We start from the raw sequence: 115,343 nt of genomic DNA on the forward strand, positions 1-115,343 counted from the left end.
CCGCTGTAACATTACTATGGACATTGCCAATTACATGAAAACGTATGGGTATTTTAGGCCCTAAATTACCGAGTAAAGGAATATCTGCCGCCTGTGCAAGCGGAACGAAAAAGACAATACCATCTCCTTGTTGAATTTTATTCACATCATATTCAACATTATCTAAATCCGGTAAATGGGACAATTCTCCATGCTCAGCTTGTTCTAAATACATTTTCACAAGTTCAAGTGTTTCTGCACGCACTCTATTAATAATTTCTGTATTAAATTTTGTGGTCACTGACGTACCAGATGGTACATCTTCGATTATATCATTAACGTCCAATACGTTAGAAGTACGTGAGTTAATGGCTTTACTAACAACATACGACGCAATTTTATTCGTCTGCACTTCTGCATATTCCAAATATGTGGGTTTAAGACGCTCATTTAAAAAATACAGAAATAATGCGATACAAATAATACTTGCGACAATTAATAAGGTTAAACGATTGAGCTGCATTCCTCTTTTATGATTCGTTCGCAATTTCATCCTTTTTCGAGGGAAAAACAAAAAAATCTCCTCCTGTTCTACAACGTATGAACAGAAGGAGCAAATTATACGACTCTCGTTGGTACTACATAATCAGTTTCAATACTATCAATTTTTACAGTTGGATAGTCCACTAAATTAATTTCATATGTCGCTGTAAGTAATTCATTACGCTCTTCAAAAATTCGAATCCATGGCAAAGCAGCATCCAAAGTATTTTGTTTAGAAACAATTCCTCTGCGACCATCTGATAATTTTAAAATCAGCCCATTCGGATAATGGACAACCGATCTTTTTAATGCATTAACAATTCGTGCATCATAAATAGTGCCTGAGCCAGCTTCAACAATGGCAAGCCCTTGTGATGGTAGCATTTTTTCACGATATACACGATTTGTCGTCACTGCATCGAATACATCCGCTACACCAATTATTTTGGCAAATGGATGGATTTCAAAATCAACTAAGCCACGTGGATAACCACTTCCATCAATGCGTTCATGATGTTGAAAAGCGCAATGTGCAACCAGTAAGGAAATAGAATGCAAATTACGTAATAAATCAAACCCGTAACGCGTATGCATTTTCATCATCTCAAATTCCTCATGAGATAAGCGACCTGGTTTTTTTAATATCTCTTTCGGCACCATAAGCTTTCCAACATCATGCAATAAGGCACCAATACCAATTAAACGAAGATCTTCAGCAGAATGACCTAATTCTTTTGCTATTGCAATCGAGTATAAAGTCACATGAAAAGAATGCTGATATAAATATTCATCAAATAAATAAGCATCTGTTAAAACCGTTAAAATTTCATTATTACCCGTAATAGCTGAGAGTAGTTCATCGACAATCGTGACAATCGCTTTCGACTGTTGATCCAGTATATAAGAGGCATTCACCGTACTTAAACCATTCAATGATTGGAAAGAATCTTTAATAGTTGAAATGGCTTTATTCCGGACATCAGGAGGAACTGTCTCCTTGACTTCAATGCCTTCAGAAATTTTGTCATCAATATATAAATAATGCGTATTCAATTGTTGAAGTCTTTCAATAATACGTTCATTAATGACAACGTCTTTCTTTAAAAGTGGATGACCTGCCTCATTCCAAATGGTTCTTCCTAGTACCATTCCTTCTTTTAATACATCGATTGAAATTAATCGCATGACTTCTTCCCCAATCCATTCTTAAAGCATTTTATCTATCGCTTAAAGAAACTTTGCCCATAATCTAACATAATGTTTCGTAAAAAATCAGGTAAAATATATTTTTTCTTTGCATATTTAAAGCTAGGATAAAAATAACCGAAGGTAAACAAATCCAACGTTACTAATTTATAAGTACGTTCATTATCTGCAATCTTTCCATTAATGAGCAATTGACGCTCCTCATTCATTGCAAAGCCATACGTCAGCATCTTACCAAAAACAACGCCCCTAAACCCTAATCCTTTAAGCTCCATATTGGGCCACTCTTCATTTTTCGATTGCTGAAAAATCTCTTTTATTTCAGATACCGACAATTCGATTGTACATAAATTAATTGGATGTGGAAAAATTTTATGTAAATCAAGCGCGGTTACCGTTCCTTTTGGAAGGCCCTCTAAAAAAATCCCTGCATTAAATAACGCACAATCTGCACCGCTTTTTTCTATAATTGCTTGCGCAAATAAGTGAGATAATTGTGAGTAATGGAACCATTCTTTATTGTACATTTTTTCTGTTGAAAATACAGGCTTGTCTAATAACCTTTTGCCTTCTTCTTCTAAAGTTAGCAAAAATTCATTTTCATTTTCAACAATTGGCAAGTCCTTATTATGAATTAAAGTATCCTTTTTTTCAACAATTTCTCTCGTTTTTTTATCATATTCTATCACGAGATGTCCAGTATATTGGCCAAATTTTCCTCCGCCAGTAAGCAATACACCATTGATGAACTTCCCATTTGGCAATGTATGATGCGTATGAGACCCAAAGATAACATCAATTTCAGGACATTCCTCTGCGAGCAGTTCATCTTCAGTAATTCCTAAATGTGACAGACAAACAACAATGTCTACTTCTTTACGCAGTTGATGGGTTAATCGAATAAGGGAACTTCGTGCATCGTCTATTTGCCATTGCAATTCCTTATAATAAATTTCGAACATAGCTGTCGCTGCAATAACCGCGATTTTCGTGTCATTTTTTGTAGTTAACACAACGTAAGGCTTTAGCCACATTGGATTTTGTCCCTTCGAGGCATTAACGTTCGCCACTACGACTTCAAATAGCGCGTCATCATATAGATGAAACAACTCATCATGAGACAGTGTAATGCCTTCATTGTTACCGATTGTCACAACATCATAACCTGCATCGTTTAATAATTTGACATTTCCCTTACCAATAGTCGCATCTGTATAAATATTTGACCTATCTAGATGATCTCCAACATCAACTAAAAAGCTAGTTTCCCCTACAGCTGCATATTGAGCACGTTGCGCATTGACATAGTTTTGCATGCGTGGCCAATACTTAAAATGACTATGCAAATCATTTGTGTGAAAAATATGAATTTTTTCTAGCATTCCAGCCACCTCTTCTTTACAATAAGCCCTCTATAATGGAACGAATTCCTAATAATAATAAAATAATTCGAAGTGCCAGGACAAGTGTATCTGATTTAATTTTTTTATTGAGTGCTGCTCCTAACTTAGCTCCAATATAAGCCCCAGGAATAACTGGAATCGTATAAAGCCATGGTACATGACCTAAATAAATATGGCTTGCCGAGTTCACAATGGATGTTAAGAACACCATAAACATGGATGTTGCCACTGCCACATGTGGTGGAAATAAAAATAATATGATCATTGCAGGCACAACCATCGAGCCGCCACCAATACCAAATAATCCTGATGCAAAGCCAACTGCAAAGCAGAACAACAACGCAAACCAAATCGGATAGCCGTAAACATATGTTTGTCCCGATGCATCGATAAACTGGTGTTGTGTACCATTTTTCACAAACCATTGTACAGGTTTCAATTTATCGCGTACAAGTAAAATAATCGATATAACAATTAACAATAACCCAAAATATAAATTAAATGAAGGTAAATCCAATCCTTTATTTACCCATGCACCTACCATTGTTCCTGGAACACTACCTAAAAAAAATATAAAACCACTTTTATAATCCACCGTTTTGGATTTCATGTAGCTTAATGTTGATGCTAGCCCGGTGAAAATCATCATCACAACAGATAGCCCAACCACCTTTTGCGGTGTTATATCTGGAAGCAACCCAAGATTTAACCCAACAAATAAAGTAGCCGGTACTAAAATAATCCCTCCACCTAGCCCAACAAGAGAGCCGATTAGCCCCGATGCTAGTGCAATGATAACTAAAAGAATAAACTCCATTATATTTCTCCTTCAAACATATTTAATTGTTTTGGTGCTAAACCAACATCTCGTATAGCTAATAGCTCCTGAAGCTCCTTTGCATTTTTCGCAGCATGCAACCCTGAGTTATTATTAAATAACACAAATAGCTCCTGTACCTTTGGCTGTATAGCTTGAATATGCTGGCCGAGTTGTTGCAATTCTTCTTTATTATAATCATATAGAAACCGAACTTTTCGCCAGTTTTCCATATTGCCAGTATTACGCCAACCATGAATATTACGACCATGAATGCGTACAAGTGCCCTATTTGCCGTTACTTCAGGGTAAAAGGGAACAGAGCCAATACCCGCTTGTGGTTCATCACAAATCGTATGAATAAATTGATGTTCCTGCAAGAAATCCATTGTTTGCTGGACAAGCTTGTCTGCATACCACGTGCGATTACGAAATTCAATTGCCACATCGAACTCTTTTAATTGTTGCCTAATATACAATAAATATTGGACATTTTTTGACTGACAATCAAACCATGGTGGAAACTGTGCGAGTACCATCGCTAATTTTCCATGCCGTTTAAATTCATTGGCACACTCAATAAACGCGTTAAACATATCATTTTTGGATTCGAAGGGGATTTCCCCACGTAAATGACCAGTCATTCCTTGATAAGCCTTTATAACAAAACGGAATGAATGTGGTGTTAGTTCACACCATTTCCGTACATTGTCAACTGATGGAATAGCATAAAATGATGTGTCTACTTCTACTGTTAAAAAATGACCTGCATAATCAAATAATTTGTCCTTTGAGGCAGTCACACCACTGTATAACGAAGGATGATCGCCCCAGCCTGTTAGCCCAATTCGAATCATAAGACTCCCTCCCTATGTACCTAATGATAGCATACACTTTCCAGTGCAAATACTTACAAAAATAAAAAGCGACTAAAGCTAAAATAGCTCTAGTCGCATGTATTTTTCAAAATTAGTCTATGGAACTTTCCATCATATACAGTTGAATAGAAAGAAATACAACATAACAAGCAACTATACTATAACTTTTCATACACTTTACCCATAAATCAATTGAAATCGCTCGAATACGTTTGATAATTCATTCTAAAGGAAGCGTAATTGGAAGGGATATAAAACTATTTAATCCCGCTTTCTACTATATAATACATGCATATTCCCTTGCCATACAACTTCATCAATTAACTGTGTTCGTGAACAAGCCGGCAAAAAGGGCTAGAATAACAAGTATTTCTATACATCCCTTTTAGATAACTTAATTTGATAATATCACAGTTTTCGGTATCATTTTATAATGATTCAACAATAGCTACTAATACTTGTATAGCTGTCGGATGCTCATAAAGAAAAGGGCTTTTCCTACGACGTATAACATTTGTTTTAATATAAACATACATTGTAGTTCTATGATTACCAATCACGTTGAAAATCTTTAATAGCTTTCGACATTAATATTTTAATTTTTGCAATATTCTCATTTTTATTATATAATAGAATCGATTTTTAACCAAACATTCTAAAAAATGAAAGGAAAGGGGCAAGGGAAGTGCAAAAAAAAATCATTTATTTCATAGTAGCTTTGATTTTGGTTGTTTCGTTTGGTTCAATTGTTATTCAGCCACAAGCATTGACGACAGATGAGGTAAGTGAAGATTATACAAAAGAAAAGGTTGGTGATACGAGCGGTAAAATATACCAAATAAATAAAGATGAGGTTACAACTTATGGATGGCCTTGGACTGCAATAACTAAAACTGTAAAAAAAGAATATACTTCTGCTGCTGCAGTACCAGATTCAATTTATTACGAAGAGTATATTGATGGTAAATGGTATCATGGCAAACTAAAAAGAACTGGAGAAGTAGAAAAGCTTCAATATACTTGGAGAGCAACTTTCACAGGTAAAATTAATTATTAAAAAAGGAGTGTTATATATGAATAACTTTTTTAATAAAGGTTTATTGATGGTAGGTGTTGCTTCATTTATTTTACCTTTTTCTAATCCAACTGTTCAGGCAAGAGAAACAACTATACCCTTGATACAAGAAACACAAACTGATGTATCACCATTTTGGGTTTATGATCATATTCAAACAATCACTTTGACTTTTCCTACACCTTCATTAATTCCTAAGGAAGTACCCTATGAGTATTATCATGAAGTTTACGGCGTAATGAGGGGTGTTTTAAAATATGTAAAACATGAGTATATTAAAGGGGAATATATAGCTACATTTACTGGCAGGATGTATAGTAATCCTCTATAAATGATCTTCATTAGAATAAAATAAAATTAGGATGAGACAGCCCCTCTTAAATATAAATTAGATTTGTAGCGTTAGGGAAATACAGACCTACGATGATACGATTATATCTTAAACAAGGGCTGCAGGATCGCTTAAAATATTTAGATTTTTTGTATAACAAGTTCTGGGAGAAAATTTATATAAAAAACACATAAACAATGTTCACAAACCATTGTTTTGTAATTAATTTAGAAAAGGTCGATAGCATAAAATGGGACTAAACCTGGTATATAGGACAACAATTAAAATAGCATCACTCAACCAGTTGTCGGTATTGAACCGGCTACTGGTTGTTTTTAGTTTTGTTTGGATTCGGTTATAGTAATAATAATTTTTATAGTCTTTTACGATCCATTTCCCTCGAGTGTCTTATCTAATTTGTTGGTCTATTCAACCTAGGTAACAGATTCATCATAAACCTCGCTATGTTCTTTTCCCTCTATCCTACTACAGCATAACTGTAGCTTTCTATTTCTCGGATGCATCTTCCAAGCTAAAGATAAGACTTGTATTGTCATAAATCGCTATACAACAATTAATTATATATAAATAAAAAAGATCGAGCGCAATGCACTCGATCTCTATAAAAAACATATAATTTTATAATTTGTAGATGATTTGTAGGTATTTCACACATTTCACCTTACACATACCATACAGAAACGCTGATGTAGAAAGGTTTACCGGATGTTTACCCGATACTACCTTCCATCTCGAACTTGATAAGACGGTTCATTTCTACTGCGTATTCCATTGGTAATTCTTTCGTAAATGGTTCGATAAAGCCCATTACGATCATTTCTGTTGCTTCTTCTTCAGAAATACCACGAGACATTAAGTAGAATAGTTGCTCTTCTGACACTTTTGAAACTTTCGCTTCATGTTCTAAAGAAACATTATCATTTAAGATTTCGTTGTATGGAATCGTATCCGAAGTAGATTGATTATCCATGATTAACGTGTCACATTCAATGTTAGCACGTGCACCACTTGCTTTAGGACCGAAACGAACTTGACCCATATATGTTACTTTACCACCTTGTTTGGCAATCGATTTAGAAACGATTGTAGAAGATGTATTCGGTGCCATATGAATCATTTTTGCCCCAGCATGTTGGTGTTGTCCTTTACCAGCTAATGCAATTGATAATGTCATACCACGAGCGCCTTCACCTTTTAGGATACAAGCTGGGTATTTCATCGTTAATTTTGAACCAATATTACCGTCAATCCATTCCATCGTACCGTTTTCTTCAACAACTGTACGTTTAGTTACTAAGTTGTAAACATTATTTGCCCAGTTTTGAATCGTTGTATAACGGCAGTAAGCATTTTTTTCGACGATAATCTCTACAACTGCAGAGTGTAAAGAGTTTGTAGTATAAACTGGAGCAGTACATCCTTCAACATAATGCACGTGTGCGCCTTCATCAACGATAATTAACGTACGCTCAAATTGCCCCATGTTTTCAGAGTTAATACGGAAGTATGCTTGTAAAGGCGTTTCCACTTTTACACCTGGTGGCACGTAGATAAATGAACCACCTGACCAAACTGCTGAATTTAATGCAGCAAACTTGTTATCAGTGTATGGGATTACTTTGCCCCAATATTTTTTGAAAATCTCTTCGTTTTCACGTAAAGCTGAATCAGTATCTTTAAACACAATACCAAGGTCTTCAAGATCTTGTTTCATGTTGTGGTATACTACCTCAGATTCGTACTGAGCTGATACACCAGCAAGATATTTTTGCTCTGCTTCAGGAATACCTAATTTATCAAACGTTGCTTTAATTTCTTCAGGTACTTCATCCCAAGATTTTTGCGTAGCTTCAGATGGTTTTACGTAGTACGTAATCTCATCGAAATCTAAATCGCCAAGGTCGCCACCCCATTGTGGCATCGGTTTTGTATAGAAAGTTTCAAGCGCTTTTAAGCGGTATTCAAGCATCCACTCTGGCTCTTGCTTCATATTTGAAATTTCACGGACGATTTCTTCAGTCAAACCACGTTTTGAACGGAAAATTGATACGTCCTTGTCATGGAATCCGTATTTGTAATCGCCAATATCCGGCATTTTTTTAGCCATTATTTCTCCTCCGTTCACGAATTATTATTCTTTTACGCCTTTTTCCATTGCTTTCCAAGCCAATGTCGCACATTTTATGCGTGCAGGGAATTGTGAAACACCTTGCAGTGCTTCGACATCCTCTAGGTCGTATTTATCGCTATATTCTTCACCCATCATCATTTTTGAGAAAATATCAGCAAGTTCTAATGCTTCTGCTACTTTTTTCCCTTTAATGATTTGAGTCATCATCGATGCAGAAGACATCGAAATTGAACAGCCTTCACCGTCAAATTTCGCATCTTCTACAACACCATCATTCACTTTAAGTGTTAAGTGAATACGGTCACCACAAGTCGGATTGTTCATATCAATTGTGACAGCATCTGTTTCTAAAGATCCTTTGTTACGAGGATTTTTATAATGATCCATGATTACTGAACGGTATAGTTGATCTAAATTATTAAAAGACATCGCCAAAATACTCCTTCGCTGAACGCAACCCAGCAACTAAGCGGTCAATATCTTCCTCCGTATTGTACAGATAAAAGCTTGCTCGCGCTGTCGCTACTTGTTGGAGACATTTCATTAGTGGCTGCGCACAATGATGTCCGGCACGAACAGCGATGCCATTCATGTCAAGAACAGTTGCAACATCATGCGGATGTACATCATCTAAGTTAAATGTAACAAGTCCACAACGCTTCATAGGATCGCGTGGGCCAAAAATTTTAAGTCCGTCAATTGTTTCAAGCTGATCCATCGCATAGCCTACAAGCGCATGTTCATGCTTTGCGATATTGTCTAACCCTACTTCAGTTAAGAAATCGATAGCAGCTCCTAAACCAATTGCTCCTGCAATAATAGGTGTACCACCTTCAAATTTCCACGGCAATTCTTTCCACGTTGAATCATGTAATCCAACAAAGTCGATCATTTCGCCACCAAATTCAATTGGCTCCATCTTTTCAAGGTGCTCTTTTTTACCATATAGTACACCTATTCCAGTCGGTCCGCACATTTTATGTCCTGAAAATCCTAAGAAATCGACATCTAGGTCTTGCACATCCATTTTCATATGCGGTGCTGCTTGTGCACCATCCGCTACCATAACTGCACCATTGGCATGTGCAATTTTAGCAATTTCTTTAATCGGATTAATCGTACCGAGAACATTTGATGCCATGGATACAGACACGATTTTTGTTTTCGGCGTAATTGTTGCTCGAACCTTTTCAAGGTCAAGCGTTCCATCTGCCTCAAGGTCAATGTACTTTAATGTTGCATTTTTTTCTTTTGCAAGCTGTTGCCAAGGTATAATATTAGAATGGTGTTCCATATGTGTGATGACAATTTCATCACCTTGCTCAACATTTGCACGACCATAACTAGAAGCTACTGTATTTAACGCAGTTGTTGTACCGCGAGTGAAAATAATTTCTTCTGTCGTTTTCGCATTAATGAAATTGCGAACCTTTTCACGAGCACCCTCGTATTTGTCAGTCGCACGATTCCCCAATGTATGCACACCTCGGTGAACATTTGAGTTATCAAATTCATAGTAATGCTTAATTGCTTCAATTACTTGAATAGGCTTTTGAGATGTTGCTGCACTATCAAGATAAACAAGCGGGTGACCATTTACTTGTTGATTTAATATTGGGAAATAGCTTTTAATGTCTTTATTGATCATTAGCGAACTTTCCTTTCAATAACCTCCGTCAGTTGCTTTTGAACGCCCTCAATTGGTAATTGCGTAACAACTGGCGCAAGGAATCCATGGATAACAAGGCGCTCTGCTTCTGCTTTCGAGATACCACGACTCATTAAGTAATAAAGTTGTAGTGGATCTACTCGTCCTACAGATGCTGCGTGTCCTGCTGTTACATCATCTTCGTCAATTAAAAGAATTGGGTTCGCATCGCCACGTGCTTTTTCAGAAAGCATTAGCACACGTGATTCTTGCTGTGCATCCGCTTTTGTAGCACCGTGTTCAATGTAACCAATACCATTAAAGATTGACTGTGCTGCATCTTTCATCACACCGTGTTTCAAGATGTGACCATTTGAGTTTTTACCCCAGTGACGAACTTCTGTAGTAAAGTTTAGCTTTTGCTCTCCGCGACCAACTACAACTGTTTTTGTATCTGCATGAGAACCATCACCGATAAGGTGTGTAATGTTTTCAGAGATTGTATCTGAATCATTCATTAAACCTAGTGCCCAGTCTACTTTTGCATCACGCGCTAAACGAGCACGACGATTTACATAAGTAGTATAACCTTTAGCCAGTACATCAACCGCACCGTAAATTACTTGCGCGTTATCTTGTACAATGACTTCGGAAATAATATTTGCCTGACCTTTCGCTTCTTCAACTGTAGAAATATATGTTTCTACGTATGTGACAGCTGCATTGGCTTCAGCAACAACTAATACATGGTTATATAGAGAAGCTTCGGCATTATCATTTAAAAATACTACTTGTAACGGTTGCTCAATAACGACATTTTTCGGTACGTAAACAAATACGCCACCATTTACAAGTGCTGCATGAAGTGCAGTTAATTTATGTTCATCGACTTTTACTGCTTCAGTCATGAAATACTTTTGTACAAGCTCACCATGTTCACGTACAGCTGTTAACATATCTGTAAAAATAACGCCTTTGTCAGCAAGCTCCTGTGACGTTTTAATAAACGCTGGTGTGTTGTTACGTTGAATATATAAGTTTTCTTGAGACTCAAGATTAATTAACCCTCTTGCCTCTTCTGGTAATTCATCTAATGAAGTTAATTCTTCACTGACAACTGTGTGAGTTGGGAAATTCATAAAATCCCATTTTGTAATATTTGTTCTATCTGGTTTTGGCATATCTAAACCAGCTGCTTTGTCTAGTGCTGCCGTACGAAGCTCTGCAAACCAAGTTGGCTCACCATTCGCTTCTGAGAACGAGCGCACGTCCTGTACTGTTACAGGCAAGTTAAGTTCCACTGTCATGCTAGTTCGTCCTCCTTCTTATGCTTCTTGTTCTTCTGTTTCTTCTTCGATTCCTAGTTCTTTTTTAATCCAATCGTAACCTTCTGCTTCTAAACGTTGTGCTAATTCTTCGCCGCCTGATTTTACAACACGACCTTGCATCATTACGTGTACGTGATCTGGTGTGATGTAGTTTAGTAGACGTTGATAGTGCGTAATCATTAAGCATCCGAAGCCTTCGCCACGCATTGCATTGATACCTTTTGACACAACTTTAAGTGCATCAATATCAAGACCAGAGTCAATTTCATCTAAAATAGCAAAAGTTGGTTTAATCATCATTAATTGAAGAATCTCGTTACGTTTTTTCTCACCGCCAGAGAAACCTTCATTTAAATAACGTTGCGCCATGTCTTCATGCATTTCAAGGAATTCCATATTTTTATCTAATTCACGAATAAATTTCATTAGTGAAATTTCGTCGCCTTCTTCACGACGTGCATTAATAGCTGAACGTAAGAAATCAGCGTTCGTCACACCAGCGATTTCTGATGGGTATTGCATTGCAAGGAATAAACCTGCTTGTGCACGCTCATCAACTTCCATTTCAAGTACGTTTTCACCATCAAGTTCAACTGTACCAGAAGTAACTTCGTATTTAGGGTGTCCCATAATTGCAGAAGCTAGTGTTGATTTACCAGTTCCGTTTGGTCCCATAATTGCATGGATTTCATTTGTATTAATTGTAAGGTTTACGCCTTTTAAAATCTCTTTCCCGTCGATTTCAACGTGAAGATCTTTAATTACTAAAGTTGACATGAAAATACCTCCATAATGTGTTCTATGAATGGGCAACCATTCCTTAATTATTATCATTCTAATCTTAACTGAAAATCGTTCTCTATGCAAACCATTTTGACCACTTTCACTTTTCAATGATGAAATCGTGAAATATAAAGACTTTGTAAGCATTTTCAGATTATTGGAAATCGAAACTGACAATGAGAATCAACAAAGTTTATTTTCAATGAAATATCTCTAATTGAGAATAGATTTCATCTAGCTACATAGTGGAAACCTCGCATAGAGCGTTAATTGTAACGGTTTTGTGACAAATACGCACAAACAACCCTATCTATACTATATCCTATTTCATTCGAATGAAATCACTTCAAGAAATAAAATTATAGAGTACTAGCATAATAAACACGTCAAGCAGATTTACACTTTTTTACTGTATGATGAAAATTTAAATTGCTTTCAGCAGAAGTCTTCATAAAACTTTATATGTAAATATAAAAAACAAGAATAAACCTGTTCATAACTTTTAGCTAGGTTCAATGAATGGAAAACCTAGTGATTCCTTCCTTTGCAATTATTTTACCAATGTAAAGAGCATACGAGTTGTGGCAAAGGACATAGCTATAGTAGGAACAACTTAGAAATGAAGTTGCAACAAAGCGTGGCATATAACGGGGTGCATTCTTAGTGCATGCGCATAGCCGTTGTAACGGACATTAGCAACATAGCAAAAAAGCGTTAGATTGCTAGCAGGTCAATCTAACGCTTTTGTCTTAAGCTCTCTTCTTTACTATTTTTTAAAAATATAATTCAGCTTATTTTATAAGCCCATAAATAGCCCTTTGATTCAAGAAGGAATGAATCAGGCTCATTAGGCATTTGCACCACAACGGCATTATTTGTTTTTAACTCATAGCCATCATTGATACGTTCAATTTGAATTGGCACTTCTAATTCATTAAATAGCTGGCGCAAGCGATAAATCGTATTATAAAGGTTCGCTAGTGCCTTTCGCTCATCAAGATTTGGCCAAATATCATCTAAAATACGATATTTAGAAACGACTACTCCTTCATTCAACAGCAAATAGTAAAACAGTTCTTCTGTTACCTTTGTGCGCCATTTAATCGCTTGACCGTTCATACGAGTTCCTGCTTCACCTCGAAGGCGAACTTCAAGCTTGGCAATATTGTGTTGTTTCTGACGACCATAATATTTTGCAAGTCGTTCATCTAATTGCAGTACCGTATTCGGTGTCATCGGTTTTAAGACATAATCAAGCGCCTGTACGCGGAAAGCATCTACTGCATACTTCGTATAAGCTGTCGAAAAAATGATTGGTACATCAATTCCTTCCTCTACTAGCTTTAACGCAAGCTCTAAGCCATTTATTTTAGGCATTTCGATATCCAACAGAATCGCATCTGCCTGAATTGTTGAAAGCTCTTTAGCTGCTTCTATGGGCGAAGTATAAGATGCAATAACCTTAAAAAGACCACTCTTCTCCAGTAAACGCTTATGCAAGTTTAGAATAGGTTCTTCATCTTCTACCATAATAATTTTCCACATTGGCATGCTCCTTTAAAGGTTGTTTTAAAATCATTGTAGTTCCTTCATCCAATTTAGATTGAATCATGAGCGAAGCTTTTGGTAACTCTTTAACACGACGTAATACGTTCGTAAAACCAATTCCATTAGAACTGATATTTTTCCCCATTGTTAAAGCGGCTACTTGTTCTGCCGTCATCCCAACGCCATCGTCGATAATTTGAACTACAAGGAAATTTTCTTCTTTTTCTATTTTCACAATTACACAGCCATTTCCTTCTTTTTCAAAAATTCCATGACGAATCGCATTTTCGACAAGAGGCTGTATAAGCAGGCTAGGCACCTCAACTTTTGCTGTATCAATTGATTCATCAATTTCAATTACAACGCTTAATCTACTACCAAAACGAGCTTGTTCAACTTCAACATAAGCCTGAATGATTTCTAGTTCTTTTTCAAGCGTTGCTCGATGTCCTTCTTTTCCAGAATCAAAAATATATCGTAAATACGTAGACAACATGGTTAATAAATGGCCTGCACGTTCTCCATCTGTATAACAGAAGGAAATAATACTACTAAGTGCATTATATAAAAAGTGTGGCTTAATCTGCGCTTGTAAAAAGTTCATTTCATGCTCAATAGCATTCGTCATCGCTTCTTTCGTTAAAGAAATAGCAGAGAGTCGTGCCAATAATGATTCCTTGGATGCAGGCTTTCGAATGTAATCGTTAGCGCCTGATTCAAGTACAAGTGAAATATTCGTAGGATATTCATTAGCTACTAGCATGATAATCGGTAAATCAATATAGCTATATTGAGTTCTTATTTGTTTGGTTAACACTAAGCCATCCATCACCGGCATCACTTCGTCGATTAATAAATAATCCGGTTTTTTATGCTGAATAGTGTAAAGCGCTTCTTCAGCACTATGCGCTAAAGATATTGCGTAATGATTCTGAAGCAAACTTCGCAATACTTCTGCATGTATAACATCATCCTCCACAATCAATAAATTTGGTAAATTATCATTTAGTGTTGGAAGGGGTAACGGCAGAACATAATCGGTTTTATTGTGTTGTTTTTTCTCATATCCCCCAAAAGGCAATGTGATTAAAAACCTTATGCCATTATGTAAAATATCTACCGAATAGCTGCCACCCATTTGTTCAATTATTGCTTTTCCGATTGATTGGCCCGTTTCGTCTGCAGCGATTTGCTTGATAACGTCAGGTCCAGTTCCTTCAACGACTATTCTTACATCTGCATCAAGATGCATAATCGTTAGAACGACTTCTCCATTGACCGCGTGAGCAATGGCTGTTTCCACCACACGATAAACTATTTGACTAATTCTTTGCTCATCTGCTTGTATTAGCAATTGACTATCTGCATGCGTATAAAATCGGATATTTGCTTTTTCCATCGTACGTTCATGCATTTTAACGACATGCTGAAAAATCATTTGCACATTTACCGGATGAACTTCAATGTGAAAATCTTGGAAACGGATTCTTGTAAAATCCTTTAAGTCATTTACTAAATATAGTAAACGTTCAAGTTGTTGCTCAAGTAATTGATGCTCTATTAAAGTTCGATGTGCTGATAATGATTTTGTGACGTTCAGTGCATGATAAAGAGGTTGTTCGAGTTCTTTTGTTGTAACTTCTAAAAAAGAATCTTTACCTATTGTAGCCTTTTCCAATCTTTCGCTAAAAACTTCCGCTTCCGTCGTTCGATTAATAAGACGCATTGCGAGAAAGACGTTCATACCTAGAATAAAAAATAGTAATCCACCGCGATTAAGAACATTTTTGCCAGAGAAAAAAAGCTGATCGACTGTGCCACTTATCGAAAAGATAAGTAGTGAAAACATCGAGGCACTTAAAATCATTAGTTCATTTCTAGGTATTTTCGTACTTTTAGTGATAAGTAAGTGGACCAATCTCCCAATTATTATTAAAGCCAAAACATTTATGTATCCAAAGAAGAAATATTGTAAAAATGATAATGACCTTGCAGGAAAGAGTAGCGTTCCTACTCCGTATAAGATTAGCGGCATCGCCAACGTAATAGCTGTTCGACGCTTCACTAGCGTTTCAACAGTATAGACAAAGAAAAAGAATAACGTAACGGCATTGATATACGTAATAAAATCTTGTAATCGAAAATACCATTCGAAGGAGATGGCAGGGTACTCCCGAATAAGCGTCCGTTCACCCCTTGTAGATACTAATAATGCCAATGTGAAAAAGTACAGAGCACTGTAGAAAAAAGCTCGATCTTTCGTCCTTAATAAGTACAAGCTAAAATGAAAAATCGAAAAAATAAATAAGATAATGATTGTCGTTTTCTCTAAATTAACATCCTTTACAACATCGTGAGCAATCGTTTCTGCATCACCAAGATCAATTGGAAAAATGACGCCATGCCGTGCATTATAGAAATCTGCTACTTGCAATGTAATGGTCAGTGATTTTGTTTTAGGCTTAAAATAGATTTCATACACTGGATTACTCGGTACTGCCCCTTCCTTTTGCGTTCCAAGCGTTCCGTAAGAAGCAAACTCTTCTCCGTTGATAAAGAGGCGATGTGCAGACCAAATATTTCTTACACGGATGCCTAGTTTATCGAAATGGGCAGGCAATGTAACTTGAAGCTGATAAGTACCATATTGGACGTTTTCTTTCCAAGGCCCCGGCACAATTTCCACCTTTGCATTTTGCAGAATATCGGTTGGCTTTACATATTCATTTCCAACAAACTTCCATTCACCTGACAAGGCAACTACTTTTTCATTTTTAGAAATACCCGTTAGATCTAATATGCCATCTTTTGCTTGCAGATCTGTATTGCTCGTATCTTGATCGTTAAATGTTAAACCGGCTAACATTGTAATGGCCAGTAGAATTAGTATCCAGCTAATCCCTTTCTTTATCATAAATTTCCACCTCATATACATCTTACAAGACCCAACTCTCAAATTACTAACAGAATAAGTGTAATTTCCCTTTTTTAATATAATCATTAAAAGATTGTGTTAAATCTTTCAATTTCAATTGTCTTTTCTGTAATTTATCATATTTTTATTTCGCACTACGCTATTTTTTCAGACTATTTATATACTAAATATTATATAATTAAAGTATAATCAATCGGATTTTTCGATTAATAGAGGTGAATATCCAGTGGAGTTACGTCAATTACGTTATTTTGTGGAGGTTGCAGAACGGGAACATATTTCAGAAGCTGCTGAACATCTTCATGTTGCTCAGTCAGCAATAAGTCGTCAAATTGCTAATTTAGAGGACGAATTAGGCACACCACTTTTTGAACGCGTCGGTCGAAATGTAAAATTAACACCGATTGGAAAAACTTTTCTCGAACATACGATTACTGCTTTAAAAGCCATAGACTTTGCAGCGAAGCAGGTAGAGGAATATTTAGACCCTGCAAAAGGTACTATTAAGATAGGCTTCCCTACAAGCCTAGCAAGCTATGTGCTACCGACTGTTATTTCAGCCTTTAAGCGCGAATACCCAGATTTGCAATTCCAATTGCGTCAGGGCTCCTATCGATTTTTAATTGATGCTGTTAAAAACCGTGAGTTAAATTTAGCATTTTTAGGACCGCTTCCCCCAAAGGACGAGGCAATCCAATCAACTATACTATTTACAGAAAACATTGCAGCCTTATTGCCAGCAAACCATCCATTAGCTAAACGAGAAAGCATTCAACTGGCAGACTTACGTAATGACCTTTTCGTTCTATTTCCAGACGGCTATATATTGCATAAAGTTGCAATGGACGCTTGTCGTGCTGCTGGCTTTTTACCGAATGTAATCTCGGAAGGTGAAGACTTAGATGCCTTAAAAGGTCTAGTTGCAGCTGGAATTGGCGTTAGCTTACTTCCTGAAAGCTCCCTATATGATTCAGCTGCCCGCTTCACGATTAAGGTACCCATTGAATCACCTACAATACCAAGAACTGTTGGCATTATTTCACCGATAAATCGTGAAATCGCTCCATCTGAAAAAATATTTTTAGAGTTCGTAACTAATTTCTATTCTCGACTTTCACAGTTTCAATGACCTAAACAATTGAGATGCGTCCGACGACAGTGCGACAACAACATTCACAGTAAAAAAAGTGGCTGAGACAAAAGAGAAAAAGTGTTAGATTGACTGCCATCAATCTAACACTTTTTTGCTATGCCGTTGTTGTCCGCTACGACTGTGCTTTCCGCTCAGCACAGTAAGCCGCAACCCTCGCTACGCGCGGAATGCCCGCGTCTTACATTGTGTGCTGTCCCGCTGGAGTCACCGCCTTCGCTACCAACAACTAGTGAACACTTCTAATTTTTTTATTGCAAAAGCAAGAATAGCTAAGGTCTCCATACAGCAAAAAATTATGAACATCTTTCGTCTGTTTCTTAATTTTTTTAGTTATGTCCCAGCCACTTTTTCTGTTTATCCAATGCTTCAAGTGTATGCGTTAATCGTCCTTAAATACTTTTTGTAAAATATAATAAGATTGTTTTAAGCGTTCATTGTACTTCGGTTGTTGCCAAGTATCCCAACTATATGAATCCAATGCTGGCAATACATTATTCGTAGACTTCGGTAAAGATTGGACTACTTTTCCTTCTTCATCGACAAATACTACACCAACAAAAATATTATCCACTTTAACTGACGCTGTTTCACCATTTGCATATAAATCTCCCATAAACTCTCGCTGACTTGGATCTTTGGATTGTAGCAGAAGCCAAGGTATTCGTAGCTCAATCACATTATCATCTGTCCATGTGTAGTCAACGAGTGAATTATAGTTAGACGCTTCAGGATTTGCATTTCCTTGTAGCAATTTACCTGTTTCATAAAAGCTAAAGTCTGTCGTCTTTTTTTGTTCTGGTAAGTACAGTTGTTTATTTAAAACATAATAAATCGGCGCAAACTTGCCACTATTTTTAACCGCTGCTTTCATGCGTGGAGGAATCATGCTTAATCGATGTCCATAGAAATAATCATAGAAATCGTAGTATTCATCAATGACAACTCGCGAATCGCTATTTTTATTTAACTCAACAATAAAGTCAACACCATTTGAAAATGTTATATTTTTAATAGTTGTTGCAGATGTATTGCCTTGCTCTGGTACTACGTCTAGTAAAATACGTGGTGATGCTGTTTTTATCTCATCACTCTTCAACTTCATATACACATACTTTTCATCGTAATCCACAGCAAAATCAGTCGAGCTAGAAGGCGAAGTTTTATATAATTGTGTACCTTCTTCCCAATCATTTAGCTTTCCATCCACTTTTACTTTATTTCGATCAAAGCTCATTAGACCGAATTGCTGTTCATTGGTTTGAGCATTGGACCAAAACGGTCGACGATTCGGGTCGTCGTAATCCATTGTATTCCACGTCCGTTTAAACCACTCATCCTGCCATGTAAATACAAGCCCACCAAGCAAGCCTTCATGCATGATATCTTCATACAAATGCTGCAATGTTTCACCTTGTTTCTTTTCAGACATGTGCCCCTGATTCCAACCGTAGACATTTTCATGTGTCATTCCACGCGATGCTGGAATGCCGAATTCCGCGATAAGTACAGGCATTGTATGCGCCTTATGCAATTCATTTAAATAGCCTGCATAACTATTTTTTTGACCACGAAAATCTACATAATTTAAATAATCTTTATCGAAATTAAAGAAATCTGGGTAATAAGGATAGACATGATATGAAGCAAATTGTCCTGGTGTTTGCATTTCCCCTTTTGTAAAGATGACATTCGGGTTAACGCCTACTAAATCTTCATCTTCTGATGGTTCGGATGGATGCTCTAGTAAATCTGTTGTTACCCAGTTGGTAAAACTCATCGGTCGCATCCAATTGTATTTCTCTTTCTCATAAACTGTAATCATGTCCATCTGCTCAGCAAGCCAATGCTCAAAAGGTGTCGCATTTTTCGTTTCGAAATATGTTCCATTATATTGCCCTAAATTAGCATGCTTTTCATTTGTTCCGACGACCATATGTGGATACCACTCAATCCCAAGCACCCAACCAATTACATATTTTGAAACATCTACATCGTATAAGCCGGATGCATGTCCCGTTACAGGCTGCACATAAATATTACCGTGAATAACATCAACCATGCGCTTCATTTCATGTTGAAAATCCTTTAACGTAGTTGCATCATAAGCATCAAGCGATTGTGATAAGCCTTCTTCATTAATCCAAACACCATGTAAAACGTATAGTGGCTTATTAGGATTTTCTTCGTTGTACTTTGCCAGCGCTCGATAGAAGCCTGGCGGGTGTAATGTATATACCCGTATCGTATTCGCATTCATAGCTGCAATTTGATTAAACCAACGATAATACTCTTCTTCAGTGATTGCTGCTTCCCCAGGAAATGCACCTGGTTTCCCCATACCAATATTGACACCTTTGAATGTTATCGGCTCCCATTTTCCATCTTGTAACACTTCAAACGTTTCACCTTGAACACGTGCATTATAGTTTAATTTGTTTGCATGATTTGTTTCTTGCACTTCTTTTTTCTCAAATGTCTCAAATACTTTGTGCATAACTGGTATGTAAATAGACCAATAAAAAGAGCTGTCAGCAAACTTCTCAGCATATTTATAAAGAGTAGGTAAACCTTTGACTTTAGATAGCGTAGGTAAACGCCCCATATCATTGAAGTCTCCTGCAAAATAATAGCTCGTTGTATAACGTTTATCCTGCGAGACAATCGCTGCAAATTGTTGTGGAATATGATTGTCATCTAATAACTTTGACCCTTCTTTCGTTAAATCCCACTTATAGTTGGCTAATGCATCTTCAGCATATTTCGGCGTAATAATATCAAACCAATACTCATATTTTGCACTGCTAGAGGTATTAAAAAATTGCTTACCCGCTTCCGTAAATTGAAGCTCAATCCCTGCCGTTTTAATATGTTTGTCCAACTCTAATACTACGAGCTTTTCTGTAATTTCATTAAATACGATAAATCCTCCGCCTTTATAGGACCAATCGTCTCCGTATTCATCTACGATCCATTGTGGTATTTCTAAATTTTTATGATAATCGAGCTCATCGAAATAACGCCCAATCCATCCTGACCATGAAATTCCCAAATAATCTTGAAGCTCTTTTCGAACAGCTTCTGTTGTTGGCGAAGCAAATGTATTGTACTCGGCTATTAACATACTTTTTTTATTACTAGCTAGTCGAGATACAATGGACTGCCATTCTTCCATCTCTAAACCACCGACAATTTTTTCTGAGCGCTGTCCTAGCCTTTTTTCTTGTCCTAAATCATCTTTATACACACCATACGTATCTGCTAAATAAATCACATCATAGTTACTGTAGTCTGTTGGGAATTTTTTTTCCGTTACACTTTTTAATTTGTCATCTGGTTGCGTACCGAAATAACTGTCCACTAAATCATAAGGCTGATTGTCCATCGTATACTTGTAATGATTTAAAAACCAATTCACGCCGAGATGTTCGCGATATGTTTCATTTGGAACTGTTTTATCTAAAATAGCTACGTTAAGCGGGGTATTATCATCCAAGTACCAAATAATAATCGGAGTAATAATGAGCATTAATGTAATGATAATTCCTATATATATTCGCTTCATACACTTTTCTCCTTTTCAGCAATCCCGACACGCTTCATATTTCCCCATTCACTCTTTCTACGTACAAATCGAATTAATCCTTCACAACGCCATAGTAGTGTAAGTGGGCGATACCAAAAAATTTCAGTAAACGCTAAAGTAATCATACGTAACAAGTCTCTCTTTCTTGGATACGTATTCATGCTCCAAGCCTCAAATAATACGGAAGCAACGGAAAAAATAACACCATAAATAACAAAAAGCAATAATAACAAAATCGCCATTTCATAATAAATTTGCCCTAAGAAAAACGCGATAATAATATAGATATAGCCACCTAGTTCTACAACAGGTCCTAAACATTCCACAAGCCAAAAATACGGAAACGACACCATACCAATCAAACCGTATCGTGGATTTAACGTCATTTTCTTATGTTTCCAAAGACTTTCAAACATCCCTTGGTGCCAACGTCTGCGCTGATTTCGCAAAACACTTAATGTATGCGGCGCTTCTGTCCAACAAACAGGGTCTGGCACAAATTCAATTCGTTTATTTTCTTTTTTCTCTTTAATAAGTCGATGAATATTGACAACGAGCTCCATGTCTTCACCAATAATATTGGTCGAATAGCCGCCTGCTTCAACAGCCCATTTTTTTGAAAAGACACTAAATGCACCTGAAATAATCAACACAAGATTAAATTTACTTAATGCAATTCGCCCCATTAAAAAGGCTCGCAAATATTCAATTATTTGCATGATAACTAAATAGTTACTAGGTAATCGCATATCATAAATCGAGCCAAGTTGCATTTTCGCTCCGTTGGCGATACGTATATTGCCCCCAGCTGCAATCACTTCTCCATCAGATAAAACAATCGGCTTCATTACACGAAGCAATGCTTTTTCATCTAAAATGGAATCCCCATCAATGGAACAAAAATACGGATATTGTGATACGTTGATACCAACATTCAATGCATCAGCCTTGCCGCCATTCACTTTATCTACCAATATACAATTCATATAAATTTCTGATTCATAAATTTGGATAACTTGCTTCGTATGAATATTTGTTTTTATAATTTTATTTACAGGTTTCATCTGAAAGTGCTTAATGACCGTTTGTAGAGTATTGTCAGTGGAACCATCATTAATAATAATAATTTCTGTTTGCGGATAACGTAAATTAAGCAATGAATAGACGGTATCTACTACCCCTACTTCTTCATTATAGGCAGGAACTAGTAAGGACACAGGCTTGGAATAAAAGGCATCTATATGCGCATCATCATACTCCGAAGGGTCTAAACGATATCGCTTACGCAAATCAAGCATTGCGATAATTAACATGGTGCAATATGAAACAATAACAAACAGCATATAAAATACAATTACGCCGCCAAAAAATAACATGGAGTAATGTAAAATTTTCATCTCGTTCCCTGCTTTCTCATTATTGTTTCTTGTGCCATCTCCACTGCATAATGATCAGTAGAATATGAAATAAACTCTTTTAATTTCTCTAATCCGTCACGATCTTCAGCAATCGTCTTCGCAGCTTGAGACCGAACCCACCAATTTTCATCTTGAAGAAGCTGTTCTAAATAGGGATAAGAATAGGACAAGGGGACATATTTAAATATCTTCCCTACCATTAAGCGTACTTCCCATAAATGTGACGTTACGAAAGGAATATACGGATTGATATTTTCAATTACACCAATTTCAAACAGGCCCTTTAGCGCGCGTATTTTAATTTCATCATTTTCATTCGTTAATAATTGCTCTAATTTCTCAATATATTGCATATTTTTTTTGGCCGCAGCCGTATCGATTACAGCAAATTGAATGCTCATTGACCAGCTCGTAAACTCATCAAAAAATCGCATAAATATATCTTCCTCTAATAAAACGAATAATCTTCTATATTCACTTTCAGAGTAATTTGCATTGGGGGCCTTTATTTTTTGAATAAATAATTCTGGCTGAAATAAAGAATATATTTTAAGCAATTGAAAAAACTCTTCCTTAGAGTATTTCGTTGTCTCTAATTTTTTACAAGCATCGAGCAATTCATCGAGCTGCAAATCGGCGATACGATATAATGCGTTCATGCGAATGCTCCAACGTTTATTCATTAAATCATTTTCATAAAATGTCTTTAAATACTGATTGGAAAAATTCTTCATTTTCCATCTCATATCATCATTCGTAATGTTCTTTAAATAGGATGAAAAAATCATTTCGATTGCCTGAACTTGCGGCTTGCCACGTGGTATAAGCACCACTGAAAAAATTTCATTATTAAAAAGATATTCATACCAAAGCTGTGAGTAGTCTTTTAAATAGATATCTCTCGATTTTTTAAAACGCACTTCACTTTGACGTTGATAAAATATATACATCATGAAGCCGCACAGAACGATGAACAGTATAGCTATTACGGATAAAAGAAAATCAAGCGATAAGTCTATCATTGCCAATACCTCGCAAAAGTTCGTTTAATTTTTGCTTCTAATAAACGTAAGTTAAACGGTTTAACTATAAATTCATCTACGCCACCTTCATATGCATTGAGTGCGGCGATCTCTGAGTTACGTTCAGACATCATGTAAATGAGGAATCGCTTTTCGTTCGGCATTGTTCGTAAGCTGTGTAAAATTTCTAAGCCATTATTGCGCGGTAAAATATCATTCATAATAATTAAATGCAAATGCCCGGATTGATAAGTATTAGATTGTAAAAAACTATAACCATCTTCATATGCTGTGACATCAAAAGTAAAATTAGCGATATCCATGGAATTTAAAGTCGTTTCTAACACTTTTCTAAAAATAGCATTTTGTTCAATAATACTCACTTTTACAAGTTCAATGGATTGTAAACGATAATCCTCTATCTGTTCAATCCACCATTGCTGTTGATTGCTATCAGCCAGTAATGCTTTATTTTTTTCTACTAGTATTTCAAAGTTAATCTGATTATTACGTATTTCTGTTATAGAAGCTTTTAAGGCAACGTGACTTTCTAGCGTTGTATCTTTCTTTAGTAAATAAAAGATTCTTTTTAAAAATGCATTCGCTTCAACATCGCTACTTTGTAAAAAAATAATGCCCCAATGCTCTCCATCTGCCAATTGGAAGAGTAAATCCGTCTTCCGAATATTTTCCGTTAAAAAATCAGTAATTTGAGCATTTACATTGCTTTGATTTACTTCTGAAGAGCTACTGTGTACACACTTTAAAAAAATTGTGGTAATCGTCATATGTGAACGAATAGCACTTTCAAGCATAATTTCAAAATATTTTTTAACATCTTGTTCTAGCATTATATCTTTTGCGAAAATTACTTCATTCATTATTCCTACCTCCTTGTAGCTCTCCTCGAAATAATTCAAAGCCTTACTTGTTTAGTGCCCGATAGGAACAAAAATAAACCTTGTACTAACCGTACATAATTATTGATAAACAAGGTAAACCCCACCAAATAAACTTTTATAGGAAAGCGAGTCAGACAAGCCCCCTCCATATGGCACATGCCATATGGAAGATGCTCGATGCTCGCCCACAAAAAGTTAAATGGTGGGGCTTGTCATATTTAATCATTATATAGCTTTTCGCTATTTCAAACTACAGTAAAAAATACGTTTAATTGACTTATCTATCCTTCCTTCATTTGATAGATTGCTTGTCAATCCACTTTAATGTATCTGAACTTAAACCGCCAGCGCGCCATAATACTACCTCATGGTAGCTTTTTTGTTGGACATAGCTAATCCATTTTTCAAGTGTCTCTTGATCCGCATACCATACCTCATGACGTACATTATTGTCATCAGAATAAGTGAAGTAGGCAGCTCCGCTTGCTTGATCTCGTTGTTTCTTTACTTTCGTTTTGGCGAGAAGTTGCTCTGCCTCAATTTCCGTTAAAGCAACTGCTTTCCCTTGTGCAGCCCATTTAAATCCACCCGTTGCAAAAGCAATGGCTAAGTTTTGATTCGACTTTTGTATTTTTTTTAGTAAGTCATCTAAAAATGAGAATGTTGCTTTTGCTCCAGGTCCACTATGATAACCATGGACATTGTACGCCATAACAGTATACTTTGGGCCATCGGGCAATTTCATATCGAATGGAAAACGCGGTTCTAATACAACATTTAGTGTGATATTTTTTTTGGATAACTGTTGATAAAGCTCTTCTAAAAAAAGTATATATTTCGGAAGATCCTCTTTCGCTACCTTTTCATAATCAATTTCTATTCCCTTGACCTGATATTGCTCAATAATTTGCAATATATTATCGATATGCTTTTGCCTCGTTGAAGTATCTTGGAGCAGGCGATGTAATAACTTACTATCCTTCTGAACTGATGGGGCGTTATCTGTAACATAGTCATTGATTAACGTAAGCATCACAAAATGTGTGGCATGAAATTGTTGCTGTGTTTGTTGCAACATCTCTACCGCATTATCTGTTAATAATAATTGATCTTTACTGTTGAAATAAGCGCCAAATACACGAATATCCTGTAAACCCTGCTGTGAATTTTTCACGTCTTCTATTGCTGATTTTTTTTGCCATTCGGGCAACCAAATAGATAATTGCAACTTATTTTTATTTTTTAGCTCTTCCTTTGCTTCAACCGGAACTTCTTTGCTATTACTACATGCTGTGATAATTAGTAGTGCCATACAGATAAACCAAATAAATTTTCTCACGTGAATCTAACTTCCCCTCGGTTTAGAAGGTTTCAATAAAGAAGTCTACAACGTTATTAAACAATGTCGTTGTTTTATACTTTACTTTATCAAAATTCGTATATTGATTTGAAAAGAGTGTCGTCTTGTTTCCATCTGTTATTAATAGATCATCGATCAATGTATCGTAAATATCATCTGCATACTGTTCATGTGTCGTATCTTTTTTACTATACATTGCTCCGATTCCTAATTGAGTCCCATTAATAACTGGATTTACCTTTATTGTCTTCGATAATACATCGTCGACATTTATCTCTATTTTATCTTTATTCACAGCGATATTAAATACTCTTTTTTGTGTTAAATTTCGTGGATATTCATCTTCATCAATTCTCGAACCTTTTTGTGTATCTTGATAGTTATAGACAGTTGCTTTATTAAATGCGTATTGTTCTTCATCCCACTTAATATCATTTAACTGCAAGCGTTCCTTTTCAACAACACTTGCTCCAGGCAATTTTTCTGATACAACAATCTCATTGTCTATTAATGCAATGCGAATATAGCTATTGCTTTTTTCATCATAGTTCAAATATAGAGATTGCTGCCCTACTACATTTCCTTTAAAAGCAAAATTGACATTATATTGATTAGGCAAGGCATCCTTTAAAATAATGCGCCCTTCACTGGATGGTGCAGACGTTATAATGATTTCATTATTTTTAAATTCTGCGGCTCCATTAATAATGGACCATTTTTTTGCTTGTTGCGCATCCCCTACTTCAAATGCTACATTTTGTTTACTCGCTTGGCGGATTTTCATCATCACATGGTTTGTTGACCAATATGGCGATACTTGTAATCGACTTAAGTTATAGAGATCTGCATCTTTGTTATTATAGGCACCTAGCTCTAAATTGAAATGCATACGAAATGTATTTTTAATTTCGGTATCGTTAATACTCTCTACTAAAGGGTCCATATTATTGTAAAGTGCATTGGCATGCATAATGGCATACGCCTTTGGCACTTCATCTAACTTTTCTTCATAAATATCGTGCATTAATTTATAATCCTTTTTAATTCGCGTCTCCATTTCTTTCCGCGTTTCACTCGGAATCATAAACTGATTGCGAATAAAGTCCATTAAATAGTGATTATAATATTCGATTGTCGTTTTATTTGGCACATCATTCTCGTCAATCATGCCTAATGACTGTCCTTGATCATTATAAATATTAATATACGTCAGACGGTATCCATTGGAACCTAATTCCCAAAACCCACTTTTTTGCATCAGTAATAAATCTTTAGGTTTTAAAAATTTATTGTCTCTCGTATCCATTTTATTGGCATACGTAAACATGGTTGCTTTATAATTCAACTCTTCCATAATGTTTTGAGCGAAAATACTTGAGTCTGTGCGTCCATCTTCAAATGATAAAAACAACGCTTTCTCTGGTAGAGGTTTTTTCTTTTCATAAAAATCTAATATATCTTGCTGGGTAATCGTTTTGTAACCTTGCCCTTCAAGTAACTCCAACTGTTTTTCCAAGTTCTTTCTGGACACGTATTTTGGAGAATCATTTCTACTTACGCCAAAGTAGGATAATGCAATAAAACCATCTTTATTAATTAGAGGAACAGTTTCCTCTTCTTTTTTTTCTGTTAAGAACACGACACGTATTAATATCACCGCTAAAAATACAACGATAACGAATTGAGCAATAGAACGAAGTAATTTTCTGCGATTTTTTTTAGCTGGATTTAATACAACATTTTTTTCACTCATTCCTTCTCACCCATTTTTCTTATTTTCAGCATTGAAAATCGGGATTTCCGAATCTTTTGTTTTTCCAATTTCTTTTCCCTTGCCAATACATCTTGAGGTGTTTCTCTTGTACCCCAAGTTGATTTCCAAAATGTCACCCACGCCACAGGCATTTGCCAAAGTAAAATAAATTCGTAGAAAAGGACAAATATAAAGCCAAACATCCACAACTTACTTCGTCTAAAGAATAGGTGGGCCAAGCTCATCAGCATTGCCATTAACAATAGACCCATTAAAAATGTTGTTGGAAATATCCCATGCATAATAGGCACATAGATTAAATTGTAAACTACGACAATTGGTGCTGCGATTGGTACAATTAAACCAATGATAAAGAACAAAAACATAAAAGGTTCTTTTTTCCACATAAATAAAAAGGCTCTTAACGACTCTCGTAACCATGATCGTTTCCAGCGCATTTGTTGCGACAAAAAGACTTTTGTATCTGAAGGTACAATCGTAGAACATACTGCATTGTCTTGATAGCCTGTGCGATGCGTCTTTAAAATATAGTTTGTCATACTACGATCATCACCAAATGTTGCCGGTTGCCCTAAAAACTTTTGATTTAACCATGCTGTTTCATTTTTTAATATAAGCTCTTTACGATAGCATGCAAGTGGCCCCGATAAGCATGTTACGGTGTCAAACCAAGACTCAGCCGCTTTCATTATACGAAAGGCTATATAATATCGAACCGTTTGTAGTTTTGTTAGAGCATTCGTAAACTTGTTTTCTACTTCTGTTCTCCCTGCTACACCGCCCATTTTAGGATCTTGGAAAGGTTGTACTAAATTTCGAATGGCGTGAGGCTCTAAGAAGCTATCTGAATCGACGAAAACGACTAAATCATGTTTGGCCAAATGCACTCCCGCTATTAACGCTTCACGCTTCCCCCCATTTTGAGGTAGCTTATGAAATTTCAAACGTCCCTCTGTTCTAAAACGCCCACCTTCCCTATGAATCAGCTCAATCATGTTATTGGCGGCTTCCTCTGTTCTATCTGTAGAGTAATCATCTACGACAATAACTTCTAATTTATCCACAGGGTAATATTGATTTATACAGCTTAAAATGGTTCTATGAATCCATTGTTCTTCATTAAATACTGGAATAATAATAGAAACACCGGGTTCATATTGAGGATTGATTGGCACATTCTTATAGAAAATACCAAACAAATATCTACTTAGAAGAAATGTTGCTGCGATTATACTATATAAATATAAGAACTTATTAAACTTAAAATAGATGACACTTTCAGCACGCATTAATACAACGATAAGGGAAACAATAAATAAAAATAAACTCGCTACAAAAATTGAAAGTCCCCAACGTTTTTTCGTTAAATACTCATTTAAAGGATTCAAAAATTCAAACGCATAGTAGTATCTCGTTTTTCCATCTATCTCTTTTGTAAATTGACGGACTACTTTAGCTTTTAACTTTACTTTTGATTCATAACCCTCAGGCATCGCTCCATCAGGTATTGTGAACTGCATCGTAACAATTTCATCAGCTAATAATTGATTTGCACTATCCGTATAAACAAGGATACCTGTCACTGAAATATCTTCAGCATAATATTGATAAGGATTTTTTTGTCTAGCTCTTTTAATGTTCACTTCAAATGCAGTTTCATAACGCAAACTTAATAACTGTAAACGATAAATTTCATTTACATTTGTAGGGTCAATATCCCCTTCTGTTTGGTACGAAGCCCCTCGACGATTAACGAGGCTCCGTACATTTTCAGGGTCAGGAATATTGGATAAGATACGTCGATCAGAGCGTGGCATTGTTAAAATCTCTTTTTTCGTTTTCATGATTATCAATTCACTTTCTTATTTGAATCTTCTTCAATCCAAGTCGACATTTTTGCAAAACTATAGCCTTGCTTTTGAAGTTGTTCAATAATTAATGGCAGTGCTTCGACTGTTTTTGTACCGTCTAAAATATGCATCACCACTACCTTTCCTGGAGCTGCCCTAGTCATAACCCGATCATAAATATCTTGTGCCGTATAATCTAAGTTCCAATCAAATGATGCAATATCGTACATGGCAATTGTTTGAACGCCAGTAGCGGCAATAATTTTAGCAGACTCCTCATTAATAACACCTTGATTTGGTCTAAAATACAATAACGGTGATTCTTGTAAGGCATACGTGAGTGCTTGGTGTGCCTTCAATACATCTTCTTGTAACTCCTCTGGTGTCATCGTTGTTACATCGACATGATTATAAGAATGACTCGCTACTTCGTGTCCTCGATCTACAATTAATCGTGCTAATTGAGGGTTTTTTTCAACACCCTTCCCGATTAAGAAAAATGTACATTGAATATTGTACTTATCCAAAACATCTAAAATTTCCTTCGTTCGTTCCTCACTTGCCCAGTCATCAAAGGATAAAGCAATTTCTTTTTTTGTTGTATTTTTCCGATAATAGACATGCGGTTGGACATTTTCATATGCTGGATTTATTTTTATCGCATCGTAGCCTTTAATTTCCTCTAATGATTTAACCAAATATTCGTTTTCAAATACGTCCGTTAACGTAGAAAATGTAAAGCCTTTTTCTTTGCCAAACTGTGCAAGTAACGGGACAACATCAATGACGGCCGGATTAATATACGTATTTAAATGGATGACTGAACCACTATCTACATACTTTCGAATATACGTCATCATTTCCTCTGCACTTTGCATATTACGATCTTTCGGATTAACAGATGCCTCTACAACAGCTTTCATATTAAGAGCATTTGTCGCATAACGCATATTGTCTGTTGCGTCCCCTGAACGACTTCTCACATACTTCGGTGTATAACCTAATTGCTCTTCAAAAATTTGATTTGTTAAATATATTTCTTTATAAGTCTCTTCATAATCTATATCTGCCATATCAGGGAACGTTAATGTACCGTTTTCTACTTCATGGCCTTTGCTCAATATGTTCTTAACCAATTCAGGTTCTTGTGCTAGACGCATACCTTCAATAAAAAACGTTGCCTTGATGTTCGTTTGATCTAATACCTTTAAAAGCTTTTGCATTGTCTCATTATCTGCAAGTCCATTAAAAGTCAAAGCCACTTTTGGGGTAAGAATATTGGCATGATGTAAAATATCGCTCATCGTTCCATCATGTTCTTTTATTTCAATCGACGAATCTACTGGTGCAACTTGACTTTGTGTTTCGGATTGACATCCTGCTATGAACAAAGCGACTAGTAAACTACATAATTTTAGTCTTTTCATTTCCACACAGTTCTCCTTACAATTTATGATAATTTTTATTGGCAAATAAAAAATGGGTATTCCGTGTATCAAAAATTAGTGCAGCATATTGATCGAGCAGTCCATAATCAATTTCTGCATGATTCGTTAAAATTAATACAGCTTCTGCTTCTTCGATTAATTGTTTTGATAATGCAACAGTATTAAGTGTGTATTGGTTGACTGAAAAAGTTTCGATAAATGGGTCCACAACCATAACATCATATTGCTTCTCCAATAATTCTTGGATGACGTGAAGTGCAGGAGATTCACGGAAATCATTAATATTTGGCTTATACGTGACACCAATAACAACAATCTTTCCAGCTCGTAGCTCTTTCTTCTGGTCAATAAGATAATTTTCCAGTCTTTCAACCACAAAACTCGGCATGGAATCATTAATTTTATCTGCCGCCTCAATTAATGAAGCCGTAATACCATGTTGCTGTCCTGCCCATAATAAATATTTAGGGTCAACAGGGATACAATGCCCCCCTACCCCTGGACCAGGTGTAAACGGCATAAATCCATATGGTTTTGTCGAAGCAGCTTCGATTACTTCCCAAATATCTACATTCATTTTGTAGCATATTTTGCTCAGCTCATTAACAAGTGCGATATTGATTTGGCGAAAGGTATTTTCCAGTAACTTCTCCATCTCTGCAACCCTTGGGTTAGAAACAGGAAAAACATTTGTATTGATGATCGTTTCATAAAATAGTTTTGCTATTTCTAAACATGCTTCTGTCACACCACCGACTACTTTCGGTGTATTTGAAACGGTAAAATTAATATTTCCAGGATCAACACGTTCAGGGGAATAAGTTAAAAAGATATCCTGCCCAATCACATAATTACTTTTTTCTAAAATTGGTTGAACGATTTCTTCAGTCGTTCCAGGGTACGTCGTACTTTCAAGAATCACTAGTGTATTGGCAGAAATATATTGTGCGATTGATTTGGACGCATCTTCAATGTAAGAAATATTCGGTGTACCATCTGCTGATGTTGGAGTTGGTACACAAATAATCATGACATCTACACTTGCAAGCTTTGAAAAATCCGCAGTCGTTTCCAACTTCTCTTCTTTTAAGACCTCTTGGATAACAGCATCCGATAAATCAGCAATATAACTTTCTCCATTCGTTAGCTTAGCTATTTTTTCGTTATTTTTATCAATACCAATTACTTGAAACCCTTTTTTGACCATTTCTATAGCGAGTGGTAATCCTACATAGCCAAGTCCGATTACACCAATTTTTGCCTGTTTCGTTTTGATTTTTTTCGATAAAGCTAACTTTGGTGAGTCAATTTTAATCCCCATAAACAAATTACCCCTTTACCTAATTTTAAACATTAAATACAAATAAATCCTTTTTTGTGCAAAAGGAATTTATTCTCTTGTCACCACAAAATAAGTACACATTTCCAACATACCTATAGTACTAATTTCAACTAAACAAATTCTAAACAATTTTTAATTGAATGTATATATAACTATTTTAAATAAGTTGATTTCACCAAAAACCTTCATATAATCCTTTAGTATTATATCATTTTTGGTAAATTAATACATGCACTATTTTTCTAAATATAATTAACTAGATGCAAAGATGGCATTATTTCAAAAAAAGAAAAAATATCGTCACACTCCGATTGCTTAAAATAAAATGGCCTTTTCCTAATTGTTCACTTTTTCACGCACCTCTTTTTAACTGTATTAATAAAAGTCACATTGTAACACTGAACAATGTTAATAATTCACATTTAATATAATAAATACTTTCTTACTATTGTTATTTACACAAATATGTTCGTAAAAGACGGATTGGACATTGCCTTGAACGACGGATATTTTCCTTACATAAAAAAAGAGTATGTAAGTTTTCACTTACATACTCTTTGTAAAAGTTCATATTATTTAACTGGTACTACTGCGCCTTTCCATTCATCCAGAATGAAGTCTTGGATTTCTTTAGAAGTTAATACTTCTAATAATTTTTTAATTTCTGGTTTATTTTCATCTCCAGCACGTACTGCAATAATATTGACATATGGAGATTCTTTATCTTCTAAAGCAATCGCATCTTTGATTGGGTTTAAGCCATTATCGATTGCGTAGTTTGAGTTGATAAGGACTGCGTCGCCTTCTTCGTTTTCAAACATTTGAACAAGTAGTTCTGGTGCAGTATTCGCATCAAATTTAAAGTCTTTCGGATTATCTACAATATCTTTAATTTCAGCTGCAGTTTTATCGATACCATCTTTTAATTTAATTAAGCCTTTTGCCTCTAATAATGACAGCATACGACCATGGTCTGAAACAGAATTAGATAATAAGATTGTTGCACCTTTAGGAAGGTCTTCAAGAGATTTATATTTTTTAGAGTAAATACCGATTGGCTCGATGTGTACACCGCCAGCATTTACAAAATCATAGCCATTATCTTTAATTTGTAAATTTAAATAAGGGATATGTTGGAAATAGTTTGCATCAATTGTTCCAGAATCTAAATCTTGGTTTGGTAATACATAATCTTGGTATGTTTCGATTTCTAAGTCAATGCCTTCTTTAGCTAAAATCGGTTTTGCTTTTTCTAAAATAACTGCGTGAGGTGTGTTAGAAGCACCTATTTTTAATGTTACTTTTTCTTCAGTTTTTGCACTGTCGTCTGCCTTATCTCCAGTTGTTGAACCTGCTTCATCTTTGTTACCAGCACCACAAGCTGCTAAAGCTAGTACAAGTACTGATAAAAATAATCCTGCTAATAACTTCTTCATTTGTCTACACTCCCTTTATTTTGTTCAAACAATAATATGTTAGCGGTAAATAACCGGTATAACCTTTTTAACGTTTGTCTGTTTTCGAAGTAATCATATCGCCAATCCATTGGATAATAAATACGACTACTAAGATCAAAATAGTTGCCATTAATGTCACATCTTGGCGATTACGTTGGAAGCCATCTAAAAAGGCTAAGTTTCCTAGACCGCCAGCACCAATAATACCAGCCATTGCTGTATAGCCAACAAGGGCAACAGCCGTTACCGTAATCCCAGAAATAAGTGCTGGTAATGATTCTGGAATTAGTACTTTCCATATAATCGTGGACGTTTTAGCACCCATTGAGCGCGCTGCTTCTATAACGCCCTTATCAATTTCTCGTAGTGCAATTAATACCATTCGTGCATAGAATGGTGCTGCACCGATAATAAGTGCTGGTAAAGCTGCATCTGCTCCGCGGATTGTTCCAAGTAAAAACTTTGTAAACGGTATTAGTAAAATAATTAACACGATAAATGGTATCGAACGGAATATATTGACGATTGACCCCGTTAAAAAGTTTACGATTTTATTTGCCCATAATTGGTTCGGGCTCGTTAAAAAGAGGATAATACCAATGGCTAAACCAAGTATGAACGTGATGACCGTTGAGATAGTGGTCATATAAAGTGTTTCATATGTGGCAGACCACATTTTTTCCCAGTCGACATTCGGAAAGAGATTAGTTAGCATCTGCAATCACCTCCGTTTGTACTTCAACTGTATTCAAATAATTTAATGCAGCTGCTACATTTGTCTCTGAGCCATCAATTTGCACAACAAGTGTGCCGTATGCCCCGTTTTTAGTTTGTGAGATGTTACCATGAACAATACTAATTTCTACATCAAACTGCTTCACTAAATGCGATATTACGGGCTGCTCTGTTTTTTCTCCTACAAAGACAAGCTTGACCAATTGCCCTGTAGGGTAATTCGCTCTAAGCTGTGCAACAGTCTCCTGCGTTTCCTTCGTATCAGTAATTTGAGAGACGAATTTTTTTGTAATTGCCGCTTGAGGTGCTTGGAACACTTGCAATACTTCACCGCGCTCTACAATTTCTCCAGCTTCCATCACCGCCACACGATGACAAATTTTGCGAATAACATGCATTTCATGCGTAATTAACACAATGGTTAAGCCTAATCGTTCATTAATATCAACTAGTAAATCGAGAATTGCATCTGTAGTTTCTGGATCAAGTGCAGATGTAGCTTCGTCACATAACAAAACTTCTGGATTATTGGCAAGGGCTCGCGCTATACCAACCCGTTGCTTTTGACCACCTGATAGCTGTGAAGGATACGCTTTATCGCGACCTTCTAAGCCAACGAGTGCAATTAGTTCTTTCACGCGTGCTTCTCGCTCACGCTTAGAAACGCCTGCTATTTCTAGTGGAAAAGCAATGTTTTCTGCCACTGTTCGGGACCAAAGTAAGTTAAAATGTTGGAAAATCATACTTACCTTTTGTCTAGCATCACGGAGCTTTTGCCCCTTAATAGATGAAAATTCTTGATTATTGACCTTCACTGTACCTGTAGTAGGTTTTTCTAAACCGTTTAATAAACGAATCATCGTACTTTTACCAGCACCACTGTAGCCGATAATGCCAAAAATTTCACCTTTGTTAATCGAAAGATTTACATCTTTGACAGCAGTCAATTCGCCATTTGCGGTTTTGTATTTCTTCGTAATATTTTGAAGCTGTATCATAGCGAATACTCCTTTTCTCATATAGAAAACCCCTTCTCTCAAGACAAGTAGAAGGGGTCACGTACTTTATACGCTAAACCGTTCTCTCATCTTTCAAAGATAAATCTTTGGGTGATTTGGCACCTTTTCACAAATGTGATGGTTGCCGGGCTTCATAGGGCACGTCCCTCCGCCGCTCTTTATAAGAGTTCGATATATTTAATAGTTTTTTAATATATTTGTTACTTTACCACGCTAGCAAAGTTCAGTCAATTGGTTTTTTTAACAATTCGTATAAAAATGGTACGGATTGAAAGGCATAAATCTTTTCAATAACCTCTCCTCCATCGCTAACAAGTAAACAAGGTACACTTTCAATTTGAAAATCAAAAGCTATTTGTTCTAAAAAATTGATATTTGCCTTGCCTATTTTTACCTCTGGCAGTAACTGTTCAATGATATTCATCATTTTGGATGCAACGGCACAAGTTCCGCACATCGGTGTATATAAATAAAAGGCAGTTTTGTCTCCAGACTGTACAGCCGTTTCCCACTGCTCTTTTGACCATTCTTCCATGATTTCACGCAACCTTACAAAATATATTCATTATGGATTGAAAAATGAGCACGCAATAAAATAGTCGCTAGCACTTTCCTCGGTGTTGTTTCTACTTCTTTATATGTTGGCATTGTCCGTAAATGCTCGGCCTCTGGATAATGTCTATCCATTAATGCTCGTAGTTTATCGCCTGATGTATCCGCATCAAAAAATGTATAGAGCTCACAGCCCTCATATGGGTCGAGTAATTCTTCTAATTGATGCACACCAATTGTACCATTTGTACAAAGGATTGTAACATCTTCACTAAGAATAGGTTCTATTTGAAGCTTATCCGAACGGCCTTCCACGATTAAACATTTCCCTTCGAACATCACGCCACCCCCATTTAGACAGTTATCTACTACAGCATAACATTTGAATAACCGAATTTCATACTATTGCATCTCAACTTTTGGGCGTTTCCATTAATTCATTGCACTAGCAATTCCTAAGAATGCGCCGAAAAATTGTAGCATTATATAATAAAAAACGCCGGTAAATTTGCCGACGTTTTTCTATTACAGGCTTGTTTATTCTGCAATCAATTTTTCGTATTGCTCAGCTGTCATAAGGTTTTCAATCTCTGATGCATCAGCAGGCTCTACAACGATCATCCATGCTTTTTCATATGGTGATTCATTTACGAATTCTGGGCTATCTTCTAAGTCTGCATTTACTTCAACTACAGTACCTGAAATTGGTGCGTAAAGTTCAGAAACAGTTTTTACTGATTCTACGCTTCCGAATGGATCATCTGTTTTAATTTCGTCGCCAACTTGTGGAAGCTCAACGAAAACGATATCTCCTAGTTCTGATTGTGCGAAGTGAGAAATACCGATACGTACTTTACCATCTTCTAATTTTACCCATTCATGTTCTTCAGAGTAACGTAAGTCTTTAGGTGTGCTCATGCCAAAAACCCCTCCATAAATATGTAATATATTCACTATCAGTGTGCCATACTTCTTTCATAAAAACAAGGATAAAAGCAGTTATTTCCAAGCTTGCTCAAATTCTGTTTCTTTAAAACCTAACGTTACTTTTTTTCCATCTGTCACGATTGGTCGTTTAATTAGCATACCATCTGACGCAAGCAGTGTAAGTTGCTCATCTTCCGGCATTTCTGCCAATTTATCCTTCAATCCAAGTTCACGGTATTTCATGCCAGAAGTGTTAAAAAACTTCTTCAGTGGCAACCCGCTCGCTTGCCAATATTGCTTTAATTGTTCTTTCGTAGGTGCTTGTTCAACGATGTGTACCTCTTCGTATGAAACGCCATTGTCGTTTAACCACTTCTGTGCTTTTTTACAAGTTGTACATTTAGGATAATGGATAAATTGAATCATATTTGTAGGCTCCTCTACTATCATTTTCTGTAGTATACCATCATAACTAGTATGTGCCAAAATGAAACAATTATAATTGTTTGAGTGCCTGACACCAGTGGAATTCAGAATTGTTTCAGTGCCTGACACTTAAATCTATGCGTTCCCGCAGGAGTCTACGTGGATTATTACTTAGTGAGTCTTAAGACAAAGCTATAAATTGTGTGAGTGCCTGTCACCAAAACAGACACCAAAAAAGACTGTAGATTAAGGTATCTACAGTCTGTTCATAGCTAGTATTATACGATGAATTTTTCTGCTTCGATAAGTTTAACGGAAGCTTCACGTTTTTTAGCAATAAGGTTATAAGGATTGTTGCGAGTCAGTTTGCGAAGCGCTGACAATGTCATCCGTGCAGCATCTCCATCAGCTGAAGCAAGAATCGTATCCTTTGCCTCTTTCTCAATTTCTGCAAATGCTTCTTGGCAGAAAATTTGCGTGTAAAGTAATTTTTGTTGTGATTTTTCTGCACCCTCACGTGCAATCGCTTTTTCTGTACGTAACACAGCAGACTCCATAGCAAATAGTTGGTTTGCGATATTCGCGATATTTACCAATACTTCTTGCTCTTGGTCAAGCTTCGCACCGTAGCGTTGTGCTGCCATACCTGCTGCTAACACAGCGATTTTCTTAGCATTTTTTACAAGGTATTTTTCTTGTGCTAGTGGTTCTGTACCTACTTCTTCTGGCATCATCATCAGCAATTCTTGTTGTAAATTTTGTGCGACTTGCAATAATGGCAATTCGCCTTTTAATGCTTTTTTCATAAATGTGCCAGGCACAATCATGCGGTTAATTTCATTTGTTCCTTCGAAAATGCGGTTAATTCGAGAGTCGCGATAAATGCGCTCTACCTCATATTCTGCCATAAAGCCATAGCCACCATGTAATTGCACCGCTTCATCAGCAATATAATCCAATGTTTCTGACCCAAACACTTTCGCAATCGAACATTCAATTGCATATTCTGCAATTGCATTGGCAATGACTTTCCCTTGCTTTTGTTCTTCAGGGCTCAATTGACTTAGACGATCTTCAAATAATCCAACTGTACGATAATTTAATGATTCTGACGCATATAATTGAGACGCCATAGTCGATAGCTTTTCTTTTGTTAGGTTGAAATCAGAAAGCTTTGTTTTAAATTGTTGACGTTGGTTCGTATATTGAATCGCTAGCTCTAATGCACGTTTTGAGCCACCGATTGTACCGACACCTAATTTATAGCGACCGATATTTAAAATGTTAAAGGCAATGACGTGTCCACGACCTACTTCACCAAGCAGATTTTCAACAGGTACTTCTGCATCTTCAAGCACTAATGTACGAGTTGATGAAGATTTAATACCCATTTTCTTTTCTTCTGGCCCAACAGAAACACCGTTATATGCACGTTCTACGATAAATGCCGAGAATTTATCGCCATCGATTTTTGCATACACAACAAATACGTCAGCAAATCCAGCGTTTGTAATCCATTGTTTTTCACCATTCAAAACATAATGAGTACCAGCAGCATTTAGCTTGGCAGTCGTTTTAGCACCTAATGCATCGGAACCTGAACCTGGCTCTGTTAAAGCATAAGCTGCAATTAACTCACCTGAAGCAAGCTTTGGTAAATATTTTTGCTTTTGCTCTTCATTCCCGAAAAGCACGATCGGTAATGAACCAATCCCCACATGCGCACCATGTGTAATCGAGAAACCACCTGCTACAGACATTTTTTCTGCGATTAATGCTGAAGAAATTTTATCTAAACCAAGACCTTCATATTCTTCTGGTACATCCGCCGCTAATAGGCCTAGCTCACCAGCGGTTTTTAGTAAACGTACTGAATGTTCGAACTCATGATGTTCTAAGTTTTCAACGACAGGTAATACTTCATTCGCAACGTACTCTTCCGTTGTTTTGGCGATCATTTTTTGCTCGTCTGTAAAATCTTCAGGTGTAAATACGCGATCTAACGCCACATCCTCAATAATAAATCCGCCGCCTTTAATGATATCTGTAGTTTTTTCTGTCATGTCCAATTCCTCCTTATTTTTCGGTGCCAGGCACGCATACAATTCGCAATTCTTAAACAATTAATTTTTACACAACTTATAAAATTTCAAATACCCCAGCTGCGCCCATACCGCCGCCGATACACATTGTGACAACTCCATATTTTTTACCTTGACGTTTCAGCTCATGAATAAGTTTTAATGTTAAAATTGCACCGGTTGCGCCAAGTGGATGTCCTAATGCAATTGCGCCACCATTGACATTCACTTTCTCTTGGTCGATTCCTAAATGACGTACAACTTGTAAAGACTGCGAAGCAAATGCTTCGTTAATTTCCCACAAATCGATGTCCTCTATAGATAAACCGGCAATATCAAGTGCTTTCGGTACTGCAACGATTGGACCGATTCCCATCACTTCTGGAGGAACACCACCTACCGCAAAGCCTAAAAACTTCGCCATTGGTGTCATCCCTTGCTTTTCAGCTTCCTCTCGATCCATCACCAGAACTGCTGCTGCACCATCAGAAGTTTGCGAAGCGTTACCTGCTGTCACACTACCTTTTACATGAAAGGCAGGACGAAGTTTCGCTAAACCTTCTACAGATGTGCCAGGGCGGACCCCCTCATCCATACTGAAAGTAAATTTTTTCACCTGTAGTTTATTATTAGCATCCACATAATGTTGTTCTACTTCAATTGGGACGATTTCATCATTAAATTTACCTTCTTGAATTGCTTTTTCTGCAAGCACATGCGAGCGTACCGCAAATGCATCTTGATCTTCACGGCTAACATTATACTGTCGTGCGACTTCCTCTGCTGTATGTCCCATCCCCATATAATATTGAGGGGCTGTTTCTGCTAATGTTGGATTTAAGCGTGGTGTATTCCCTACCATTGGTACCATACTCATAGACTCAACACCGCCAGCAAGAATTGCCTTTGAATGACCAAGCATAATCCGTTCAGCTGCATACGCTATTGCCTGTAAACCCGATGAACAAAAACGATTAATAGTCAAAGCAGGTGTCGTATCCGGTAGCCCTGCAAGTGCACCAATGCTACGTGCAACATTCATACCTTGCTCTGCTTCAGGCATTGCACACCCTAAAATTAAGTCATCAATAGGCCCTTCATAGCCCGCTCTTTTCAATGTCTCTTTGACAACTGCTGCTCCAAAATCATCTGGTCTTACTGTTGCTAATGAACCTTTTTTCGCTTTTCCAATAGGAGTTCGTGCTCCTGCTACAATAACGGCTTCACGCATCGTCTAAATCCCCCTTTGTTTCATGTGCAAATATAGTCATCTATCTAATTAGTTACGAAGTGGTTTTCCCTTTAACAACATATGTTGCATTCTTTGCTGCGATAGTGGATCTGCTACTAGACTTAAGAATGCTTCACGTTCTAAGTTTAATAGATATTGTTCATCTACTAATGTGCCGTATGGTACTTTTCCACCTGCGATAACATACGCTAACTTCTTGGCAATTTTTAAATCATGTTCACTAATGAAGCCTGATTCAAACATCCCTTGAGCACCGATTAGTAACGTACCATAGCCTGATGCACCGACAACAGGAACTTTTGTTGGCACCGGTGGTTGGTAGCCTGCCTCATAGAGTGCCAAAGCAGCCTGCTTTGCATCATAAATTTGGTGATCTGCATTGACTGATATACCATCTGCAAAGTTTAGGAAATTATTGTCTCGTGCTTCCTCACCTGAAGTTGATACTTTCGCCATAGCAATTGTTTCAAATACTTTATTGGCAATCTGTTGATAATCTACTTCCACACCATGCGGTAAGCCTTTTAAGAATTTTTGGTAGAGTGCTTTGTTACCGCCACCCCCAGGAATTAAGCCAACACCGACTTCTACTAAGCCCATATAAGTTTCCATTGTCGCTTGGATATGTGCAGCAGGTAAGCATACTTCTGCGCCCCCACCTAATGTCATAGCGAACGGTGCAGCGACAACTGGTTTTCTTGAATATTTTATTTTTTGCATAGCATCTTGGAATGCTTTAATAACAAAATCCAGTTCGAAGATGTTATCATCCTGTGCTTCTACTAAAATCATGCCTAAGTTCGCTCCGACACAGAAGTTTTTACCTTGGTTTCCGATTACCAAGCCTTTATAATTTGCTTCTACTTCGTCTATTGCGTAGTTAATCATTTGAATAATATCTAAACCAATGGCATTGGATTGGGAATGGAACTCTAGTATCGCAATACCGTCACCCAAATCTATTAAGCTAGCACCGCTATTGGACTTAATAACACCATGTTTTTTCTTATAACGCTTTAAGTTAATTTCTTTCTCATTCACTGGAACTTTCACGTATTGTGAGCCATTATAATACGCTACGTCACCATCTATTTCTGAATAGAATGTAGTAAAGCCCTGCGCTAACATATCTTTCACAAATAGTGGAACTTCTCGACCTTCTGCCTCCATTTTCGCAACAGATTCTGTTACACCAATAGCATCCCAAATTTCAAATGGGCCTTGCTGCCAGCCGAATCCCCACTTCATGGCATTATCTATTGCGACGATATCATCAGCAATTTCACCATGTAACTGCGCAGAGTAAATTAGTGTAGGTGCAAAAATTCCCCATAAAAGCTCACCTGTACGATCTTTTGCGTATGTTAATGTCTTCACTTTGTTCGCTAGTCCGCGCGTTTGTTTCGCCATTTCAATCGAAGGTGTTTGTAATTTTTTAGCTGGACTATAAGCTAAAGTATGTGGGTCAATTTCTAAAATTTCTTTTCCTTGCTTTTGGAAGAAACCTTGACCAGACTTTGCACCTAGCCAGCCGTTCGTAACCATTTTTTGTAGGAACTCAGGTACTGCAAATACTTGCTGTTCCTCTCCTGTCGTTTGGTCATATACATTTTTTGCCACATGAATAAATGTATCTAAGCCAACAACATCTAATGTACGGAAGGTAGCTGATTTTGGGCGACCAATGAGTGGCCCTGTCACTGAATCTACCTCTCCGACTGAATAACCACCTTGCATCATTTGCTGTAAAGTGATTAACAGACCGTATGTGCCGATGCGATTGGCAATAAAGTTTGGTGTATCCTTAGCCAAGACAACACCTTTCCCAAGAATGTCCTCACCAAATTTTTTCATAAAGTCAACAACGTCTGGTGCAGTTGTCGTTGCTGGGATTACTTCAAGTAATTTTAAATAGCGTGGAGGGTTGAAGAAGTGTGTCCCTAAAAAATGTTGTTGGAAATCTTCTGAACGTCCTTCAGCCATCGCATTAATGCTAATGCCCGATGTATTAGAACTGATTATTGTACCTGGCGTACGAACAGCATCAATTTTTTCATACAGGCTTTGTTTAATCGCTAGATTTTCTACAACAACTTCAATTATCCAATCGACATCTTTCAGTTTGTCTAAATCGTCTTCAAAATTTCCCACCGTTAGAAGCGATAAATTTTTCTTAGAAGTAAGTGGTGCTGGTTTTTGCTTTAATAACTTTTGAAGAGCCCCATTTACAAAGCGGTTTCTTACAGCTGGATGTGCTAACGTAAGCCCCTTTGCTTCCTCCTCTTTCGTTAGTTCCTTCGGTGCAATGTCTAATAATAATGTTGGAATACCGATGTTTGCTAAATGTGCTGCAATTCCAGAACCCATTACCCCAGAACCTAGAACAGCCGCTTTTTTAATGTTGTAAGTCACAAGCAATTCCCCCTTATTCTCCCATTGAATGAATGACCATTCATTTTTTGGTCAAAAAAAATCAAAATTGTGCTTCGGCGTTTTTGCGCATAGATTTTGACACTGCTACTGGTTAAAACGGAAGTCGAAACGTCGTATAGCCTGAATGCGAAGTTTTCACACTAGCATCGCTCAAAATCTGAGACAGTCGCTAAACACTTATTTTCACTCAATTCACTTTCTTAAATTACGAGAAATGTCTTCCACTGAATGAAAATAAAACTACTTTTTCTGTTTTTAGTGTAGATTATTTTGTCTAAATTAGCAATCTTTTTTCTATAATTATTTTTGCGATATACAACTTTTTTTGTTTTTTACGAGCGAAAACAAGACAATAAGTAGCTTCCACATATCCCAAACAGATAACTTTCAGGTTGAAGAGAAAATGTGTAAAATGGAAAGCAAGGAGAGTGATTTACTAATGAAAACAATAACAACTGCAGAACAATTTAATGAGCTTATTTCTGGTGAACAAAAAGTACTTGTAAAATTTTATGCTGGATGGTGCCCAGATTGCACACGTATGAATATGTTCATCGACCCAATTATTGAAGAATACAACCAATTTGATTGGTATGAGCTTAACCGTGACGAGCTGCCAGAAATCGCTGATAAATACGATGTAATGGGTATTCCAAGTTTATTAATTTTCCAAAACGGTGAAAAATTAGCCCACTTACATAGTGCGAACGCTAAAACACCACAACAAGTTACGGAGTTTTTAGCTGCTCAACAATAATAAATCGTAACAAACGTAAAAATAGTATGCTAGGTATCCCTCGGCATACTATTTTTTCTTCTATATCAATCGAAAGCAAACACCTTATTAAAAACACGTAGATTATAAAGCGTTTTTTGGAAGGGAGATAATAATGAAACAGCATTTGTCATTACAAGGCACATCTCAATACGATGCATCCATCGCAGCTCATTATCGTAACTCTGCCTGTGGACCGACAACAGTCCATGTCATCCTAAAGTACTTTAATCCTTTAGCTCCATCGGTAAATGACCTTTACCAAATCCTAGGTAGCACCAAAGTTGGTTTGTTTAAATGGCGTTTAATTTCTAACCTTCGAAAGCTGTTACCAACATGGGATATACGCAATTGCACATTAAAAGAGGCGCTGCAAGAAATTGACGCAGGTCGCCCTGTGGCAATGCGCTTTGACCGTTATTTTAGCCTACGATGGTTTGATAAAAAATCGACCTTTGCCTACCATTGGGTACCACTTATTGGCTACGAAGTACAAGATGGTAAGCTATTGTTAATTTTCCACGATAACGGAGGAAACAATCGCGCCAGTCAAATCCGTAATGCTTCATTTCAACAAAATAAAAACGTATTACGCTTCGTTAAAATAGCACCTAACTAAGGGCATACAATGAACGTGCTTGCTTCGCAATAAGTGTAAAGCCACGTTCCTCTATTGCATTAATCGTCTGGTGCTCATAGTTTGGTACTGCTAAATGAGCAAAATCGGCTTCAATCGGTACATTCGTTTGTATCGTTGCAAGTTCATGTGATAACTTCAGCATATCCAGATTGTCTTTAATTTTGGTACGCTGACCAGGTTTTAAGTCCTCTAAGGAAGCAATCACATTATCAATCGAGCCATACATTTGAATAAGTGTCAGTGCCTGCTTAGGCCCAATTCCTTTAACTCCTGGGTAGCCATCACTCGTATCACCCATAAACGCTTTTACTTGCGCAAATTGAATTGGCTCTATACCATATTCTTCTTTAAAGCGTGTATGTGTATAAAGATCATATTCAGTGTAACCTTTTTTTGTAAAAGCAATTTGCGTTGTCGGTGTGAGCAATTGTAATAAATCCTTATCCCCACTAATAACTGTAATATCAGCTTCATCCTGCCACTTCGTAATCATCGAGCCGATTACATCATCCGCCTCCATACCGACAACGCCAAAATTTTGCCATCCGATATGTTGAGCTAAATTTTTAGCCATATCAAATTGAGGAAGCATTTCCTCTGGCGGTGCTGGACGGTTAGCTTTATAGCCATCATATAATTCATTGCGGAATGTTTGTGCCCCCATATCCCAGCAAACAGCTAAATGCGTTGGTTGCATAATAGATTGTGCCGTCAACACATGGCGCACAAATCCTTGCGCACCATTCGTTGGTGTGCCGTCCTTTAATCGAATAAAATGCCCCATTGCTGCTGATGCAAAAAAAGAACGAAATAATAACGCCATACCATCAACAATGAGTAATTTTGGTTTTGTAGTCATAATAAAAAATCCTCTCTTATCTATTATTCTATTATAACAGTTTAAGGTGTCAGGCACCCAAACAATTTAGATGTGCCTGTGGGAAGCTTCCGCCCGTAGCAAAACAGACTATGGAGTAGCTCCATAGCCTGCCTTTTCTTTCCTTGATATACGATTGCGATGATCCAGTTGAATGCCGGTTAGCCATTGCAAAAATGCAGTAACCCCCGTTTTCACCGTTTCTAAGCGAAGTTCATTTTGTTTTGGATCAGGATAAATAAAGTCAATATGCCGTACACCTTCATTTTCACCAATCAGCTTTAAAATATCAAATAATTCATAGGCCGTTAATCCACCCGGTGTAGCAGCAGGTACATCTGGGGCAAACGTAATATCCAATGCATCTAAATCCACGGATACATAAATTCTATCTACCTCGTACATAAGCTGACGTAGCATTTCACGGATGGTCAATTGGATACCGTCACGTCGCATCTGCTTTAAAGTAATCATATGAATTCCTTGCTCACGAGCATAATAAATCATTTCTGGTGAATTAAAAAAGCCATGCAAGCCCACGTTATACATATGTTTTCCCTCTACAACGCCTGATGCGATTAGTTGATGAATCGGTGAATTCATTGCTAAACCTATATCTTCTTGATTTCTTGCATCTAGATGCGTATCAAGTTGAATAATGCCAATTCGCTCATTCGGAAAAGCATTTTTAATCCCTCTTAATGAACAAGCCGTGATTGCATGGTCGCCACCAATCAGGCAAGTGAAGCTTTTCTGATAAGCGATACTTAAATTTTCAGCAGCTGCCTCAATAGCAGATTCCGAAAGCATGCGATTGGTCGAGTCGATTGCCACGTCTCCAATATCAACAATTGCTAATGAACGCAAATCTACTTGTTCATCTAAATTATAAGATTGAAAGCTCGACCACGCTTTCCGAAAAGCAGTAGGATACTGTGCTTTTTTCATAGGATCGTTCGCATAAGATAATAAGGCGCCATAGACAATAATATCTACATCATTTGCATGTGGGTTTTGCTTTTGCTTAATCCACTGATGCATGCCTGAGCCGTTTTCTTGTTTCCATTGCCATTCAGGTTGGGTAAACATCTTAACCTACCACCTTCACACCTTTTTTCCAAACCTTTTTCACATGATTTACACCAAAAATATAATGTAACTTTTGATGATTATGGACATCCCACAGCACTAAATCAGCTTGTTTTCCAATTTCGATAGAACCTACGCGATCTTCAATTTGCAATGCACAAGCCGCATTATAGGTAGCAGCACACAAGCTTTCTGCCGGCGTCATTTTCATTGTAATGCATGCTAAGTTCATAACAAGTGGTAGCGAAATCGTTGGCGATGAGCCTGGATTACAATCAGTGGAAATCGCTACAGGTACACCTGCGTCAATAATATCTCGGGCACGTGCTGGTTTTTCACCTAAATACAATGCTGTTGCTGGTAACAAGCATGCAATTACGCCCGATTTAGCAAGTGCTTCAATACCTTCATCCGACACTTTTAATAAATGCTCAGCAGAAATAGCACCTACTCTTGCCGCAACATGCGCACCTTGATTTTCTTCAATTTCATCGGCATGTATTTTAGGTATAAGCCCTTGTGCCTTGCCAGCCAATAAAATACGTTCTGCTTGTTCGGGTGTAAAGACATCGACTTCACAAAACACATCAATAAATTTTGCAAGCTTTTCTTCCACCACCGCAGGAATCATCTCATCAATCACTAAGTTAACAAAGTGCTCTGGGTTTTCTCGATATTCTTCTGGTACTGCATGTGCGCCCATAAAGGTCGGAACAATGTCCATCGGATGCTTATTTTGCAATCGTTGCATAACCCGTAATTGTTTTAACTCGTTTTCTAAGTCTAAGCCATAGCCACTTTTACTTTCTAACGTCGTAACACCATGTTGTAAAAATAAGTCCAAGCGTCTCGTCGTCTGATTGAAAATATGTTCTTCTGTCAACGAGCGCATTTTTCGAGTTGTTGCATGGATGCCTCCCCCAGCATTCATAATGTCCATATAGCTCGCGCCTTCTAAACGCATCTCAAATTCATGTTCACGACTACCGCCAAAAACAACATGGGTATGAGGATCAATCAAACCGGGCGTGACAATTTTCCCTGTAGCATCGACAATCTCCGCTTCCTCTGCACGGGGTAAATATTTTAATATCATTTCTCGTGTTGTACCAAGATCTTGAATCACACCATCTTCCAGCCAAACACTTCCTCCTTCAATAATAGCAAGCTCTCGCATTGCTTCTCGTACTCGCGGACCTTTCTTGTCACTTGCAAGTGTTACTAATTGAGAAATATTTTGAATCCAAATTGGCTTTTGTTGCTTGTCCTTCATCCCTAACTCCCCTTTGTCTATGTATAACCCTCATCCGTTAAGTGAACTTATTACTATGATCTCACTAAAATTGTGAACACGCTTATTATTCTAAAGCAGCCCTATAGTAAGGTACTTACATCTTCGTCACGCCCTGCTCAATTCCCTCTTATTCTCTTAAAATTTCTATAAAACCTATCATCCATTAAGCTTGAGCACAAAATGAATCCTTATGTTCGGAACTGCGAATAGTCCCTTGCCAAATCTATAACATCCAGCGAGTTAATTTTTAGCGCACGTTTCATTGCTCGCTTAGAGCAGCAACTAGATTTCAAAACAAGACAAAAAAGCAATAACACTCTATACAGAAATGTTATTGCTTACATAGCATTGCTACCTCATACATGGAATAGCTTTGGAAATCATAGTCTCTTTGTAATTCTTGATAATATTGCAAAAGCTCCTCAAGCATCGCTAAATTTTTATCAATATGTCTTCCAAAATTATGCGGATGCCACCACAAATGATAAAAAGCCCCTTCCTTAGCAGCAGCAAGCATCCCTTCTTTAATTCGTTGTATCTTGCGATGCTCAAATGCACGTAAAATACGACTGTAAGGCCTTAAAAATGCACTTGCTCGGACATTAATAAATGCATCCTCTTTCATTTCTTCTAATCGGACCATATGATTGCCCGTAATATTAACATAGCTATCCAGCCATTTCATTGCGCCTAATGATAGTCGATTTTTTTTGGTGAACTTTTTCGGATTGTATAAATCATGCCGTTCATTTCCTCTATAGCAAACATAGCCTGCTTGCTGACACGCAGTAAAATAGTTGTCGTTTACCTGATTACGTGGAAAAACAATCGACTTCATCGGTGCAATATATCCTTCACAAATCATGGCCATCGCTTGTAAATCCGATTCAAAATCCGATTCAATTTGTCCACTCTCTAAACAATAATAATGCGAAAACGTATGACTACCAATTTCCTGATAAGGTGTTTGAATAATTTGTTCTATTAACGATTTGCCAAAGTGTAAAAGATCTTCTTGCTCATTTTCACCTACTTTTGCAAGTTGTGAATGTGCTGCATACTTCATCTGCTCGTACTTCACTGGAATGCCTCGCAAGTAGTGCGCCATTTCTCCCTTAGACTCCGCAAATAGTAAGCCAACAGTAGCCCATGTTGCATGAATTTCATATTCCTTAAACAGCATTAGGATTTTAGGTAAGGCCTGACGTACTCCATATAAGTTTTTATTATATTGCCCATACCTAAATACATCATGGACACCCCAATTTAGCTCAAAGTCCAAGGAAATAACAAAACCTCCATGATTTACTTTGCTTGCTATTTTCTCCACTTTTGCACGCCCAATAACAACGCACTTATTCTCGAATGTGCGATGTAACCAGAATATACGTTTACAACTTGTCCACCGAAACTCAATTTAAATTGACGAACCGTTTCGATATCTGTTAGCTCACCCATATCATATAGAACGAACCCTTGCTGTTTTAAATACATGAAATTGTGCCATAACAAGAAACGATTCGCATAGCGCATAGGACGTTTTAAATGTGTAGGTAATGCGCTAGCATGACAAGTCGCTACATAATAGGACATCGCTTTTTGTGCATGGACAATATCCAGTCGATAGCATAAGGTTTGTCCACAAATACTTCGCACCTCTGACAATAACAAAGCCTGTTGTTGATTTAATAGCATGATCGCTTCCATTTGAAGTTTATTTATTTGGTCGATTTTTTTCCTTTTGGCAAACTCATTATAAAACTGTTGAAATGCTCGTAAATTATCCTCTGATGGCTCTTTATATAAGAAAACTTGATAGGACTCTTCTTGTGCACGACGCAATAGTTTTCGAGTGTTTTTCGACAGTGCACTCAACATCATGTACTCATGATCTGTTAATCGAATATGAACCGCTTCACGCTTAATCAACTTACGACTTGGAACAAGTGAATGTGTGTGACAAACTAACTTCATCGGCTTTCTAGTATTTGCTAGCTTTTCTGCAAAGTAAATATGCTGCATCGCGATATTCCATCGCTTACTTCTAATGGATAGAATGAACATCGCCCCCACTCTCTGTGTAATTTTCTACATGATTGCGCTCATAACGAGCACATTTAAAATGCTTCATTCGAGAAATACGTTTATAGCCTATTTGTTGTAGACGTTTTCGCTTACGCCATTGCCAAAAACTTGCCGTTATCCACAGTGTTTTATCTGGTTTTACTTTTTGAATATATGCTGTGATAATGTCGATATTTTTATAGAGATCATAAGTTAAAAAATAGGTTTGCTTTGGCAACGGCTCAACAATTTGCAATGCATCCACACGTAAAGTTTCCGTATGTAAAGCAAAAGCAGGCTTACTCGTTTGAGCAAAGGAATCTTTATAGATGGTATATCCCTTAGACAATAAGGAAATAAGCTCTTCCTGATCGATTTGTATCGCCTCTTGAATCGTCATTTCCTCAAATAACTCTCCTACTGGTTGCTGTGGTATTACCCGATCAGCTGGGGATAACTCGTACAATTCCACGCGCTTTAAACGAACAAACTTTTCAACGAATTGTTGTCCATATTCTAGCCAATCTTTCCCTTTCCCATACTTTACTAAATAGCGTAAATGACCAAGCGTATGACGTGTCCATTTGACAACGCGTTGATTACTGCGCAACATTTCCTTTATGCGTTCCTTCCATACTAATCGTCTAAATAATAACTTGGCACGCTTCGTGTTACTACTGACCGCTAGCCGCCTTGTAAAATCAATGCCAGAACGCCACGCTAATTTAGAGGGCTCATAGCCAGTACTCATATCATACAAAAGGTAGTTTTCTGTAAAAATACGTTTTATTGTGGATTGATTCAGCAAATGGTCTACCCCAAAACTTGTAAAGTTTGGCTCATAACCGCTTGCATACATTACATAACGTCCCCGACAACAAATACCGTAATTAAAAGCGAGCCATTGATTGTCAAAAGCAAGAGCATCTACCTCGACTTGCATTGCTTCTCCTTTCAGGAGCATAAGCCTTTCAAAGAAATCTTTTTTCTTTCCTTCTGTAAAGCCACTCGTATCTAATTTTTTTACCCAACATCTATCGTATAACTGAAATAATACTCTTAGGTCTTCGTGTACAGGCGATTTCTTGCGCAAATAGCCAAATGTTCGCAGCTTATTTTTCCGACGTTCGACATCATGTATTTTTTCCCTTTCCTTAAAGTAGCTATCGAAATCAACTTCGCAAAAAGCGAGATAAGGTGTTACATCTCGAAATATACGAAGTTGTAATTGCTTTTCAACAAAATACTGTTCGATTACTTTTGTTGATTCTTTGCTTTCTAGTAATCCATGAAATGAAAATAATACATGGCGGTGCTTTTTCATAAGTTCATCAAATACGAACGTAATGGCAGAAAGTTGCCACTCTTTCCTTGCGACGATTCCTGTATAATGGGCTATTTTTTCACCTGTAAAGGCATATATGCGCACTCCCCAAAGCATTTTTACCGTGAATGGCAAAAATGCTATAATTTCCTCATTCTTTTGAACAGCATATAGCTCCACTCGTTCTTTTCTTCCTATCGTGATCCACCAGTTATAAAACCATGCGTATTCAATAAATGGATTATCATTTTGTTCATTCGCTAAAATGTCATCCCATATCTCCTTATAAAGCATAAGTTCATCGTCCGTTCGAATGCGAAGTAATTGCAATTTAATCACCCTTCTTAGCAAACTTTGAAATAGCTTGTTCATAAATATCGAGCGTCTTTTGATACATAGGCGAAAACGTAAAGTTTCGTAAAAAACGGCGTTCGCTTGCATCGCCCATTTTTTCACAAAGTGATTTATCTGTTAAAAGTTGTTTTAGCCTTTTTATTAATAGGCTCTGATTTTCATCGTCACGAGGAATTAAAAATCCATTTTCACCATCAGTCACTAACTCATTCACTCCACCAACATTCGTGGCAATAATGGGAAGCCCAGCCCTCATTGCTTCGATAATCGAAATAGGCAAGCCCTCCCAGTCGGATAACAATACAAAGATTTGACTTTCAGCAAGTAATGTTGTGACATCCAATTGATTGCCTAAAAAGGTCACTCTCTCTGATAACCCTTTGTCTTTCACATAATTTTCTAATGACAGTCGCAAAGAACCATCTCCAATAAATTGAAGATGCCAAGGGATGTCACGTAACGCCAACAAAGCTTCTAGCAATTGATCCTGTCTTTTCGGTATCTCAAAGCGAGCGACCATAACAAGTTGAGGCTGTTCATTCCGTACTCTCTTTGGTGCCATTACGCTTTCTAAATGTTCTATCCCATTGTGAATGGTCTGCATTTTATGAGCGGGTGCAATTCCTTTCGTTAGCGCCAACTTGTGATCATAATCAGATACAGTAATAATTTTTGTTGTCAATGGTTGGACAGTTTTTTCAAGCTGACGATACATTAATTGTTTTTTTGGCGGCACACCCTCTGTAAAGCTCCAGCTATGCGCAGTAAAAATTGTTGGGATACGTAAAAGACGACCGGCAACACGTCCAATGGCACCTGCTTTAGAAGAATGTGCCGCAATAATATCAGGCTGAATTTTTTTACAAGCTGCTCGTAATTGCCACAGCGCTTGCATATCTTTTGTCAGATGTATTGCTCGCTGCATGGCTGGGATACGAATGACTTCAATTTGCGCCTCTTGTAAGCGCCATAATGATGGATCATAACTCCCCGTCACAATCGTCACTTCATGAGCATCTTGCTTTAATTTTATGGCAAGCGCTTCGACATGCTTTTGAGCGCCACCTACTTTATCCATACGTGTTATTAGTTGAACAATCTTCAGTATCCTCCACCTCCTGCTTTTAATAAGCACCTGTTCTGGCCAGTACGACAAAAAGTGTTTTCACAACAATTTTTACATCCATCCAAAAAGTTACATGGTCCACATAGTGAAGGTCATAGGAAATTTTTTGTCCATGCGATATATTAGAGCGGCCGTTAATTTGGGCAAGCCCTGTTAAACCTGGCCTTACTTCTAAACGACGTGCTTGTAATGCGCTATAGCTATTTGTAATTGCAGGAATTTCAGGCCTGGGCCCAACAATACTCATATCACCTTTTAATACGTTGAGAAGTTGTGGAATTTCATCAATGCTTAACTTACGAAGAACTGCTCCAATTTTTGTAATGCGCGTATCTTGGTCAGTTTTAAAATAGTAATCATCTGGTATACCATCTGTACATATCACAGGCATATTGACAGGTGTTGCCTGTATGGACATGGTCCTTAATTTCCATATGATAAAACGCTGATGATCATATCCCGTTCGAATTTGTTTGAAAAAGATGGGGCGTCCAGTAGTAATAAGTAATAGGAGGAAAATAGCTATCATAAGAGGGATTGTTAAAAACAATAAAATAAGTGCCCCTACTATATCAAAAATTCGTTTTCCATACTGACCGTAAAATGTGAGTGTCTCGGCTGTCTGTACGTGCAATACATCATCCTTTTCATTTTTTTAGTGCTTAACTTTATATATTCATTTCGCCCATTTATAGAACTATTTCAGTCCAAGTAAATACTATGTAAAAATGACAAAAGGAATTACGCTAGAAAAACTTCTAGCATAATTCCTTTCATCATTAAATCGTTGAGGTGGATGGTTGACCATCAGTCGTATGTTCAATTTGAAGGTGACATTCAATTTGCACATTTCCCTTTAAAGCTTTACTAATCATACAAGTTTGTTCTGCTTTATATGCTAATCGATTAATACGTCTTTCCTCACGCTCCGTTAGATGAGCTACTTTGACATTCGGTTTGTGGATAATTTTTTCATATGTAAAAACACCATCCGTTACGTCGACAAATCCTTCTGCCTCCATTGATAATGTCACGACAGGAATTTTAGAATTTTCAAGTAAAGCGGCAAATGTGATTAAATAACACGTTGCGGAAGCACCCAATAACATCTCATCCGGATTTGTTCCTATTCCTGGCCCATTCATTTCCCGAGGAATAGATACATGTGTTTTCAAATGAGTGGCTGATAAATTGCCTGTACCATTTCTTCCTTGTGACCAAGATAAATTCATACTAAACTTATGTTGCATATTGAATTTGCCCCCTTCAACTCTAAAACTTTAAATTATAATACAATGTTGAAAATGCCCATCCTGCCATATGAATGAATAACAGAATCCCTAATACTTGGGCAGTAGAAAACTGCGTACCAAGAATCACTAAAAGGAGTAGCAGATAAATGGAGATAATCGTTATTTTCCAACCAGTCGCCAGTGAATGAACTGTAATTTTTTCATATCTTTCATCTAGCCCATTTTTACGTGCAGCCATTCTACGTCCCCACCAAAGTCCAAAAACACCGCCTGAAAGTCCTAATACGATACCAAGTAAACCTAGCATTTGTTCCAAAGTCATCATTCATCACTACCTTCCTCAAAAATAAATACTTCTTCAATACTTAGTTGAAATGATTTTGCAATCTTATACGCCAGTTCTAAAGACGGATTATAACGACCATTCTCTATCGAAATAATCGTTTGTCTCGAAACACCTAGTTTTTCGGATAGTTGTTCCTGTGTCCAACCAAAGGAAGCCCTCAGCTCTTTTATGCGCTGTTCCATTTTTCACCACCCCTATGTAAAGCTAACTTTACGTAAAGTGTACTTTACTTTTTTTATTTTGTAAAGCACCCTTTACATATTTTTTCTTAAATTTTCCAAACTGCATTCTCGCATTTTTCTTTCCTATGGGCAATTGCAACAAGCATTAGAAAACAGCACTACTAATTTTATGGTAAAATAGAAAAAACATTTTTTTAGGAGAATTAATAATGACTTTAACAAAGCAACAAGCATTACAAGCACTAAATAAAAACAAATTTATCGGTTTTACGATTACGACAGGAAACATTATTATGAAAAAGGTAAATAAAACTGACTATAATATTTTTGTCTATGAAGAAGGTAGCGACAAACCATTACATTATGTAGGCTCCATTATGAATGTAATGGCAACAATGAGCGATAAAGCTTCCAATAAAGATTTTATTGTCGTTGACCAACTTCCAGAGGAACAGGAGCCCGAAGCGCCTGCTAAAGAACAAAAACCTGTTGACAAGGCAGTTATTAAAACAACTAATTTAGATGAAGAAAGCCGTGCAATTGCAGGCTATGAAGGACTCTATGAAATAACAGCAAGCGGGCGAATTATGACAGTGCGAGAAAATCGTCCACTCGCTCGTTGTAATGACGAATACGGTTTTCATATTGTCCGCCTAACAAAAGACGGCACAGCGTCAAATCATAATGTCTTCGAACTATGGAAGCAGACATTCCCAGAGCTTGAACAAACACACTTTAAAGGTGCCTTAAAAGCGAAATACGGCACAGGCTGTAAGCTAATTGACAAACCTGGCATTCACTTTTAATTTGATTTTTGCTAATGCACTACGTTAACAAAATATCATCTGCATTACAGCATGACAGTTACAATTAAAATTAGACAAGCTAAAAAATCCTTAGCATCCATAAAAGATGCTAAGGATTTTTGTTATATAAGTAAGGAAAGTATGGCTAGATGCCAAATATGCTCTAATTTATGCCCTTGTTTCAACAAATATTTTTCCCATTTTTCCTGTTGACGATATATTTTTTTCCATTTTAAAAATTGATTGACCCATACACGTTCTACCTTTTGAAATCCCAATGCTGACAACTTCTTACGTTTCCGCCATTCAAACCAATTGGCAGACGTACAAATTGCTCGCCCTTCCCGTTGCACTTCCCCGACTATTATTTGGAGGTTCGGTAGTTCATAATTTTTAATATATGTAGTATTTGGTGGCAACTCCTGTATAAATCCAATTGCTTCTTCACGAATCAATTGATCATGTCGCAAATAAGCGACTTCCTGATTGGTTTGTCCGTACAGTTTATAGCCTTTAAAATAATGCATAAGGAGCTCGGAACGCTTATCGTGTTCCAGTAAGGATTGAATATAGATTTCACGAAAGTTCGATTTGTTATGACCTCGTTTTGTCTGTAAATAATAAATATGAAATACCCGTCCACTAAGAACCCTACATTTTAGCATTGAAAACCACTCGTGCAAAGTTGCCTTTGTCAACCAGTATCGCATTTCTCCTAATGTATTACGTTTCCATTCAACCATTCTACGATTTGCTTTTACTATTGTTAAAACCGTTTCATGGAGCACCATTGCATTTCGAAATAGTCGTTCCCTAATACCTGTCGTACTCATAATGAATTTTCTTGTAAAATCTAAATGAGTATACCATTCAAACTTATACGGTTCGTAGCCACTGCCAAAATCGTATAGTTGTAAGTTTGTACTATGTGCTTGCAGCATATTTTCCTTCTCGATCAATCGTCCAGGTCCGAACATATTGAAATCCGGCTCATGCCCCATTGTGTGACAAAAGTTTCTACCTCGACAGCAAATATCTACTGTAAAGCCAATCCAGATATTTTCAAATTGCAACCGATGAACTTTTAAAGCAAGTGCTGCATCTTGTTGTTTTGCGAGCTGTTCAATAAATGCCCGCGTCCGCTCCTTTGTAAATCCACTCGTATCTACTTTCTTTTGCCATCTTCTTTCGAACAACTGAAACATATTATCTAAATTTCCATCATCAACTTTTTGAAACGTAAGTTGACCATATTCTTTTAATCGTTTCTCTCGACGATGAATACTTTTAAATTTACGCTTATGCTTCTTTAAAAAATCCGGTAATTCAATTGCTCTAAAATCTATATAAGGTGTGACCACACGAAAAATTGAATGGGGCAATTGTCGTTCTAAAGTAAACTTTTCTAAAATCTGAGAAGTATCCTTACTTTCAAGCAAACCATGGAACAAGAAAAGAACCCGTTTATATTGGTTTATCAGTTCTTTTAATAAATATTGCACCACTCGCTCTTTCCAAATTTTTTCGGAAATCACCTCCATATAAGAAGCAAGTCCTTGTCCTAAAAAGCTAAATTGATGAATGCCACCAAATCGAATAGCATGAACAAATGGAAAAAATGCAATGGGCTCTCCACTATGCTCAACTACGTAAATTTCCACATTTTCTTCGCACCCAAGTATCGACCACCACGTCGACACCCAACCATACTCTATAAATGGATTATCGTTTTTTTCACGTTCAAGTATCTTAGTCCAAGTTTCCTTATACGACTCAAGCTCGTCAATCGTTGTCACGAGTCTATACTCTAGCACGTGTGTAGTCACTCCTTTTTGCCTTCAATAACAAAGCATCACGTTCTTTCCAAACGCTTATTTTCTAGTGTTACACTTCGCATCCTATTTCAGCACTTAGTAGCCACTATATTCATATAAGAACAAAATTAGAACAACTAGCACGGTCCTTGATCATAATCCAATGAATGAAAGAGACTGGCACAAAAGCGAAAAAGTGTTAGATTAACTGCAATCAATCTAACACTTTTTGCTATGTCGTTGATGGCTGTTACCGTTAACTAGTTACTCTTTCCGCTTTCCTACAAAAATCCATATCAAGAGCACTACGCTATACAGTATAGGCATATAAAATAAACTTCCTGCATCCACTCCATTTTTGACAGCAATGCCGATAAGAGCCCAAATAATAACTAGTGGAAACACAACATCCACTTCTACAGTGCGTATATAAATAGCAAGACATGTAGCGACAAAGAGCAATAAATTTGCCCACCATATTTCAGAGATACCAAAGCCATTCCATTGATAATACTTCAGTACAAAACTAATATTCGCCATTAAGGCTACACTAATCCAGCCTAAATAAATCGAGAACGGTAATCTTCCTGCAAAACGAGTATCCCCTTTTGGATAACTACTGTATATCAAGATTAAGCTTATAAGGAGACCTACCATCATTACAATGGATAATACGAAATATGCATAATGCCAACATAAAAGCCACGCAATATTAAACAGACACGTTAATGTAACAAGATTGATAATGGCGGTCTCCTGATTTTCTGTTTTCGAAAAGAAATGAATAAAAATCCATATTCCCAAAACAATATAAATCACAATCCAAATGGCAAAAACATAGCCTGCTGGTGTGAAAAGTACCTCTATTTGATTGGATATTTCCGCTGTTGTTTTGCCATTAATACCGATTGTACTTGCTAAACCATTGATTATAATCATTGCTATATAGCTTAACAGTGCAACCCACTTCATAGCCATCCCTCCTTATTTTTATCTATATAAGGTACTATATAGCCTTTTAATTATTGATATACATGTTTCCTTTAAAAACACGCTCTCCCCTTTTATACCTGTAGTGGCTACTTTTAAAACAGTCCATGATGAACAGATACTGCTCGTTTCTACTCAAGGACATAAAAAAAATAGAATGATCTACAGTTGGAGATCGTTCTATCTTAGTGAAAATCTATCAGCATATGTGTTAATTACAAATGCATGGCTGTCTGATATAAACTATCGGCTGTGCTAGCAACAGTGCGTGTTTCGTTCCCAATAGAGCTAATTACCTTTTCTAAATTTTTTACATCCGTTTCTACCTGTACAATACATCGCTCATTTTCCACAATAGCTTGGAGGATATCGTGAAATTTCGATTGTGTTTCAACAGCAGCCTCAACACCATCTGCCACGCTTTCTTCAATACGATCTATCATTTCAACTGCACGCATCGTTAAAGAGGTAGATGTTTGAACAAGCTTCGTAATTTCCTCGACAGATTGTTTTGACTGTTCAGCTAAATTGCGTACCTCCTGAGCAACTACCGCGAATCCTTTACCATGTTCACCTGCTCTTGCCGCTTCAATAGAGGCATTTAAGGCAAGCAAATTGGTTTGATCTGCAATGGCTTTGACGAGCAAAACAATATCAATAATACGATCCGAAGACTCTTTTAAGTTGCCAATTAATGTGCCCATTTCTTCTGTCCGGTTATATATATGGCGCATCTCTTGTTCCAACTTCATGACATGTTGATTACCAACATCTGCATCTTGATTAATATGATGAACAGTCTCGACATTTCTTTCAATTATTTGTGCAATCATCGTCGTTTGCACATCTACTTCATCAATAGACGAATTTGTTTCTTCAGTTAAATTAGCCAAATCTTGACTGATTAAAGATATTTTTTGTTTTAACTCATTTTTAATGTGATTGTATTGATCATTTCTTATTTTAACGTTTTCCTTTTCGTATTCTTCCAACACAATTTGCATTTCAAGATTAATTAATTTTGAAATGGTTAACATAATTTGCTCACGAAGAGCAGGTGCTGTCATCTCTTTCACAATCAAATTGATGATTGCTTCTTGGATATGTTGAAAAGTACCCATATACCACTTTGGCTCTAGACCAATTTTAAAATGCATGCGAGCTAGCTTTCTTTTTCTTTCAATTGCTTCTACATTAAAAGCTCCATCAAACATTGCAATTAAATAGTTCCCTAATGTTTTTTTCAAGCGATCGATTTGGGTACGCTCCTCAATGATTTTACGCAACGATGGAACTGCGAGTATGTTTTGGTAAAATACAGCCGTTACTTCTTCGATACCGTCGCGAACAAATGGCTGACATGCTTTTATTATGTAGAAATCTTCTCGTTTAAGCCCTATTAATACCATCTGTTTTTCTAACTCTGGCATAGTAGACAATTCAATAACTGGTTCAAAGCCATCCTCCAAACTAAACAATTCATCTTTAGAAGCTTCTAACTTCCGTTTCCACCATTTCGCCACATTCTCCACCTCAATCACATAATTGTTTAGTACCTGTATATCATGAAAAATTAAATATTGTCAAACTATTAGATATAATAGTTATACAAAAATTATACAAATTATGTTTTATCGTTTAAAATAGAGCTATAGGTTTAAATTTTCCACTTGATAAATCTACAGTATAATTGTTATGATAATTCGATACTTTTCAAACTGGAAAGAGGGTTGACGAACAATGACATCTGTCAATTCAACAACATGGCATTATAATATTAAACAAGTTTCTGAAGTAACGGGTCTTTCTAAGCAAGTCATTCGAAAATGGGAAGAACGCTATCAACTTGTTGAACCAAAACGATTAGACAACGGTCATAGAGTTTACACAGAACAAGATATTCAAATACTACTAAAGGTACGAAAACTATCCGAACAAGGATATTCTATAAAACAAGCGGCCACAGTTGTCAAAACAATGGAGCCAGAACAAGAATCAGATTCTAAACCAATTCCTGTTCCAACTATCCATCACGAAATGAACGATTATGTTTTTCTTCTACTAGAAAAAGGGGCGCATTGTGACGAAATTGAAATTAACCGAATTCTTCAAGATGCCCATTATGCGCTTGGCTTACCCAAATTTCTATCGACTGTAGTTATTCCTTTGTTACATGAAGTAGGTATGCGATGGGAAAAAGCGGAATGGTCAGAATATCAGGAAGCTGTTATCACGATGGTGATCCGAGATTATTTAGTACAGATTAGACGCAACTATCAATATAAAGACAACGCCCCGCTCATTATGGGGGCATGTTTACCAGGGGAATATCATGAAGTCCCACTCCATATTTTGCTTTTACAAGCGATGTTGCTTGGATGGAAGTCATTTTTAATAGGGAGCTCACCTGCACTAGGGGCAATTGAATCGCTCGTTTCGAAGTTTCAGCCTCAAATTGTTATATTGTCCGCTCTAACAACTATGCCTTTTGAAATGCACCCTGCTCTCTTACAGCAATTAGAGGATTTTGCTTCAAAGTATCCATCTATACAATTTTATTTAGGTGGAGCTGGCGCAATCGAATATACAAAAGATAAAGACTTACATTTCATTACCATTGCTCAAACGATTGAAGAAGTCTTCCAATAACCCTATACGGTCTACAGATGGAAGGGAAGCTTGATACTGCTCCTTTTCATTTGTATGAGCTGTAACTTTTTATTTGCTAATTAATGTTTTCCTGCTCTACATAGATAGTGAGATTGTATATTTTTAACAGCGTATCCTCATATAAACCCTTGAAATGCATATATTTTGTAAAACGGACTTCAGATTATAATGGGGCGGGGGAATTTCGCAGTTGAGTGCAATGATACTTGGAGGATTTCTTTTTTTCAGCGTGAGTATAGGAGGAACAATTGCTTGGGTTTTCTCTAAGCTTTTTCAACATACAACCCAGGGCTTATCATTATTATGTGGCGGATTTTTATTGGGATTGCTTATACTAGACATCATTCCATCCTCATTTCAAATGTACAAGTCTTTTGGCATCATACTAGGCATTCTCATCGGCTATTTAGTTTTTCAACTACTTAGTAGTTTATTTCACCCGACTAATTATCAAAATCCCTCCGTTTCCTTGCTCGCCATTGCAATGGTCATTCATACAATCCCAATCAGTCTTACAGTAGGTAATTTACTAGGAAACTCTGCATTAAGTATAACGATCACAGCTTCCATTATTCTTCATCATCTTCCTGAAGGATTTGCACTTACAACAGCTTTTCTCTCACAAAGTGAAAAGCTATGGAAGCTATTTATTTATTTCATCGGATTCTCCATTTTCTTTATCATTTTTATTTTAATTGGTCAGTATTGGGATTTAACAATAAGAGCACAAGGAATATTAATGGGCTTATCAATCGGATTAATCGGTACGGCTAGTATTTCAGAGTTTATTTTGCACCACGTACAAACAGTCACTTGTAAAGCCTTTCTCACCTATATATTATTAGGCTATTTTTTAAGCTATATGTTCCACGTACTTGCAGGATGAATTGTGTCAAAATTGTTTCGGTGACTGGCACGTAAAAAAAACCACTTTTGCCTTAGCAAAGTGGTTTTTTACTCTTACTATTTATTTACTGTCATCAGTGTAAGCGATAAGATTTTCGTAAATTGCGCACGAGTCAAATTGCCTTTTGGATTAAACTTACCATTTGCGCCTTCAATAATTCCTAATTGCTGTAATAAGCCAATCGATGCTACCGCTTCCTGACGCATGTCACCTTTATCTGTAAAAGTATTATTTTTATTAGCCTTTTCTACATCGAATTCCACTGATTCCAAGTAGCTTGCCGTTACATGAGCCATTTCCTCACGTGTAGCCGGTTTATTTGGTTCAAAATTTTCACCATCAAAAATTTCGAGTAATCCATACTCTTGTAAAATCGCTACTTCCTTTGCCCCCCAGAAACCTTGCATATCTTTGTATGTAGCTGGACCTTCATAATCTTCATTAACATCTAGTCCTGAAGCACGGAAAATCATTGCAGCTAATTGTCCACGTGTTACTTGACCATTCGGATTAAACGTTGTATCCGTAACACCTGTCACTATTCCAGCTTGATAAAGTAATTGGATATAGTTTTCAGCCCAGTGACCAATTGCATCTGTAAAATAACCACCTGGTTTAAGATCAAAATCTGCACGGTTTAATACTGTCAACCAATCATTCACATCTTTATTACTTGCAGTTTGCCATTTCCCTTCTGCATAAACTTCAGCTTTGTAACTATTACCAGATTGAATAAAGCGCATTTGCATAGCATCACCAAATAGCTTTTTAATTTCTTCGTAGTTTTCTTTAAACTCTTTTTCACCCTCAGGATATAAGTTTGACCCATCTGAATAGCTATCCATTACTGCCTTTAGTGAAATTTTCAAAGTAATGCTATTTTTAGTTGTTACTACAGTCATATTATCAGGATTGTCAATACCTAATTCTGAAAGTAATAGCATTTTGTAGATATCTTGATAAGACATAGACTGCGCTTGGTTTGTTGCTACAACAACCTGATTTGGATGAATAATATTGGCAATATTGTCATTGCCTTGAGCTTGTGCTTGTGTAGCAAAACCTCCTGTAAAACAAGCAATACTTAAAGCTCCAGCTAAAATCGTTTTCTTCATTTTTCTTTCCCCTTTCAATTCATAAATTTAGTGTACTAAATCATCTGTTAACAAATCTATAAATATATGTAAATTATTCAAAATTATAATAAAGTCCTATATTTCAAAAACTAAATTCACCGTCTAAATAATTAGTTACATAGGTCTAATTGATTAATACATTTATTTACAAAAGGGATAACTACTCATCTTGCATAGTCCTTTCAACTCATAATATTAACCTTTGTACAGTACGCATCTAGTATCAGAGACCTCTATCAAAAAAAAATGGTAGCGCCGTTATTTTTATTCCCCATCAGCACATACTTTAAAGAGATAATTTTTTATAGTAATCAGACATATTTTTATATCATTATAATAATTGAGTTTATTATTTGATTTTAGTTCGTTGGAAGCAGTACTATGGGAGTGTAACAAGGAAATCATTTTGTAACAAAACTATTATATCGATGTAACATTATCAGAGGAGGAAGTCAGATGAATTATCAAAATATTACTGTAGCAGGAAGCGGAGTTTTAGGAAGCCAGATTGCTTATCAGTCTGCTTTTAAAGGATTTAACGTTACTGTATACGATATTAATGACGAAGCTTTAAAAAATGCGCAAGAGCGTATTACAAAGTTAAAACCATTGTACCAGCACGATTTAGGTGCCACACAGGAAGAAGTGGATGCTGCTTACGCTCGTCTATCATTTAATAGTGATTTAGCAGATGCTGTAGCAAATGCTGATTTAGTTATCGAAGCTATTCCTGAAGTTGTAAAAATTAAAACTGAATTCTACACAAACCTTGGTAAAGTTGCACCCGCAAAAACAATTTTTGCTACGAACTCATCGACTTTATTACCTAGCCAATTTGCAGAAGCAACAGGGCGTCCAGAGAAATTTTTAGCATTACATTTTGCTAATACTATTTGGGTAAACAATACTGCTGAAATTATGAAACACCCAGGTACAGATATGAAAGTATTTGATGAAGTGGTGGAATTTGCACGTGCAATCGGCATGGTACCACTACCTTTATATAAAGAACAGCCTGGCTATATTTTAAACTCTTTACTAGTGCCATTTTTAGATGCAGCAGAAATGCTATTAGTGAAAGAAGTAGCTGACCCTGAAACAATTGATAAAACATGGATGATTGGTACTGGCGCTCCTCTTGGTCCATTTGCTATTTTAGACGTTGTAGGTATTAATACAGCCCATAACATTGTAGAAGCAAAAGCTGCCGCTACAGGGGATGAAAACATGAAAAAATTAGCTAACCTATTGAAAACAGAGTATATCGATAAAGGTAAATTAGGACGAGCTACAGGTGAAGGCTTCTACCAATACCCTAACCCAAGCTTCGCTAAACCCGATTTCCTAAAAGGCTAGTGCCTGTCACTCATACAATTTAAGCCGCAACATGTCGCACTTAGCGCATGTTACGGCTTTTTTTAGTGCCTGTCACCCACACAATTTCACCATTTATCGATTTAATACTTTTCCCTGAGCACTCACTATTTTAATGTCATATGTACGCTTCTGAGATTGCTCATTTCGGTTTTGAAAATTAATTATTTCATAAACTGTCTCTTCCATCTCCAGCGCTAATTTTTCCGCGTCTTTCTCAGAACTATCTATTGTCGTTTGGATAGTAATGAAAGACTGGTGATCCGTCGTTACATGTTTGAATACTGTATAACTTTCAAGACTTTCCACAATCGTTTTAATAAAATTGGATACCCCATTATCGAGATTGATATCCTCTTCATCCCGTGAGGTTAATTCCCAGCGTTCAAAAACAAGCGTATAGTCCATAAATGGAGAGTTTGCTATCACACTTTTAGCAATTTGTTCCATATCCTTTGTTACCAAATTAAAATAATCTTCGTCCGCAACAACTTGTAACACCAATTCTTTCTTTGGTGTCGTTTTCACATCTACTCCAACATATATTGCACGCAACTTATCTTTCAATGTAGCCATACTTAATTGTTCTTGACTAACGAATGAACCCTGCCCTTCTTTATTTTCTGAAGTATCGGCTACTAAAAGCCTATCGACAAGGTTAAAAGTAACTATAGCTACTAGCAATACACCAACAAACATTACTATTTTTCTCAACATGCATACCCCCTAATTAGAAGGTATGACATAGAAAACATAAAAAATGCCATCATCCACACGATGGGTTCTTGCAAATTTGCTTTGAATAATAGAATACGGAAGAATTAAAACATTTCATTACTTTTAAAAAAGTTCTTGAGAAACATTTTTAATCATATTACCTTAGCTAAAGAAGGAGGACAATACAATGAAAATCACAATTGAAGAATTACCCGCTTCAAAAATTGCCTTTTTTAGAAACGTTGGTCAATATGGTGAACGGCAAAACAAAGGGTTAATGGAGTCTTTTAAACAATGGGCACATTTAAATGACTTGTTGAACCAATCAGCCATATTCGGCATAGCGCAAGATAATCCCGAAATAACACCTAAAGAGCAATGCCGTTATGATGTCGGCATAATGATTCATAAAAATTTCCATGTGTCAAAACCTGCACATGTTGGTACATTTAGCGGCGGGAAATACGCTGTTTTCTTGCTCGACCATACTAAAGAAGCAATCAGCACATTTTGGAGCACTGTCTTTTCAGAAATCGAGCAACATCAGCTAATCATGAGACAAGAACCAATAATTGAAAGATATACGTCGCAAATGATTGATAATCATTTATGCGAAATATTAGTTCCGATTCAGTAAAGTATTCGAATTGACTTCTCAGGATTAACGCTTACTGCAAAATAAGAGACAAAGGAAAGATGTTCATAAATTTTTTATTATGCGAACTTAGCCATTAATGCTTTTTCAAAAATAAAAAATTAGAAGTGTTCACTAGTAGTTGGGAGCGAAGGCGATGACTCTAGCTCAGAACAGCACACGATATAAGACGCGAGCATTCTGCGCGTTAGCGACGGTCGCGAAAGGAAAGCACCGCCGTAGCGGACAACAACGGCGCAGCAAAAAAGTGTTAGATTGAAGCTAATCAATCTAACACTTTCTGCGCATTTTATTAATTTACATTTTGCAAAATTTTACCGTCATTCATTTTAATGACTTGGTCTGTATACATAAGCATTTCTTCATCATGTGTAACCATTAACGTCGTGATATTTAATGTTTTAGTAAGATTTCGAATTAACTCCATTACGTCCTTCGATCGTTTCGAATCGAGACTTGCTGTTGGCTCATCTGCAAAGAGCACTTTCGGTTTATGAATAATCGCTCGGGCAATCGCAACTCGTTGCTTTTCCCCACCTGATAATGAAGAAGGATAGGCATTTTTGCGATGATCCATCCCTACTAATTTTAAAATACGCTCTACCTCTCTTTGCTGCTCGTGTTTCTTTAATGGCGTTTCAGATACTTCCAACATCAGCAGGAGCTGTTCTTCTACTGTAAGAAACGGAACTAAATGTGCAAATTGAAAGACAAAGCCAAATTTACTTGCCCGTACTTGTCGAACTTGATCTGCACTTAATGTCGTCATGTTTTTCCCTTCAAAGATTACCTGCCCATCGGTTGTAGGTTGCAAACCTGCTGCAATCGTTAGCAAAGTACTTTTACCAGAACCTGAAGCGCCCACTAATGCTGTTACTTCACCTTCCTTCAGGGTCAGGTTAATGCCTTTTAATATTTCTTCCTGCACTTCACCATTTGTAAACGTTTTTCTAACATTCTCCATTGTAAATTTTGTCATATTAGACCTCTCCTTGTTGTATCGCTTGTAATGGTTGAATTTTTTTAATTTGGATCCCTGAAATGGTAGCCCCGATAAATCCAATAATAAGGAATACAATCGACAATTGCGTTATTGTAGCAAAACTTAAACTAAATGGCATTCCTTGTGGTGCAAACTGATTAAAAACTTGACTTAGTGTAATAGATAGCACCAGAGAAATCACAGTAATCACAATCATTTGTGTCCAAATCATTTTGAATAACTTACTTGTTTTTAAACCAATTGCTTTTAAAATACCGTATAAGCCAATCTTCTGAACGTTCATCATATAGAAAAAGATTGCAAACAGCATGCCACTAATGACAACTAAAAACCAGACAATCATATTAAGAGACATTTGTTCTGCGCTATAACTCGGTATCGTATTTAAAAAATCACTTTTTGAAAAAGCTTGTAATCCTGTATACGCTTGTGAGGCATCCCCATCTGGTGTAAACACTAATTGCATTTCTTTAACTCGATAAATTTCTTGGTAATCTTCCATACTAATATAGGCTACTGGCGCATGGCTATATTTCTTTTGTTCAACAAAATCTTTTACAATAAACTTGCCACTAAACTGATTGTTCGTTACTGTATCGCCTATCTGTATACCTTTATCCTTTAATGAGCTATCTAAAATAATTTCTTCATGTTTAACAGTTGCAAATAACGGCGAATCGGTAGCTGTTACAAATGCCACGCTTTGTTGCTTTCCTGCCTTATCATTGATAAAGCCCATTTGAATAGAAAAGGCAACAGCATCTTTTTGTTTGCTTAAAATTTCATCTTGGGTACTGCTATCTATTCTAGACAGATTATATGTTTCATCTGCATCTTCATTCATGTAAAACTGCCCCGCTGGCAAATCTTTAATAAGCGCAGCATTGTCTTGCGATAATCCATTTGCCAAACCCGAAATAATAAAGGTTAATAAACTCACCAGAAAAACAATCGAACCTAAAATCACAAATCGCACTTTATTTTTCTTCATTTCTTTTAAAGCTAGGTTCATTTTAAACCCCTCCTATTTCTTTTTACATTCTTAGAATATAGAGTCAACATGAACACAACATGAACTGAAAATGAACGGAAGATGAACTAAACATTACAGTTCAATATCGCTGCCGCTTGCTATTCAAACAAAAATAAAAAACCTCCTACGCATAATGACGTAGAAGATTGTGTAAATGGTGATGGAAGCTCGTTAACCGCGGTAACGCTAAACGGCTAAAATATCGCTCCTAAAATGTTACAAGTAATGTTTTTGAATTACTCGCATTAATTTATTGGCATTTTCTTCACTAATTGAGAACATCGTTTGTCTAAAGTTAAAACCTTGTCCACAAATAGCTTTCATTTCAGAAGCACTTAATGGACGCTTTAATTTACAAAAATCTTGTAAAGGTGTATTTGTCTCTGCATTAGTATAGCCATTATAATCTTGCTTGTTATATTTACCGGAACCTTTTCCGTATCCTACAATTCCAGCGCCGCTTTTATAAAGAAATACAATATCGCCCTTTTGAATCTTTTCTATTTTTTCTTGCCATCCTTTATGATAAGCCGCTGCTTTCTTTTCATCTAACATTTCATCTGTCGTTAGTGGATTATTGGTATGATTCGTGTTTAAAACGTAGGCGCTACTCTCATATTCTAAATAACTTTCAATTGGCGAATACATATTAAACTCAATATAATGTTCACCATTGACTTCAAATATCCAGTAGACAATGGCATCAATAGTCAAACCGTTCTTCTTCCAATAAATAATTGCTTCTACCGTTTGTTGGTCTAAGCCATTTGTCATAACAATGAAATGTTGCTTATTATTAAACATCTCTTGGGTAATTTGATTACTTGCGTCTTTATCAAAATACTGCTTATGGGCATCCATTAACGATATATTGCCTTGGCTATATTTGAGGTATTTTTCATTGAGCTCATCGTAACTACTATTGCCGAATAATTGACCATATCTCAATACTTGTAGCAAATTCTCTTGATTTGAACCCCATCTTTTCAATTCAAATATATATAAATCGCCATCTTTATCAACTGCTAAAATATCGGGTTCTTCTTGTCTTGGACGCTCGTTAAATATTGTCATTAAATCTTTGCTAGATATGAAATCTTGCAGATGTTTAGATACTAACCTTTCTAAATCCTTCTCTTTCCAACCAATCGCATCAAGACTCACTCTTTTTACCTTTTCATAATCCCAGGAGGACTTATTTAATTTATATAACATGTAGACCATTTCCTTTCATTAAATAGTATCAAATCTATTATTTCACCTATTGTAAATATTTTCAATATCAGTACCCATGACATAAGTAGTTTACAGATAAACCATTTTTCTCTTACTAAAGTCTTTTACACATAACAAATGAACCACCATTAAATGACATTATTTTTCGCCCAATAAAAAAAACCTCGCCATTTTACCCGAATTATAGGTGGTAAAATATAGTGCAAATTGTACTTTGGCAATGATTTTCCTTATGCTATTCTTTATTGTAGAAAATTGAATAGGCAAACCTAAAGAAATTTAGGGACGCAAAGCTATAGGGACTAAGGTTTTTAATAACTATGTCTGCCAGTTGCCGAAGAGTACATACTACTTTTTGTTTAGTAAGGACGTAACACACAACCCACTGATAATTGTATATTAATATAATTTACGAAAGGCATTTTTTAGTGCTATTTATTATAATGTGGGATTTTTTATGATTGCCTTATTTAAAATAAAGCTACTCTTTTTTGAGTAGCTTTTTTATGTGCTCAGTAAGAAAAATGCATAAGGAGGAATTTAGATGAAAGTAGTAAAGATTGTAACAGTATCTGCCCTTGCTTTAAATTTAATTGGTGGTCCAATGAATGTTTTAGCGACTGAAAATCCAAATGGAGACATCATTAAAACTTCAACCGAAGCTCGTACTAATTATTCCATCGCTTCGGTGAAAAAATTTGAATTGTACGGAACAGATATTTTAAAAGCATACGATGACGTATTTAAAATGGCGAAAGCAAACATTCAATCGATTACGAACAACGGCGGAAAATATGGAAGTTCTACTATAGATAAAGCGATTGATGGTGATATGAACAGCCATTGGGAAACAGGGAAACCCAATAGTACCTCCTTCACTAATGAAGTGATCATTCAGTTCCATGACGCATCTACATTAAATCGAATTGTCTATGCAGCTCGTCAATCTTCTACAAAAGGAAAAGGTTTTGCACAGCAGTTTGAAATTTATAGCTCCACTACAGATACAGGCGATGATTTTACACTCGTTTCATCAGGACAATATACAGGTTCTACTGGAGATATCGTCGAAATCCAATTCAACCCTACAGAATTTAAACGACTAAAATTTGTTTTTACGAAAGCAAACCAAGATTGGGCAAGTGCATCCGAGTTTCAATTTTATAAAGAAGATTCTGTCTCTGACAAAATGGCGACACTCTTTACAGATAGTACAATGAGCGCTGTAAGTGACAAATTCAACACCATAGATGCTATCAATCAATTAGAGGTCGAAACCCAAGGCCACCCCTTCTACGCACAATTCAAAGAAGATATTGACAATGCGAAAGCACTGCTAAGCAATGAAAAAATTACAGCGACAACTGCACTAACTTCGTCATTTAGCCATTATGCCAACGAAGCGTATTCAAAGTTATTTAGAATGGATAAGGCAAACATTAAAGAAATTACCAACAATGGCGGACACTATGCGAGCGCCATTATCAAAAATGCCATCGATGGCGATGTTCATACATATTGGGAAACAAATAAAAGCAACACAGCTACATTCTCAAATGAAGTAGAAGTTGAATTTATAGAACCTGTTACATTAAATCGTATTATTTATGGAGCAAGACCTTCTGACCGTAAAGGCTTTGCCGAGGAATTTGAAATTTACGCTTCCCAAACGTCAAAAGGCGAAACCTATGAACTTGTCTCAACAGGTAAACATAACATGGTCGCAGGATTAGTAGAGGCAAAATTTGCACCGACGACATTTAAACGGTTGAAATTTAAATTCACTAAATCCAATCAAAATTGGGCAACACTTTCTGAATTAGCCTTCTATAAAGAAGATGCATTAGACGATAAAATGGCGCAGTTATTTACTGACGGAACGATGAATACAGTTTCCCCTGCATTCAACAGCATCGAACATATTAACGCATTAGAAGAAGAAGCGAAAACACATCCACTATATGCTACTTATAAAGACAATATCGAATTAGCTAAAAAAATAATGAACGGTGAAGTGGTTACAGAAGGAAGAATTATAGTAGCCGAGCAACACGGGGATATGGTCAAACATGCCAATCAACAATTGAAATTCGGCTTCGGTAACAATTTACAACCAACTGGCCTTGCTGCCCAACCGGGTGATCAAATTACCGTTTACGTTGACGCATCAACAACTGGTCCGTTACCACGCTTGGCATTTTCACAACAAGAAGGTGCTTGGAATAGTTGGCGACAAGGTGTCAGCTTAAAAGTCGGTAAAAACGTCATCACTGTTCCTGCCATCCCTAAAACTTCTTATAATAAGAAGGCCGTTACACCTGGTGGCACAATCTATATTGAAAATCCTTATACAGCGGAACAGCAAGGTAAAGCACCGACCTTAAGATTCGAAGGTGTTGAGAGAATTCCATTTGCAACAAAGTCTACAAACGTAGAGGAGTTCAAACAATTTTTAATCAACTATAAGAAAAAAATTGATGAAGATATAGCGAAACATCCAAATGTTGAAGATCGCAAAGTGCTTGATATTGTAGAAGTCGTTGGTGACCATTTATTTTGGACAGGTACTGCAACAGGTGCTTACAAAACCTATATAGAAAATGGCTATAGCCCGCTCCAAACCATTGAATCGTATAATCGCCTTATGGACGAATTATTTAAGTATTACGGTTTAGATGGGCGCAGTGAAAAACATGATCCAAAATTAATAAGAGAAAACGTACGACTTGCACAGCCTTATGCGTACATGTATGCAGCTGGCGATCATATTGGCACACTGGATGATGTTGTGGCTGATATTTTAGTTCCGATAGAAGAAAAAGGCGGTTCATGGGGGCTTATCCATGAAATCGGTCACCGTATGGATATAGGTGTACGAACAATCGGCGAAGTAACAAACAATATGCTTCCACAGCATATGTCAGCACTTTACGGGAAAATCGATGGACGCATTCCATATGAAGCGAACGTTTATAAAAACGTATTGAAAGAAAACACAAAAGATTATAACGATCAAGGTTTGTTTGAAAAACTAGCCGTTTACTGGCAACTTGAAATGTATAGCCCTGGCTATTGGGGAAAATTAAACGCTCTTTACCGCGAAAAAAATGTCACGCTAACAGATGGCGAACGTTCTAAACAACAATATTTAGTCGAGTTTTCTTCCGAAGCGCTCGGTTTAGATTTAAGTGAACACTTTGCTCGTCATGGCTTTGTCGTAACGGACGAAACAAGAGCAAAAACAAGTAAGTATCCAAAACCAGATAAAAAAATATGGTATTTAAATAATAGCGCGGTCGACTATAAAGGGAATGGTTTGAAAGGAAAAGCAGTAAACGTAACATTGGCATCAAACCAAGCTACCAAAACAAATACGCTCTATTTATCCGTTGATAAAGAAAAGCAAGATGACTTTTTAGGTTATGAAATTTTTAGAGATAATGAATTAATCGGCTTTACAAGTACTCAACAATTTATCGATCAACATATCGATAGTACAAAAAATTACACGTACAAAGTTGTTGGCTATGATAAACAATTAACTGCACTTCAACCAGTAGAAGTAAAGGCATTTACCCCTACCCTATCTATTGAAGATAAGGTTACAGTCAAGCTACATCAAACATTCAATCCTATGGATTATGTTAAAGCAATTTCCTATAGTGGCAAAGATATCACGAATACGGTCGTTATTAAATCGAACACAGTAGATATGACAAAAAAAGGAATCTACGAAGTTGTCTATGAAATCAACGATGAAGGCATCCAAGAAACAAAAACTATGACTGTCAATGTCGTAAGTGATATGCAGTATATTTCTGATATGACAGCTAGCTCTGCCAAAGTTGGTTGGGGTTCATTACAAAAAGATAAATCTGTTGCAGGTGGCACCATTACGTTATTAAGACAAGGTGTTGAGGCAACGTATGCCAAAGGACTCGGTGCACACGCAAACTCAGAAATCGTATATAACATAGAAGGTAAAGGCTTTACCTTCTTTGAAAGTTACATCGGTATTGATCAAGTGGCAAAAAGCAAAGCTTCATCTGCCACGTTTGAAGTTTGGGTCGATGGCGAGAAGAAATTTGCCAGTGATGTATTCAAAGCAAATACAGATCACGGCTACATCCATATCCCTGTTACAGGAGCAAAGGAAGTAAAGCTCATTACAACAGATGCCAATGATAGTGGCAATTCTTCAGACCATACGATTTGGGCTGATGCTAAGTTCGGTAAAGACTCGAGTCAACCTACTTTAACGCTACCTGAAGATTTGACGATGGTGAAATTAAACAGTGATTTCGATTTACTAAGCGATGTAACAGCAACTGATATCGAAGATGGTGATGTTAGTAATCAAATCCAAGTCACTGCCAACGGTTTTAATACGAAGAAAACAGGTACTTACCACGTCGACTATACCGTAACAGATAGTGATCATAATGTCGTCACAGCAACAAGAACTGTCTATGTTTATAGCGATGAAAAATTCGCCTCTGACATCGGTTGGCAATCGGCACAAACAGCGTATAGTACCGTCAACAAAGACAAAGCATCATCAGGCGGTTCAATTAAAGTATTAACGAATGGTGAAGTAAAAACCTTTGCCAAAGGTATTGGTACGCATGCGAATTCTGAAATTGTTTACGATTTAACAGGCAAATACTATGATTATTTCGAAACACTTGTTGGCATTGACCGCAACATAGCTGAAAACACTAACTCTAGCGTAACATTTAAAATACTTGCTGATGGACAAGAAGTATATAACAGCGGCGTGATGAAATATCAAACAGAAGCAAAATTAGTAAGAGTTCCACTTGCAGGTGTTAACGAGTTAAAACTGATTGCACATGACTCTGGCAATGGTAATGCATCCGATCACGCTAACTTTGCTGATGCTAAGTTCTATGTATCAAACGGGATACCAGAACTAACAATTGCAAAATCAATCGCAACAAAAGTTGGAACACCTATTACCATGGACGATAGCTATGTGGCAACTGATGCTGAAGATGGCGATTTAACATCTCAAGTACAAGTAACGGGCTTAGATCAAGTAAACTTCGATCGCGCTGGCCGCTATGACATTACGTATACGGTTGTCGACAGTGATGGCAATAAAGTATCGAAAAAACGCATGATTTCAGTAGTTAACATGGATGATTATCATTACTTAACTGATTTTCAATGGCAATCTACACAAAACAGCTATACAGCACCATTAAAAGATGTTTCTATTAGTCACAATGCCATTCGCCTAACAGGTGATGATGGTCGTGAGAAAGCATACGAAAGAGGTATCGGCGCCCATTCAAACTCTACAATTATCTATGATTTAAGCGATAAAAATGCCGATTTCTTCACTGCCTTCGTTGGTGTAGACCGTCAAATGTACGGTACGGTAGGCTCTGTTACATTCCAAGTGTTTGTTGATGGAGAGAAGCAATTTGACAGTGGCTTGATGCAATCGCGAGACCCTCAACAATACATTGAAGTAAGCATCACAGGGGCCAAAGAACTAAAACTGGTCGTAACTGATGGCGGCAATGGCAACGGTTCAGACCATGCTTCATGGGGAGATACTAAATTACATTTCGCTAATGCAGAGCGCGTTTTTACGCAAACATTAACGCTAGCACTAGAGGATGCCAAAGCCATTCCTATAGAAAACTATACAGCGGAGTCCATTCAAACATTACAAGCGAGTATAGCAAAAGCTGAGGAAGTACTTGCCAACCCTCAAGCAACTCAAGCACAAATAGATGAAGCGTTAGAGGAATTAACAAGCACTAAAGCTGCCCTTATCGCTATTGACTTTACTCAAATCATACCGATTGCAGATAACAATCTTAAACAGGCAATTCAGCAAACATTGGGGCTGTCTGGGGAAATCACATTAGGTGATATGATTACACTAACTAGTCTACATGCACCCAATGCCCGTATTACAAATCTAGACGGCTTACAATATGCTAAAAATTTAACATCTCTCGATATTTCGGCGAATAGTATTACCGATTTCTCACCATTGCAAAGTCTAGGTGCATTGGATACTATCACTGCGCAGCCCCAAGTTGTGGAAGTATCAAGCTTAACAGGTCCTATAGCGACGGTTGAGAACTTAGTAAAAGGTTTGGATGGTCAATACTTAAACCCTTATCAAATCGGTCTAAGAAATACGAAAACAATGAAAGAAATCTACGTAGATGTGGAACAACTTACACCAAATACAGACCACTTTACAATCGATCTTTCACACGAAGAACAAGGCACATATATGCTCATCATCGCTTATAAATTAAACGAAGACACTCGGATTCAATTAACTTATTATGTAAAAAATTAAGCATTGTGCTTTAGCATAAATAATCTAATAAATAACGCCCACGGATTTTTCCCGTGGGCGTTTTAGCTTATGTACAAAGACTGCACGTCGCATCGTTCAATAAACGCTAATTTGCGCTTCCAAATCCAACTCAGTCATTTTAAAATACGTGGTGAATCGATTGGACAATGCCTCTGTTATTGTCTTACACTGTTCTTCATTCAGTGATTTGGCATAAATTAGGATAACCCCAATATTTTCGTTGTTGGGTTCCAACGGGTTCATCACGACATCTTCTTTCAAAATTAACGCATTGCTCATCGCAACAAAGTTTAACACCGTATTTTGCAACATTTTTCTTTCCCTTGGATTTAACCCCACAGTATCAATTATTTCGACCCTAACATAATTCATACTCTGCACCTCCATAAAATGCTGTGAAAATTTATTTTTTATATTTTACTACTTTTATTTTAAACCGAAAATAATAGATTTTTAAATAAATGCGCATTAACCAAACCATTTTTCCTAATAAAATGGACAACAATCATTAGTATAGTCCATATTTACGATTTTATCTAAATAGTATTTACTACTATAAATTATTTATTTAAAATGAAATTATCCCGATTAATTCAAAAAAAAGTAAGTTTTTTTAATAATTTTTACCACTAAAATAGGCATACAATAATCATAAAATGATTAAAATGGATGAAGCAAAACACGAAGGAGCATTTTCAATGAGTACTGATTTTTTAGAAGAAAAACTAAGAGAAACTTTCTCGTATTTACAATCAATAGAAGGTGTAAAGCCGGTCGACGATATAGTAGCGGCTTTAAACGATGGTACTATTTTTCCAGAAATTACAACATTAATACATAATTCAAAATTCGAATTAGTTTACTTATATGAAGAGCAACAAGTAATTTTAAAAACGATGACGAACGGCATTACGATTGATTCATCTTTTATGCAGGAAGTCCATTTAATCTATCAATATAAAGAAATGATTGAATGTATCCTAACGGGTATTATTGCAACCGATAAAATTAAAAACTATTCATTAAACTTACTTTCCCTAAAATATAGCGAATTAATTCAAAGTATTTAATGGTGATTAGTCCTATAAAGAAGAACCGATGAACGGGAAATTCGCTCATCGGTTCTTTAGCTATTTTATTTTACAAAATCACCTTGAATGGGCTCTAAACCATCCGCAAAACGAATGCGTAAAGATTGACAATTAAGAAGGTCTGGTGCGTCCATCACTTGAAAATGGATATGTGCCTCTGAGGAATTTCCTGAATTTCCGCAAAGCGCTATCACATCACCTTGTTTAACCGTATCTCCTTGTTGCACAAGACAAGAGTTCTTTTTTAAATGCGCTACCATACTATATTCATGATTGGTATGTTCGATAATAATTACATTTCCTGCTGGCTCCATTTCATACATTTCTCCAGGGATATTATCTTCTAGATGATTGACAACTTTAATTACCTTCCCATCTGCAGGTGCAGTAACTTCTTTATTAAAGGCATAATAGTTTTCATTGACGCTAGGAGAATCTTTAAAGGTCGAATCATTCTTCATGATCACCAAGTCATATGCATATCTTTGTGCTTCATATGCGTAATGGTAATTGACAAACTCATTAACCCCTCCCCAAAATACAAACCACTCCTCTTTTATAGGCATTATATATGTATTTTGACTATACTTTTTATCGCTTTCTGGAAAAACCACATAAGGCTTAATTAATAAGCTATGAATAATATTACTTGAATCCATCGTTACCTGAATCGCTTTCTCTTGTCGATCATCCAACCAAACATATTGATGATAATGAGCGATTGTTGATTTATTAAATAACTCATAGTTTTGTACATTGGCATTAAAAGATTGAGCTATTTCATTAAATTGCTCATTCGAAACCATCTCTTGAAACGTTGCATGACATTGGTTATAAATTTCATCAAATCTTTCTTGCAAAAAAAACATCCCGAAATTTTGAGGTGTTACTTCACTTGAACTAACTCGCATTCTAAACATCCCCTTTACGCTGACTATATTACTTATACGTTTGATTGGATAATAGGTTTCAATATTTACCATTTTAAAATCAGATAAAGGACTAAGGACGCATCGCAATAAAAAATCGCAGACGAAATAAAACAAGCAAAAAGAAGTTTATTCTCTTGCTTGTTTTATAAAAGAAAACTAAACGCAGGACAAGCTCCCATTCTTCGCTCTCTCGTTATTCAATAATCCATTCATATAAAATATCAGGTAAATTTTCTTCATTTTCATGCCCTCTACCGATCACCTTAAATCCGTGTTTTTCATAAAAATGTTGGGCCTTTTCATTTACTTCAAATGTATATAGAATTAATTTTCCACTTGATTGGGCTTTCGCTCTATTCAACAATGTTTGCCCGATACCAAGCCCTTGATAGTTTATATGAATATACAGTTGACTTATTTCCCTATCGTTATAGGCAATCATACCAACAACTGTTTCATCAATAATCGCTAACTCAATTTGAAACTGTTCTGGTAATAGATGATTTAGAAAGTACACATGATTTTCAACGCTATGCATTTCTTTCTGGCCAATAGCCTGTTCCTTGCTATCTCGCCACATCGCTACTGTTTGCTCAGCAAATGCAGGCCTGTACGGTATAATCATTAGTTTTTGTTGCGTCATTATTGTGCCTCCTATTTATAGAGATGGAGTATGCATATTCCACGGGAGATGCGCCGGAATCGCCATGTAATCTTGTGTTATCGCCACGAAATCCACAGGGAATCGCTTAATTTGGTACTTGCTAGGATTTAACATCTTACATATTTGCGTTTAAAGCCAATTCTGCCTCTCTCTACTTCCTTTTGAATACTTTCATAAGCGTGGAGGAAACTACTTTTTTTATTATTCTTTTTAAGTTCTACAGGACCTATCTGTTGTGCTGTAGCTAACGCTTTGTCGTGTAACGGGATATACGAGACCCCTACCGTATGGAGGAAATTATTCATAGCAGATTTTGTTCGTTCAGGTGAATTGTGAATCGCACTTTTCACCATTTCAAGCATATTAGCCATTTTACTTTCGGAAAATTCAACATCGGGACGATTACCTAATAGCCAGCAGTAACAACTCCAGCCAGCAGACATTTTTAGTTCTTCCCCACTAGCAATCCATTTATCGGCAACCTGTTGCGCAATGTCCGCTTCCGCTAACGTCACTGCCACCACATAATCTGACAACATATAAAAATACGCCCCATCAATCCAGCGCTCAAAATCCGACTCTGTCATAGCTTTTGGCTCAGCAATAATGCCTGCAAAATACATTGCGTCATAATTTCCTGTGGCATAAAGGGCTTCCGCTAATGGTTGATTCAATTTGATTTTCTTAGCTATCGGCTTCATCGAACCCGTAGCCACCCCAAAAAGTGGCTCCTGTGCACCATTTGACATATATATTTTTTTCGTGCGCTCTTTCCCAAGTGCTTCAAGCTCTTGCATCACCATTTCAACATTCATTTTCACTGCACTCCCTTACGTTAGCTATTGTGACGATTTTGTCCACCTTCAATTTATTTTCATTATGCTATATCACTGTGGCATTTGCCAGCTAGCTCTATATTGTAAAAAAGCATAATCCTTACTTTTATTCCCTGGTGCCTATCAAAATTTCAGTAAAATAGATATTTTTTTGCTTTTTTAATAACTTTCTATTAATATCTCTATGTTACCTTTCTTCAACAAAGGGTATTTATATTAAATAAGTGCGGTTCTTTTTTAGTAATTTGGACAACATATTCAAGACAACACTCACAATTAATAAAGGTACTATGCAAAAGGTAATTATCACATCATGTTTTCAACATCAGGAGGTTACATATGCAATACGTTATTTCGATTTTAGGTATTCTCATTGTATTGTTTTTCGCTTGGCTTGCTAGTTCCAATCGAAAAGAGATTAAATTCAAACCAATTATTACAATGATAATCATTCAAATTTTGTTTTCATTACTGTTGTTAAATACACAATTTGGCTTAATTATTATTAAGGGAATTGCTACTGTCTTTAACAAATTACTGGAATATGCAGGTGAAGGAGTTACCTTTGTATTTGGCGGCTTAGCCAATGAGGGAGAAGCGCCGTTCTTTTTAACCGTATTGCTACCCATTATTTTTATTTCAGCATTAATCGGTATTCTTCAACATCTGAAAATCCTCCCCTTTATTATGAAAGGTATTGGCTGGGTATTAAGTAAAGTAAACGGCATGGGACAATTGGAATCTTATAATGCCGTTGCCTCATTAATGGTCGGTCAATCAGAAGTTTTCATCACATTAAAAAAACAACTTGGTCTGCTGTCAAAACAGCGATTATATACACTCTGTGCGTCAGCAATGTCTACCGTATCCATGTCCATTGTTGGTGCTTATATGACGATGCTGGAACCAAAATATATTGTTACGGCTTTAGTTTTAAATTTATTTGGCGGTTTTATCATCGCTTCAATTATGAATCCATACGACATTGACCCGAAAGAAGATATTTTAGAAATCGAGCACGAAAAGCAATCGTTCTTTGAAATGCTTGGCGAATATATTTTGGATGGCTTTAAGGTGGCGATTATCGTCGGTGCCATGTTAATCGGCTTTATTGCATTGATGGCAGGATTTAATAGTGTCTTTGAACTACTATTCGGCGTTACTTTCCAAACGATTCTAGGCTACATCTTTGCACCAGTTGCCTTTATTATGGGCATCCCTTCCTCGGAAGCGGTTAGTGCCGGATCCATTATGGCGACGAAGCTAGTAACAAATGAGTTCGTAGCGATGTTGGATTTATCTGGAGGCGATTATCACTTTAGTGAACGGACAATGGGCATTCTTTCCGTATTCCTTGTGTCCTTCGCCAACTTCTCTTCAATTGGCATTATTGTCGGTGCTGTAAAAAGTCTTAACGAAAAACAAGGAAATGTTGTCGCACGCTTTGGCTTAAAATTATTATTTGGCGCTACCCTTGTAAGTGTCCTTTCAGGTATTATCGTAAGCTTAATTTTATAAAGAAAATGAAAAGGAAGTGGTATGCTCCACTTCCTTGTGCCAGGCACTAAAACAATTCTGACTATTGTAAATAACCATTGACAAAGTCAGAGATAGTTTCAATTTCATCTTCTGTTAGTTCTCTTTTTACATGCTTTTTATATGCTTGCATAATTTTTTGTGAATCTCCATCACAACTATCGGTATATGTAGCAATCGTTCTAAGCATCGCTACTTCTTGATTAAACGCTTCTTTTGTTATTGGCTGCTGATGCGAAGGAATATATGTATCCGCATCAAATTGTTCTAATTCAGCCAACAGACGAAGCGTTTCCTTAATTGTATAATGTTCTTTTTCAGCATAAAGATTAGGATAAATACAATCAGCAAGGAACAGAATTTTTTCTTCTTTTATATAAACCACAACCGAGTCAGCCGCATGATCCCCTCCAACATGTTGAAGGATACAAGTGACACCACCAAGGTCAATTTCCAACCGTTTATCAAACGTGACATTCGGCAAAACAATCTGAATATCTCGGTGATCTTTGAATTCTTCTTTAATAGCTCTGGCACAAAATTCAATTTCTATCCCTTCCTTCACACGTGCATCAAGTGCCTCATCTGACCAAGAAAATGGAATTAATTGCTCCATTGCCGTTTTTGTTTTTTCCGAAGCGATAGACACCATATGACGTAATGCAGAAAGTCCAAAAATATGATCCCAATGCCAATGCGTTAAAACGACCATATCAGGTTTAGGAACGCCCATTTTTAAAAGTTTTTCTTGAAAATAATGTGCATGCGCCTCCGAATTCCCTGCATCGATCATTAATGTTTTGTTATGACCAACTACCATCCCTAAAATGGGACGATCCGTTTCCGCTATAGGCGTCATATACCAAAAACAATCACCTATTTTATTTATTGAATGCATAATGGATAAGCCCCCCTTTTTATAATAGTTTAATTCAAAAAAGGGCAATTTACTCTTTGAAAGAATTTTTTTATTATAAAAAGGAAGTGGATAGGATTTTGTCACAAATTCAATACGCTTCTTTTAAGCGCTTTATTTCTTTTAAAAAGTTTCCAATCTGAACAGGCGCATTTGACGACGTTATTTCAGCTACAACTAGGCGATAGTCATTGTTAGCAATTGCTACTGTTTCACCTTGATAATGACTATGTACATATTCTTTTTTCATCCCAGCAATATTTGAACCTTTATGAACAAGATACACCTTACCATCCGCTTCAACAAATGCTCCTGCAATTTTTGAATTAACACCTTCAAGAGGTACATTGACTTCGCAAAACTCTATAAATTTATCGTCTAATGTAAAACCAAAGGAATTCCACCATTTATTGTTTATATCCACTTTCCTTTTCACAAACCAGTAACCTAAATCTTGCACTAGCCATACATTCGTTTCGCCCGTTCCATGCGCAACAGCCACAGTGACACCTTTTACTTCTTTTGTCCCAACATACTGTTTTAACTTTTCTTCTAATAAGGTTTCATATTTTTGGATATCCTCACGACTTGTAACGATGTTCATGTTCCCTTCTCCCTCACCATGTATTTTTGTTTAAAACCCAATATATTATGCTAGGATACAAAATTCTAGCGGCCATTTTGTATGCATCATACGCTCGCCTCAAGTTCTTCAAGAAGCCCAAAAACAAGACAATATAATTGTGCTAACACTTCGTCAAACGACTGCTGCTCACTAAATCCATCGAGTGCATCAAACGCAAGATTCACTTCCCAAAGCCCATCTTCCCCAGAAAATACCGCACTATAGGTCATCTGCTTATGTTGCAAATGTGCTGTAAAATAGGAATGCAAAAACGCACTATACTTCTTTTGCAATCGCAGTCCAAACATGGCACTGTACACACCAAACGCCCCATCAAATTCAAGCGCAAACGAATCCACACGGATCACATCCAAACGTTCAGACGTCACATACATAAATTCATTCGCATGCTCTTTTAAATAATGCACAGGCTTTGTTAGAAAAGAAGCTGTTTCTTCCCCTAGTAATTCTTCCGTTTCCTTATGGCAACGTTCAATCACGTCAAATGGCAAAGAAATTGTTTCTACCGGTGCATCCTCGTCTAACAATTTGTGCTTTTGGGCGTATGTCTTTTCTACATCTAGTAATTTACTTTTGGCTTGCTCATTTATTAATGATTCAATTTGATTTTTTAACACTTAGTATCCTGCTCCATTCGATTGGTTTGGGTATAAGTATAGCTTAGGAAGGGTGGGGTATGGGGAAATATGTTGCGATTATTAATTAAAGTAATATCTCCACCATTATCGCTAAGATTTAAATTTTTCTTACATAAAGGGCATTTAAGCCAAGCTCTTTCATAATGCGTTGAACCTTTTTATGATTTACTTTTTGGTTACGGTTTGCAAATTTGTCACGAATAAGGCGATAACCATAAAGCCCTTCAATTTTTACTCACCTTTTAACATTCAAAGGGCAAATAAACTAAGTTCATTATTTTTTACTCAACAGGTCGCGCACGAAGGTAAATATCATTGACAATATCCGAATTTAAATAATTTAATACTCTATATAATTGTCTAGCTGATTCAGCATTACCGAAACTATGCCCCAATTTAACTGTACCAATTTCTTGGTTTCCGAACTCCAATGTTTTATATTTTTTCTCTGCATCACTCCACTCAGACTCTGGAAGTAATCGGAAGTACATAGTTCTTGCTATATTACTATTTTTAAGTCCATCTACACTTTTTAATTTTTCAATATGTTCTTTGCCTTTTACAGCGTCATTAACAATAACTTGGAAGCCTTCCTTCATATTATAGATTCCATCATTATGACTATTTTTATAAACTAAGGTTTGTTTCTTTTCTAATTGATATTTCTTAATATTATTAATGAAGTCTAGTAATTTCACATTTACAATCTCACCTAAATCTTCATCATTATTCATTTTAACTTGCGACTGTGAAACATTCGTCATATCTGAACGTTTCAAAATTTTATTATAGACAGATAAATCTGCTTCTTCTAATACACCATTCCTATCTTTATTTACAGTAAGTAATAAGATAGTTCTTAAATAATCTAAAAAGCGATCATAAGAATCCATACTATTTTCTGTATCTTCCTCAAATAAATTCAGACTTTCTAACTCTATAAATTCTTCTCGTAAAAAATCTACAAACAGTCCTTCTTCTACTACTTTATTTAACAGCTCTAATTTAGAATCAGAGTATCTCATAGTAATATATAATGGTTGACAAGCAAGTTGCATACAGATAATTGCAATTAAAATGCACTGATCATTTTGGGATGTAATGGTTTGATTATCAATAATCATATTTACTTTATTATTTAAATAGAAGTTATTTATAAGCCGTTTCATTGCACGAGGATTACTGCCCACGCTGAACTGGATTAAGTTTTGTAGCTCATTTGAAAGCTCATCATTCTCAGAAAGAACGCCTAAATTGTCAGTTAAAAACCTTTTATAGTTATATATTTCAACTGGAATTTTAAAAGGAACTTGAATCATTTTATCTAAGAAACTTTTCGTCTTGGCTATAGAAGTTTGCTTCACTTCTGCTATACCTTCTTCAATAACACGATTATCAACAGCTAAAACGAAAATACACCCTTCTATATCTAAAAATAATTTAATTACTTCTAATAGACTAACTGCTATAGATGGTTTAAGTCGATCTAAATCATCAATGAATACAACTAATCTTGCATCTTCACCATTAACGGCATATTTCTTCGCTATTTTCTTAACAATTTCCCCCAAAGATTCTCTTAGAGTTTCGATTGCCTGTGCTGGATCCATTACCTCATCATTTTTAGATTCCTCATCGCTTACTGGTTGCATTCCAGCCTGAGCAAGAACAACATTAACACCAAATTTTGCAAGACCTTTAATTGCCTTAGAAGCCTCGCTTACAAAATTATTTTCATCACCTTTCAAATCTTCTGTCAGCTTATTTATTATGTAACTTAAAAAAGAAATGCCTAAATTTTGTTCTAGGTTAAATTGAGTATATTGCCACGTATTAAAATTTACAGTGACAACAGGAGATTCAGTATTTACTATACTTCCAGTTTCTTCTCCTAATCGTTTCACTGGTTCTAACTGACGATTAATTAAATTCATAAAAGAAGTTTTTCCTGTTCCCCAACCCCCTTGCAATGCAATTGTAATTGGTGTAGCACTTTGTCTAATAAAATCGCTTAGAGCCTCAATATAAGGCATTACTTCAAATAAATCTAAACTATCATCAAAAATTGGTAAGTCATGAATTCCTATATTTTTTAATTTTGTCTCCATTAATCCCAACTCCATTCTTTATTTGGAAATCTTCTGGGTCTTTATTAGTTACAAACTATAACGAAATACCCTATTTATAAAACCTAAATTTACCATTTGAATAATCATAACAAATCATACAACGGATAAGCTATATAATTATTAAATAAAAAACAAACGGTAGTTTAGACGTAACTTTGTAATAAGAGCTATTATCCTTCATAGTCAAAGGATTCATCATAAAAGAGAGCAAAGGATACAAAAAAATACACAGAGAAAACTCTGTGTATTAAATCCCTAAAGTTATTTGTGTAACATTTTCTTGCTCCAGTAAATCAATTTCCATAATCTTCTTACCCATATCTGTAATTAAGTCTACTACAAGAGCATTTCCCATACAAAAGTAGCGCATACGTTTAGGCATGCCTTCCGTCCAGTTGTCATCAAACCCATTCAAACGTTCGCATTCAAGCGGGGTTAAAAAACGTTTTCTACCATTGACTTCAACTATATGTGAACTTCGATTAACAGTCCCTTCGCTTGTCAGCATCGTTCGTCCAGGTAAATCTAAATCATCCGTAGGTGACATACCACCTTCAGAGTAAATATATTTATGACCTTCAGCGGAAGTTCGTTCAATTTTTTTAGGTCCACGTAGATAGCTAAACTTTTCAATGGCCGCTTCATTTAAGTAATATTCTTCATCAACTAGTTCTTCTGGAAGCAATATATCTTTTAATGGGATAGGAGTTTTTAAGATTGGCTCCGGTTGAACGGTATGAACATAACCTTCAATCATAATACCCGCTGTATGAAAACCAAATGAAAAATTATCCGAAATTTCAACAATATCTCTAGGTAATTCAACAGATGCACGACGATTTTTATACGGTTCATTTGTAACAGGAAACGTACGTGCAAAGAATCCTTCTTTAAATAAAATATCTTCTTTAGCTAACTTCTTCTGCTGATTAGCAAAGCTGAGATTTTTTTTATATGCAAAAATAAAAATTCTACGTCTACGTTGTGCATTTCCATATTCACTCGCATTAATAACTCGCCATTCAACAATATAATCTAAGTCTCTGAATACCGCTAACATAATGGCGAAATCTCGTCCACGCTGTTTCGATGGCGATTTAATCAAACGATCTACATTCTCTAGTAGTACATATTTCGGATGACTGTTTTCAAGTACTCGTTTAATCTCCCAAAACAGAACACCTTTTTTACCATTTATACCCTGTTCATTATTCAACGAGCGACTCACACTGTAGTCTTGACATGGAAAACCACCAACTAATAAATCTATGTGTAACGAGCTGAACTTGCTATCAGCTACTGTTGTAATATCATCATTACTTGCTTCACCTTCAGTAAAGTGACTTATATAACATTCATAAGCATCCTGGGCCTTTTTTGAAGGCTCCCATTGATTGGCCCATACTGTTTGGAAAAATTCTTTGTCTACTTTTTCTAAGCCAAGACGAAAACCACCAACACCTGCGAATAATTCCACAACATTTAGGTTTTTATTCATAAAATACGAACTCCCTTTCTACATATTCGTATTATAAATCATGTAGCCCAAAAGATCAACTTTTAAGTTTTACTAAGAGATCAATTTAATGTATTTTTACTAGCGTTAAGCTATCATTTAAATAAGTCACCTAAATTATGGAGGTAAACCTATTTTGAAGTATGATGATACAAATCCAATAAGCATTAAAGAATACGGCGAGTTATTAATCGGTCAAACATTTTTCGATGTAATAAATAATGCAGCCATCGATGAAGAATTAAAACAGGAAACGATAGAAAAGGTGAATAATCCAAGGTATAAAGGTGGAATGGGTCATTTAATTGAGAAGTACCACTTCGAATATGAAATTAATAGTGACCAAGAACCTGACTTTCCAAAAGCAGGAGTAGAACTAAAGGTTACTCCCTATGAAATAGGAAAAAAAGGAGGCTTTTCAGCAGGTGAACGTTTAGTCATCACAATGATTAGCTACACCGAACCTATAGAACAAGACTTCTTTAAATCCCATGCTTATAGCAAGTTTCGTTTATCATTGTTAATTCATTACTTAAGGAATCGCGATTTACAAAGAGTTGACTATCCTATCAATTTTGTAACACTTTTTTCTCCTCCTGAAGAAGATTTAATAATCATTCAACAAGATTATGAGAAAATCGTTACAAAAGTAAAAGAAGGTCGTGCTCATGAATTGTCTGAAGGTGAGACGATGTATTTAGGGGCATGCACAAAGGGATCTACCGCTAGTAAAAGTTTAGTTTCACAAGAATATTACGCTCCTAATATTAAAGCACCAAAACGCGCTTTCTGTTTTAAACAGTCTTATATGACCTATATGTTAAACAAATATGTTCTGAATCAAGTGAATACATACGAGTCTATTTTGGCTAATGTAAGTCCATCCAATCATCAAACATTTGAAATGCTAATTGTTAATACAATAAATGAACATACAGGAAAAACAAGCACTCAACTTAGTAAAGAATTTAGTGTTAAACCTGGATCCAAAAATTTCTATAGTTCATTAGCCTACCGCATGTTAGGAATAAAATCGAATCGTGCTGAAGAGTTTATTAAAGCAAATATCGAAGTAAAAGCTATCCGAATTGAAGAGAACGGAAAAATGGTTGAAAGCATTTCATTTCCTTCTTTTAAATTTAATGAACTGATTAACGAAGAATGGGAAGAATCTTCTTTTTATAATGACTTAAGTTCGAAACGTTATTTATTTGTTGTATACAAAAAGTTAGGGAATGACTACGTGTTAAAAGGCTGCCAACTTTGGAATATGCCTTATGAAGATTTAGAAGAAGCACGTGAAGGATGGGAAAGTATACAAAAAATAACGCAAGAAGGACCTTTACTATATAAAAAATTCAAAAAAGACGGCATCAACTTTGAAGTAAAAAACAACTTTCCAAAGAAAAGTGATAATCGTATTATTCATATTCGACCTCATACTACAGAACGTTATTACGTTTTTGAAACTGGCGAAGTCATCGGAAATAACTCTGTTTATGGAGACTCCTTACCAGATGGACGCATTATGACGAAACAGAGTTTTTGGTTGAATAACACGTATATTCTTAGTGTTTTGAATGAGGAATTGAAACAGTAGATACTGAAATACTTAAATACTAAAGAGATGGAATAATACGAATAAGCGTAGCTATTATTTGCTACGCTTACTTATGGCTGAGATCAATATGACAAGAGAGTATAAAGAACATGGATAACTTAAATTATTATAGAATTTCTTTATTGCTTAGGGGGACCATATGCAAATTTACAAACTCACTTTACTGTACAAATTGCTATCTAGCTCACTTAATAGCTTTGCCTTTTCATCGTATGTGCAGATGGAAAGTGCTACTTTGGCACGTGTCATGCCTACATATAATAAGCGACGCTCTAAATCCCAATCAAATTCTTCACCCAGTAACTCACTTGAGCTCGGATTAACTAAATCCACAACGACAACGTATTTAAATTCTAAGCCTTTCGAAGTGTAGAATGTCGTAAATTTAATACCCGGCTCAGTATGAAGACCTTGTGCTACATCAAAATCTCTTTTTAGCTTCCTAGTATCTCCAATTTCGGTAAAGGGAATTCCTTTCGCAAGCAATTTTCTCTCAAGACGTGTTGCAGAATCCCAATTGCGAACAATTACACCGATTGAACCTTTACTATCCGATTGAACGATTGTTTTTAATAGCTCTATAATAGCTTCATCCTGCGCTTTTTGTGTTTTACATACATATACTTGAGGTATTGGACCACTTACTGTCGGAACAATCGGCAATGTAAATTCCTCGTCTTTTGTAATTTCATCATTGCTCTGAATGCTACGTGCAAGCTCAATAATTTGCTTCGTTGAGCGAAATGATTGTTGTAATGTTTTTACACGGTTCCCGCGGAAATCAAGCCCTGTTTCCTTCCATGTAAAAGTTGTGGGGAAGATTTTTTGTCCGATATCTGCACCGATACGACAAGATTGTTGTGCGATGCCTACAAGTAATTGCATTGTAACTTTATTAAAGTCTTGCGCTTCGTCAATAATGACATGGTCATACTTTACCGCATCCACAATTTTGTGCTGATCTTTAATAAGTTGTAATGCCGTATCTTCATAATCATATGCGCCATCTTTTTTCACTTCATACAAACTGTAAAGTCCATAAATGACGGTGCGGTCGCTCTCAGATAGCCGAATTTTGCTACCGCGCCCTTTACGGCTTGTCGCTAAATATTCCGCATTTGATTGAATGTTACGACCCTTTAACCATTTAATTTCTTCCTGTAAAAACTTATTGAATGTATCGTCTTTAAAGAAACGATGCTTAGGATACAATACTTTCATTTCACGCATAGCGACGTTCATTAAATAATATTCATTAGCATATGTTGGATGATGACCATACGTTTTTCTGTATGCATTTGCTGCCCATTGATGGAACGTTGTAATGTTCAAGTTCTTCAACTTATGCTTTTTCAACATTGCTTCTGCAGCAGCGGACAACGATTTACTAAATGAAAAAACACCTACTTTTTCTGAAGAGTTTTTTATTGCTAAATCTATCGCACTTTTTAGTAATACTAATGTTTTTCCACTTCCCGCAATCCCTTTAACAAGCAGTTGGTTGCCATTATGATTAATGGCATCCTGTTGCTCTTTTGTAAATTTAATTTCATCGCTCATTTAAAAATCCTCCAAGTCATCTATATACTCATCACTATCAATTTCTGCTTCTATATCATCTGCATTTTGTATAAATGTAAATATGCTTTTTTGAAGCTTGTCACTATTAATTTCATGCGAGATTCTAGTACCGCTAAAGCGACTCCAATCCTCTGCCATTTTAGCTAATAGGCTCATTTTTCTCCCTCACTTTTTGTCGAGCGCGCTTTTTGCATCTGGACAGAAATTTTTATGTGGACAAAATCTACAATGATAACCCGGTATAGAATTGAACGTCTGGTTATCAAGCACTATATCCAAATGCGTATCACTTCTTAATTTCACTTGTGTTTCAGCAAATAAATTTTTACTTAAACCCGGAAAAAAATGATTGCGTAGAAGATTCACATCTACATCGGTGTTTTCATAAATATAACGATATGGGTGCGAGCTATTCGCAATTGCATGCATTTTAAACCGTTTGAATTGGGGGAAGAATGGTTGCAACTCATCAATTACTTTTAAATCAGCATCACTCTTTCCCCATTTTTCCTGACCAACAGCGACACGGTAGACGTTAGAAAAAATAAATTCATACATAAAATCTCCCTGATATGTGGCAAATGGTTGCAACACGTAGCTATAGTAAAAACGCTTTGGACATTGTTGAAATTCTATTCGCATCCCCAGCTGATTAATGCTTTCATTAAAGCTTGTCTTTTCCTGTTCTGATAGCTTCACCTCAGATTGAACGACCTCGTACACATCCTGCTGCACCTTATCAAGTGGTGAATATTGCTTTACTTCCATATGTAACTGGCGAGTATAGAGTGCAGAGTTCAAGCCTTCTGCATCCATTCGATTTACAATCCAAGATATGTGTAGATTTTCAAGATTCATAAATTCCAATGCGATGAAAAATAAGAAGCGCGATGTTTCTTTTGCAGTCACATTTCGGTTTAAGAGTAGCTCAATTACAGGATAATTAACAGCTAATGCCTCCATCGTTTCGAGTTGCATTGGCCATGGCATCGACACTTCACTTAACGGAAGATTTTTTTCATCTACAGCTGTGAAATAAATACTTTCTTTCATGTTTTCTTTGAAAATTTCCCCGTCAAACTCTAAAAAGTCAGTTATAAGCTCGTCACTTTTATTCGGGTCTTCATCGAACTTACCGCTTAAATATAAATAAAGCGCTGGCTGAATATCTTCCAATAAAAATTCAGTTGAATCATTAATCGTACTTAAACGCATAATTAGCGAATCTAACAAGTCGCGCTCAAGCTTATTGGTGTATACATCCATTTTCCTACGTCCTTTAAGCATATTTAACAGGCGACTAAAATGTACATCGATGCTAGAAAAGACAGGAATTTCTTTGCCGAATAAGTCCTCCGCTAAAATACGAATCCCTTCAAGAAACTCTTTAATTTGCACAAGTCGTAACATATCAACATTGAAATAGCTCAAATTAGAAAACGGGCTACGCACATATTCATCCCCGCGAGCTGAAGATTTTGCAGGGAATGCATTCATTAATAATTCTTTTTTTTCTGCTAACATCTTAACTCGTGTTAGCCATTCGTCAATCGTACGGCAATTCGAAAAATAAGGTAAAATTTGCTGTAAATCATAGGTATATTCCGTTGCGATTTGTTGCGTGCGAATATCTACTAGCCAGCCTGATGAAAAAAGTTCTATTAATAATTCTGATGTTAATACAAGCTCATTACTATCGTAAAGCCGGTGCATATTTACTAAAAATCGACCAATTGGATGCGCTATAAATTTGCGATTTTCTTTATCAAGTGATGGGTAATAAATTTGTACGAGCTCGTTTAACTCTGATGCGTTTGGTGCGAAAATTTTCATATCGCTCTTTTTCTCTGGTGGTAGTTCAAGCGGATAATTTGGAATAATAACGTCCTGTAAAAAATCGAAAAACGTATTGTATTTGGTTAACGTCATTCCTTCTTCCACTTTACCGATATTCTTTTTCTCGTACGACTGTAAAAACAACTCAGCTAACTTACTTTTCCCTTCTGTGCCTTCCTCAATATACCAATCCGATGACCAGCCATGCTGCTCATTAATAAATAAGCGAATAAAATCAAACGTATTGGGAAAGCGAGCATCGTAATATTGAAAAAATATCAGCTCAAATCCATTTTTTTGCAAAAACTTAAAGAAAATTTGTTGTTCAGGCGTAATGAAGTAAAAGCCGTGCAAATATATTTTTTTCGTTTTCAATTTAAATTCTTGGAAAAATTGCGGACTATATTTATCTCCTTCCAGTAGTAGCCTGCGATGCTCTTGAAGTTGCGAATCATGTTGCTCAAAAAAAGCCCATAGCTTTTGGAAATCACGTTCCTTTTGCGTATGATAAAAGCCAACTAAATCTTCAGGTTGCATCCCGGCCTGCACGAAAAAGCGAATACTATTCAGCACTTCCTCTTTGTTTGCACGAAATGCATCTTTAAGCTTATTCGTCGAAAATGTAAAGTCATTCATCTTCTTTGAAAATAGTAAAAACTGCTTCATCCGTTTTTCCGCATTATACCAATTATGGAATAGTCGAAATGAAGTAATAACTTTACGAACCGTTTCTACCTTATGAAATTCCCCTTTATAACGCTCGCTGATACCACGTTGCATATTGCCTGTCGCGCAAATATGGAACGCCTGTTGCATATCAGCAAACTGCTCATGATTACTCCAATTAAGCGGGTCACTATAGGTGTAAACTTTTGTCGTCATTTAGTTCACCTCTCCAATTTGTGCTTCATGTAATAATTCTGCCCACGTATTTGGTTTAATCGTTTCTGGCATAAATACGATTAACTTTTGCTTTGCACGTGTAAGTGCTACATATAGAAGGCGGACCTCTTCCTTTTGTTGCTCGATTAGCTCAATGTTGTTTAATTGTTCAAAATATATATTTTCATGTGTCATATCCTCTGTCTGTATTTGCCAACCAATCTTTCGATGTTGATTTTTATCTTCATTCTCTTCAATATGGTAACTTGCACTCACAGACTGATAATTGCGGTCTACAGCAGGTAAAATGACCGTATCAAATTCTAAACCTTTCGATCGGTGCACAGTGGAAATTGTCACCTGTGACTCATTATCATCAAGAAGTGGTTCATTCTCTGTCACATTTGTTTGCACTTGTAACGTTAGCCAGCTGACTAATGAATGAAGCGATAAATTTTGCTGATCAAAGGTACGCTCAATTAGTGTCATTAAATGCTGTAAATTGGCAACGTAGCTTTTTGCCTCTAATTGACCTAACTTCTCATTCGGATTGAAAACTTGCAAATACTTTTGCAAGTTTTCAATTACTTTTTCGTTGTAAAGAATCATTTGAATAATAGTCATTACCGAATGCTCACGTAAGCGTGTTAGATAAGGATCTAATGTCATTTCACGCAAGCTAGCAAGCTCCTCATTTATACGTTCACGGTCTCCATTATGCCTCATCAGCTGTTGAGGTGAGATTATTACACGGAAATACGGTGTTTGTAGCGCGTTAACGATATACTTCGGCTCATTCGGATACAGAAGGCCTTCAAGAAGCATTTTAAAATGTTTGACGGCAGGGGACTGATAAAATGTGCCATCTAAGTTTTCCAATGTTTCGACGCCGATGCTTTTACACACTTCTTTTATCGATTTCGCCTCATAATTTGTGCGTACTAACAAAGCAATTTTTTTATCCGTACCTGCAATAGCTTGTAGACATTCTTGAATATGGGTACCAAGTTTTTTATTGCGGTCATTTAGATACTTGTATGGCTTTACAATCCAATTCTGGTTATATTTTGCTTCCTCAAAACTAATAAGACGAGTGGTTGCATCATAGGTTAATAGTGGCTCCGGCATATTCCCCCAGTACATAAATAGCTGGTCAATTTTTTGTAACAAGTCCTTTGAGCTACGATAGTTATGCTTGAGCGGTAACTTTTGTAGTGACGTATTCACTGGTAAGAGTTTTTCCAGCTCCTCAAACGAACGGTAATCGGCCCCACGGAAACGATAAATACTTTGTTTAATATCACCTACAACGAATAATTTATAGTTCGCAATTTTTTGTAACTCCGCAATAAATTCAATTTGCACATCATCGCTATCCTGAAACTCATCGATAAACATAAAGCAATTTTGCTTTAGCTGTTTGAGCTTGTTTGAGCCAAGTGTAAAATCTTTTAACTTGCGAATTAAGTCACCCATCGTTACAGAATTTTGTTTACGTTTTACAAGCTCAAGGCGATCCTCACAATTTTTGAAAATATAATAGATTAAATCATCAATCGCCTTCAAACTATTTTTATCTTGCCCCCAGTCAAGATTTACAATTTCCTCACCTGAAAGCCCCTTCTTCTCCATTTCTTCCCACATCTTTAAAATAAATTTCGTAAACTCATAATGCTTTAATTTATGCTCAACAAAAAATGTCACATCCGTTTGTATAAAATATTCATCTACAAGCGTTTGTATAATTTGCTGCTTTTCATAAACGAAGCTTCGTAGCTTAATTGACTGCCCGTAGCCAAGTTCATGCGAAAGCGTTTGAATAACAGACTTGGCATACGAGTGAATCGTACTGATTTGCATCGTTTTTACTTCTTCAGCAAACTGTAAAAAATGTGCACGACCGGTTAAGTCAAACAGCTCAATAAACTTTTTCTCTAAGCGATTACGCATTTCATTTGTTGAAGCATTTGTAAACGTAATCATAATAATATCTTTTAAATTGACCCGCGCCACAATAATTAAATATAAAATGCGATCAATCATAACATGAGTTTTTCCTGTTCCTGCTCCAGCGGTAATCATTTCATTTATATCGGCTGAGCAGTGGATTGCGAGGAATTGCCCTTTATTGAACTGCTCATAATAATGCGCAAGCTTTTTTAAAACATCCTCATCGATTTTTCCATTATCTATATCGTGGAATGCAATTGGCTCATGAGTAATCGTCGGTGCAAACAACTCTAGCTGGAACTTATCAGTAAAGGTCCCCCAACTTGTTTTTGCCTCTGCAATAATCGTTCTATTAGGTGAAAACAAATAAACTTTTATACCTTCTCTTAAATGCGTAGCAATATCAGCACGCTTTTGCTCAAATTGTTGTTCTTCGTTTATTATGTATAGCTTTGAAAATAGTTGCACTGTATATTTTTTAACTTCGTTTGCCTTTTGCTCAATCTCTATAGTTGTTACTCTCTGCTCCTGTACTTCCTCTGCAACATCCGTTTCCGACTCATCAACTTGGAAAACTTTCAATAGCCTTTTCCAATCTTCTTCTATTAATAGTCTTTTCTGTAACTGCGTTGTATATAAACGTAATCTGCTTTGTAGCGCCTCTAAAGACATAAAATCATCTTGAAACAGCGGTATTGGGGTCTCTGCTAACTCATGAAAGCCTCGCTTCTCCCATTCTGCTCGCGTAATTTTCGGTAGTGCCACTAAAGTCATAAAATTCACTTTTTTCCCTAGTTGTAAATACTTATTCAAATATTTTTCTAGCATAAAGCGTTGCTTCAATGCTTGTGCAAATGGTTGCATCACCTCACAATAAAAACCTTCTGCCATTTCCCAATTATGGCTACGAATACGTATTATATCGTCTATTTCTATTCCCTTTACTTCAATGACAAAGAGTCCTAGGTGCTTATGACCAAACAAAATATCAATATCACGATTCGTATGCCCATTCTCATAAAACATGGGAAACCCATTTATACCAAATGCATGCTCACCTTTATACGCTTCTCTTAGCTTCTCAAATACAAAAATTTCATGAGATATACCGACGTCGTTTGGATCTCTACTACTATAGAACATTAGGATTGTCCTCCTTTAATAGCCTTATATATTTAATTAAATTATATCACAAAATAGTATATTTTTACTTTTTTCTATTAAATTAGTCTATGTAAAATTAATTTTCAGACATAAAAATACCTCCTAATTGGTGTATTAGAAGGTTTACAAACAGTTAAAATATGTAATTCTTACTTTAGGATAAGAAAAGGGACAAACAACAAGAGTTCAACCCCTGTTTAATAGTCTGGAAATCGTTGATATAACTGCATCTACAGCCACTATATATATGGAGACGGCGGAGTTTCTAGGAGCAACAACAACACTTGCTTTAACAGCAATATTTATAAGGATTTTTCGATAGTTGTTAAAAAAATTAACTACGATTAATCTATTTTTGAAATACATGATAAATTTTAGCTTTCCTCACTTTGCATGTTTATTATACCATTAGCTACGAATCTGCTCTTCAAATAATATTTCCCCTCTCATAGTAGCTAAGCTAGATTGCACAGGAACATACTCTTTATAAAAGCCCCTTTTTCACAAATGGCGATATATAGCATATAGGTATGCAAGAACTTTCGTTCGCTTTCAAACATTAGTTTTAACATATAGGAGATGATAAAATGATTTTTAGAAAAGGAGAATTGTTTAACGGTCCAGGTGGTCTGAGTCTAGCTGCTAAGAATGCCATCGTTATACATCCTGAAACTAAGGAAGAATTCCGAATTGAACATACATGGTCAAATGATTATGATCAAAATGCTTGTAATACATTTTCATTTAATATATGTGGTCAAGAAGGACACCCCAGTGTTATTTGTGGCCCTGTCGAAAAGCTACCAATTGGGGACCGTTCATTAATGCCTGATATAGATTGCTTTGCATTTGGTTTCCCATGTAATGATTACAGCCAGGTTGGCGAAAAGAAAGGCTTAGGAGGCACATTTGGTCCTCTTTATAGCTACGGTGTAAAGGTATTGAATGAATATAAACCTAAATTCTTTGTCGCAGAAAATGTTGGTGGCTTGCAAAGTGCCAATGAGGGACGAGCTTTCATCAAAATCCTAGAAGAGATTGCAAATCCCGGAGATGTTGAATACGTCGTTACACCTCATTACTACAAGTTTGAAGAATATGGAGTATCACAAGCACGACATCGTATTATTATTGTAGGCATTCGTAAAGATTTTGCTGAACAAGGTGTGGAATTTAAGGTTCCTGCACCAACAACACCAAATTCTGCAGATTATAAAACAAGTAAAGAGGCGATTGAAAAGCCGCCAATTCCGGAAAATGCACCTAACCATGAAATGCCTCGTCATTCAGCGAAGGTCAAGGAAATGTTAAGCTATATTCCACCTGGTGAAAATGCTTGGTATATTGGGATTCCAGAAGATTTGCAACTGAATGTAAAAGGCGCACGCTTAAGCTCTATTTACAAGCGTCCAACACGTCCGGCCTATACCGTAACAGGCAGTGGCGGTGGCGGTACGCATATGTACCATTGGGAAGAAGAACGTGCCCTTACAAACCGTGAAAGAGCACGTCTACAAACGTTCCCAGATGATTTCGTGTTTACTGGAAGTAAAGAAGCTGCACGTAAACAAATTGGGATGGCTGTACCTCCTGCTGGAGCGCAAATTGTGTTTGAAGCAATTTTAAAATTTGCAGGAATTCCATATGATTTCGTTGAAGCGACGCAGAAATTTCAATTAGAAAATTTGCAAAAGGAAAAATCCAGAAAAGTTGCAAAAAAAATTAATGAAGATGAACGTCAATTGGCATTTAGTAATATTTAAACATCCATATACGGGCATAGAAAAAGATATTTTCTATGCCTTTTTCTTTTACCAGGTACTTAGTCCAATAAAAAAATTAAAAACCTAACTGGGAAGTTAGGTTTTACTTTCATGAACTTTAATAACTACTTGAATCCTTAGCACTTCGGACAAAACATTGTTCAACCACTCCAAAATCATTTGCTAATTACACACTAAAATCCATATAATAAGTTTCATCGTCAATCTTATAAATTCGCACACTATTTCTTCCGTAACGAACTAAATCATCTGTAACAACAAATGCTCCATCTAGTAAGCCTAAACGTCTTCGGAAATATGCTCCCATGATACTATTATTCTCACGCGTATGTATGGCTTTACGGTTTGCTTGCGCCATTACACAAACTAGATTTTCTCCATCATCCGTTATCATTATAAATGGTGCTTTTAATGGTGGGAAGAAATCTGGTCTTTCACCATGTACACCCTTTACTGATAAATATGCTTGATTATGATTTCTACCTTCACGTTGTCCCCAATTTAATCCAGATTTAGCAGGTACTTCGCCAGTTCTTTTATCGACTAAAGAAATATCAACATATTCATTATAAGTATGTGTAGGTGTGCTCAAAACTTCAACAACAGCAGGTTCAAATACAACTTCATGTGGATGCTCGCCTGTTGAAGTAGGAGAAGCTGGGGCTACTACACGTCGAGGTAAAACTTTATACAAGCTCACTTGTTCTTCTACATCAGCATTATCGCATCTGATAACATCTAAATCAGAAAAAATCTCATCGATATTGTTGCATGTAGACTCTACTAATATTTCGCGTTGTCTGCCAAACCCATTTTTAGTAAAGTTAGCAGACCCTATAAAGACCTTTGTTTCTAAAATAGGGTCTTGCCAATGATATACTTTTCGATGATTTCCTGGACGACTCACTTGATAAAAGATACTTAAACGGTCAGTAAATAGATGCATTAAGCGCAAAAATGCCCAATGTTGCCAAGTAGACAACCCATCATTTGGTACCATACCTACCGTTACTTCTAAATTCAACTCATTATATGTTTCTAAAACATGTTCAATAAATATAGGACTCACATATCCGGATAAAACCCTTAAATGACGATAACCCTCACTATAAGGTGTTTCTAAAACATGACTCTCTAAGTCTTGTATCAAATACATAAATCTACCTCCCAATACGACTGAAATCTCATTAAATACTCTCTAGCACTAGTAAACGTTTATTCACATACTTCCACAACTTCTCCACGGCTTCTTCATGGGTTAGACTATCCCAAATTGTGATGGCACCAATGAAGTTTACTTGCTTCATTAAATCACGAGTAAATTCACGTTTACCTTTGATTTTTTCAATTTCGTCGTTTTCCTCTAGTGTATCAATACGTTGAATGATTTCTAGTGTTGCTTTTAAAGCTTTGAAATTCCGAGAAACAGTCGTTGTTTCTAAAATTAAACCTGCAAGGTCCTGATTTTTCATCATGATTCTTGTATAAAAGTAAGGATCTGTTGCATTGTATTGGTCATAAGTTAACGCTGCATATAGCCATAAACGCGATAAACCATTACGATAATATCTTTTGTTTTTCGAACTAAACATATAACGTGTTTGAATAAAGGAAAGTACGTCTTTTTGAGCAGCTTCTATTGGCCAACGATTTCGCATGTAGTCCCAATAAACTGTATGCGTTAAAAATGCCCAGTAGTTTTCATTTGTAACGACTGTATAGGGTAAATCCTTCAATGCTTCATATAATAAAATGGCGTTTTCTAAATCATGTTCCCCTTTATCGCCCACTATTATTCTCAATTCTGTTGGCTTCTCCAACTTATCCAATTCGATTTCTAACAGATCTTCACACCAAGGAGTAGGCTGTTTATATAGGTCCAGATTACTTTCAATTTCATTTTTCATATCTTCTAAAATTTTATCATCGATGTAATAGAGTTTGCTCATTCTTCAAACTCTCCTTCCTCCTCAATACCAAAAATACGTGCAATAGATACCAAGCCACGTTCATTTACGTTGTCGAGTATCTGCATAGCCAAATCAGGTATATTTTCTTCTTGATTAAGTTGCTCTATATTTGTTCCTAGTGTTTCTAATCGTTTTGCAATTGAACGATACCAAATAGTACTTTCGAAAAAATGAATTTCATCGTTATCTATTAAATCTCGAATATAATATAAACCTTCGATTAACGCGGGCATATAGTACATTGATATGAGTAATTGATCAACATCAGAGCCAATTAATCCTCGTAAATTTGTAATTTCTTCGTACACTGATTTTGGTATTGAAATGACAATCTTTTCTTCAAAATCAGTCGTAATTAATGGAGCATTTTCAAGAGGATTGATGGCTAATTCAAAAATACTATTTGTTTTAGCAATCGGCTCTTTTGTAATATTCATCTTCACTGTTTCTGTAAATGCAAGTTGGTCACCTTTTTGGATATTGAACTGTGCACCTTCAAAGTCTTTGTGAAAATTCGTATTATGATAGCCATATATATCTTCGTTTGCAACTATAAAGAAATTGATTTCCACTACGTTATTTAGTAATTTTTGATCAATTGTAAAGATAAATATGGGCTGAGCCGCCCTTTCGTAGAAACGTTTCATCGTTGAGCTACATTCTAGATGGACAGCATATACTGCTTGTCCTGTTGCGATTAACTGTTGTAACGCTTCATTTTCTAATTGAAACGTTACCTTAAATTCCAGGCCATTTTCGATTGTTTGCGCCTCAATTTCAGCTTTTAATGGTTCTCCTACAATATCATCACTAAATGGAGATAAAACAGGATATGGGAAATGTCTATCTTTTATCTTCATGCGCTCACCTCTAACGAATAACGCTCATTTTCGATAAAGCTTACTTCAAATACAAGGCGTTCTTTATCTTCAACTGTCACAGGTCCAATAATGTTGTCATTGTATGGGACAGCTTCTTTTGTTGTTGCATTTATCACTTCTTTAATTGCAATCGGTGTTTTTGAACCGTCTTCACCATAGATATGAATGTTAAATGAGAGCTCTCCTTTTCCTTTTGCCATGATGATAAAGCGATACAGCCCTTGTTCCTCATTCAAACAAAATGAACGAGCATTACTCAGGGTTGCTTTTTTTGGCTTTGCTGGTTTATCTACTGGTGGTTTCTTTGGTTTCCCATTAACTGGTTTGTCTTCAGGTAAGAAAGTATTTTTCTTTTTCTTCTTTTTCGATTTAATCTCTTTTGGCTTAGTGACAGTTTGCTTCATCGCAAATGAAGTAATTTTTTCACTTAAAGCTTGTTCATTCACTTCTTTTAAAGGTGCTTCTTCTTTTGTTACATCAGGTAAAATACCTTCTAATCCACGTAGCTCTATTTTCTCAGTTGCTTGAGATTTAGCTAGTTCTCTCGCTTGGCTATTGAGCCAGTCGTAGATTTGTTTTAATAAATGAAGCGCATATTGTTGGTCATCTTTATACAAACCAGCAGCCCAACGATCATGTGTCGGTGGCTCCATTTTGCGTAAAACAGCATTTAGTTTTGCACCTTCTACAACCATGACACCTGCAAAATCTATAGGAGCACGGAATCGATCTTTATCAAAGATTTTCATCCCAGTTCCTCGATACATAGAAACGCGGCGATTAAACCCTTCTTTGACCAGAAATGATACATTGATTGGTTCAAAGTCACCGTCGTATGTTTTGAAGTACTTTGTTACTTTTACACTGTCAGGAGATGTATAAGCTTCATAGTACTGTGATGCTCTACTATTTTTATGTTTGCCCATAATGTAATTCACAATAGAAGGCATTGTTTGTTTATTAATTTTAAGTCCTGCAATATGAACTTCTAGCTTCTCTTCCATTACTGCTACTAAGTAACTTAAAATAATTGTTTCAATTACTTCATCAGCCCATCCATCTTTTGCATTGAAGCCTATTATAAATTTATCGGTCCCATAGCCCGATCGTTTAAACATAGAATGGTATGTTGTTAAATCCTTTATAGGCTCTAAAACTCCTTTAACGCCGTAGTAACCTGTACCTTGTGTGTAATTACCTCCACCCATATCATAACTTGCTAATTTCGATACCCCCTGTAATGCATATACATCTTGGCGATTATATGTACCATAAAACATCGTACGAATAGAGGAAGCAGCGAATGGTGCGTGTTTTCCAATTCCAAAAGAGCCACTAGCTGAAGCGTCTTTAAAAGTAACCCCTACTGATTTAACCAAGCTAGCAAAGCTTCCGTTTATTTTTTTATCAACATTCTCTAAACCAGTCGTATTAAAGTCACGAATTGCAAGTACTGGTATTGTTTGTTGTTGAAGTACTTGAAGGCCTTCTTCAAAAAACTTAGATGCATCTTTGTGAGATGCCCATGTATCTTTTCCCAGTTGGAAAATTTGCTTTAGTTCATCCACCTTTGGTAGTGATTCTTGTGGTAATTGATGTAGTTCAAACTTTACAATAACCGGCTGATTTGATGCAGCCGCGTCAAGTGAATCCTGCAATACTTCTCGTGTCATAGATATTATAGGTGCTTCTGTGAAATGATGGATTCCAGAATCATTTAATCCATCAATACGTCCATTATTATTTGAAGGAAAGTCCCAACCTATTTCCATATTAATCCTCCCGAAACTTATATATTCAATACTATTTTACTACATATTGTAGGACAATCAATATCCTCCCTCTATTTTCCAGTATAAGAATCAAATTAGTTATGTAATAAAGGTTATCTATTAGACGGAAATTACATTTCTATAGATTTATTAACATTTTTCAATACATTGCCCATTTTTGCGAAATTCAATGACAACCTGTATAAAAAGATTGGAAAATTACTAACTAAAAATATTCACTGTAAAACCTTTCACATTTTTTATTATTGTTTAAGTATAATAAAATAATTAAATTAATAAGTTGTAAAAATATGCAATTGAAGAATGTGCTTGCTTACTGGCTTGTGAATCCGGGAAAAGTATAAGGTTTGTTACATAAAAAAGAAAAATTATTGAGGCGGAAGATTCAAATTTTAATCAGATCTACATTGATACTTCAAGAAAAGAGTATATGTAATATTCATTCGTGGTTATTCGAAATTATTCTTGAACAACATCAAGTGATAGCGGGTATAATCATTTCTGTAGCAGAAACCTTAAATAAATACACCATTTTTTCGGCATTTTTAACTTTTGGCAGTCACTTTTGACAGTCGATGAACCTGTATTGTTCGTTGCTGTCTTGTCAATGTCATATGTCTTGACTTATGACAGTAATAACTCAAAATGAAATACTGAAATATTTAAGTGATTTATAGAAATTCTTCCTAATTGTCATGCTATGCTATATAAAAGAAAACAAGCCTATACGAATTAAAAGATTACTTTTTAAGTTAACCCTATTTTTAAAATCTAAAGGAGGTAATTATACTATGATAAAACCAATTTTAAAGCATAATATAATTAAAACAGAGGATTTAAATACTAAATATAAATTTCACTATATGTTTAATCCTCATTTTGAAATTGAATGGGTTCCAATTATAGAAGATAGAAAAAAAACTGTAAAATGGTTTAAGCAAAATTATAGTGAAGTCCTTAATGAGCCAATCGGTAATAACAATTCGTTTAAGCTTAACAATATTGAAAACTGGAAGGAAGAGGCCTGGGGAAAATGGGCGGCGTTAAGATTAGTAATATTACGAGACTGTATAAGTATCGATTATAATCGTAATAATTTTACAACCTTTAATCAATTCGTATATAATGCAGGATTGAAAATGGGGGAAAAATATTCAAATAATCCCAATAAAGAAGACGTTTATAAATATTTAAAGGAAGATACAAATATTTTCGACTATGTTCAAAGTGCTAAAGATAATTTCAAGGCAGTAGATTATTACCGAAATAACCCCAAATTGGGCGATGAAATTATTTATAGTTATCTTAAATTAGCATATTTTGGTTTTTTGAAAGAAGCATATACAAAGTTAATTATTTGTAGCCACCCAGATGCGATACAAAGGAAATTCGATGTATATCAAACAGACGAAAAAGGCGATTTTCAAAATATGGACTTTTTCATTTATATACCTAGACAGCAACAAAAAGGATTACAAGGAATATGGAAAACAATAGGTGTTGGGTCGAAAGCCGCCAAAAATGAAACTCACCAAAAAGTGCATTTTATGATAAGACATTATAAAGATTCTAGCAATGTAGATGAATCTCAGAAGAAGTCTGAAAGTTTGCTGGGGGGATTGCATCTATTGAAAGAACATGAGTTAGATAAATTAATCGAAGATAATATCTTAAATTTGTAGCAAAATTAAAATAATGTTTTTGATTTTAAATATTATCATACTATCTCTATTCCCCAAAATTTATTGGGGGATAGGTTCACTAATCTTTACTTATTATTTTTTTTAAATCTTCCTTATTTAGCCATGGTCTTCTTTTGTGTAACATCCTATGGCAGTTCGAACAAACTAACACTAAATCTTTTAATTTTGTTTTTGTATTTTCAGTGTACTCAGAAATTGGCATTGTATGATGACATTGGTGGATTTATCTACCGTAGTTATTTAGCAAATTCACTCTATACATTTTTAACTTTTTCCTTTAAGGAAATATGCTGAAAGCTCATTGTTTTCAAGGATTACAGAGTTTGTTTACCAAGCAGTAAAAGTAAAGATACTAATTAAATTCATATTGTTCAATTATTGTTTACATTCTTTGTTTCCTGGTTTTCGGTCTTCTTTTTAAAATCAGTTACACAAAAATAATTATGCTTATTCCCCATTTATTAAGTACACAGTAAAAAAAAGACAAGAAGGAATTACTCCTACTTGTCTTTCTTCTAAATTAATTCTAAAACTTCTTGTTCTTCTTCTAATTCTTGTACTTGATTAATATTGATATTTAAATTAATTCCATCTAAAGATGCAATAAGATTTGTTGCAATACGTCTAACAACAGGTACACTTACAGCATTTCCTGCTTGTTTATATACATGGGAATTAGCCATTCCTTCTGGAATAACATAATCATCTGGGAAACCTTGAAATGACAAAGCCTCCCTTGGAGTTATCTTTCTATACCCCCAATTATCAATAATTATCGGGACATTATGCCCACCAGTACCCATATTTGCTGTTAATGTTGGACAAACATTTGATTGATTTTCACGAACATAAACACGTCTAATTTGATAAACTGTATTACGATTTCTTGCCACTTCTTCTAACATTGAATAATACTGTGATTCTTCAGTGTAATACATTTTATCTTCTTGTTGTACTTCTCTGTTTAAGATATCGTCTATTGTTCTTGTTAAAGGAATTTGATCTGGGAAAGTAAATCTTTGATAATCATCTTCAAATCTAAACCCAACAACAAAAATACGCTCTCTGTTTTGAGGAATATTTCCATACTCCATAGTGTTCATTACTTTATACTTAATATGATAACCAGACTCTTCAAGCATTTGACGAATAACTTTAAACGTATTTCCTTTATCGTGCCCAACTAGATTTTTTACATTTTCTAAAAAAATTGCTCTTGGTTGTTTCGCACGAATAAAACGAATAACGTCAAAGAATAAAGTTCCTCGCTCGTCTATTGCTGCTGTGTTTTTACCATGACAATTAGGACACTGTACTTGTGTAATATATTGTTCATATGTTACTGAATGCTCACACTTACAATCATCACATTGATATTTCATACCGTGACGATTACCTGCTACGGAGAACGCAACACACGGCCAACCTGCTGTTATTATATCAACATCTGGCATGTCCATTCCTTGAATGTTACGGATATTGTCTTCTATTAGTTCATGTTCAAAGTTTGCTCTGTAGGTAGTACAAGCGTTTTTATCTAGTTCATTAGCCCATATTATTCTTGCACCTGCTTGCTCGAACCCTTTGTCGATTCCTCCGACACCTGCAAATAGAGAACCTACTGTATATGGCATAATATAATTACCTCCTTATTGGAAACGCACGTTCTTCTTTTTATTTGATTATATGTTATTTTATCATGTTGTTGCAAAAATCGCGGCTTCCAAAAGGCACATTTTTATAACTCACATAACATTTATCTATTATTTTCTTCAAATTCTTCATACGTTCCTGTTGTTGCAAAGTCAATTCTAAACACAAAGTCATCTAATTTAGTAACAACCACAGAATCAATTCCTACACTTTCTAAGTGTTCATTTGTAACTAACTCGCCCGGTGGAATTTGTAACACATGTCGCAACAACCAATACCCAAGTTCACGGTTAGGATTAGACATAAATCCTTTTCCGCCACTTTGACAAACTTTCGCTGAAAGTTCTCGTCCGTTCGGTAATATCAAAATGAACGGGTCCTTCCTTTCTGTTTCACGGTCATAAGGGAAGAATCCCTCGAATTGACGGTGTATCCATGAAGGGATAGGAATGTAAATTTCGTCCTCGTGTCTTAATCTTCCTCCTGCATTCCACTGATTTAAACCACTTCGTTCTTCAACTAAACCGCTTCTTGCACTATAAAGAGGAAGAATCACAGTTTCATATTGCTCCTCAATTTCTAATACATTTTCTACAAATACAGAAGGATTTACACCTTGATTTAGCAGGAATGAATAAGGATCTGATAAAATATCAACTTCAAACGAAGCAATTGGATTATTAGTTATAAATCTTTTGTATAAGGTGCTTTTCGATTTAGAAAACTTATATTCGTGTCTTCCATCTGTAAACCAAATTGTTTTATTTGTAGTTGCTCTAGTGTTTAAAATTAAATTATTAATATCTATATACTCTAATTCCTCTTCGTGAATTTCAAATTCGCCTTCTTTGCGTGTAACCAAATGATAAATCATTTCTTCTGCATCAGTTAAACGTATTGCTAAATGAATTCTAGCATTTCGAAGTTCTGATACTATATTCATAATTTCCCAACTTGAGCGACCTTGAAACTCTTCAACGGCATCATTGAATTCTGCTATCTTTTCGACACAGTTTCCGTTTCTATGCTGGAATGTTTTTAATGCTATCCCTACACCGTCTTTTAGAGCATCAAAAGTAATATCCCCACGTGAGAGGTTATTTGCATTTAATGTTCTACAGAAAATGTTTTCAGCAGCTCTATAATATAAATATGGAACTTCATTATCTGAGAATAAGTTAGATAAGGACCCAACAGCTTGTAAAGTTCTTATGTAATCTTCTTGTTGCTGAACATTTTGATTTTCAAAAATCATACATTTTCCTCCAGTCCATAAAAAAAGGCTGGAAGTATTACTTTCCAGCCTTTTGATTCTTAATTCCCAAACGTGAAATGTATGTTATTTTTCGTGAAACAAATACATACTTTTTGGGTTTTGCTAATGGAGACGGCGGGAGTCGAACCCGCGTCCAAAGACTCCAATACTTCAGCTTCTACGCGTGTAGTTTGTCCATTTGCGATTCGCGTAGCATTATGCCGACAAACAGGCGTCCTGTACGCTAACCTGGAAATCTCTTGCCGGTGACTCAGGTGGCACCATCGACCGTATCCCACTAAAGTTGGGCCCTACGTACTCTACATGGGCGATAGAGAGGCAGAGCGCTTACGAGCTTACGCTGCGAAAGCTAAGTTTTGTTGTTTGCCAGTTATTATATAACTTCCGTTGATGACGGAGCCGAGACCTCCGACGCGCGACCAAAGCTTGAACCATCCCTGTCGAATCCGTAACGTCCCCTTGAATATGATGCGAGGCTCGTGGCGTCGATCAAACAAAGAGCTAGAATTGCTTCTAGTACGGTTGAAGAGTAGTACTACGCTTCAATACATGCTGGCATTAACAATTCATATTATAAAACAAACCAAGCTGTACTTCAAGTATAGTGCCTTATTTACAGATTGATAGGTCCCCTTTCAACGCCCAAAAAGCATAGTATATGAAAAACACCTTTTGAAAATTATTAATCAAAAGGTGTTTTTAGGTTATCGTATATCCACACGAATTGGTTCATCAAAGTAAACATATTGTAATTCTGTTTGGCCGTAAAGGATAAACGAATCTAATTGAATCCCCTCATCGAATGTGATTGTTGTATACTGTTTTTCCTTATCTTTTCGGACACGGGCTGTATCCCATGCTGGTTTATTATTCACTGTAATATGCCAGTCGTTAATCGTCGTTGCCTTTGCGTCTGACGAAATTTCAAGACGTTGGTTGGGTAAGAGCTTTACTTCATATACTGTATCTTTATAAGTAAAGGAGTACGGTAATTGGTCCAAAGTTAGCGGATGTCGGACATTCGTCGGCAACTCAAACTTGGCACCAGTAACAGCTATATAGCCACCTTCTTTTACACTTGGATAGGCACTAATTGTTTCAGTATGAGCGTAGCGATCATTTTGAATATTGACGTTATCTTCAGGAATCGAGCGTTTTAATTTTTGTCCATCAGCGTCAATAACGTCATATAATATTTGTGCATTATAACCTGCATAAGCTTCTTTTTCTGCTAGCGGTAAATCAGCTGTAAACTTTTCTACTTGTTGCTCTACAAATGTTGCCATGTTCTCCGCAAATTTTGTTTCAAATTTGAAGAGAGAGTTCTGTGGTCCATGTTGCGCACGGATAAAGTTTACGTCAACGCCGTCTTTTTCAAACGCAGAACGTAGCGTGACAGTCTCTGTTTGAGCTAACAATTCCTTGCGATCAATCGGTACTTCAAACGTCCACTGACCATCTACATCATAAATGTGTTGATAGTTAAAAAGAAGTTTAAATTCATCATGTGTCACATTAAATAAGGGGAACTCAAATTTAATTTCATTCATTGATTGCTCGGCAGCATAACTAGCTATTTCACTTTTTCCGCTTGGTAGTACGAGTGCTACATCTCCCACGGTTGCTTCATTGAAGAAATTTTCATCACCATTGTAGCCAGATGTAGCTAGAGTCACTGTAATGTAAGCGTCTGTGAGCTTAACGTCTTTTACTTTTATCGTAATGGGTGTAGAACTAGTTGCTGGCTCCTGCTGCATAGTCGAGAATACTAGAAATAATAATGCCGCTGTGACGAATGCGACTGCTACAAAAGTTGCTCGCCAGTCTCGCTTTTTTGTAAGTGAAGTCTTTTTCTTTGGTAATTGATTCATCACTTGATTTGTAAATGAATCGTCAACATGTACCAGAGGAAACAGGTAGCTTATTAGCTGTTCGGTTGCAAGTTGTTCATCCAATAATGCAGAGCAGGTTGCGCATGATTGAATATGCTTGTCCATTTGCATCATTTTGTTATCTTCTATTCGTCCATCGATAAAATCGTGCATTTCTTCAGTTGATAAGCAGTTCATTATTAATCTCTCCCTTCAACATAGCGTTTCTTAGCCGTTTCTTTGTTCTATGCAGTCGGTTTCGTACTTCCGATATTGGAATATTAAGTGTCTCAGCGATTTCTTCATAGGAGCAATTACTGGCATACTTTAGGACGAAAACTTGGTGCGTTTTGTGTTCCAATGTTGCAAGCCATTGCTGAAGTAACGCGTTCTGTTCTTTTTTGATTATTAATACTTCTGGTGTTTCTAATGAGGGCGTTTCCTCAAGTGGTGTTGCATCTTCCTTATGCTTTCTTTTAAAATCAATCAGTTGATTAATCGCGATACGAAAAAGCCAAGCCTTAAAAGAACCACCTTTAAAATGAAGTAAGTTTTCATAGCATTTGATAAATGATTCTTGTGCAATATCTTTCGCCAATTCCTCGTCGTTCGTTTGATATGTTAAATAGCTGACAAGTGGCTGCTTATATGTGTCAACAATGATGCGAAAAGCTTGTTGATCCCCGGCAATGATTTTTTGTATCAGCTGCATATCCATGAGACCCCACCTCCTTACTTTAACAACGTAAAAACTTTTAAAAAATCTCAAGTAAATGGAAAATTTTTTGTTCTTTAGGTGATATTATTTTTGTTCCGCGGGTAAACCATCTTACTTCGCGGGTATTTCTCTTTATTCCGCGGGTAAACCATCTCTCTTCGCGGATATTCTCCCTTATTCCGCGGGTAAACCACTTCTCTTCGCGGATATTTCTCATTGTTCCGCGGGTAAACCATCTTACTTCGCGGGTATTATCCACAAATCCGCGGATAAATCACCCCATTTCGCTGGTATTCTCCATCACTCCGCGGGTAAACCTCCTCACCCTCTCAAATACCCGCGAACATCATTGAAAAAAGCTCACCACAACAAGTGGTGAGCCTTCCTCGTAATCTACTAGTATTGATTTTTTGCTTTGAAGGTGCGTTCCATTTCACGTTTTGCTTCTTTTTTGCGCATGTCGTCGCGTTTGTCGTAGTCTTTTTTCCCTTTGCCGACGCCGATTAGTAGTTTGGCGTAGCCGTCTTTAATGTACATTTTTAAAGGGATAATGGTGTAACCGTCGCGTTTGACTGCGCCGACTAGTTCGCCGATTTGCTTTTTATGTAGGAGCAATTTACGGGCGCGTAATGGATCATGGTTGAAACGGTTCCCTTGGTCGAATGGGCTAACGTGCATATTGCTAATCCATGCTTCGCCGTTTGTAATTCGAACGTACGAGTCGCGCAATTGGACTTTGCCTGCACGAATAGCTTTAATTTCTGTGCCTGTTAGTACCATGCCCGCTTCAATTGTGTCTTCAATAAAGTAGTCATGTCCCGCTTTTTTATTTTGTGCTAATACTTTCCCAGTACCTTTTGCCATTTAGTTCACCCTCTATTCAAAGGTTGAGCAGGACTTAGCCTGCTCACGCTGGATTTTTTCATTATTTACGTTTTGTTTTTTTCTTTTTGCCTTTTTTGGCGATGCCTTCGTAGAACTTTTGTTTTTGTTTTACGCCTTTTTTCGGGCCAGGGCTTGAGCTATCTTTGCGTCGGCCACGTGGATCGCGATCACTGTCACCGCGTTCTCTGCGTTTTGAAGAGTCGCCATGGCTTGGTTTTTCCTCGTCACGGCGACCTCTGCCACCGCCTGAACGATTGCTTCGGCTACTGCGTCCGTCTTTGTTGTCGCTATAGTTTTTACGTGCATGAATAACAGTAGGTGTGGCTTTTCTTGTTCTTCCATAAGAAGTTACCATTCCTACGATTTCAAAGTCAATTGATGACTCCTCGATAATGACGTTTGCAACTCGTACTTTGACTTCATCACCGATGCGGAATTGGCGGTTTGTACGTTCCCCAATCATCATCATTTGGCGATCATCGAAGCGATAGTAATCATCCGTCATATTGCTAATATGCACAAGTCCTTCAATCGTGTTTGGTAGCTCGATAAAGATACCGAAGTTTGTAACAGAAGACACAATACCTTCGAATTCTTCACCGATTTTATCAGACATATATTGTGCTTTTTTCAGCGAGTCTGTATCGCGTTCTGCATCAACTGCACGACGTTCGCGTTCAGATGTATGGTCGGCAATTTCATCCATTGCCATTGCCCATTGTGCAAGCGTTTCTTTCGACGTATCTTTATTAATTAAGTACGTGCGAATTAAACGGTGGACAACTAAGTCAGGGTAACGACGAATTGGTGATGTGAAATGGGTATAGAAATCTGTCGATAAACCGAAGTGACCAATGCTTTCTGGATAGTACTTCGCTTGTTGCATAGAGCGTAGTAACATCGTCGAAATAACTGGCTCCTCTGGCATGCCTTCAATGGCTGTTAACACATCTTGCAATGCTTTTGGATGCACCGTATTGCCTGTACCTTTAATTAAAATACCGAAGTTTGTGACGAATTCAAAGAAGCGTTGTAGTTTTTCTGGCTTTGGATCTTCGTGAATACGGTATAGGAACGGTACATTCATCCAGTGGAAATGTTCTGCTACTGTTTCGTTGGCAGCAAGCATGAAATCTTCAATTAACTTCTCTGCTACAGTGCGTTCACGCAGTTCAATATCGACTGGCCAGCCATCTTCATCGACGATTACTTTCGACTCTTTAAAGTCAAAGTCAATAGCACCACGTAGCTCACGTTTGCGGCGTAAAATTTTCGATAGCTCTGCCATGTTTTTAAACATTGGTACAAGCGACTCATAGCGAGCAATTAGTGCTTCATCTTGTTCTTCTAGAATTTTATAAACATCTTTGTACGTCATACGCTCTGTCGTTTTAATAACACTTTGGAAAATTTCATGTGCAATCACATTCCCATTGCCATCAATAATCATTTCACATGATAGCGTTAGTCGGTCTACTTGTGGATTTAATGAACAAATACCATTTGACAGTCGATGTGGAATCATTGGGATAACGCGGTCTGTTAAATAGACACTTGTCGCTCGGTCATATGCTTCAATATCAATTACAGAGCCTTGTGTTACATAGTAGCTGACATCTGCAATATGTACGCCAAGCTTGTAAGTACCGTCTACATTTTTTGTCACTGTTACCGCATCATCTAAATCTTTGGCATCTGCACCATCGATAGTAACGATGGTTTCATGGCGTAAATCACGACGACCTTCTAAATCGGCTGGTGAAATTTCATCTGGCACACGTTGTGCAGCAGCGATGACTTCTTCTGGAAACTCTGGTGGAATGTCATGTTTATACAGAATCGATAAAATATCGACACCTGGGTCATTTTTATGCCCTAAAATTTTTGTAATATAGCCTGTTGCTGATTTTAAATCTTCTGGCCATGTGGCAATTTCCACGACAACTTTGTGACCATCAACCGCACCTAATGTATCGCCTTTTGCGATAAAGATGTCCATTGGTAGTTTTTTATCGTCCAATACGACGAAGCCAAATCCTCTATTTGCTTGGAATGTGCCTACAAATGTTGTTTGTCCGCGTTCCACAACCTTTGTCACAGTGCCTTCACGGCGATCGCCAAAGGATTCCTTTAATACGCGAATTAGGACCGTGTCGCCATTGATGGCACCATTTACTTCGTGCGGTGGAATGAATACATCATCCATCCCTTCAATATCTGGTGTCACAAAGCCAAATCCTTTTGCATGACCGATAAATTTACCACGGAGTAAATTCATGCGCTCCGGTAAGCCATAGCGATTGGAGCGTGAGCGAACAACTAAGCCCTGCCCTTCCATTCGCACAAGCGTTTTGACAAGCTCCTTAAATTCTTCTGCATCTTCAAACCCGAATTCGTCTTCGATTTCTCCAACGGTTAATGGTTTATATTCTTCTTCACCGAAAAAATCGAGTAAACGACTTTGTAGTGAATCTTTTTTGTCTGTCATACTATTCCCTCCCTCATATAAAAATCCTTATTCATTTTTAGTGTGCCCAATTTAGCCCTTCTAAAAAACGATAAATATCTTCATGTAGTTGATCTTTTTCTTGATCTAATGTAATGACATGTTTTGAGTTTTCATACCACTTGATATACTTTTCTAGTGACTCAGTTTGATTATATATAATGTTGGCAGATTCTGTCTCTATAACCTCATCATTTGTCGCTTGTACGACAAATATAGGGGCATAAATCATATCAATTTCTTTTCGAGTCTGCGCAATAAACTCACGAAGTTCTTGTAATGATGGCATCCCTTTGTCAGCAATTAACGCCACTTCTGCATCAATTTCCGCTTCAGTTTTACCTTCAAATTTTTTATAGTCTTTTGCATATTTTAAGACGCCTTCGAACATTACGTCTGTTGTTCGCATGGTCATTGGTGCACACATTGTCACAATACCTTGTACAGGATTGTTGAGCGCTACATTTAAAGCCATCACACCGCCAAGTGATAAGCCTGCCACCGCAATTTCTTGATAGCCAGCATCTTGTAATTGTTGGTAGGCCGCTTTGACATCTTGCCACCAATCGGCTGGACCTGTTGTAATGAGTTCTTCAGGTTGCACACCGTGGCCTTTATAATGCGGCGCTAATGTAGTATACCCTTTTTTCTCTAAAAATCTACCAAGCATACGCACATCTGCCGAGCTACCTGTAAAGCCGTGTAATAATAACACAGCACGAGGGCCTGCTTGAAAGAAAAATGGCTGTGATAATGATTTATTCATTCGCAAGTTCTCCTTCACTGTAAAACATATACTCTCTATTATAGCCATATCCATGATACATTGGCTTATTTTAGTGCATATTTAGTATAATTCATACCTAATTTATCTTCGTTTAACTATGTACATAATATCAACATTACGCTTTGAACTAAAAGATAAAAGAAAACGCCCAACCATTCGAGGTTAGGCGGCATATCTTCAACTATTATAGTTTTGCAATCGCAACTGCTAAAATAAAGAACAAAATGGATAATACAATTGTTGTACGGTGAAGAATTAAATCCATACCACGTGCTTTTTGCTTGCCGAATAGTTGTTCAGCTCCACCCGAGATGGCACCTGACAAGCCTGCACTTTTACTAGATTGTAATAAGACTACGACAATCAATGCTAATGATACGATAATTAAAGCTACTAATACTGCTGTATGCATACACTGCACCTCCCGAACTTTGAAACATCACAACATACTATATTATAACAAATAAAGGTTCTCATGACAAACACAGAATATAGGGTGACAGGCACCGAAACAATTTCGAATTCTCTTACATTTAAGCATTAATAAAACCCACTTAGTCCTGCGTAATGCATTCAATGTAAGACGCAACATCTGCGCACAAGCGGGGGGTTCGGCTTACTATGTACCCATCTTTACAAGTATTTATAAATAGGAATAACGAGGTATGGGCATTTGTATACCTTGTGTACATGATTAATCTTCCTCAGTTAGTTACTAGAATTCTTTTTACTCTATTTTAAAATGTAACCGTATACCCTTTAGTTTCGTCCTAATAGTACATTTTTTAAAATTTTTCTCTAAGTCATTCGAAAAGTATAAAATCAATATTTTATATATTGAATATCTAAATAAATTTAAAAAAAGACCAAGTAAAATTCTTGGTCTCTGTTTATTAAATTCGATCAAATATGAATATATCTATACAGCAACGTTTCTAATTTCCTCCTTAATGTATTCTTTTTGTGCAGCAAGATTACTGATACCAATGAAAAAATGATCGAACATTAAATTTGTAATAATATCATAAAGCTCTTTATATCTAATCTCATCAATTAAAACAAAGTTACCATGAGCTATTGCATTTCTATTTTTAAGTAGGGTTTCATCAATTAAATTATAAAAATCTTCATATTCCTTTTGATCTATTCCTAAAGCACAAAGTATTTCTGATAGTCTTTCAGAATTTAGGTTGGCACCTGTGTAGAGTCCTTTTTCATATGGAACATTGGCTTTTTTATTTAAATTGTCGAAGTAGTCCTTGATAAAAGTAGTATGTAACGAGGTCTTATTTGAGGAATTAAGTTCGTTTAATTCACTTTTTAAACATAATGCAAGAATATTTGGACAAAGCTCATTTAAAGAGTGATTTTGATAATGAACATAGTTTAGATAATATTTTGATAACTGCTTAATAAATCCTTCCCAATGTGCATACAGTAAAGTTACTCCATTTCTAAGAACCATTTTTTTATGTGCTTCTCTTGATGTTTCAATCATTGTAAGACAATTTGATAATTCCTTTATTCGCCAAGCCTTTTCTTCTGATATCGTATCAAAATATTGTTCTAATGTTCTAATTTTCATTGGAGAACAGACTCTTTCCTAACGGTATCAATACGGGCAGGCGACGTTTAGCATTGGAACCACTACCAGATACCTCACGGAAATCAGAGTGAGTCCAGAGTTCTTTACATTTTTCTTCAATCAATGGTTCATCAATTAGGGTATGTCTTTGTAGATTATATCCGATACCAATTGCGATTGCTTCAAAACCAGATATTAAGAAACCTCCTGATGCTTTATTTTTATCTGCGTTATATTTTTTAAATGCTTTATCACCCATTGCCATATTTATTTTATCAAAGGTTTTTTTAAATAAGGTTTCTTCTGAATCTCTATCAAAGTTATTTTGCTTACAAAATTCTATAGCCTTTGAAGTGAGTAATGAATTTAAATCATTATGCTCTTTAATTTCAGTGATAGCAATGTTTTTAAAAATGAAATATTTTAAAACAAGTTCTATGTTTTCTTGTTCATTTAATGACTTATCAGACAAAGAAACTGCATCAAGGAAAGACGGATAATGTGCAAGCCTTTCGATATACTCAAAAAATGTTTCATCTTCCATAACTAATAAGCAATTTCGTACTTCTTGGTCAGATAATGTAGTCCCACCCGTATT

94 protein-coding genes, 1 other RNA gene, 1 pseudogene and 2 riboswitches (2 of these 98 cut by a window edge) are annotated in these 115,343 nt (G+C 36.3%); of the genes and pseudogenes, 16 read left to right on the forward strand and 80 right to left on the reverse strand.

Features of this window, described 5'->3' with window-relative positions:
- The 5 genes in view from yunB to FC748_RS17785 are tightly spaced (at most 44 nt apart) and all read right to left on the reverse strand, a layout consistent with a single transcriptional unit that may run on beyond the window.
- Positions 1 to 553, reverse strand: the 5' portion of a protein-coding gene (gene yunB / locus FC748_RS17765; RefSeq protein ID WP_024364830.1) for a sporulation protein YunB. The gene continues 218 nt to the left of window position 1, outside the view; only the first 553 of its 771 coding nucleotides appear in the window; the start codon lies at positions 551 to 553; its stop codon lies beyond the left edge, outside the window.
- A 44-nt stretch (positions 554 to 597) separates the two neighbouring features.
- Positions 598 to 1,707, reverse strand: coding sequence for an HD-GYP domain-containing protein (locus FC748_RS17770; RefSeq protein WP_024364829.1), 1,110 nt, complete (start codon positions 1,705 to 1,707; stop codon positions 598 to 600).
- Positions 1,708 to 1,742: 35 nt separating this feature from the next.
- Positions 1,743 to 3,110: a bifunctional metallophosphatase/5'-nucleotidase gene (locus tag FC748_RS17775; RefSeq protein ID WP_108030994.1), complete on the reverse strand. Its 1,368-nt coding sequence runs from the start codon at positions 3,108 to 3,110 to the stop codon at positions 1,743 to 1,745.
- A gap of 16 nt (positions 3,111 to 3,126) precedes the next feature.
- Positions 3,127 to 3,948, reverse strand: a complete 822-nt coding sequence (locus FC748_RS17780) for a sulfite exporter TauE/SafE family protein (protein WP_025220403.1) — start codon at positions 3,946 to 3,948, stop codon at positions 3,127 to 3,129.
- Positions 3,948 to 4,805, reverse strand: a complete 858-nt coding sequence (locus FC748_RS17785) for a DUF72 domain-containing protein (RefSeq protein ID WP_108030995.1) — start codon at positions 4,803 to 4,805, stop codon at positions 3,948 to 3,950. Before FC748_RS17785 ends, FC748_RS17780 begins: the two co-directional genes overlap by 1 nt.
- 706 nt (positions 4,806 to 5,511) lie before the next feature.
- On the opposite strand from FC748_RS17785, the gene FC748_RS17790 reads away from it, so the two are divergent.
- Entirely contained in the window at positions 5,512 to 5,883 is a 372-nt protein-coding gene (locus FC748_RS17790) for a hypothetical protein (protein WP_024362720.1), read from the forward strand.
- A 16-nt stretch (positions 5,884 to 5,899) separates the two neighbouring features.
- The gene (locus tag FC748_RS17795; protein ID WP_024362719.1) at positions 5,900 to 6,232 is read left to right on the forward strand and encodes a hypothetical protein; all 333 of its coding nucleotides are present in this window, start codon (positions 5,900 to 5,902) and stop codon (positions 6,230 to 6,232) included.
- Between the two features lie 730 nt (positions 6,233 to 6,962).
- On the opposite strand, the gene sufB is transcribed toward FC748_RS17795, so the two are convergent.
- From sufB to FC748_RS17830, 7 genes are all read right to left on the reverse strand, one after another.
- On the reverse strand, positions 6,963 to 8,360 hold the full coding sequence (gene sufB, locus FC748_RS17800) for a Fe-S cluster assembly protein SufB (protein ID WP_024362718.1): 1,398 nt from the start codon (positions 8,358 to 8,360) through the stop codon (positions 6,963 to 6,965).
- 24 nt (positions 8,361 to 8,384) lie between these two features.
- On the reverse strand, positions 8,385 to 8,813 hold the full coding sequence (sufU, locus tag FC748_RS17805; RefSeq protein WP_024362717.1) for a Fe-S cluster assembly sulfur transfer protein SufU: 429 nt from the start codon (positions 8,811 to 8,813) through the stop codon (positions 8,385 to 8,387).
- Positions 8,803 to 10,032: a cysteine desulfurase gene (locus tag FC748_RS17810; protein ID WP_024362716.1), complete on the reverse strand. Its 1,230-nt coding sequence runs from the start codon at positions 10,030 to 10,032 to the stop codon at positions 8,803 to 8,805. Before FC748_RS17810 ends, sufU begins: the two co-directional genes overlap by 11 nt.
- Positions 10,032 to 11,339: a Fe-S cluster assembly protein SufD gene (gene sufD, locus FC748_RS17815; RefSeq protein ID WP_024362715.1), complete on the reverse strand. Its 1,308-nt coding sequence runs from the start codon at positions 11,337 to 11,339 to the stop codon at positions 10,032 to 10,034. The genes FC748_RS17810 and sufD overlap by 1 nt, the downstream gene beginning before the upstream one ends.
- Positions 11,340 to 11,357: 18 nt before the next feature.
- Positions 11,358 to 12,137, reverse strand: coding sequence for a Fe-S cluster assembly ATPase SufC (gene sufC, locus FC748_RS17820; RefSeq protein WP_024362714.1), 780 nt, complete (start codon positions 12,135 to 12,137; stop codon positions 11,358 to 11,360).
- Between the two features lie 792 nt (positions 12,138 to 12,929).
- Positions 12,930 to 13,688 carry a response regulator gene (locus FC748_RS17825; protein ID WP_024362713.1) on the reverse strand — a complete coding sequence of 253 codons (759 nt, stop codon included), beginning with the start codon at positions 13,686 to 13,688 and terminating at the stop codon, positions 12,930 to 12,932.
- Positions 13,660 to 16,605 carry a histidine kinase gene (locus FC748_RS17830; protein ID WP_024362712.1) on the reverse strand — a complete coding sequence of 982 codons (2,946 nt, stop codon included), beginning with the start codon at positions 16,603 to 16,605 and terminating at the stop codon, positions 13,660 to 13,662. The genes FC748_RS17825 and FC748_RS17830 overlap by 29 nt, the downstream gene beginning before the upstream one ends.
- A gap of 247 nt (positions 16,606 to 16,852) precedes the next feature.
- Between FC748_RS17830 and gltC the strand changes: the two genes are divergently transcribed.
- The gene (gltC, locus tag FC748_RS17835) at positions 16,853 to 17,755 is read left to right on the forward strand and encodes a glutamate biosynthesis transcriptional regulator GltC (RefSeq protein ID WP_025220406.1); all 903 of its coding nucleotides are present in this window, start codon (positions 16,853 to 16,855) and stop codon (positions 17,753 to 17,755) included.
- A gap of 403 nt (positions 17,756 to 18,158) precedes the next feature.
- Here gltC and FC748_RS17840 read toward each other — a convergent pair whose 3' ends face one another.
- The 19 genes from FC748_RS17840 to FC748_RS17930 all read right to left on the reverse strand — a co-directional run bounded on the left by FC748_RS17840 (position 18,159) and on the right by FC748_RS17930 (position 43,339).
- On the reverse strand, positions 18,159 to 21,341 hold the full coding sequence (locus tag FC748_RS17840) for a hypothetical protein (protein WP_108030996.1): 3,183 nt from the start codon (positions 21,339 to 21,341) through the stop codon (positions 18,159 to 18,161).
- Positions 21,338 to 22,759, reverse strand: coding sequence for a glycosyltransferase family 2 protein (locus FC748_RS17845; protein ID WP_024362709.1), 1,422 nt, complete (start codon positions 22,757 to 22,759; stop codon positions 21,338 to 21,340). The genes FC748_RS17840 and FC748_RS17845 overlap by 4 nt, the downstream gene beginning before the upstream one ends.
- Positions 22,756 to 23,802: a HEAT repeat domain-containing protein gene (locus FC748_RS17850; protein ID WP_108030997.1), complete on the reverse strand. Its 1,047-nt coding sequence runs from the start codon at positions 23,800 to 23,802 to the stop codon at positions 22,756 to 22,758. The genes FC748_RS17845 and FC748_RS17850 overlap by 4 nt, the downstream gene beginning before the upstream one ends.
- A complete protein-coding gene (locus tag FC748_RS17855; RefSeq protein WP_108030998.1) occupies positions 23,799 to 24,683 on the reverse strand; it encodes a response regulator in 885 nt (294 codons plus the stop codon). The genes FC748_RS17850 and FC748_RS17855 overlap by 4 nt, the downstream gene beginning before the upstream one ends.
- A gap of 313 nt (positions 24,684 to 24,996) precedes the next feature.
- Entirely contained in the window at positions 24,997 to 26,043 is a 1,047-nt protein-coding gene (locus tag FC748_RS17860) for a glycosyl hydrolase family 18 protein (RefSeq protein ID WP_229387517.1), read from the reverse strand.
- A 22-nt stretch (positions 26,044 to 26,065) separates the two neighbouring features.
- Positions 26,066 to 27,817, reverse strand: a complete 1,752-nt coding sequence (locus FC748_RS17865; RefSeq protein WP_108030999.1) for a polysaccharide deacetylase family protein — start codon at positions 27,815 to 27,817, stop codon at positions 26,066 to 26,068.
- Entirely contained in the window at positions 27,814 to 29,682 is a 1,869-nt protein-coding gene (locus FC748_RS17870; RefSeq protein ID WP_108031000.1) for a glycosyltransferase family 2 protein, read from the reverse strand. The genes FC748_RS17865 and FC748_RS17870 overlap by 4 nt, the downstream gene beginning before the upstream one ends.
- Before the next feature lie 5 nt (positions 29,683 to 29,687).
- Positions 29,688 to 31,115: a polysaccharide deacetylase family protein gene (locus FC748_RS17875; protein WP_227665376.1), complete on the reverse strand. Its 1,428-nt coding sequence runs from the start codon at positions 31,113 to 31,115 to the stop codon at positions 29,688 to 29,690.
- A gap of 16 nt (positions 31,116 to 31,131) precedes the next feature.
- Positions 31,132 to 32,457, reverse strand: a complete 1,326-nt coding sequence (locus FC748_RS17880; RefSeq protein ID WP_024362702.1) for a nucleotide sugar dehydrogenase — start codon at positions 32,455 to 32,457, stop codon at positions 31,132 to 31,134.
- Between the two features lie 593 nt (positions 32,458 to 33,050).
- Positions 33,051 to 33,914, reverse strand: coding sequence for a MetQ/NlpA family ABC transporter substrate-binding protein (locus FC748_RS17885; RefSeq protein WP_025220414.1), 864 nt, complete (start codon positions 33,912 to 33,914; stop codon positions 33,051 to 33,053).
- A 67-nt stretch (positions 33,915 to 33,981) separates the two neighbouring features.
- Positions 33,982 to 34,650: a methionine ABC transporter permease gene (locus FC748_RS17890; protein ID WP_024362700.1), complete on the reverse strand. Its 669-nt coding sequence runs from the start codon at positions 34,648 to 34,650 to the stop codon at positions 33,982 to 33,984.
- Positions 34,640 to 35,668: a methionine ABC transporter ATP-binding protein gene (locus FC748_RS17895; RefSeq protein WP_108031001.1), complete on the reverse strand. Its 1,029-nt coding sequence runs from the start codon at positions 35,666 to 35,668 to the stop codon at positions 34,640 to 34,642. The genes FC748_RS17890 and FC748_RS17895 overlap by 11 nt, the downstream gene beginning before the upstream one ends.
- Before the next feature lie 83 nt (positions 35,669 to 35,751).
- A riboswitch (SAM riboswitch) is annotated at positions 35,752 to 35,856 on the reverse strand.
- 56 nt (positions 35,857 to 35,912) lie between these two features.
- Entirely contained in the window at positions 35,913 to 36,224 is a 312-nt protein-coding gene (locus tag FC748_RS17900; protein ID WP_024362698.1) for a thioredoxin family protein, read from the reverse strand.
- 14 nt (positions 36,225 to 36,238) lie between these two features.
- Positions 36,239 to 36,580 carry a toprim domain-containing protein gene (locus FC748_RS17905; RefSeq protein ID WP_024362697.1) on the reverse strand — a complete coding sequence of 114 codons (342 nt, stop codon included), beginning with the start codon at positions 36,578 to 36,580 and terminating at the stop codon, positions 36,239 to 36,241.
- Positions 36,581 to 36,778: 198 nt separating this feature from the next.
- Positions 36,779 to 37,159 carry a glycine cleavage system protein GcvH gene (gcvH, locus tag FC748_RS17910; RefSeq protein WP_024362696.1) on the reverse strand — a complete coding sequence of 127 codons (381 nt, stop codon included), beginning with the start codon at positions 37,157 to 37,159 and terminating at the stop codon, positions 36,779 to 36,781.
- Positions 37,160 to 37,240: 81 nt separating this feature from the next.
- Complete coding sequence (locus FC748_RS17915) at positions 37,241 to 37,594, reverse strand: arsenate reductase family protein (protein ID WP_025220417.1); 354 nt, start codon at positions 37,592 to 37,594, stop codon at positions 37,241 to 37,243.
- A 278-nt stretch (positions 37,595 to 37,872) separates the two neighbouring features.
- Positions 37,873 to 39,657, reverse strand: coding sequence for an acyl-CoA dehydrogenase FadE (locus tag FC748_RS17920; protein ID WP_024362694.1), 1,785 nt, complete (start codon positions 39,655 to 39,657; stop codon positions 37,873 to 37,875).
- A gap of 76 nt (positions 39,658 to 39,733) precedes the next feature.
- Positions 39,734 to 40,906 (reverse strand): acetyl-CoA C-acetyltransferase, encoded by a 1,173-nt coding sequence (locus tag FC748_RS17925; RefSeq protein WP_024362693.1) that lies wholly within the window; start codon positions 40,904 to 40,906, stop codon positions 39,734 to 39,736.
- A gap of 48 nt (positions 40,907 to 40,954) precedes the next feature.
- On the reverse strand, positions 40,955 to 43,339 hold the full coding sequence (locus tag FC748_RS17930) for a 3-hydroxyacyl-CoA dehydrogenase/enoyl-CoA hydratase family protein (RefSeq protein WP_108031002.1): 2,385 nt from the start codon (positions 43,337 to 43,339) through the stop codon (positions 40,955 to 40,957).
- Positions 43,340 to 43,772: 433 nt separating this feature from the next.
- On the opposite strand from FC748_RS17930, the gene FC748_RS17935 reads away from it, so the two are divergent.
- Both FC748_RS17935 and FC748_RS17940 read left to right on the forward strand, forming a co-directional pair.
- Positions 43,773 to 44,117, forward strand: a complete 345-nt coding sequence (locus FC748_RS17935) for a thioredoxin family protein (protein ID WP_081769927.1) — start codon at positions 43,773 to 43,775, stop codon at positions 44,115 to 44,117.
- Positions 44,118 to 44,250: 133 nt separating this feature from the next.
- Entirely contained in the window at positions 44,251 to 44,754 is a 504-nt protein-coding gene (locus tag FC748_RS17940; RefSeq protein WP_108031003.1) for a C39 family peptidase, read from the forward strand.
- Here FC748_RS17940 and FC748_RS17945 read toward each other — a convergent pair.
- From FC748_RS17945 to FC748_RS17995, 11 genes are all read right to left on the reverse strand, one after another.
- Positions 44,747 to 45,634 carry a 5'-3' exonuclease gene (locus FC748_RS17945; protein ID WP_025220421.1) on the reverse strand — a complete coding sequence of 296 codons (888 nt, stop codon included), beginning with the start codon at positions 45,632 to 45,634 and terminating at the stop codon, positions 44,747 to 44,749. The genes FC748_RS17940 and FC748_RS17945 overlap by 8 nt on opposite strands.
- A 108-nt stretch (positions 45,635 to 45,742) precedes the next feature.
- On the reverse strand, positions 45,743 to 46,741 hold the full coding sequence (locus FC748_RS17950; RefSeq protein WP_025220422.1) for an agmatinase family protein: 999 nt from the start codon (positions 46,739 to 46,741) through the stop codon (positions 45,743 to 45,745).
- Position 46,742: 1 nt separating this feature from the next.
- The gene (gene hutI, locus FC748_RS17955) at positions 46,743 to 48,014 is read right to left on the reverse strand and encodes an imidazolonepropionase (protein ID WP_024364221.1); all 1,272 of its coding nucleotides are present in this window, start codon (positions 48,012 to 48,014) and stop codon (positions 46,743 to 46,745) included.
- Between the two features lie 352 nt (positions 48,015 to 48,366).
- Entirely contained in the window at positions 48,367 to 49,365 is a 999-nt protein-coding gene (locus tag FC748_RS17960; RefSeq protein WP_025220424.1) for a polysaccharide deacetylase family protein, read from the reverse strand.
- Positions 49,353 to 50,099, reverse strand: coding sequence for a GNAT family N-acetyltransferase (locus FC748_RS17965; RefSeq protein WP_233433832.1), 747 nt, complete (start codon positions 50,097 to 50,099; stop codon positions 49,353 to 49,355). The genes FC748_RS17960 and FC748_RS17965 overlap by 13 nt, the downstream gene beginning before the upstream one ends.
- Entirely contained in the window at positions 50,080 to 51,753 is a 1,674-nt protein-coding gene (locus tag FC748_RS17970; protein WP_108031004.1) for a GNAT family N-acetyltransferase, read from the reverse strand. Before FC748_RS17970 ends, FC748_RS17965 begins: the two co-directional genes overlap by 20 nt.
- Before the next feature lies 1 nt (position 51,754).
- Entirely contained in the window at positions 51,755 to 52,933 is a 1,179-nt protein-coding gene (locus tag FC748_RS17975) for a glycosyltransferase family 4 protein (RefSeq protein WP_244311204.1), read from the reverse strand.
- Positions 52,902 to 53,537 (reverse strand): sugar transferase, encoded by a 636-nt coding sequence (locus tag FC748_RS17980; RefSeq protein ID WP_108031006.1) that lies wholly within the window; start codon positions 53,535 to 53,537, stop codon positions 52,902 to 52,904. The genes FC748_RS17975 and FC748_RS17980 overlap by 32 nt, the downstream gene beginning before the upstream one ends.
- 145 nt (positions 53,538 to 53,682) lie before the next feature.
- Positions 53,683 to 54,153 (reverse strand): SACOL1771 family peroxiredoxin, encoded by a 471-nt coding sequence (locus FC748_RS17985; RefSeq protein ID WP_108031007.1) that lies wholly within the window; start codon positions 54,151 to 54,153, stop codon positions 53,683 to 53,685.
- A 22-nt stretch (positions 54,154 to 54,175) separates the two neighbouring features.
- Positions 54,176 to 54,481 carry a hypothetical protein gene (locus tag FC748_RS17990; protein WP_227665378.1) on the reverse strand — a complete coding sequence of 102 codons (306 nt, stop codon included), beginning with the start codon at positions 54,479 to 54,481 and terminating at the stop codon, positions 54,176 to 54,178.
- Positions 54,478 to 54,684 carry a helix-turn-helix transcriptional regulator gene (locus FC748_RS17995; RefSeq protein ID WP_024364213.1) on the reverse strand — a complete coding sequence of 69 codons (207 nt, stop codon included), beginning with the start codon at positions 54,682 to 54,684 and terminating at the stop codon, positions 54,478 to 54,480. Before FC748_RS17995 ends, FC748_RS17990 begins: the two co-directional genes overlap by 4 nt.
- A 209-nt stretch (positions 54,685 to 54,893) precedes the next feature.
- Here FC748_RS17995 and FC748_RS18000 point away from each other — a divergent pair, with 209 nt between their 5' ends.
- On the forward strand, positions 54,894 to 55,490 hold the full coding sequence (locus FC748_RS18000; RefSeq protein ID WP_024364212.1) for an NUMOD4 domain-containing protein: 597 nt from the start codon (positions 54,894 to 54,896) through the stop codon (positions 55,488 to 55,490).
- A gap of 122 nt (positions 55,491 to 55,612) precedes the next feature.
- Here the strand turns inward: FC748_RS18000 and FC748_RS18005 are convergent, their stop codons facing one another.
- From FC748_RS18005 to FC748_RS18015, 3 genes are all read right to left on the reverse strand, one after another.
- Positions 55,613 to 57,304 (reverse strand): GNAT family N-acetyltransferase, encoded by a 1,692-nt coding sequence (locus FC748_RS18005; RefSeq protein WP_025220428.1) that lies wholly within the window; start codon positions 57,302 to 57,304, stop codon positions 55,613 to 55,615.
- Positions 57,305 to 57,568: 264 nt separating this feature from the next.
- Entirely contained in the window at positions 57,569 to 58,276 is a 708-nt protein-coding gene (locus FC748_RS18010) for a TspO-related membrane protein (protein WP_038509917.1), read from the reverse strand.
- 233 nt (positions 58,277 to 58,509) lie between these two features.
- Positions 58,510 to 59,817 (reverse strand): globin-coupled sensor protein, encoded by a 1,308-nt coding sequence (locus FC748_RS18015; RefSeq protein WP_238600219.1) that lies wholly within the window; start codon positions 59,815 to 59,817, stop codon positions 58,510 to 58,512.
- 217 nt (positions 59,818 to 60,034) lie between these two features.
- Here FC748_RS18015 and FC748_RS18020 point away from each other — a divergent pair, with 217 nt between their 5' ends.
- Positions 60,035 to 60,943, forward strand: a complete 909-nt coding sequence (locus tag FC748_RS18020; protein WP_025220431.1) for a MerR family transcriptional regulator — start codon at positions 60,035 to 60,037, stop codon at positions 60,941 to 60,943.
- Between the two features lie 220 nt (positions 60,944 to 61,163).
- Positions 61,164 to 61,850 carry a ZIP family metal transporter gene (locus FC748_RS18025; RefSeq protein ID WP_233433845.1) on the forward strand — a complete coding sequence of 229 codons (687 nt, stop codon included), beginning with the start codon at positions 61,164 to 61,166 and terminating at the stop codon, positions 61,848 to 61,850.
- Between the two features lie 77 nt (positions 61,851 to 61,927).
- Here the strand turns inward: FC748_RS18025 and FC748_RS18030 are convergent, their stop codons facing one another.
- Positions 61,928 to 62,986 carry an S-layer homology domain-containing protein gene (locus FC748_RS18030; RefSeq protein WP_024364206.1) on the reverse strand — a complete coding sequence of 353 codons (1,059 nt, stop codon included), beginning with the start codon at positions 62,984 to 62,986 and terminating at the stop codon, positions 61,928 to 61,930.
- A 459-nt stretch (positions 62,987 to 63,445) separates the two neighbouring features.
- On the opposite strand from FC748_RS18030, the gene FC748_RS18035 reads away from it, so the two are divergent.
- Positions 63,446 to 64,363 (forward strand): 3-hydroxyacyl-CoA dehydrogenase, encoded by a 918-nt coding sequence (locus FC748_RS18035; RefSeq protein WP_338016146.1) that lies wholly within the window; start codon positions 63,446 to 63,448, stop codon positions 64,361 to 64,363.
- A 93-nt stretch (positions 64,364 to 64,456) separates the two neighbouring features.
- Here FC748_RS18035 and FC748_RS18040 read toward each other — a convergent pair whose 3' ends face one another.
- Complete coding sequence (locus tag FC748_RS18040) at positions 64,457 to 65,095, reverse strand: hypothetical protein (protein ID WP_137036915.1); 639 nt, start codon at positions 65,093 to 65,095, stop codon at positions 64,457 to 64,459.
- A 190-nt stretch (positions 65,096 to 65,285) separates the two neighbouring features.
- Between FC748_RS18040 and FC748_RS18045 the strand changes: the two genes are divergently transcribed.
- Positions 65,286 to 65,735: an AraC family transcriptional regulator gene (locus FC748_RS18045; RefSeq protein ID WP_025220435.1), complete on the forward strand. Its 450-nt coding sequence runs from the start codon at positions 65,286 to 65,288 to the stop codon at positions 65,733 to 65,735.
- 310 nt (positions 65,736 to 66,045) lie between these two features.
- Here the strand turns inward: FC748_RS18045 and FC748_RS18050 are convergent, their stop codons facing one another.
- The 3 genes from FC748_RS18050 to FC748_RS18060 form a co-directional block, all read right to left on the reverse strand.
- Complete coding sequence (locus FC748_RS18050; protein WP_108031008.1) at positions 66,046 to 66,732, reverse strand: ABC transporter ATP-binding protein; 687 nt, start codon at positions 66,730 to 66,732, stop codon at positions 66,046 to 66,048.
- Position 66,733: 1 nt separating this feature from the next.
- Positions 66,734 to 67,768, reverse strand: a complete 1,035-nt coding sequence (locus FC748_RS18055; RefSeq protein WP_025220436.1) for an ABC transporter permease — start codon at positions 67,766 to 67,768, stop codon at positions 66,734 to 66,736.
- 237 nt (positions 67,769 to 68,005) lie between these two features.
- On the reverse strand, positions 68,006 to 69,004 hold the full coding sequence (locus tag FC748_RS18060) for a PDDEXK family nuclease (RefSeq protein WP_108031009.1): 999 nt from the start codon (positions 69,002 to 69,004) through the stop codon (positions 68,006 to 68,008).
- Positions 69,005 to 69,277: 273 nt separating this feature from the next.
- A riboswitch (cyclic di-GMP riboswitch) is annotated at positions 69,278 to 69,364 on the forward strand.
- Between the two features lie 205 nt (positions 69,365 to 69,569).
- Between FC748_RS18060 and FC748_RS18065 the strand changes: the two genes are divergently transcribed.
- Positions 69,570 to 75,374, forward strand: a complete 5,805-nt coding sequence (locus FC748_RS18065; protein WP_108031010.1) for an NPCBM/NEW2 domain-containing protein — start codon at positions 69,570 to 69,572, stop codon at positions 75,372 to 75,374.
- Between the two features lie 96 nt (positions 75,375 to 75,470).
- Here FC748_RS18065 and FC748_RS18070 read toward each other — a convergent pair whose 3' ends face one another.
- Entirely contained in the window at positions 75,471 to 75,767 is a 297-nt protein-coding gene (locus FC748_RS18070; protein ID WP_108031011.1) for a hypothetical protein, read from the reverse strand.
- A 326-nt stretch (positions 75,768 to 76,093) separates the two neighbouring features.
- On the opposite strand from FC748_RS18070, the gene FC748_RS18075 reads away from it, so the two are divergent.
- A complete protein-coding gene (locus FC748_RS18075) occupies positions 76,094 to 76,465 on the forward strand; it encodes a hypothetical protein (protein WP_108031012.1) in 372 nt (123 codons plus the stop codon).
- Between the two features lie 65 nt (positions 76,466 to 76,530).
- Here the strand turns inward: FC748_RS18075 and FC748_RS18080 are convergent, their stop codons facing one another.
- The 3 genes from FC748_RS18080 to FC748_RS18090 all read right to left on the reverse strand — a co-directional run bounded on the left by FC748_RS18080 (position 76,531) and on the right by FC748_RS18090 (position 78,897).
- Entirely contained in the window at positions 76,531 to 77,397 is an 867-nt protein-coding gene (locus tag FC748_RS18080) for a M23 family metallopeptidase (protein WP_108031013.1), read from the reverse strand.
- Positions 77,398 to 77,611: 214 nt separating this feature from the next.
- Positions 77,612 to 78,061, reverse strand: coding sequence for a GNAT family N-acetyltransferase (locus FC748_RS18085; protein WP_108031014.1), 450 nt, complete (start codon positions 78,059 to 78,061; stop codon positions 77,612 to 77,614).
- A 128-nt stretch (positions 78,062 to 78,189) separates the two neighbouring features.
- Positions 78,190 to 78,897 carry a DNA alkylation repair protein gene (locus FC748_RS18090; RefSeq protein ID WP_108031015.1) on the reverse strand — a complete coding sequence of 236 codons (708 nt, stop codon included), beginning with the start codon at positions 78,895 to 78,897 and terminating at the stop codon, positions 78,190 to 78,192.
- 360 nt (positions 78,898 to 79,257) lie between these two features.
- On the opposite strand from FC748_RS18090, the gene FC748_RS18095 reads away from it, so the two are divergent.
- Positions 79,258 to 80,436, forward strand: a complete 1,179-nt coding sequence (locus FC748_RS18095) for a NupC/NupG family nucleoside CNT transporter (RefSeq protein WP_024364193.1) — start codon at positions 79,258 to 79,260, stop codon at positions 80,434 to 80,436.
- A gap of 61 nt (positions 80,437 to 80,497) precedes the next feature.
- On the opposite strand, the gene FC748_RS18100 is transcribed toward FC748_RS18095, so the two are convergent.
- The 6 genes and pseudogenes from FC748_RS18100 to dcm all read right to left on the reverse strand — a co-directional run bounded on the left by FC748_RS18100 (position 80,498) and on the right by dcm (position 86,281).
- Entirely contained in the window at positions 80,498 to 81,352 is an 855-nt protein-coding gene (locus FC748_RS18100; RefSeq protein ID WP_108031016.1) for an MBL fold metallo-hydrolase, read from the reverse strand.
- A gap of 109 nt (positions 81,353 to 81,461) precedes the next feature.
- Positions 81,462 to 81,974, reverse strand: coding sequence for a hypothetical protein (locus FC748_RS18105; protein WP_108031017.1), 513 nt, complete (start codon positions 81,972 to 81,974; stop codon positions 81,462 to 81,464).
- Between the two features lie 86 nt (positions 81,975 to 82,060).
- A complete protein-coding gene (locus FC748_RS18110) occupies positions 82,061 to 82,633 on the reverse strand; it encodes a branched-chain amino acid aminotransferase (protein WP_108031018.1) in 573 nt (190 codons plus the stop codon).
- Positions 82,634 to 82,769: 136 nt separating this feature from the next.
- Positions 82,770 to 82,880: pseudogene (locus FC748_RS18115) on the reverse strand (IS3 family transposase); the annotation flags it as partial.
- Positions 82,881 to 82,935: 55 nt separating this feature from the next.
- Positions 82,936 to 84,762, reverse strand: a complete 1,827-nt coding sequence (locus tag FC748_RS18120) for a KAP family P-loop NTPase fold protein (RefSeq protein WP_024364187.1) — start codon at positions 84,760 to 84,762, stop codon at positions 82,936 to 82,938.
- 268 nt (positions 84,763 to 85,030) lie between these two features.
- Entirely contained in the window at positions 85,031 to 86,281 is a 1,251-nt protein-coding gene (gene dcm / locus FC748_RS18125; protein ID WP_108031019.1) for a DNA (cytosine-5-)-methyltransferase, read from the reverse strand.
- Between the two features lie 154 nt (positions 86,282 to 86,435).
- Here dcm and FC748_RS18130 point away from each other — a divergent pair, with 154 nt between their 5' ends.
- Complete coding sequence (locus FC748_RS18130) at positions 86,436 to 87,899, forward strand: Sau3AI family type II restriction endonuclease (protein ID WP_238600221.1); 1,464 nt, start codon at positions 86,436 to 86,438, stop codon at positions 87,897 to 87,899.
- Between the two features lie 168 nt (positions 87,900 to 88,067).
- Here FC748_RS18130 and FC748_RS18135 read toward each other — a convergent pair whose 3' ends face one another.
- From FC748_RS18135 to FC748_RS18145, 4 genes are read right to left on the reverse strand one after another with little or no spacing between them, the layout of a single operon-like run.
- Positions 88,068 to 89,480 (reverse strand): 3'-5' exonuclease, encoded by a 1,413-nt coding sequence (locus tag FC748_RS18135; protein WP_108031021.1) that lies wholly within the window; start codon positions 89,478 to 89,480, stop codon positions 88,068 to 88,070.
- Complete coding sequence (locus FC748_RS22160) at positions 89,481 to 89,657, reverse strand: hypothetical protein (RefSeq protein ID WP_167492701.1); 177 nt, start codon at positions 89,655 to 89,657, stop codon at positions 89,481 to 89,483.
- A gap of 9 nt (positions 89,658 to 89,666) precedes the next feature.
- Positions 89,667 to 92,219, reverse strand: a complete 2,553-nt coding sequence (locus FC748_RS18140; protein ID WP_108031022.1) for a PD-(D/E)XK nuclease family protein — start codon at positions 92,217 to 92,219, stop codon at positions 89,667 to 89,669.
- A complete protein-coding gene (locus FC748_RS18145) occupies positions 92,220 to 95,312 on the reverse strand; it encodes a UvrD-helicase domain-containing protein (protein ID WP_108031023.1) in 3,093 nt (1,030 codons plus the stop codon).
- A gap of 608 nt (positions 95,313 to 95,920) precedes the next feature.
- On the opposite strand from FC748_RS18145, the gene FC748_RS18150 reads away from it, so the two are divergent.
- Positions 95,921 to 97,096, forward strand: a complete 1,176-nt coding sequence (locus FC748_RS18150; RefSeq protein ID WP_108031024.1) for a DNA cytosine methyltransferase — start codon at positions 95,921 to 95,923, stop codon at positions 97,094 to 97,096.
- A 187-nt stretch (positions 97,097 to 97,283) separates the two neighbouring features.
- Here the strand turns inward: FC748_RS18150 and FC748_RS18155 are convergent, their stop codons facing one another.
- Genes FC748_RS18155 through FC748_RS18170 form a run of 4 tightly spaced genes read right to left on the reverse strand, consistent with a single transcriptional unit; the run spans position 97,284 to position 101,740 of the window.
- Entirely contained in the window at positions 97,284 to 98,273 is a 990-nt protein-coding gene (locus FC748_RS18155) for a restriction endonuclease PLD domain-containing protein (RefSeq protein ID WP_108031025.1), read from the reverse strand.
- Between the two features lie 31 nt (positions 98,274 to 98,304).
- Complete coding sequence (locus tag FC748_RS18160) at positions 98,305 to 99,066, reverse strand: DUF6339 family protein (RefSeq protein WP_108031026.1); 762 nt, start codon at positions 99,064 to 99,066, stop codon at positions 98,305 to 98,307.
- On the reverse strand, positions 99,063 to 99,947 hold the full coding sequence (locus FC748_RS18165) for a hypothetical protein (protein ID WP_108031027.1): 885 nt from the start codon (positions 99,945 to 99,947) through the stop codon (positions 99,063 to 99,065). The genes FC748_RS18160 and FC748_RS18165 overlap by 4 nt, the downstream gene beginning before the upstream one ends.
- Positions 99,944 to 101,740: a hypothetical protein gene (locus tag FC748_RS18170; protein WP_108031028.1), complete on the reverse strand. Its 1,797-nt coding sequence runs from the start codon at positions 101,738 to 101,740 to the stop codon at positions 99,944 to 99,946. Before FC748_RS18170 ends, FC748_RS18165 begins: the two co-directional genes overlap by 4 nt.
- Before the next feature lie 812 nt (positions 101,741 to 102,552).
- Here FC748_RS18170 and FC748_RS18175 point away from each other — a divergent pair.
- The gene (locus tag FC748_RS18175) at positions 102,553 to 103,443 is read left to right on the forward strand and encodes a hypothetical protein (protein ID WP_108031029.1); all 891 of its coding nucleotides are present in this window, start codon (positions 102,553 to 102,555) and stop codon (positions 103,441 to 103,443) included.
- A gap of 79 nt (positions 103,444 to 103,522) precedes the next feature.
- Here the strand turns inward: FC748_RS18175 and FC748_RS18180 are convergent, their stop codons facing one another.
- The 12 genes from FC748_RS18180 to FC748_RS18235 all read right to left on the reverse strand — a co-directional run.
- Positions 103,523 to 103,687 carry an HNH endonuclease gene (locus tag FC748_RS18180; RefSeq protein ID WP_274519754.1) on the reverse strand — a complete coding sequence of 55 codons (165 nt, stop codon included), beginning with the start codon at positions 103,685 to 103,687 and terminating at the stop codon, positions 103,523 to 103,525.
- A 292-nt stretch (positions 103,688 to 103,979) separates the two neighbouring features.
- Entirely contained in the window at positions 103,980 to 105,098 is a 1,119-nt protein-coding gene (locus FC748_RS18185) for a DNA cytosine methyltransferase (RefSeq protein WP_108031031.1), read from the reverse strand.
- Positions 105,099 to 105,220: 122 nt separating this feature from the next.
- A complete protein-coding gene (locus FC748_RS18190; protein ID WP_108031032.1) occupies positions 105,221 to 106,372 on the reverse strand; it encodes a phospholipase D-like domain-containing protein in 1,152 nt (383 codons plus the stop codon).
- A gap of 124 nt (positions 106,373 to 106,496) precedes the next feature.
- Positions 106,497 to 106,852: a transfer-messenger RNA gene (ssrA, locus tag FC748_RS18195) on the reverse strand.
- Positions 106,853 to 107,097: 245 nt separating this feature from the next.
- Positions 107,098 to 108,462 carry an anti-sigma factor family protein gene (locus tag FC748_RS18200; RefSeq protein ID WP_108031033.1) on the reverse strand — a complete coding sequence of 455 codons (1,365 nt, stop codon included), beginning with the start codon at positions 108,460 to 108,462 and terminating at the stop codon, positions 107,098 to 107,100.
- The gene (locus tag FC748_RS18205) at positions 108,443 to 108,982 is read right to left on the reverse strand and encodes an RNA polymerase sigma factor (RefSeq protein ID WP_024363921.1); all 540 of its coding nucleotides are present in this window, start codon (positions 108,980 to 108,982) and stop codon (positions 108,443 to 108,445) included. The genes FC748_RS18200 and FC748_RS18205 overlap by 20 nt, the downstream gene beginning before the upstream one ends.
- A 396-nt stretch (positions 108,983 to 109,378) precedes the next feature.
- Positions 109,379 to 109,846 carry an SsrA-binding protein SmpB gene (gene smpB / locus FC748_RS18210; protein ID WP_024363920.1) on the reverse strand — a complete coding sequence of 156 codons (468 nt, stop codon included), beginning with the start codon at positions 109,844 to 109,846 and terminating at the stop codon, positions 109,379 to 109,381.
- A gap of 61 nt (positions 109,847 to 109,907) precedes the next feature.
- Entirely contained in the window at positions 109,908 to 112,355 is a 2,448-nt protein-coding gene (gene rnr / locus FC748_RS18215) for a ribonuclease R (RefSeq protein WP_108031034.1), read from the reverse strand.
- Positions 112,356 to 112,392: 37 nt separating this feature from the next.
- Positions 112,393 to 113,139: an alpha/beta hydrolase gene (locus FC748_RS18220; protein WP_024363918.1), complete on the reverse strand. Its 747-nt coding sequence runs from the start codon at positions 113,137 to 113,139 to the stop codon at positions 112,393 to 112,395.
- Between the two features lie 205 nt (positions 113,140 to 113,344).
- Positions 113,345 to 113,572: a preprotein translocase subunit SecG gene (gene secG / locus FC748_RS18225; RefSeq protein WP_024363917.1), complete on the reverse strand. Its 228-nt coding sequence runs from the start codon at positions 113,570 to 113,572 to the stop codon at positions 113,345 to 113,347.
- Positions 113,573 to 114,079: 507 nt separating this feature from the next.
- A complete protein-coding gene (locus tag FC748_RS18230; RefSeq protein WP_108031035.1) occupies positions 114,080 to 114,745 on the reverse strand; it encodes an MAE_28990/MAE_18760 family HEPN-like nuclease in 666 nt (221 codons plus the stop codon).
- Positions 114,735 to 115,343 carry the 3' portion of a DUF262 domain-containing protein gene (locus FC748_RS18235; protein WP_108031036.1) on the reverse strand. Its footprint extends 507 nt past the window's final position, so only the last 609 of its 1,116 coding nucleotides appear in the window; its start codon lies beyond the right edge, outside the window — the gene reads right to left on this strand; the stop codon is at positions 114,735 to 114,737. The genes FC748_RS18230 and FC748_RS18235 overlap by 11 nt, the downstream gene beginning before the upstream one ends.

Origin of the sequence: Lysinibacillus sphaericus (assembly GCF_005217585.1) — a bacterium.
Lineage (GTDB): Bacteria > Bacillota > Bacilli > Bacillales_A > Planococcaceae > Lysinibacillus > Lysinibacillus sphaericus.

Coding starts and splice junctions, on each gene's coding strand:
- FC748_RS18065 (WP_108031010.1), top strand. CDS start 69,570: ATGAAAGTAGTAAAGATTGTAACAGTATCTGCCCTTGCTTTAAATTTA.
- FC748_RS17810 (WP_024362716.1), bottom strand. CDS start 10,032: ATGATCAATAAAGACATTAAAAGCTATTTCCCAATATTAAATCAACAA.
- FC748_RS18185 (WP_108031031.1), bottom strand. CDS start 105,098: ATGCCATATACAGTAGGTTCTCTATTTGCAGGTGTCGGAGGAATCGAC.
- FC748_RS18155 (WP_108031025.1), bottom strand. CDS start 98,273: ATGTATTTGATACAAGACTTAGAGAGTCATGTTTTAGAAACACCTTAT.
- FC748_RS18120 (WP_024364187.1), bottom strand. CDS start 84,762: ATGGAGACAAAATTAAAAAATATAGGAATTCATGACTTACCAATTTTT.
- FC748_RS17780 (WP_025220403.1), bottom strand. CDS start 3,948: ATGGAGTTTATTCTTTTAGTTATCATTGCACTAGCATCGGGGCTAATC.
- FC748_RS18145 (WP_108031023.1), bottom strand. CDS start 95,312: ATGTTCTATAGTAGTAGAGATCCAAACGACGTCGGTATATCTCATGAA.
- FC748_RS17840 (WP_108030996.1), bottom strand. CDS start 21,341: ATGAAGCGAATATATATAGGAATTATCATTACATTAATGCTCATTATT.
- FC748_RS17830 (WP_024362712.1), bottom strand. CDS start 16,605: ATGATAAAGAAAGGGATTAGCTGGATACTAATTCTACTGGCCATTACA.
- FC748_RS18030 (WP_024364206.1), bottom strand. CDS start 62,986: ATGAAGAAAACGATTTTAGCTGGAGCTTTAAGTATTGCTTGTTTTACA.
- hutI (WP_024364221.1), bottom strand. CDS start 48,014: ATGAAGGACAAGCAACAAAAGCCAATTTGGATTCAAAATATTTCTCAA.
- FC748_RS17850 (WP_108030997.1), bottom strand. CDS start 23,802: ATGATAGACTTATCGCTTGATTTTCTTTTATCCGTAATAGCTATACTG.
- FC748_RS17785 (WP_108030995.1), bottom strand. CDS start 4,805: ATGATTCGAATTGGGCTAACAGGCTGGGGCGATCATCCTTCGTTATAC.
- FC748_RS18220 (WP_024363918.1), bottom strand. CDS start 113,139: ATGAATAAATCATTATCACAGCCATTTTTCTTTCAAGCAGGCCCTCGT.
- FC748_RS17865 (WP_108030999.1), bottom strand. CDS start 27,817: ATGAGTGAAAAAAATGTTGTATTAAATCCAGCTAAAAAAAATCGCAGA.
- FC748_RS17885 (WP_025220414.1), bottom strand. CDS start 33,914: ATGAAGAAGTTATTAGCAGGATTATTTTTATCAGTACTTGTACTAGCT.
- FC748_RS18055 (WP_025220436.1), bottom strand. CDS start 67,768: ATGAACCTAGCTTTAAAAGAAATGAAGAAAAATAAAGTGCGATTTGTG.
- FC748_RS18100 (WP_108031016.1), bottom strand. CDS start 81,352: ATGCATTCAATAAATAAAATAGGTGATTGTTTTTGGTATATGACGCCT.
- FC748_RS17965 (WP_233433832.1), bottom strand. CDS start 50,099: ATGTTCATTCTATCCATTAGAAGTAAGCGATGGAATATCGCGATGCAG.
- FC748_RS18230 (WP_108031035.1), bottom strand. CDS start 114,745: ATGAAAATTAGAACATTAGAACAATATTTTGATACGATATCAGAAGAA.
- FC748_RS18060 (WP_108031009.1), bottom strand. CDS start 69,004: ATGTTATATAAATTAAATAAGTCCTCCTGGGATTATGAAAAGGTAAAA.
- FC748_RS17770 (WP_024364829.1), bottom strand. CDS start 1,707: ATGCGATTAATTTCAATCGATGTATTAAAAGAAGGAATGGTACTAGGA.
- FC748_RS18190 (WP_108031032.1), bottom strand. CDS start 106,372: ATGATTTTTGAAAATCAAAATGTTCAGCAACAAGAAGATTACATAAGA.
- FC748_RS18025 (WP_233433845.1), top strand. CDS start 61,164: ATGATACTTGGAGGATTTCTTTTTTTCAGCGTGAGTATAGGAGGAACA.
- FC748_RS17855 (WP_108030998.1), bottom strand. CDS start 24,683: ATGAATGAAGTAATTTTCGCAAAAGATATAATGCTAGAACAAGATGTT.
- FC748_RS17940 (WP_108031003.1), top strand. CDS start 44,251: ATGAAACAGCATTTGTCATTACAAGGCACATCTCAATACGATGCATCC.
- FC748_RS17870 (WP_108031000.1), bottom strand. CDS start 29,682: ATGAAAACGAAAAAAGAGATTTTAACAATGCCACGCTCTGATCGACGT.
- FC748_RS18165 (WP_108031027.1), bottom strand. CDS start 99,947: ATGAAGATAAAAGATAGACATTTCCCATATCCTGTTTTATCTCCATTT.
- FC748_RS17905 (WP_024362697.1), bottom strand. CDS start 36,580: ATGTTCGAAGGGAAATGTTTAATCGTGGAAGGCCGTTCGGATAAGCTT.
- FC748_RS18160 (WP_108031026.1), bottom strand. CDS start 99,066: ATGAGCAAACTCTATTACATCGATGATAAAATTTTAGAAGATATGAAA.
- FC748_RS17985 (WP_108031007.1), bottom strand. CDS start 54,153: ATGCAACATAAGTTTAGTATGAATTTATCTTGGTCACAAGGAAGAAAT.
- FC748_RS17825 (WP_024362713.1), bottom strand. CDS start 13,688: ATGTGGAAAATTATTATGGTAGAAGATGAAGAACCTATTCTAAACTTG.
- FC748_RS18000 (WP_024364212.1), top strand. CDS start 54,894: ATGACTTTAACAAAGCAACAAGCATTACAAGCACTAAATAAAAACAAA.
- FC748_RS17950 (WP_025220422.1), bottom strand. CDS start 46,741: ATGTTTACCCAACCTGAATGGCAATGGAAACAAGAAAACGGCTCAGGC.
- FC748_RS18010 (WP_038509917.1), bottom strand. CDS start 58,276: ATGAAGTGGGTTGCACTGTTAAGCTATATAGCAATGATTATAATCAAT.
- FC748_RS17895 (WP_108031001.1), bottom strand. CDS start 35,668: ATGATACAGCTTCAAAATATTACGAAGAAATACAAAACCGCAAATGGC.
- dcm (WP_108031019.1), bottom strand. CDS start 86,281: ATGAATAAAAACCTAAATGTTGTGGAATTATTCGCAGGTGTTGGTGGT.
- FC748_RS18090 (WP_108031015.1), bottom strand. CDS start 78,897: ATGAATGTTGAAATGGTGATGCAAGAGCTTGAAGCACTTGGGAAAGAG.
- FC748_RS18135 (WP_108031021.1), bottom strand. CDS start 89,480: ATGAGCGATGAAATTAAATTTACAAAAGAGCAACAGGATGCCATTAAT.
- sufU (WP_024362717.1), bottom strand. CDS start 8,813: ATGTCTTTTAATAATTTAGATCAACTATACCGTTCAGTAATCATGGAT.
- gcvH (WP_024362696.1), bottom strand. CDS start 37,159: ATGAGCACACCTAAAGACTTACGTTACTCTGAAGAACATGAATGGGTA.
- secG (WP_024363917.1), bottom strand. CDS start 113,572: ATGCATACAGCAGTATTAGTAGCTTTAATTATCGTATCATTAGCATTG.
- FC748_RS22160 (WP_167492701.1), bottom strand. CDS start 89,657: ATGAGCCTATTAGCTAAAATGGCAGAGGATTGGAGTCGCTTTAGCGGT.
- FC748_RS18070 (WP_108031011.1), bottom strand. CDS start 75,767: ATGAATTATGTTAGGGTCGAAATAATTGATACTGTGGGGTTAAATCCA.
- FC748_RS17890 (WP_024362700.1), bottom strand. CDS start 34,650: ATGCTAACTAATCTCTTTCCGAATGTCGACTGGGAAAAAATGTGGTCT.
- FC748_RS17995 (WP_024364213.1), bottom strand. CDS start 54,684: ATGGAACAGCGCATAAAAGAGCTGAGGGCTTCCTTTGGTTGGACACAG.
- rnr (WP_108031034.1), bottom strand. CDS start 112,355: ATGACAGACAAAAAAGATTCACTACAAAGTCGTTTACTCGATTTTTTC.
- FC748_RS17915 (WP_025220417.1), bottom strand. CDS start 37,594: ATGATTCAATTTATCCATTATCCTAAATGTACAACTTGTAAAAAAGCA.
- FC748_RS17845 (WP_024362709.1), bottom strand. CDS start 22,759: ATGAAAATTTTACATTACTCCATGTTATTTTTTGGCGGCGTAATTGTA.
- FC748_RS18170 (WP_108031028.1), bottom strand. CDS start 101,740: ATGGAAATAGGTTGGGACTTTCCTTCAAATAATAATGGACGTATTGAT.
- FC748_RS18085 (WP_108031014.1), bottom strand. CDS start 78,061: ATGACGCAACAAAAACTAATGATTATACCGTACAGGCCTGCATTTGCT.
- FC748_RS18105 (WP_108031017.1), bottom strand. CDS start 81,974: ATGAACATCGTTACAAGTCGTGAGGATATCCAAAAATATGAAACCTTA.
- FC748_RS18175 (WP_108031029.1), top strand. CDS start 102,553: ATGATAAAACCAATTTTAAAGCATAATATAATTAAAACAGAGGATTTA.
- FC748_RS17775 (WP_108030994.1), bottom strand. CDS start 3,110: ATGCTAGAAAAAATTCATATTTTTCACACAAATGATTTGCATAGTCAT.
- FC748_RS18140 (WP_108031022.1), bottom strand. CDS start 92,219: ATGACGACAAAAGTTTACACCTATAGTGACCCGCTTAATTGGAGTAAT.
- FC748_RS17925 (WP_024362693.1), bottom strand. CDS start 40,906: ATGCGTGAAGCCGTTATTGTAGCAGGAGCACGAACTCCTATTGGAAAA.
- sufD (WP_024362715.1), bottom strand. CDS start 11,339: ATGACAGTGGAACTTAACTTGCCTGTAACAGTACAGGACGTGCGCTCG.
- FC748_RS18020 (WP_025220431.1), top strand. CDS start 60,035: ATGACATCTGTCAATTCAACAACATGGCATTATAATATTAAACAAGTT.
- FC748_RS17945 (WP_025220421.1), bottom strand. CDS start 45,634: ATGACTACAAAACCAAAATTACTCATTGTTGATGGTATGGCGTTATTA.
- FC748_RS17795 (WP_024362719.1), top strand. CDS start 5,900: ATGAATAACTTTTTTAATAAAGGTTTATTGATGGTAGGTGTTGCTTCA.
- FC748_RS18200 (WP_108031033.1), bottom strand. CDS start 108,462: ATGAACTGCTTATCAACTGAAGAAATGCACGATTTTATCGATGGACGA.
- sufC (WP_024362714.1), bottom strand. CDS start 12,137: ATGTCAACTTTAGTAATTAAAGATCTTCACGTTGAAATCGACGGGAAA.
- FC748_RS17875 (WP_227665376.1), bottom strand. CDS start 31,115: ATGAAAAGACTAAAATTATGTAGTTTACTAGTCGCTTTGTTCATAGCA.
- sufB (WP_024362718.1), bottom strand. CDS start 8,360: ATGGCTAAAAAAATGCCGGATATTGGCGATTACAAATACGGATTCCAT.
- FC748_RS18150 (WP_108031024.1), top strand. CDS start 95,921: ATGATTTTTAGAAAAGGAGAATTGTTTAACGGTCCAGGTGGTCTGAGT.
- FC748_RS17900 (WP_024362698.1), bottom strand. CDS start 36,224: ATGGAAGAATGGTCAAAAGAGCAGTGGGAAACGGCTGTACAGTCTGGA.
- smpB (WP_024363920.1), bottom strand. CDS start 109,846: ATGGCAAAAGGTACTGGGAAAGTATTAGCACAAAATAAAAAAGCGGGA.
- FC748_RS18080 (WP_108031013.1), bottom strand. CDS start 77,397: ATGCGAGTTAGTTCAAGTGAAGTAACACCTCAAAATTTCGGGATGTTT.
- FC748_RS17935 (WP_081769927.1), top strand. CDS start 43,773: ATGGAAAGCAAGGAGAGTGATTTACTAATGAAAACAATAACAACTGCA.
- FC748_RS18075 (WP_108031012.1), top strand. CDS start 76,094: ATGAGTACTGATTTTTTAGAAGAAAAACTAAGAGAAACTTTCTCGTAT.
- FC748_RS17920 (WP_024362694.1), bottom strand. CDS start 39,657: ATGACAGAAAAAACTACAGATATCATTAAAGGCGGCGGATTTATTATT.
- FC748_RS17880 (WP_024362702.1), bottom strand. CDS start 32,457: ATGGGGATTAAAATTGACTCACCAAAGTTAGCTTTATCGAAAAAAATC.
- FC748_RS18205 (WP_024363921.1), bottom strand. CDS start 108,982: ATGGATATGCAGCTGATACAAAAAATCATTGCCGGGGATCAACAAGCT.
- FC748_RS18095 (WP_024364193.1), top strand. CDS start 79,258: ATGCAATACGTTATTTCGATTTTAGGTATTCTCATTGTATTGTTTTTC.
- FC748_RS17990 (WP_227665378.1), bottom strand. CDS start 54,481: ATGATGACTTTGGAACAAATGCTAGGTTTACTTGGTATCGTATTAGGA.
- FC748_RS18045 (WP_025220435.1), top strand. CDS start 65,286: ATGAAAATCACAATTGAAGAATTACCCGCTTCAAAAATTGCCTTTTTT.
- FC748_RS18050 (WP_108031008.1), bottom strand. CDS start 66,732: ATGACAAAATTTACAATGGAGAATGTTAGAAAAACGTTTACAAATGGT.